65 protein-coding genes and 1 tRNA gene (1 of these 66 running past the window's edge) are annotated in these 115343 nt (G+C 41.9%); 51 read left to right on the forward strand and 15 right to left on the reverse strand.

The annotated features are described in order from the left end of the window. Window positions 1-186 precede the first annotated feature (186 nt). From AC59IL_RS29095 to AC59IL_RS29125, 7 genes are all read right to left on the reverse strand, one after another. Entirely contained in the window at window positions 187-2040 is a 1854-nt protein-coding gene (locus AC59IL_RS29095; RefSeq protein WP_496555752.1) for a T9SS type A sorting domain-containing protein, read from the reverse strand. Window positions 2041-2387: 347 nt separating this feature from the next. Then, window positions 2388-4976: a xylan 1,4-beta-xylosidase gene (xyl3A, locus tag AC59IL_RS29100; RefSeq protein WP_496555753.1), complete on the reverse strand. Its 2589-nt coding sequence runs from the start codon at window positions 4974-4976 to the stop codon at window positions 2388-2390. Between the two features lie 82 nt (window positions 4977-5058). After that, window positions 5059-6591 (reverse strand): alpha-L-arabinofuranosidase family protein, encoded by a 1533-nt coding sequence (locus AC59IL_RS29105; RefSeq protein ID WP_496555754.1) that lies wholly within the window; start codon window positions 6589-6591, stop codon window positions 5059-5061. 35 nt (window positions 6592-6626) lie between these two features. After that, the gene (locus AC59IL_RS29110) at window positions 6627-7973 is read right to left on the reverse strand and encodes a family 43 glycosylhydrolase (RefSeq protein WP_496555755.1); all 1347 of its coding nucleotides are present in this window, start codon (window positions 7971-7973) and stop codon (window positions 6627-6629) included. A gap of 183 nt (window positions 7974-8156) precedes the next feature. Then, entirely contained in the window at window positions 8157-9338 is a 1182-nt protein-coding gene (locus AC59IL_RS29115; RefSeq protein WP_496555756.1) for an alpha/beta hydrolase-fold protein, read from the reverse strand. Between the two features lie 28 nt (window positions 9339-9366). Further along, complete coding sequence (locus tag AC59IL_RS29120; protein ID WP_496555757.1) at window positions 9367-11157, reverse strand: RagB/SusD family nutrient uptake outer membrane protein; 1791 nt, start codon at window positions 11155-11157, stop codon at window positions 9367-9369. Between the two features lie 20 nt (window positions 11158-11177). After that, complete coding sequence (locus tag AC59IL_RS29125; protein ID WP_496555758.1) at window positions 11178-14363, reverse strand: SusC/RagA family TonB-linked outer membrane protein; 3186 nt, start codon at window positions 14361-14363, stop codon at window positions 11178-11180. 387 nt (window positions 14364-14750) lie between these two features. Between AC59IL_RS29125 and AC59IL_RS29130 the strand changes: the two genes are divergently transcribed. Beyond that, the gene (locus tag AC59IL_RS29130) at window positions 14751-18878 is read left to right on the forward strand and encodes a hybrid sensor histidine kinase/response regulator transcription factor (protein ID WP_496555759.1); all 4128 of its coding nucleotides are present in this window, start codon (window positions 14751-14753) and stop codon (window positions 18876-18878) included. Window positions 18879-19183: 305 nt separating this feature from the next. On the opposite strand, the gene AC59IL_RS29135 is transcribed toward AC59IL_RS29130, so the two are convergent. After that, window positions 19184-19270, reverse strand: a tRNA-Ser gene (locus tag AC59IL_RS29135). A gap of 276 nt (window positions 19271-19546) precedes the next feature. On the opposite strand from AC59IL_RS29135, the gene AC59IL_RS29140 reads away from it, so the two are divergent. The 6 genes from AC59IL_RS29140 (at window position 19547) to AC59IL_RS29165 (ending at window position 26901) form a co-directional block, all read left to right on the forward strand. After that, window positions 19547-20686: a helix-turn-helix transcriptional regulator gene (locus tag AC59IL_RS29140; RefSeq protein ID WP_496555760.1), complete on the forward strand. Its 1140-nt coding sequence runs from the start codon at window positions 19547-19549 to the stop codon at window positions 20684-20686. Between the two features lie 80 nt (window positions 20687-20766). Further along, complete coding sequence (locus tag AC59IL_RS29145; protein WP_496555761.1) at window positions 20767-22188, forward strand: serine hydrolase; 1422 nt, start codon at window positions 20767-20769, stop codon at window positions 22186-22188. Between the two features lie 26 nt (window positions 22189-22214). After that, window positions 22215-23570, forward strand: a complete 1356-nt coding sequence (locus tag AC59IL_RS29150) for a serine hydrolase domain-containing protein (RefSeq protein WP_496555762.1) — start codon at window positions 22215-22217, stop codon at window positions 23568-23570. Then, window positions 23552-23704: a hypothetical protein gene (locus tag AC59IL_RS29155; RefSeq protein ID WP_496555763.1), complete on the forward strand. Its 153-nt coding sequence runs from the start codon at window positions 23552-23554 to the stop codon at window positions 23702-23704. Before AC59IL_RS29150 ends, AC59IL_RS29155 begins: the two co-directional genes overlap by 19 nt. An 80-nt stretch (window positions 23705-23784) precedes the next feature. Continuing rightward, window positions 23785-24825, forward strand: coding sequence for an SMP-30/gluconolactonase/LRE family protein (locus AC59IL_RS29160; protein ID WP_496555764.1), 1041 nt, complete (start codon window positions 23785-23787; stop codon window positions 24823-24825). A gap of 141 nt (window positions 24826-24966) precedes the next feature. Further along, on the forward strand, window positions 24967-26901 hold the full coding sequence (locus AC59IL_RS29165) for an alpha/beta hydrolase-fold protein (protein ID WP_496555765.1): 1935 nt from the start codon (window positions 24967-24969) through the stop codon (window positions 26899-26901). Between the two features lie 104 nt (window positions 26902-27005). On the opposite strand, the gene AC59IL_RS29170 is transcribed toward AC59IL_RS29165, so the two are convergent. Continuing rightward, window positions 27006-28679 carry an alpha-L-fucosidase gene (locus AC59IL_RS29170; protein ID WP_496555766.1) on the reverse strand — a complete coding sequence of 558 codons (1674 nt, stop codon included), beginning with the start codon at window positions 28677-28679 and terminating at the stop codon, window positions 27006-27008. A gap of 501 nt (window positions 28680-29180) precedes the next feature. On the opposite strand from AC59IL_RS29170, the gene AC59IL_RS29175 reads away from it, so the two are divergent. The 37 genes from AC59IL_RS29175 to AC59IL_RS29355 all read left to right on the forward strand — a co-directional run bounded on the left by AC59IL_RS29175 (window position 29181) and on the right by AC59IL_RS29355 (window position 100291). Beyond that, the gene (locus tag AC59IL_RS29175) at window positions 29181-29741 is read left to right on the forward strand and encodes an RNA polymerase sigma factor (protein ID WP_496555767.1); all 561 of its coding nucleotides are present in this window, start codon (window positions 29181-29183) and stop codon (window positions 29739-29741) included. A gap of 77 nt (window positions 29742-29818) precedes the next feature. Further along, complete coding sequence (locus AC59IL_RS29180; protein ID WP_496555768.1) at window positions 29819-31003, forward strand: FecR family protein; 1185 nt, start codon at window positions 29819-29821, stop codon at window positions 31001-31003. Window positions 31004-31119: 116 nt separating this feature from the next. Continuing rightward, the gene (locus tag AC59IL_RS29185; protein WP_496555769.1) at window positions 31120-34422 is read left to right on the forward strand and encodes a TonB-dependent receptor; all 3303 of its coding nucleotides are present in this window, start codon (window positions 31120-31122) and stop codon (window positions 34420-34422) included. Between the two features lie 24 nt (window positions 34423-34446). After that, window positions 34447-35943 carry a RagB/SusD family nutrient uptake outer membrane protein gene (locus AC59IL_RS29190; RefSeq protein WP_496555770.1) on the forward strand — a complete coding sequence of 499 codons (1497 nt, stop codon included), beginning with the start codon at window positions 34447-34449 and terminating at the stop codon, window positions 35941-35943. Between the two features lie 349 nt (window positions 35944-36292). Further along, the gene (locus AC59IL_RS29195; protein WP_496555771.1) at window positions 36293-38476 is read left to right on the forward strand and encodes a glycoside hydrolase family 3 C-terminal domain-containing protein; all 2184 of its coding nucleotides are present in this window, start codon (window positions 36293-36295) and stop codon (window positions 38474-38476) included. A gap of 19 nt (window positions 38477-38495) precedes the next feature. After that, window positions 38496-40451 (forward strand): sialate O-acetylesterase, encoded by a 1956-nt coding sequence (locus AC59IL_RS29200; RefSeq protein ID WP_496555772.1) that lies wholly within the window; start codon window positions 38496-38498, stop codon window positions 40449-40451. Between the two features lie 7 nt (window positions 40452-40458). After that, a complete protein-coding gene (locus AC59IL_RS29205) occupies window positions 40459-42882 on the forward strand; it encodes a glycoside hydrolase family 2 TIM barrel-domain containing protein (protein ID WP_496555773.1) in 2424 nt (807 codons plus the stop codon). Between the two features lie 241 nt (window positions 42883-43123). Further along, window positions 43124-44779: an alpha-L-fucosidase gene (locus AC59IL_RS29210; RefSeq protein ID WP_496555774.1), complete on the forward strand. Its 1656-nt coding sequence runs from the start codon at window positions 43124-43126 to the stop codon at window positions 44777-44779. Between the two features lie 34 nt (window positions 44780-44813). Beyond that, window positions 44814-46739 (forward strand): glycoside hydrolase family 97 protein, encoded by a 1926-nt coding sequence (locus AC59IL_RS29215; RefSeq protein ID WP_496555775.1) that lies wholly within the window; start codon window positions 44814-44816, stop codon window positions 46737-46739. A gap of 575 nt (window positions 46740-47314) precedes the next feature. After that, window positions 47315-47671, forward strand: coding sequence for a hypothetical protein (locus tag AC59IL_RS29220; protein WP_496555776.1), 357 nt, complete (start codon window positions 47315-47317; stop codon window positions 47669-47671). 47 nt (window positions 47672-47718) lie between these two features. After that, on the forward strand, window positions 47719-50889 hold the full coding sequence (locus AC59IL_RS29225) for a SusC/RagA family TonB-linked outer membrane protein (RefSeq protein ID WP_496555777.1): 3171 nt from the start codon (window positions 47719-47721) through the stop codon (window positions 50887-50889). Between the two features lie 16 nt (window positions 50890-50905). Then, a complete protein-coding gene (locus tag AC59IL_RS29230) occupies window positions 50906-52480 on the forward strand; it encodes a RagB/SusD family nutrient uptake outer membrane protein (RefSeq protein ID WP_496555778.1) in 1575 nt (524 codons plus the stop codon). A 40-nt stretch (window positions 52481-52520) separates the two neighbouring features. Next, window positions 52521-54017, forward strand: a complete 1497-nt coding sequence (locus tag AC59IL_RS29235) for a glycan-binding surface protein (RefSeq protein ID WP_496555779.1) — start codon at window positions 52521-52523, stop codon at window positions 54015-54017. Window positions 54018-54090: 73 nt separating this feature from the next. After that, window positions 54091-55566, forward strand: coding sequence for a cellulase family glycosylhydrolase (locus AC59IL_RS29240; protein WP_496555780.1), 1476 nt, complete (start codon window positions 54091-54093; stop codon window positions 55564-55566). A gap of 93 nt (window positions 55567-55659) precedes the next feature. Further along, complete coding sequence (locus tag AC59IL_RS29245; protein WP_496555781.1) at window positions 55660-57099, forward strand: cellulase family glycosylhydrolase; 1440 nt, start codon at window positions 55660-55662, stop codon at window positions 57097-57099. A 168-nt stretch (window positions 57100-57267) separates the two neighbouring features. Further along, window positions 57268-58860, forward strand: coding sequence for a GH39 family glycosyl hydrolase (locus AC59IL_RS29250; RefSeq protein WP_496555782.1), 1593 nt, complete (start codon window positions 57268-57270; stop codon window positions 58858-58860). Between the two features lie 47 nt (window positions 58861-58907). After that, complete coding sequence (locus AC59IL_RS29255) at window positions 58908-61187, forward strand: RICIN domain-containing protein (protein ID WP_496555783.1); 2280 nt, start codon at window positions 58908-58910, stop codon at window positions 61185-61187. Window positions 61188-61352: 165 nt separating this feature from the next. Further along, on the forward strand, window positions 61353-63323 hold the full coding sequence (locus tag AC59IL_RS29260) for an alpha-L-fucosidase (protein ID WP_496555784.1): 1971 nt from the start codon (window positions 61353-61355) through the stop codon (window positions 63321-63323). A 123-nt stretch (window positions 63324-63446) separates the two neighbouring features. Continuing rightward, a complete protein-coding gene (locus tag AC59IL_RS29265; RefSeq protein WP_496555785.1) occupies window positions 63447-65429 on the forward strand; it encodes a beta-galactosidase in 1983 nt (660 codons plus the stop codon). Between the two features lie 44 nt (window positions 65430-65473). After that, window positions 65474-68617 carry a glycoside hydrolase family 2 TIM barrel-domain containing protein gene (locus tag AC59IL_RS29270; protein ID WP_496555786.1) on the forward strand — a complete coding sequence of 1048 codons (3144 nt, stop codon included), beginning with the start codon at window positions 65474-65476 and terminating at the stop codon, window positions 68615-68617. Window positions 68618-68644: 27 nt separating this feature from the next. Further along, window positions 68645-71089 carry a beta-galactosidase GalA gene (gene galA, locus AC59IL_RS29275; RefSeq protein ID WP_496555787.1) on the forward strand — a complete coding sequence of 815 codons (2445 nt, stop codon included), beginning with the start codon at window positions 68645-68647 and terminating at the stop codon, window positions 71087-71089. Window positions 71090-71125: 36 nt separating this feature from the next. Continuing rightward, on the forward strand, window positions 71126-73477 hold the full coding sequence (locus AC59IL_RS29280; protein WP_496555788.1) for a right-handed parallel beta-helix repeat-containing protein: 2352 nt from the start codon (window positions 71126-71128) through the stop codon (window positions 73475-73477). Window positions 73478-73484: 7 nt separating this feature from the next. After that, the gene (gene xyl3A, locus AC59IL_RS29285; protein WP_496555789.1) at window positions 73485-76076 is read left to right on the forward strand and encodes a xylan 1,4-beta-xylosidase; all 2592 of its coding nucleotides are present in this window, start codon (window positions 73485-73487) and stop codon (window positions 76074-76076) included. Window positions 76077-76261: 185 nt separating this feature from the next. Further along, window positions 76262-80365: a hybrid sensor histidine kinase/response regulator transcription factor gene (locus AC59IL_RS29290; protein WP_496555790.1), complete on the forward strand. Its 4104-nt coding sequence runs from the start codon at window positions 76262-76264 to the stop codon at window positions 80363-80365. Window positions 80366-80503: 138 nt separating this feature from the next. Further along, window positions 80504-83359 carry a glycoside hydrolase family 31 protein gene (locus AC59IL_RS29295; protein WP_496555791.1) on the forward strand — a complete coding sequence of 952 codons (2856 nt, stop codon included), beginning with the start codon at window positions 80504-80506 and terminating at the stop codon, window positions 83357-83359. A gap of 78 nt (window positions 83360-83437) precedes the next feature. Then, window positions 83438-85870 (forward strand): glycoside hydrolase family 2 TIM barrel-domain containing protein, encoded by a 2433-nt coding sequence (locus tag AC59IL_RS29300; RefSeq protein WP_496555792.1) that lies wholly within the window; start codon window positions 83438-83440, stop codon window positions 85868-85870. Window positions 85871-85918: 48 nt separating this feature from the next. Then, window positions 85919-87142: a glycoside hydrolase family 5 protein gene (locus tag AC59IL_RS29305; protein ID WP_496555793.1), complete on the forward strand. Its 1224-nt coding sequence runs from the start codon at window positions 85919-85921 to the stop codon at window positions 87140-87142. Between the two features lie 93 nt (window positions 87143-87235). After that, entirely contained in the window at window positions 87236-88825 is a 1590-nt protein-coding gene (locus tag AC59IL_RS29310; RefSeq protein ID WP_496555794.1) for a carboxylesterase/lipase family protein, read from the forward strand. Between the two features lie 186 nt (window positions 88826-89011). After that, window positions 89012-90148 carry an acyltransferase family protein gene (locus tag AC59IL_RS29315; protein WP_496555795.1) on the forward strand — a complete coding sequence of 379 codons (1137 nt, stop codon included), beginning with the start codon at window positions 89012-89014 and terminating at the stop codon, window positions 90146-90148. 192 nt (window positions 90149-90340) lie between these two features. Further along, window positions 90341-91960: a family 43 glycosylhydrolase gene (locus tag AC59IL_RS29320; RefSeq protein WP_496555796.1), complete on the forward strand. Its 1620-nt coding sequence runs from the start codon at window positions 90341-90343 to the stop codon at window positions 91958-91960. Between the two features lie 309 nt (window positions 91961-92269). Further along, complete coding sequence (locus AC59IL_RS29325; RefSeq protein ID WP_496555797.1) at window positions 92270-94702, forward strand: glycoside hydrolase family 2 TIM barrel-domain containing protein; 2433 nt, start codon at window positions 92270-92272, stop codon at window positions 94700-94702. Between the two features lie 79 nt (window positions 94703-94781). Next, window positions 94782-97178: an ABC transporter permease gene (locus AC59IL_RS29330; protein WP_496555798.1), complete on the forward strand. Its 2397-nt coding sequence runs from the start codon at window positions 94782-94784 to the stop codon at window positions 97176-97178. A gap of 173 nt (window positions 97179-97351) precedes the next feature. Further along, window positions 97352-97897, forward strand: coding sequence for a Crp/Fnr family transcriptional regulator (locus AC59IL_RS29335; RefSeq protein ID WP_496555799.1), 546 nt, complete (start codon window positions 97352-97354; stop codon window positions 97895-97897). A 558-nt stretch (window positions 97898-98455) separates the two neighbouring features. Continuing rightward, window positions 98456-98824 carry a DoxX family protein gene (locus AC59IL_RS29340; RefSeq protein ID WP_496555800.1) on the forward strand — a complete coding sequence of 123 codons (369 nt, stop codon included), beginning with the start codon at window positions 98456-98458 and terminating at the stop codon, window positions 98822-98824. A 49-nt stretch (window positions 98825-98873) separates the two neighbouring features. After that, the gene (locus tag AC59IL_RS29345; RefSeq protein ID WP_496555801.1) at window positions 98874-99407 is read left to right on the forward strand and encodes a YceI family protein; all 534 of its coding nucleotides are present in this window, start codon (window positions 98874-98876) and stop codon (window positions 99405-99407) included. A gap of 9 nt (window positions 99408-99416) precedes the next feature. Next, the gene (locus tag AC59IL_RS29350; RefSeq protein ID WP_496555802.1) at window positions 99417-99806 is read left to right on the forward strand and encodes a hypothetical protein; all 390 of its coding nucleotides are present in this window, start codon (window positions 99417-99419) and stop codon (window positions 99804-99806) included. 47 nt (window positions 99807-99853) lie between these two features. Then, window positions 99854-100291 carry a DUF6526 family protein gene (locus tag AC59IL_RS29355; RefSeq protein WP_496555803.1) on the forward strand — a complete coding sequence of 146 codons (438 nt, stop codon included), beginning with the start codon at window positions 99854-99856 and terminating at the stop codon, window positions 100289-100291. A 57-nt stretch (window positions 100292-100348) separates the two neighbouring features. Here the strand turns inward: AC59IL_RS29355 and AC59IL_RS29360 are convergent, their stop codons facing one another. Then, window positions 100349-101170 carry a hypothetical protein gene (locus AC59IL_RS29360; RefSeq protein WP_496555804.1) on the reverse strand — a complete coding sequence of 274 codons (822 nt, stop codon included), beginning with the start codon at window positions 101168-101170 and terminating at the stop codon, window positions 100349-100351. Window positions 101171-101774: 604 nt separating this feature from the next. Here AC59IL_RS29360 and AC59IL_RS29365 point away from each other — a divergent pair. From AC59IL_RS29365 to AC59IL_RS29375, 3 genes are read left to right on the forward strand one after another with little or no spacing between them, the layout of a single operon-like run. After that, on the forward strand, window positions 101775-102167 hold the full coding sequence (locus AC59IL_RS29365; RefSeq protein WP_496555805.1) for a hypothetical protein: 393 nt from the start codon (window positions 101775-101777) through the stop codon (window positions 102165-102167). A 7-nt stretch (window positions 102168-102174) separates the two neighbouring features. After that, a complete protein-coding gene (locus tag AC59IL_RS29370) occupies window positions 102175-103380 on the forward strand; it encodes a hypothetical protein (protein ID WP_496555806.1) in 1206 nt (401 codons plus the stop codon). Next, complete coding sequence (locus AC59IL_RS29375) at window positions 103346-104620, forward strand: hypothetical protein (RefSeq protein WP_496555807.1); 1275 nt, start codon at window positions 103346-103348, stop codon at window positions 104618-104620. Before AC59IL_RS29370 ends, AC59IL_RS29375 begins: the two co-directional genes overlap by 35 nt. Window positions 104621-104794: 174 nt before the next feature. Here AC59IL_RS29375 and AC59IL_RS29380 read toward each other — a convergent pair whose 3' ends face one another. From AC59IL_RS29380 to AC59IL_RS29390, 3 genes are all read right to left on the reverse strand, one after another. Beyond that, the gene (locus tag AC59IL_RS29380; RefSeq protein ID WP_496555808.1) at window positions 104795-105670 is read right to left on the reverse strand and encodes a 2-dehydropantoate 2-reductase; all 876 of its coding nucleotides are present in this window, start codon (window positions 105668-105670) and stop codon (window positions 104795-104797) included. A gap of 77 nt (window positions 105671-105747) precedes the next feature. Further along, window positions 105748-107124 carry a tetratricopeptide repeat protein gene (locus tag AC59IL_RS29385; protein WP_496555809.1) on the reverse strand — a complete coding sequence of 459 codons (1377 nt, stop codon included), beginning with the start codon at window positions 107122-107124 and terminating at the stop codon, window positions 105748-105750. Window positions 107125-107198: 74 nt separating this feature from the next. Continuing rightward, on the reverse strand, window positions 107199-109346 hold the full coding sequence (locus AC59IL_RS29390) for a DUF4331 family protein (protein WP_496555810.1): 2148 nt from the start codon (window positions 109344-109346) through the stop codon (window positions 107199-107201). A gap of 330 nt (window positions 109347-109676) precedes the next feature. Here AC59IL_RS29390 and AC59IL_RS29395 point away from each other — a divergent pair, with 330 nt between their 5' ends. Beyond that, on the forward strand, window positions 109677-110798 hold the full coding sequence (locus tag AC59IL_RS29395; protein WP_496555811.1) for an AI-2E family transporter: 1122 nt from the start codon (window positions 109677-109679) through the stop codon (window positions 110796-110798). A 74-nt stretch (window positions 110799-110872) separates the two neighbouring features. Beyond that, a complete protein-coding gene (locus AC59IL_RS29400; protein ID WP_496555812.1) occupies window positions 110873-111793 on the forward strand; it encodes a YihY/virulence factor BrkB family protein in 921 nt (306 codons plus the stop codon). 129 nt (window positions 111794-111922) lie between these two features. On the opposite strand, the gene AC59IL_RS29405 is transcribed toward AC59IL_RS29400, so the two are convergent. Beyond that, complete coding sequence (locus AC59IL_RS29405; protein WP_496555813.1) at window positions 111923-112078, reverse strand: lmo0937 family membrane protein; 156 nt, start codon at window positions 112076-112078, stop codon at window positions 111923-111925. 81 nt (window positions 112079-112159) lie between these two features. Beyond that, on the reverse strand, window positions 112160-113179 hold the full coding sequence (locus tag AC59IL_RS29410; protein WP_496555814.1) for a DUF6600 domain-containing protein: 1020 nt from the start codon (window positions 113177-113179) through the stop codon (window positions 112160-112162). A 269-nt stretch (window positions 113180-113448) separates the two neighbouring features. Between AC59IL_RS29410 and AC59IL_RS29415 the strand changes: the two genes are divergently transcribed. Then, on the forward strand, window positions 113449-115089 hold the full coding sequence (locus AC59IL_RS29415) for a Na+/H+ antiporter (RefSeq protein WP_496555815.1): 1641 nt from the start codon (window positions 113449-113451) through the stop codon (window positions 115087-115089). Between the two features lie 114 nt (window positions 115090-115203). After that, window positions 115204-115343: the start of a helix-turn-helix domain-containing protein gene (locus AC59IL_RS29420; RefSeq protein ID WP_496555816.1), read on the forward strand. The gene runs 421 nt beyond the window's last position; only the first 140 of its 561 coding nucleotides appear in the window; the start codon lies at window positions 115204-115206; its stop codon lies beyond the right edge, outside the window.

The raw sequence follows: 115343 nt of genomic DNA on the forward strand, positions 1-115343 counted from the left end.
CTTGAAACATAAAAGCCTTCAAATCCAACGACTTGAAGGCTTTCTCAATTTTTGCGAGCTGTAGGTTACAACTTTGGATTTCTACAATGAGTATTTGATAAAGATTCAACCATCAACCATCAACCTGAAAAAGACATATGTGTCGGTGATGGGGATTGTCGAACAAAAAGGTTATTTCAAATAAAACTATTGTTTTAAGAATGGCAGCATGAAGGACTGCCCCCCGCCCCGGATACGGACAAAATACGATCCGGCGGGAAGCCTGCTGACCGATAGGTTTGACCCGTTGAGCTTAGAAATTGAGTAGTTCGCCAGCACCTGTCCGGTGACAGAAACAAGATCGATATTCCTGGCTTCATTGATGCCTGGTGCGCTGATGTGCAGGATATCCTTCGTTGGGATAGGATAAAGGGTCACTGGACGGGCAGTTTCGCTGAATGTCAGCATGTCGATCGGTGAGTACGAGATATCACCCGCAGCATTGACCATCGCAAGCCTGTAGTAATTGACGCCCTGAAAAGGTGCATTATCTGTATAACTATAGTTGTCAGCGGAAGAGTTATTATCGGCGGCAGCCACAGTACCTATCGAAGTGAATCGGAGTCCTTCAGCGGAGTGTTGAAGGGTGAAATAGCCCCGACCGAATTCCGGGCCAACGGTCCACTTCGCCAGGGCGGCATTGGGCAACAGCTTTGTCATCGAAAAATTCTTTAGCGTGATGGGAAGGGCGATGAGTGGACTATAGATGATGGTATAGTATCCATTGGGCAGATTGGTGGCATTTACCACAAATGACACCGAATTGCCGGAGACATTACTTGAAACAGTGGGCACCAGTTTATTCGTCCCGGACCCGAATGTTCCGTCCGACGGGTTATACAGGAGCGAGAAAGAATTAGCAGGATTTGGAGAGGAGCCGTTGTAATCATTAAAATTGAAAGTCAGGGTGATATTTCCAGCGCTGTTACCACCGGACAGTTGCACGTACCAGGACCTGTTCCACACATACGTGTTGACGGGCACATTATTCAGGGTTGGATTGTAGTTGACCGTATTGCTCTGGGCATTGTGTGCTGCCATGGCGTAGCCAGCGGATCCCAGAAAATCCGATGCGGTTGAACCACTGCTAAGCCCAAGCCCGTCTGTAGAGCCAGCCACATCGGCCAAAAAATTATCGCTGCCGCTGTTACCAATACCTACGAGGTTTTTATTGTAGGTGGTGCTTGTCGGTGGGGTGAATTTCGGATAGCCGTCGAATCTGGGGAGCAATCCGGTCAATCCCCATTCCGAGGCCTGATAATTTTCCAGCAATATTCTTTGCGTGGTGTTGGGAGTGCCACTGTAGACTATCAACTCGTACACCGGATCATTGTATTGCATCCCCCGGTTCGAAAATGTATTACTAATGGAATAGGTGGCGTTGGTGGCGCTCCCGGCTTCATCTACCAGGATGTGAGTGGTATAAAAGGTGCCCAGGGTTTGCAAGCCATTTAACCACAGGGCGGCATAACCCCCCGGGTAATAATTATAGCCCCAGTCTTGTTGATTAGGACCCATCGTATAGTTCACGTTGGTATTCGAGCCATCCTGGTTAAGCCGGACGCTGTAGTCTGTGAGAGCGGGGGAAGAGAAAAGGTAATTGTAGCCGAACCCATTGATGGCCCGGGTGCTGACGACGGTTTGGTAGGCCCCGGTCGGCCCTGTCAGGTACTGGCCCTCGGTCGTAAAAATGAGCGCACCAAATCCATTCAACTGACCGGTCCAGTACACCGGCTGGATGCTGCCGTCGGATTGACTGGCATCAGCCCCTCTTCCGCTCTTATCTTTCCAGGTGGCAACGGAATTTCCATTGGCAGCCTGTGTACCCGCAGTGGTCAGCAGGGTGGTGGAATCCGCGGCAGTCAGCCACAGTTGAAGGTTTCCGTTACCAAGGCCCGCCGGGTAATAACTTTGCGCATTGGCAGATAGCGTAAGGAAAACTGTCCCGGAGTATAGGCATGTTTTGGCAAGGGGACGAAAGAAAGTGTACAGGTTTGTCATGGATATCGTTTTATATAAGGGTAAGGAGCATGGCACCCTAAACGAAGCGTTCTCTAAAATTATTACTGTTTTTAAAGTCGAAATAATTGGATGTTATTTTAAACATATATGCACACACGTAAAACTTCGATATATTAAATGTTTAAATTATTATATAAATTTATTATAGAGTTTTTTCTACTGGCGGGCTGTAGGTTACAACTTTCGAACCGGTTTGTGTCGGACTTTAATAAAATTGTAGATTTTTATAATGAGTACTTGATAAGGATTCAAATGGTAACATAAAAAAGAAATATGGGTCGGTGCTACCGCTAAAACATGCTATTGCCAAAAGCGGAACTGACGCCTTACCGGACCGTCAATTCTGTCATTTTCAAGTTCTCATCCGCAGAACTATTCCCATACCATACTGTATATTTTCCGGGGATAACCCTCATTTGAAATTTTTGGTCATCATAAAATTCAAACGCGGTATATGGAAGTGTTATGGTAGCAGTAGCGGTTTTTCCGGCCGCTACAGGCACCCGCTTAAATCCACGCAGGGTCTTCAAAGGCCCATTCGCATCATCTGCACGCCGGAGGTATACCTGTATTATTTCCGTTCCATCACGCTTGCCTGTATTTGAGACAGGAACATTTAGCGTTACAGCGCCGTTTGTCTCCACTGTGCTGCTGCTGACACTTGCGTTGCCGATAGTAAAACTGGTATAGCTTAGCCCATAACCAAAGGGGAAAAGCGCATCCGACATAAAACGGTAGGTTCTTCCTTTCATAGAATAATCCTGGAAATCAGGTAACTGGTCTGAGCTCTTGTAAAATGTAACAGCAAGTTTGCCGGAAGGATTATAATCGCCGAATAATACATCAGCTATAGCCTGGCCTCCTGACTCGCCTCCATACCAAGCCTGGAGGATCGCATCACAATATTCTGTTTCCTGCGACAATGCAATGGCTGAACCCGAACAATTGACAAATATTAATTTTTTACCGGCAGCTTTTAATGCCTTCAGGCAATTGCGCTGTACTTCGGGTAAGTCGATATTCGTCCGGTCGCCTCCTTTGAAACCGGGATAGTTCACCGGCATTTCCTCTCCTTCCAGCAAGGTTGAAAGACCACCGGCAAATACTACTACATCAGCCCCTTTTAATTTATTGATAAGATCTGTAAAATCTATATCCACTTCTTTTCCAAAATCAAATTCGAGATTTGCCTGCCAGTTGTTCAGCTGCCCGTATTTGATCACAATATCATACTTCTTTCCCTGCTCCACATTGAAGGCGACCCTTGAAGGAAGCGTGCGCCAGTTATTGTGTCTCGCCAGCGAAACACCGTTCACCAATAATTCAAAGCGGCCGGTAGCACCGCATTTGAAAACGATCTCTTCTGTTTTCGGGGCTACGAATTCAGTTTCATATTGCGCGGCAAAATCAACCAGCTTTACCCCGGGCGCGAATTCATGATCACCGGCGGTAGTTATTTTTAAAGGGTTTGAAATATGGTTCGTGGCAACAATATCACCTTTCATATCACGATTGTTCCAGTAAGTAGCTTTAAATCCCGCTTTACCATCCATCGATGTTTTTGAAAAATAGCTTTGTGTCACCTTGTTCTCCACCAGATCGCAGGCCTTATCATATACTACCGCATTTTCGGCCAGCTTCGACTTTATGCCCTGCAGAATGGTTATTGTTCTGATTGGTGTGCCGTTATAATTCCCCCATAGCATGGATGCATTGTCAGCATTCGGCCCAATTACAGCGATCTTTTTTCCCGATTTGCTTATCGGCAATATATTATTCTTATTCTGCAGCAGCGTCATCGACTCGCGTGCCATGGTAAGTGCAATATTCCTATGATGATCATTATTCAATATCGAAGGCGGGATCTTAGTCCATGGCACTAAAGCATCATCATCCATCTCGCCCAGGTCAAACCGACCTGTTAATATCCGCACCAAATGTTTATCGATTTCTTTTTCTGTAACCAGGCCCCTTGCAACGGCATTGGGAAGGTTTGCAAAAGCATAACCAGCCCACACGCATTCAACATCGGTGCCGGCCAAAGTGGCCTTCGCTGAAGCATGCACGCCATCGGATGAAACTTTATGACTGGTATAAAAATCAGTAACCGCGCCGCAATCCGAAACAACTAAGTATTTAAAACCCCAGTCCTCCCGCAAAATGGTTTGCATTAAAAGATTGTTACCGCAGCAGGGTTCATCATCCAACCGCTGGTAAGCACACATTACTTCCCGCACATCACCCTGCCGGACCAATGATTTGAACGCAGGCAGATAGGTTTCCCACAGGTCGCGGGGGTTAACGTTATTCAGGTTCAGTACATGGCGGCTCCACTCGGGACCCGAATGAACGGCATAATGCTTGGCACAGGCAAGGAGTTTCCGGTATTTTGCATCGGCAGGCCCCTGTAGCCCTTTAACTACAGACACGCCCATGCGCGAAGTGAGGTAAGGGTCCTCCCCATACGTTTCCTGCCCTCGTCCCCATCTTGGATCACGAAAGATATTGATATTAGGCGTCCACACGGAAAGACTGTGAAACCGGCTATTGTCTATTCCTCTCATTTGCGCCTGGTTATATTTGGCCCTCACTTCATCGGAAGTAGCGTTGAAAACCTCGAAGACCAGGGAGTCGTCGAAAGAAGCCGCCATTCCAATAGGTTCGGGAAAAACCGTCACGCTGTCATTGTTGGCGAAGCCATGCAGGGCTTCACTCCACCAGTTGAATTTTTTTATACCCAGGCGTTGTATGGCAGGAGACTGGTCACGCATAAGGGAAGCCTTTTCTTCAAGCGTTAATCGCGAAATAAGATCGCGTACTCTTTGTTCAGTGGTAAGGTTGGGATCCTGGTAAGGTAGTTTTTGGGCAACACATACTGTTGATACAAACAAAATTGATATCAATGAAAGCTTCATGATTGATAGATTTAAAACATTGCCGGGCTTTTACACCCGACAACATGTACAAACGCTACATATGAAAAAATATAAATACCGGCTATTTCTCTTTTACGTTCACCTTTATTTGCGTAAATGAATGCGCGGCAAAACTATAAGTGATTTTATTATTGTTAACGGGCACCTCCTTTGTTACAGGTAAATACTGGTCTTTTTTATCGAATGTAAAGGAGTCTGTCAAAGAAGTACTATTCACTACGCTCGCTTCTGCTTTCCCGCCAAAGTAGCCAGAAGTACTCAATATGTCAGTAGTAATTGCTTTATCCTGGTGCCTGTTCACCACATTAATAAATACGGTATGTGATTCTTTTGAATAAACAGCTGTAACATCCAGGTAGGGAATGCCTTTATATTTTTCAGTACCGAACGTATCGCAAGCCACATAGGTATCAATTGTATTCCCACGGCAGTTGTTCGAGAATAGCCTGAACGTATAAAATAAAGGCGATTTAAAAGTACCGTTTTTAGGATCGGATGATAACAGGCTGGTCAGCATCGTAAAATTGCCCATTTTAACTACGTCTGCATGCCGGATAAAAGAATTCAAAGATTGTGCGATGGGTAACACAGAACGGAAGTTTCTTCCGAAAGACCCCCACTCATCCACGGAAATATAAATGGGGTTTTTAAAGTTATTCATAGACCTTTCGGTTTCTATTTCATTCGCAACGACCTTAATCTTCTCTTCAAAATCCATAGCACTCTGACCCATAAAGGCGTAATAGTCGGTAGCATTTTCCCAATACCGGTGTATGGAAAGGTAACTGATCATATCTCCCAACTTTGAAAGTACTTTGCGATTCCAGTCAACCCACGATCCATTATTACTATACCACGATGAGCCGGAAGCCACCAACTTTATAGTGCCGTCGACAGCTTTCATAGCCTTGGCAGCCTCCCGGGCAATATTTCCATATTCCTCCGCATTTTTATGGCCCAGTTCCCAGGGAGCACCATCAACTTCATTGCCAAGATCCCAGATCTTTACATTGTAAGGAGCCGGGTGACCATTTTTTGCGCGCATATCGGAATAATAAGTACCGCTTTTATAATTGCAGTACTCCACCCAGTACACCGCATCCTGGATATTTGCAAGACCGAGATTGACGCATACTACATTTTCACTCCCGATAGCTTTATTCAATTGCATCCATTCATCTGTGCCTACATGATTATTGTCTACCCCTCCCCATGCCAGGTTGATGCGGGTAGGGCGTTGGTTTTTCGGACCGATCCCATCCTGCCAGTTGTATCCCATTAAAAAGTTTCCGCCGGGCCAGCGCATATTAGTTATATTTAGCTCCTTCATAGCATCCAGGTAGTCCTTCCTGAAACCATTTTCATCGGCAAGCGGAGATGAAGGATCGTATAAATTTCCGTAGAGCGTATTGAACTCAACGGAATCGGGCAAGCCCATCCGCCTTCCGTTAAAATGGATGGGCTCCATAAATACGCCATAAATTTTAGGATCAATTTCTCCAATGGTTCTTTCAATGTCAATTTTAATTTTCGCTGTTTGTGCCTGCATTATACAGGGAAACAGGTACAATAAACTGCCAAGCATTTTTTTCATACAGATCGTTTTATTAAGTTGCTTTGTTGTTCCAATTATTCAAACTTTATCCAGTCTAAAGACAATGGAGTATTACCTTTCGAAATCACAAAAATGTTTTGAATACCGGTTGTAACCTGCGATACAGGTGTTTTTATAGTTTTCCAGTCGCTGCTTCCTGCAATTTTAATATTGGCGATAAGTGGGCCGGTAATATTTCCGCTATGAATTTCGAGCATGTTTACTCCTTCAGTCATCACTTTTACCAGTATTGATCTGAACGGGCTCTTACCGAAATCAACACTGTTGTATTGTACCCATGCACCGGGTTCAGTGAAGACCGTTTTCCAGCCTTTGAACCTGTCTGCGGTATCAAGAAAAGAAATAAAAGCACCCTGGTCGCTTATCGCTGAATACCTGTCTACCTGGATTTCGCTGCTTGCATCGGTGAGGCCGATACCCCTTAAAGTCGGAACTACTTTTTTTATGGTGCCATCATTATTAAAGGTGAGGCTATCTGCTCTTATTGACCTTGCTTTATCAAATTGGGGTGAATAGTCGTTATGGTGATAGAACAGGTACCACTGGTTTTTGAATTGAATAACAGAATGATGATTCGTCCAGCAGCCGGTAGGGGATTCATCCATTATAACGCCCGTCATTTTAAACGGCCCCAATGGACTATTACCCATTGCATATTCCAGTCTTTCAATTTTATTTTCTACATGTGGAAAGGTGAGATAATAGAGCCCATTTCGTTCGAAGAGATAGGGTCCTTCTTTCAGCCCTTTAACCGGAAGATCCTGTAATATGACCGGATCAGATGCCAGCTCCAGCATATTATCTTTCAGCTTTGCCGCAAAAATATTTCCCTGCGACCAAAAGAGATATGCCTGGCCATCTTTGTCAATAAATACGTTAGGGTCAATTCCATGTACATTTTTGATCGGTGTTGGCTGGGGTATGAATGGCCCCCAGGGTTTATCAGCCACTGCCACACCAATGGTAAATCCCCTTCCATATATAGAATCCGGGATGGCAGGAAAATAAAAATAATATTTTCCATCCCTGTAAATGCAATCAGGCGCCCACATACTGTATCCGTCAGGCTTTGCCCATGGTACGGTTGTTTGGCTCACTACAATACCATTATCTTTCCATTCAGTAAGATTTTTTGAAGCGAAGACGTGATAATCCTCCATGCAAAACCATCCGATGCGTCCGTGGCCGGTCGTGGCAAGAATATCATGTGATGGAAATACATAAACACTATCGCCGAAAACACGGGCCGAAGGGTCTGCGGAATACATATTCCTGATAAGCGGATTCTGGGCGACGGCACAATGAGCCAAAAATATCATTAAGAATATTGTAAATACTTTTTTATACAGGATTTTTTCCATAACCATCACTATACTATTTAAAAAGTAATTGTGCGAAATTGTACAAATTGTTACTCCATACCGGCCATGCACGTCCGCCACTGATGTAGTTGTAAAGCTAACATTGCCCCTGATTTGTGGATAGCACAAATGAGGGAATTTATGGCACAAATGTTCTTCCGTATTAAAATTGGATCGGGTGTATTATCTGAATAACCTTGGCGCAAAATCATTGAGTGCCCTGCGCCATGTGAGCCATTCGTGGGCAGTACCCTTTGATTCGTAATACACCAGGTTTTTTATACCGTGGTTTTTCAATGTCTCGTATGTCTCTTTTGCCCCCTGGCCTTCTTCAGTACCAATGCTGATAAACAACAGTTTCATCATTTTATTAAATGCCGCTGCATCTTTAAATGCGCCGTTATAGGCTGTTTCAACAGTAACAGGTGGTGCTTTAGGATTAAAAGGATTGGAGCCAAAGCGACCTGAGCCGCTAAAACCGCCCATCCATGCAAATTTGTCCATATGGTTCAGCACTGCATTCCATGTTTGAGCACCACCTCTTGATAATCCGGCCATAGCCCTGTGGTCACGGTCAGCATAAGTACGAAAGGTTTTATCGATGTAAGGAATAAGGTCTTTGATCAGAATATCAGTTATATCACCTGATGCTTTACGAACATCTGAATTTGTTTTGATGTCCCCGCTGGGCATTACAACAATCATTGGAACGACTTTTCCACCTGCAATTAAGCCATCCATGATATTAGCCATGTGCCCCTGGACCGACCAACCGTTTTCATCCTCGCCCCAACCGTGGACAAGAAAAAGCACGGGGTATTTTTTCTTTGGCTTTTGTTCATATTCAGCCGGCACATAGACATTAATATGACGCTCTAATCCATTAACGTCAGACCAGTGGTAAAGGGAATGAACTTCTCCATGTGGGATGTTCTTATTAAACCTGTAATAATCTCCTTCAGCGCCTTCAGGAACTTCAATACCTGCTGACTCCCAGTTACTGCCAAAATAGGCCTGGCTGCCCCTATCCATTACCGGAACACTGTCTATCATAATTGCATAATAATGGAAACCTACCACCAGCGGGTCTGTTGTGTACCACCAGACCCCTTTATCATCTTTTGTCATGGCGTGTTTTCCACTCAACTGCAGCGTTACATTTTGTGCATAGGGCGCCACGACCCTGAACATCGCCTTGCGGGTTTCAGGATTAACGGCAGGATACTCTGATAAAAATGTGTTAGTTGATGCGGGTTTAAACCCAGGAGGAAGCGGCTGCTCCTGGTTGTTTTGAATACCAGCAAACTGTCCTGATACAATGAAATGTATCAGGACAGCCATCAGAATAAGAGAAACCTTTTTCATAATCTGTAGATTAAATAATATATAAGAATTAGTAGCCGGGAGTTTGCACCAGTTGAGGATTCTGAGCAAGAGCATCCTGCGGGATCGGATGCATATACTGTTTTAGTTTGAATCCATGCGGGTGATTTAAACCTACCGGAGTATATGTCCATACACCGCTGTTGTTGGCGGGTACGGTATTCACAATCTTCATTCCATGCAAATCAACAGTCAATACCTGGTCTGCAATTTTCCAACGGAGAATATCCTGGAATCGTTTGTTTTCAAAGCACAGTTCAACCCTTCTTTCCTGATGAATGGCATCACGCATTTGGCTCTGGGTTAATCCTCCGGGTAAATCAGGCAGACTTACACGATTTCTGATTGCATTAATGGCATTGTATACAGAAGCATCCGGGCCTGTTGCCTCATTTTGCGCCTCAGCATACCCTAACAGCACTTCTGCATACCGGAAATAAATATAGTTGGCGCCGCTCAGGCCTGTGGCAGGGCGATACTTTGGATTTAACTTCTTTTTGAAATAATACCCTGTATTGCTCACATCTGTGCTCGCAAAATCTATTTGATTCAGCGATGGCCTTACCTGGTCAATGCGGGTGTAAATGGTATCCTGTGCAGGCATCCAGTCCATTTTATAAGGAGCTCCGTCATAAACGATCCATTTATAGAATCTGCGTTCCCTGCCCACATAAGGATGTTGGGGATCATAGCCCGAAGCAGGGTCGGTTATAGGCTTACCATTTGCCATGAAGAATTGATCTACCAGTTCCTGTGTTGGGTTATAGTTGCCCCAGGTATAGTAAGAGCCGAGAATATAAACAGGTCCGCCATATTGCTCATAATTAGATCCCTTGACATTGGAAACATATTGCCTGTCCCAGATCACTTCCTGGTTATATTTGCTGCCCTCAAACCAAAGCGTGGAATCCTCGGGGAAAAGATTGTATTGTTGTCCTCCGCCCCAATCATCGATGAATTTTTTAAACGAAGCAGCAGCAGTTGCCCAACGGCTTACATCTGCATTGCCGAACCCGGCGATGTGATTGGGATCAGGGCCTCCCGGGTAAGTTGAGGAATTGAATGTAGGGCTTGCGGCCACTAACTGCAAATAAGCCTTTAACATTAAAGCAGCACCAAGTGTGGCTCTGCCGGCATCGGGGTTACCCTTGTTATATTTAACAGCAAGGTATTTGTTATTAAGTATCGTATCCAATGTTGATGTTAAAAAATTGAGCGTTTCTGCATAAGTGCTTCTTTTTACAAATAATTCGGCTGTATCTGTACGTGACTGGGGGCTGTAAATAAGAGGCACACCTCCCCAATTCAGGAAAAGAAAGCTGTAGTGAAAGGCCCTGTTAAACCGGGCTTCATCAATTCGTTTATTGAACCAGGCTTCAGCATAAATGCTTTTATGAGCAGTAACCTGTTGAATAAACGTATTGCATTTGCGGATAGAAGTATAAAGAGCGGGCCAGTTATACCTGCTGATAGTACCAATTCCGGTAGCTCCTCCACCAAAAAGATTATAATTGTTAGAAGCAGGATCAAGGTTCCCATCTTTATATTTCCATGAATCGTAATAAAACCCCGCATCATTATCATCGGTAAAATTGTCAAGGTTTTCCGGCTGGGAGTACATGTCAGGCAACTGGTCATAAACATCATTTAAAAAAATATCAGCATTGGATTCAGATGCCCACTGTGTATTATCGTCCAGACTTGTTTTCTGCTGGTTTTCCAGGTTTTTGTCACAGGAAAACAAACCCAGCAACCCCATTATTACACAACAGTATAAAACATATATTATTACTGGTTTCATCTTTTTTTAATTTTTAGATTTTAGAAGGAAGTATTAAAGCCAACAAGAAATACCTTCTGAAGAGGATAACCCTGTTCACCTGTTGTTTCAGGGTCTGTAAATTTCAGCTTACCAAATGTCAATATATTCTGGCCGGTTACATAGAACCGCAAATTCTTCATTCTGAGAATGGAACTTATTTTTGACGGAACTGTATAACCCAGCGACGCCGTCTTTAATCTTAAATACGAACTGCTTACATACCAGAAGTCTGAACTTTGTCCATTGTTGTTGGTAGGCGCAGAATAGGCTCTTGGGTATTTTGAGTTCTGCCGGTCAGGCGTCCACCTGTTATTGTAGTATTCGTAAGAAGAATTACTATTATTGTTAAAGCCGGCAACTGTCATAAAGCCATAGACATTAAAGCTTGACATTCCTGAACCCTGGAATAACATAGAAAAATCGAATCCCTTCCAGCTGGCGTTTACATTTATACCATATATAATGGCTGGTGTTTGGGGTTTGCCGATGACTGTTTCATCATAAGAGTCAATCTTTCCGTCTGGCACTCCATTGGGGCCGCTTATATCAGCATACTTAATATCACCCGGACGTATCGTACCAAATTGAGTGACATTATAGCCATCTGCAGCAGTAATAAAACCGTCGCCGTTTTTATCGTCGGCAGTAGTAAATAAACCAAGCGCGTGGTAGCCGAACACCGTATTGTAGGGGCGCCCGGTCCTGCTGCGCCCCGGATCATTCCTGGTTACTGCTGTCTCATACATCTGTATTACTTTGTTCTTTGCATAAGTAAAGTTTCCGTCAAGTGATACCTGCAAGCCATTATTAAATTTTTTCGTAGTACCAACTGTTAATTCAATACCATGGTTGTCCATAATCCCCGCATTTTGCTGAGCAAGTTGAAGTCCGTATTCCTGTGGTACAATAACGTTAGGCGACAGCAACATACCTGTTCTTCTTTCATAGAAATAATCGGCCTCCAATCGTAAAAGACCTTTCCAAAGATTTGCTTCAACAGCGACATCCGTTTTTTTACTTATTTCCCAGGTGATATTTGGGTTATTTTCAATTTGTACATAAGAACCCTGAACAAGGGAGCCGTCGCCAAAAGAGTAGGCATTTCCTCTAAGGGGATAGGTGTTGAGATATTGGAACCCGGTACTGGTAAGATTTCCGGATTTACCCCATGATGCCCTGACTTTGAGATAGTCTACGAAATTTACCGATTTAAAGAATTTTTCATTGGAAATTATCCAACCCAATGAAAACGCAGGAAGGTAAACCCATCTTTTACCGGGGGCAAAATAATAGTGCCCGTCATATCTGCCGGATGCCTCGGCCAGGAATCGTCTGTCATAAGCATAGCTGGCCCGGTAAACATAACCAACCTGGCTGCCGGTACCGGATCCGCCTCCAAGATCAAAATCGTTTCTATTGGAACTACCCAACGAAAGTTCATCGATATTTACCGCGAAATTGTTTACCCTGGATCTGAAATCAAACTCTTTATTGCTTCTCAGTTCCGCAACTGCCAAACCGGTAATATCATGCTTTCCAAACGTATTATGATAATTAACGTAACCCTGCCAGGTGATGGTATTGTTTTGCCAGTATTGCTCGTTCAGCCATGTATAAGTTGTAGCACTGCTTTCCTGGGTAGAATAAGCAGGAGTATAAGTGTAAGGAGTAGTAGAAGTATTCTGCGTCCAGTAAATAAATGGCACATGCCATTGTTTTTGAACATAATTATAGGGATCATAACTAAATGCGCCCTTTACACTAAGTCCTTTTATAAAGGGAAGCTTCTGCTCCAGGGCAATGGTACTCAGCATATTGTTTGTATATTGACGGAAATAACCGTCTGAGTGTGTTACTCCCAGTGGAGCATTACCTGAACTTTCACCCCATAAGCCGTTCGTGAACTTAAGAGGAGCAACAGGAATAAACTTATAAACGCCCCTGAACAACTGGCTTGTGCCATCGTCAACATCAGAAGTTTTTTGTACAGCGCCGTTTAAAGAGAAAGATGCCAATGTGGTGGGTGTTATGTTTACATCAATATTCACATTATAATTGTACCGCTCATAACCTGACTTTTTGAACATCCCATTCTGTTTAAAGTAGCCGAGGCCGGCATAATACCTCACGTTCTGGGAACCGCCGCGAACCTGGAAATTGCTTTGGTAAATGGGGGAATGCTTTATAACCACATCATTCAATCCGTCTGATATAGGGTATAGGTCGGGGTTCTTCGCATGGTTTTGAACGTAGGAATCAATATACGACTGGCTATATGTTGGGTTTGTTCCACCTGGATTTTCAGTTAAATAAGCCTCCAGTTTCAGCTTCATATAATCTACCGCACTCAGCATCTTCGGCAAATAAGTTGATTGCTGATCACCGTAATATCCCCCAAAACTTAAGGTCGGTAGGCCGGAAATCCCTCTTTTTGTTGTAATAAGAATAACACCGTTGGCGCCCCCCAATCCATAGGGAGCAACCGCAGCGGCATCTTTTAAAACAGTTACACTTTCGATGTTATTGGGGTCTACTTCATTGATATTATTACGGATCACGCCATCTACAACAATCAGGGGAGTAGTATTATACGTGACCCCGTTGACCGTGGTACCCATGGTGGCAACACCCCTGACGTACAGCGTAGCATTATCTGCACCGGGTCTGCCACCATTTGAACGCGTAATGATCCCGGTAGCCCTCCCGGCAAGCGAATTCGAAATGTTAGCATCAGGCACCGCGACAAGCTGTTCGCCTTTTACCCTGGCAACGGCTGATGTAGAAAGCTGTTTTCGTTGGGTACCGTAACCAATCACTATTACATCTTCCAATGAATTAATACCAGGGGTAAGCTCTACGGTAATATCAGGTGCTCCGGCCCTTACTGAAACCTCTTTGGATTGAAAACCAACATAGGAAACAACCAGAACGGCTGATTTTTGCTGGATGGTAATGCTGAAGCTTCCGTCGGCGCCGGTAGTAGTCGCATTTGGATACCCTTTTTGTATAACCGATGCTCCCTGGAGCCCGCTACCTTTACCATCTACCACTTTTCCGTTTACAGTAAAAGCGACGGGCGACGGCGGGAGGTTTCTGTTACCGGAATCATTGGCAAACGAGGTTATCCGGCTCATTATAAAAACAAGAAAAAACCATAGTTTGATATGGCAGTCAATTCGTTTCATATAGCAGCGTTTTTTGGTTAATAATGAAGGATTTTCACCGGATACGGTATTCGTAACGGTTGTGCAGATGCGCTTAATGACAGCAGAAATGAATAAATAGTATAATATAAACACGAGGGGGTGGCAGCGGGAATAATCCCGGACCGGTAAATTTCTTCATAATGGCAGTTTTTAGGTTGTTGCAATACTTCAACTTGCTGAAGTGATTGTAAAGCAATCGTTAGTAAATGAGTCGCCAGGAATAATTATCATCCTGACATTTGTATAAAGTTCGCTAAGTTTACAGTGGATGAAGGGGACTTTTGTAGAATATCCTGACAATAATGTTTGATTGTCTTGTCATTTGTACAATTAATCGGAAATTGCAGGTAAGCGATTGCATCAAATATGCCTGGAATAAAATATATACCGTTAGTTGCCCTTTGGCTGCTTGCTTTAACAGGATATACCCAGCCCAGGCATATCAATTTTACCTCTATCACGGCAAGGGATGGACTATTGTCGAATACCATTTTTGCCATATTAAAGGACCGGTATGGCCTGATGTGGTTCGCAACCACTGATGGATTAAATAAGTACGATGGCACCAATTTTACTGTTTACCGGAATAATACAGACGATAGCACCAGTTTGCGGGCCAACGAAGTATTGTCTTTACACGAAGACAAGGCGGGCAACTTATGGGTAGGCACCGGCGGGGGTGGTATGAGCCTTTACAACAGGCAAAAAAATACATTCAGGCATTTTACCTTCAATAATACAGAATTAGACTCCAACGCTGTTATCAAGAGCATTTGCAGCGATTACAGGGGCAGGCTGTGGATAGCGCCATACGCAAGCTTATATGTAATGGATACCGCCTCCGGAACCATATCGCAGATAAAGCTTCCGGATGCCAGGGGCAATCCCGTTAAAACAGTTGTGGAATGTATTTTTGAAGACAGTAAACACAGGATATGGATTGGTACGGAAAATGGCCTGTTCGGGTATACCATAGAAGCTAATACATTCAGGCGTTTTTTACACCAGGAAGGAAACCCGTTCAGCCTGGCACATGATCATGTACGAGCCATAGCGGAAGATAGATCAGGAGCCATCTGGATAGGGACCGTTAACGGCCTGTGCAAATTGCAGCCGGATGAGCAGCATTTTGTTACTTACAGGAATATACCCGGCGATGAAGCATCACTCAGCGATAATAGAGTGAGTTGTATAGAGGCAGATAATGACGGTCTTTTGTGGGTGGGAACCTTGAATGGCATAAATGCCTTCAATATCGCCACGGGGAAAGCGTCAACATATACTACTGAGGACGGAGATATTTTCAGCTTAACCGGCAAGGCGATCAGTTGCTCGTATTTTGACAAAGACGGCATTTACTGGTTTGGCACTTTCCTGCGCGGTATCAATAAATATGATAAGAACATCAACCTTTTTGGTCTGAAACTCACCAGTACTTTCTATAAAAAAGGGGGACCGCCCCCTATGATAACCAATTTCGCTGAAAACGCGCGTGGAAATGCCTATGTGGCAACTTTTGATGGAGGATTGTACGAATTAGACTATAGAACCGGCCAGGTCCGGCACACAGCTATTCGGCTAAATGAGAAAACGGTGCAACCTTTTACTATCATGGCGCTGCATATGTCGCATGAAAACCGGTTGTATATCGGGACATATGGAAAGGGAGTAATCATATTGAATACCAAAACCGGCAAAGCCGAACAGGTAAGATTTGAGAATGCTTCTGGTAACCAATACAGCAATGACATTTACTGTATCGGGGAGGACAGTAAAAGCAATATTTGGGCGGGCACGAATGGTGCAGGTATCCATGTTATACATGACAATAAAGTAATTGTTACATACAGCCCCACCCCTTTGGGGCCAAATGAACGTCTTTTGCCGATCAACGGCTATATAAGGGCTATTACAGAAGATGCTGATAAAAATATCTGGATTGGTACTCATGGGGGCGGACTGGCAGTATATCACCCTGTTAGTGAAACCTGGACGATCTATAACCAGGGCAACAGCCAACTACCCTGCAACAAAATACAATCATTATTAAGCGACAGCCGGGGAATGATGTGGGTAGGTACGGATGGCGGAGGATTATCCCTGTTCAACAAACAAAAAAAACAATTTATACGCTTCACGGAAAAGGATGGATTACAAAACACGACAATCTATCAAATCGTGGAAGATCTGCATGGGCAGTTATGGCTGAGCACCAATACCGGCATCAGCAGCATGGATCCCGCTTCTCATAAGTTCAGGAATTTTACAAGTTATAATGGTGTACAGAATAGCAACTTCGTTCATGGATCGGGCATACGATTGTCAGGGGGCGAAATACTGTTTGGAGGCCTGGAAGGGATTAACTATTTCAACCCTGCGGCACTTACCATTAACCACAATGTCCCGAAGGTTCTTTTAACCGACCTGAAAATATCAAACAAATCGGTGAATGCAGGAAATGACGCACCTATTAAAGAAGACATTTCGATAGCCAAAGAGATCAGGCTGGATTACAAACAAAATTTTGCGCTGAGCTTTGTCGCGCTGAACTATACCCTGGCAAAACAAAACTTATACGCTTATAAATTAGAAGGATTTGAAAAGGACTGGAATTATACAGGAACGAATAATACAGCTTCATATATCAACCTGGATCCCGGCACTTATATATTCCGCGTAAAAGCAAGCAATAATGACGGCATATGGAATAGCGATGAATCCCAAATAAAAATTTATGTTAGACCACCTTTCTGGCGCACTACCGCTGCCTACATTGTTTACATCCTGGCTATTAGTGGCCTGTTATTATATAGCCGCTACAGAACAATGACTGCACTTCGAAAAAAATTGATACTGGAACAGGAACAACAGCAGGTGAAACGCCTGCAGGAGCTGGACCGCCAGAAGCTGAAGTTCCTTACTAACCTAAGTCATGATTTCAGAACGCCCATTTCACTGATCTCGGGTCCGATAGAACAGTTAATTGATGGAGAAAAAACCAATTCGAAGCTGGACAAGCTTCATATGATCAGGCGGAATGCAAAAAGGCTATTAAACCTGGCGAACCAACTGCTTGATTTCAGGAAGATGGAAGAGCAGGAACTGACATTACAACTTTCAAAAGGAGAGCTCATTTCTTTTGTCAAAGACGTGTCGGAATCTTTTAAGGATTTATCGGAGAGAAAACACATTAATTTTTCTTTCAGCAGCACTGTTCCGCGACTGGGCGCCATGTTCGATCATGATAAAATTGAACGGATACTATTCAATTTACTTTCCAATGCTTTTAAATTCACACTGGAAGGAGGCAGTATCAGCGTGGCTTTGGAGAGTTCTCCCACCCCGTGTACTGATAAGAGTGAGTGGATAACGCTGAAAGTGATGGATTCGGGAATAGGTATTCCGAAAGAAGCACTGGACAGGATCTATGATCGCTTTTTTCAAAATGATTCTTCTGCGGCTATACTTAATTATGGCACGGGCATAGGCCTGTCAATAACAAAGGAATTCGTAAAAATACATGGCGGAATGATTGATGTCGAAAGCGAGCCGGGCAATGGCAGCACTTTTACTATTCATATTCCTATGGTTATTGCTACAGAAACGGCCGATGCGCTGCAACCATCAACGCCAGTGGAAGAGAAAGCGTTATCATGCAAAAATGCAAACCAAAAAGAGAACAGGAAAGTATTACCCATGATCCTGCTGGTAGAAGACAGCGAAGATTTCAGGTTTTATTTAAACGACAACCTTCAGGATAATTATACGGTAATTGAGGCTGCAAATGGAAAGGAGGGCTGGCAGAAAGCACTGGCTCATCATCCGCAGTTGATCGTAAGTGACATAAGCATGCCTGAAGTAAACGGAATTGACATGGTCAATAAATTAAAGGCGGATAAAAGGACCAGTCATATCCCTGTTATATTACTTACTGCATTAACCGATCAACAGCAACAGATCAAAGGTCTTGAGACCGGCGCCAATGACTATATTACAAAGCCGTTTGATTTCGAAGTGCTCAATGCCAAAATAAAGAGCCTTCTCGAATTGAATAGTGCCATGAAAAGCACTTATGCCAAACAAATTACCCTCAAAGCACCGGATGTCAGGATCGATTCATCGGACGAAGCATTGCTACAGGAAATAGTGCTTTTTATTGAGCAGAACATCACGAGCCCAGAGCTTTCCGTAGAAGGATTAAGCAAGCAGCTTGGCATGAGCAGAAGCACTTTATACGCGAAATTGCTACAGATTGCAGGCCAGACTCCGATAGAATATATTCGCTCTTTCAAGCTGAAAAGGGCAGCCATATTAATGGAGAAAAGCAATATGACCATCGCCGAGATAGCATACCAGGTGGGGTTTACAACACCCAACTATTTTGCACGATCATTCAAGCAAAAATTCGGTATGCAGCCATCTGAATACGTTGCCAGTAAGAGAAAAGAAAATCCGAGTGATAATAAGAAGATACATACACAGGAACCACAATAAAAGTCGGTAGAAAATCCCTGGAAGTTACATAACCGTAAAAAGCATTAGCATACCAATTAAAGCAAAAAGCCTGCAAATCATTGATTTTGCAGGCTTTATTACTTTAAGTTTATCTCAATTAACTGAGGCTGGCGGAAAGAGAGGGATTGCCTACAGCGATCCATTGAAGGGAGGCATCAAACAAAAAGCAAGGGTGCCGCACTTTGTGCGTCATTTTTTATTCCCGTTCGCTTTACCGGGCAAGCCCGGTACGCTTCCGGAAATAAAAAATGCCCCCTATCGGGAGCACCCTTACTTTTTGTTTGCGGAAAGAGAGGGATTCGAACCCTCGGTACAGTTGCCCGTACAACGGTTTTCGAGACCGTCCCATTCGACCGCTCTGGCATCTTTCCAAAAAGGGGTTGCAAATTAATCGATTCCGGTTAACCGGCAAAAGATTCCTTGAAAAGTAAAACAGCGGCAACTTAGTAATCAACGGCTTGTACAGTTGTGACCCGGCGGGTTTTTGTATTTTTCAATCTTATTACCTGAATCCGTAGTCCCTTTCCGTTCTTCCGGGATCGCATATGCGTTCAATAAGGCTATCGTAAAAAAGTTTAATAAGGCGTTTGTAAAAAATCATTGATACCAAAATGAGGCTATTTTTGATATACAAATAAAAGTAAACCGTGACAGCCTTTCTAAATACCATTATCCTGCTGGGTGCACTACAGGGATTGATCCTATCCATTCTCCTTTTTCGCCGCACCGTCAATAAACGTTCCAACCGTATGCTGGCCTTTCTTATTTTGCTGATGTCAATGGCAAGTCTGAACCTTTATTGCATTCATAATCATCTGTTGGAGTCCAGCTTCATACTTCGGTTTATTTCCTGGGTGGTGCCTTTGATCATCATAATGCCGATGGGGCCTCTCATTTATTTTTACATTCAATCAATGCTCAATCCTTCTTTCCGGCTTGCCCGCAGGCACAGGCTTCAGTTCCTGGCCGGCGTCATTGATATTGTACCCCAGCTAACAGCCATTATTTTCATTACCGGTGTTTACATGAAAGTTATAAAATATAATCCCGAACCCTGGGGGCTTTTTATCGATCGCTATAATATGTATTCCGATATACCGCGGTGGTTATCGCTTACTATTTACATATTGCTTTCATTTAAATTTTTGAAAAAGGAAAAAACTACAGATGGTAATACCGATAAAGAGGCTATACGCAAATGGCTGCAATTGTTTATTACCATATTTTTAGCTTTTCAACTGATCTGGTTCATTTTCCTGATCCCTTATATCCTTCCCGCCTATAGTGATTGGCTTTTAAACAAGTTTGACTGGTATCCTATTTATATCCCGGTTGCTGTTATGATTTATTGGTTGGGATTAAAAGGATACTCCATTTCGCTGGCCGTTAATACCGAAAAAGTAAAAAAGACAATTTCCCGTGATATAACGAAAGAGGGGGTTACACAAATAATGAGCCTGCTTCAAAAAAGCATGAAAGATGACAAATTGTATCTGAACCCCGAATTGAACCTTGAAGCCGTGGCAAAGCATACGGGCATTGTTGCCAAAATGATTTCAACCGTCCTGAACCAACACCAGCAAACAAGTTTTAACGAATGGGTAAATGCCTATCGCATCGGGGAATTCAAACTAAGGATCCGGAACGGCTGCCTGGAGCAACTCACCATATCGGCCCTTGCCATGGAATGCGGGTTCAATTCGCAGGCTACTTTTCAACGCATATTTAAACAATCAGAGGGGCTGACGCCCTCGGCATACCTAAAAACGATCAGTTCAAACAACTAATTATTCTCAAATCCGGATTTGAGAACTTGTTTTCAGAAAATTAAGTCAGAAAACCTGGAGTTTGCATCAAACTCACGGCCATGAAACAAATATGCCTGGTATTGTTTTTTTTGCTAATGCGTGTATTGTCGATTGCTCAAACAAATCAGGATTCGTTTGCCCGGGAACGAGAGCCAGACAGGGATCTGGAAAAATCAATGGATAGTTTACTTTCTTCACAGTTTACACCAACGGAACCCGGCATTTCTGTTTTGGTTGCTCAAAAAGGACAAATTGTATACAAGAAAGCTTTTGGCAGCGCTAACCTTGAATTAAACACGCCCATGCAGCCCGACATGGTATTCAGGATTGGCTCCATTACCAAACAATTCACTGCTATTGCCATACTGCAATTGGCTGAAAAAGGACGTATTTCCCTGCAGGACAGCATCACCAAATATATAAAGGACTTTCCGGCCAGGGAATACACGATAACCATCGAACATTTGCTCACTCATACGTCGGGCATCAGAGACTACGCCAATGCCGACACCGTTCACCCATTCATAGAAAGAGAAGATTTTACTCCAGTCCGTTTGATGAGCTATTTCAAAAACCAGCCCCTCGAATACAAACCTGGTTCAAAATATAGCTATTCTAATTCAAATTATGTATTACTCGGTTATATCATTCAACTCGTGTCGGGCCAGGACTATCACCAGTATATGAAAGATCATATTATAATACCTGCCGGTCTTTTGCACACGCTGTATGCCGAAGAGCGAACCATTGTGCCGGGAAGAGTGCAGGGGTATACAAGAAACAAAGGCTTTTTTGAAAATACTGATTATCAAACGCTGTCGATGGGCTTTGCCTGCGGCGATTTGTTATCGAACACGGAAGATCTCTATCGCTGGAACCAGGCGGTGATATCCGGCAGCCTGATTAACAACCAAAGTGTTGACAAGGCTTTTAGTCCTTACACGCTTACCGATGGTAACACTACCCATTATGGCTATGGATGGTTTATCGATACTTTGTATGGGAACAGGTGCATTCATCACGAAGGACAGGTAAGTGGCTTTATTGCGATGGAAAAGTATTTCCCGGCAAATGATACTTATGTAGCTGTTTTAACAAATGTAAAGTCGGGCGAAGACAAAACAAATTTCAGTAGCCGGCGGCTCAGGCTGTTTAACGATATTGCCTACCTGGCCCTGGGCAACAGGTTTTCGGGAGAAGTAAATGTGAACGGGACTGTTTTGGACGATTATACGGGTACATACGAACTTACATCAGGTAAAGAAACAATTACCATTCGCAAAAAGCACGACAAGCTGTATTTTGAATTGTCTAATGGCACTGGTAAGAACATATTGCTATCACCGCTTTCTGAAACAAAATTTTTCCCGCCCGATGTGCGGCGGATCTACACCACTTTCGAATTCATTAAAGAGAATGGAAAGGTAATAAAGCTCATCGTTGTGCAGGACCGCAGATCTGAATGGAAGAAAGTAAAATAACTAAACCCATCTTTAAAATTCAACACATGTATAAACGTTTTTTACTGTTTGCCGGTCTTTTACTGACTGTTATTGCTTCTCACGCACAAGCCAGTGGAATGGAGAAAAATCTCGACAGCCTGCTGGCCGGTTATTTCAAACCATCGCAACCCGGTTGCGAAGTGCTGGTGGCCAGGCATGGGCAGATCATTTATAAAAAAGCATTCGGCCGCGCCAATCTCGAATTAAATGTTCCGCTGAGCACCGGCATGGCCTTTAATCTTGCTTCTATCACCAAGCAGTTTACAGCCGTGGCTATTTTGCAATTACAGGAACAAGGTAAAATTTCCGTGTACGATAGTTTGCAAAAATTTATTCCTGACTTTCCCTCAAAAGGGCACACGATTACGATTGAACATTTACTTACGCATACTTCGGGCATTAAAGACTATCTGCAGCTTGACTATTCAGGTCAGAATATGGAGCGATGGGATTTTACGCCCAAACAGGTGATCGATAGCTTTAAAAATTATCCGCTGAACTTTACACCTGGTACCAGGTTTTCCTATAGCAATTCAGGTTATTTCCTGTTGGGGTATATTATTGAAAAACTGACGGGGAAACGGTATCAAAACTATATCATGGACAATCTTCTAAAACCATTGGGGTTGACGCATACCTGTTTTGACAGCGATGGCAATATAATTCCGGGGCGGGTGAATGGTTATCGTAAAGAGGGCGCGGATTTTAAAAATGCCGACTTTTGGAGCCCGACCATTGAATATGCCGCAGGGGGGCTGATTTCAAATGTGGATGATTTGCTTAAATGGCACAACGGCCTTTATTCTTACGAGGTGCTGAAAAAAGAAACTTTGCAAAAAGCATTTATACCTTTCCAACTGGCCGATGGCACAACAGCGGGCTATGGGTATGGGTGGTTTGTAAAAACAAACAACGGTATTCAGTCTATAGAACATGAGGGAGGATTGCCCGGGTTTAAGACAAATGAAATATATTATCCTGCCGAAGACGTGTTTATTGCCATATTGTGTAACTACGGTGAAGCTCCCATAGAAGAATTGTCGGCCAATATATCGGTTACTGCAATCGGAAAGCCATTGCAAAGCGATGTAAAAGTAGACCCAAAAATTCTTGACAAATACGTAGGGGCTTATAAGCTGTCTATTGACACCAACAGAACGATCGCCATGCAAAGAGTCAATGACCGGCTTATTGCCGTCGTTTCGCCCACACAAAAAATACCTTTGCTTTTTCTATCGGAAACCAATTTTCAATTTAAAAACATGCTGGGCGTTAGCGGCGAATTTGTAGTTGAAGAAGGAAAGGTTACGAAATTCTATGTTAGCCAAAACGGGCGTTATGAATGGATAAAAACGAAATAAAAGAAGGAAAAGAAAACAGTTCCAGGCTGACTATTGTACTGGTTATCATCTATGCAAAACAAGCCATCGCGTATATTATCCTTCAGCGTATTTTATTGGAAGATTATATCGGGAAGTTCCAATACTTTGGATAAGCGATTAAAAGAAAATTATCTTTTGCGCTTGCTTTTAACTAAAACATACCTGATTAATTAAACCAAAAAAATTGTTTGCTATGAAAAAAGAACTGATTCTTTGCCTGGGGGTACTATGTGCCTTTAGTTATTATTCCTGCATGAAAAACATGGCAAGAGAATCTCAAACTGCTGACCTGGTTGATCATATAGATTCTAAAAATAATGTACTTGCCTGTGGATGTGGTCCGGTTGATACTACTTTTTTTGACCCCACATGTTTGGTTGCACCCCATGCACATGTGGAAAAATTAGGTGAAGGTTTTGGGTTTACGGAAGGTCCTGCTGTTGATAAACATGGGAATATATTTTTTACTGACCAGCCCAATAATAAAATTTATAAATGGTCGGCCATCAACGGCACTATAACTACTTTCCTGTCAAACTCAGGCCGCTCAAATGGAATGTACTTTGATAAGAACGGATACCTCATCTCTTGTGCGGATATGCATGGTGAATTATGGAGTATTGATAAGAACGGTAACCATACGGTGCTGGTAAATAACTACAATGGCAAATTATTAAACGGACCCAATGATCTTTGGATCAATCCGGTCAATGGCGGTATCTATGTCACCGATCCGTTATTTCCAAGAGATTATTGGGATGATACAGATCCGCGCAAAGGACCGTGGCCAGGCAATACCCAGCAAGGTGGCGCTTATGTGTATTACCTGAGCCCTGACCGCAAAAAATTTACCAGGGTCGTGACAGAAGACATGGGCTATCCGAATGGAATTACCGGATCGCCTGATGGAAAGAAATTATACGTAGGCAAATGGCCCGCAGAAACCTATGTCTTTGATATTAACCGGGACGGCACCCTTTCTAACAAAAAGCTCTTTTCTACTATGGGTGGCGATGGTATGACAACCGATGAACGGGGAAATATTTATATGACCAATGAACAGGGAGTAACCGGTTTTAATAAAACAGGAGAAAAAATATTTAATGCGCCTACCGGCGAAGGTTGGACGGCCAACGTTGTGTTTGGAGGTCAAAATGAAAAGACATTATTCATTACAGCATCGGGTAAGGTGTTTGGCTTAAAGATGAAAGTAAAGGGTGTCGAAAAATTCTAATTGAACAAGATTCCTGCTATTTTCAACAATTGTACCATGCCTGAACTTCAGGTAGGGATGTTTTGAAATTGAATGTACCAATGATGATTCCTGTTGATACAAAAAACTGGTCGCCAGGCGACCGCAAAAAACGACATTGCCATGCGAAATAATGTATTGTTGATTTTACTTATTAAAGCCCTGTTTTTGATAAATGTTACTACTGTTGCTCAGTCTGTTCCGTTGCAGGCGCCGGTTGGGTTTGATTCTTTTCGCGCTGAAATACCTCATGGAAAAATTGATACCATCCTATATCCTTCTAAAACAGTAGGTGTTACACGCAAAGCGCTCGTCTATACACCACCGGGGTTTTCAAAAAAAGGACGGTATCCTGTGCTGTATCTTTTGCATGGTATCGGTGGCGATGAAAAGGAATGGCTGAATGGAGGTAAACCGCAAATAATATTGGATAACCTTTATGCCGCAAAAAAAATTGAGCCTATGGTGGTGGTAATGCCCAATGGAAGGGCTATGAAAGATGACCGGCCTGTTGGAAATATTTTTGATTCGGCAAAAGTGCAGGCGTTTGCCACTTTTGAAAAAGATCTGCTTAACGACCTGATCCCTTTCATCGGGAAAAAATACCCGGTGCGGGTTGACCGCGAAAGCTGCGCCATTGCAGGGCTTTCCATGGGCGGCGGGCAGTCATTGAATTTTGGGTTAGGCAATCTTGACAAATTCGCCTGGGTGGGTGGTTTTTCATCTGCTCCCAATACCAAAAAACCTGAAGAACTGGTGCCTGATCCGGAAATGGCCAAAAGCAAATTGAAACTGCTTTGGATCTCCTGTGGCGACAATGATGGTCTTATCTCATTCAGTAAGCGCACACATGATTATCTCTACGAAAAGGGCGTTCCGCACATTTATTATATCGAGCCGGGCGTACATGATTTTAAAGTGTGGAAAAACGGATTATACATGTTTTCGCAATTCCTGTTCAAACCAGTGAATATTGCTGATTTCCCGAAGTACACGGTGTTAGGTACGCCTGCATCCACCAACGTAAGATCGGCAAAGTATCCGCAGATACTGCCCGACAACCGGGTGGCGTTTCGTATCAAAGCGCCGGATGCACAAAAAGTTCAGATTGACCTGGGTAAAAAATATGATATGGGCAGGGATACAGGTGGATACTGGCAGGTAACCACTGATTCCATTGGTGAAGGCTTTCATTATTATTCCCTGCTTATCGATGGTGTTGCTGTTGCCGATCCGGCCAGTGAAACATTTTATGGAATGGGGCGTATGGCCAGTGGCATAGAAATTCCACTTGCCCATGCTGGTTATTATGCTTTGAAAGATGTTCCTCATGGCGATGTGCGTATGAAACGTTATTATTCTACAGTTACCAATTCATGGCGTCGCTTTTATATCTATACCCCGCCAGGTTATGATAATAATACATCCGAAAAGTACCCGGTATTATACATTCAGCATGGAGGCGGTGAAGATGAAAGAGGCTGGGTTGCTCAGGGCAGAACGGATCTTATACTGGATAATCTCATCGCAGAAAAAAAAGCCCGCCCAATGCTGGTAGTCATGATGGATGGAAACTTCGGCGCCGGTGGGATCGCCGGATTTGGCGAGCAAACGCTTATAATGTTTGAAAATGAATTGAAGCAGGTGGTCATACCTTTTGTTGAAAAAAATTACAGGGCAGAAATGGATGCCACGAAAAGGGCGCTTGCCGGTTTATCGATGGGAGGTTTACAAACTTTGTATACCGGAATAAAGAATACCCGGCTTTTTTCCTGGCTTGGGGTGTTTAGTTCAGGATGGTTTGGCAACAAGCCGGAATTATCTAATCCGCAGTACGAGTTCATGAAAAATAACGCAACAACTATCAATAGTAACCTGAAAGTGCTTTGGATAGCAATGGGTGGAAAAGAAGATATAGCTTACAACAACTGTAAGATCATGCTTGGAAAGTTTGATGAGATGGGAATAAAGTATACCTATAGTGAATACCCCGGCGGTCATACATGGCCCGTGTGGCGAAACAATCTTTACAACTTCGTGCAATTGTTGTTTCATTAAAAATTCCGGGTCCTATAGTTTTTTCAGTGCAAACTAAAGACTTTATATTGTTAAAATCAGGATGCCGCCAGGAGTAGAAACTCTGCGGCATTTGTTGAAATTGATTATCCGGTAATGCCTGAAATTTTCAGTGCAAAGGCATTGTCACACGGTCTGTTATCAGGTAGCTTTACCAGCAAACCTTCTGTGCCCTGTTCCCATTGCAGCTTTCCTGTATACCCGAGTAAATTCACTTCCGTTATTTTTTTGTTACCAACCTGTGGCGAACCAGATGCAAGGGATCTTACAACCACCTGCTTATTTTCGGGCCATCCAAAAAAGGTAGCGTATAATACATTACCTTTTTGGGTAAACCTGAAATCTTCTGCCGTAAAATGCTTTGCCGCTCCTTCATTGAAGCCCTGCCCGTTTAATGGTTTGGCATTAGCAATTGACGGTCCTTCGCCAAATACTTTCCATGGCCTTGTAGCATATATGGCTTCGCTGTTAATGGCCATCCATTTACCAATATCCTGCACTACCGCCAGTTCCAGTTCGTCTATAGTGCCATCGGCGCGTACCGGTATGTTCAGCAGCAGGTTACCGTTTTTACTTACTACGTCAACCAACTGGTTCACTACGTCACGGACGCTTTTATATTCTTTGCGATCGTAGATACGGCGATCGTAATGCCAACCGCCAATACAGGTACAGGTTTGCCAGGGCAGAGGCTCTATATTATTGCTGGAGCCTTTCTCTATATCCCATACCATGCATTTACGTTGTTTTTCATCGAGTATCTTTCCATTAATAACGGCTTCCGGTTTTCCGTGCCTTTTGATACTATCGTTATACATGTGTGCCGCAATGCGCAGACCGGCATCACTAATTGGCCATAAAGGCAATGCAGTGTCATCAAAATATACCAGGTCGGGATGGTATTTATTGATGAGGTCAACCGTTCTGTTATAAAAGTTTTCGCAGTATGCTTTATCCGGAACGCTAACGCCTTCACCCCAGTGCCATTGTTTATGAATGTTATAAACGTTTTCGCTACCGGCGCTGAGCGGATGGTTTTGCGCATACAATTGCTGCGGATCCAATCCTTCCCACCAGGTGCCTTTGCCATCGGCTTTTGTTAATTTGCCATCATAAGGTATGCCGGCCATCGGCCCGCTTTTATCGCTTCTTTGCGCTGTTTCGTACCACGGCCAGGCATGGGCTGCATGCACGCTTACTCCGAACCGCAACCCTTGTTTTTGCGCGGCCTTCGCCCACCCCCCGATAAGATCTTTTTGGGGCCCCATCTTCACGGAGTTCCACGGTTGGTATCGACTGTTGTAATTGTCGAAATTGTCGTGGTGATTGGCCATGGCTACAAAGTATTGTGCTCCCGCTTTTTTATACAATTCCACCAGTTGGTCAGGGTTCCAGTTTTCAGCTTTCCACTTATGAATTACATCTTTGAACCCTACTTTTGAGGGATGTCCGTATTTTTCGAGGTGATATTTATAATGCTCATTTCCTTCTACGTACATGAATCGCGCGTACCAGTCGCCATGTTCGGGCTGGCATTGTGCACCCCAATGGGCCCACATGCCGAATTTGGCATCGCGAAACCAGTCTGGTACGGTATATTTTTCAAGCGAATCCCAGTTGGGGTTAAAGGGACCTTTGGCCATTTTTTCGCCCGGCACCCCATATGTGTTAAGATCCTGCAATGGTTCGCCGAATACTTTTGAAAGCCACCATGCAGGTAATGTGGCGGCCATCCCTTTTAACAATTTCCGTCTATTCATATGTAAGTTGTTTTTTATCTAAATATCAAAACCCGTCAGGTTTTTATTAATATCTCTTTCCGATTGCGGAACAGGCCATAATTCATTTACTCCTTTTTTAAAGTTTCTTTTATGTTACAGGAAGTAACCCTCATTGTCAACCGGGAATTTAGTATACCCCCTGCACCAGTTTCATGGTTATATTTCTGCTTTTCCGCTTAGATATGTCTTATGAGTAATAAAATGACAATTTACCCTTAGTGGCCTTTGATTTTTTTTGAAACACTTTACAATCCGGCAGCTTTTATTTCTGATACAAATGAGCAATTAAGCGCTGCTTCTTAAGTGCTTAAAGCCCCCTGATTATGTAAACCTTTTGAATATCGGTATTCTGCAACCCGGTTTTTTCAATATAATTTTTATTTAATTTATTTAGCAACTTTTGATTTTTTTTTAGCAACTTAGCAAACGTGCGAGCACCAAACTGCATGGCACAATAAAACATTCTAACTTTTGCTTGTCTTGAACTACGCTGCGGACGATAATGATTTGTTTGCTCTGGTAAAAAACGATAATGAGCTGGCTTATACTGAGCTATACAACCGGTACTGGCAAAAGCTCTATTTTGTTGCATATAAGCATCTTAAGTCTGACCCCGATGCACGGGAGATCGTACAGGAAGTATTTTTTACCATTTGGGAAAAGAGAAAATCTTTAGTTATTGAATCCTTTGCCGCCTATGTAGCTGCTATGGCCCGGTACGCCGTATATGTAATGCTGGCCCGAAAAAAAAGGCAGGTTGAAAAAATAAGCGAGCAAGCGATTCCTAAGCAAACCCTGCCCGAAGCCCTTGCCGACCTGTTGGAAAATAAATGGATGCTGGAAAAAATTTCAGCCTTATCATCCACATTGCCTGAAAAATGCCGCATGGTCTTTATTAAAAATAAATTGCTCGACCAATCGCTCACCCAGGTAGCGGCAGACCTCGACATCTCCACAAAAACCGCCGAATCGCATCTTACCAAAGCATTGAAGATCATCAGAGATAAATTGGGTGATGCAGCTATCTTCCTGATGTTTTAAAATTTTTCGAAAAAAATTAAAAAAGAGTAAGGGTAAATTGTCTGTCTGACACTCTTATAAGGTATAAAACTTGCCATATGAGTGTTCCCGGGGAACAGCTTTTAGCCGCATTGGCCGAAAAATTCCTGGCTGGCACCGCTACTGAAGAAGAACAGCAGCAGTTACACCAGTTGTACGACAAATGGATAGATGATGAAGAAACTGTTGTTTCCGCAACGGAACAAGCTGAAGTGCTGCGTATAGAGATACTGCAGGCGATCAAAAACCAGATCAATGGTCAAAGCAAGGTTATCCCTTTTTATAAAAGGAAGTCCTGGCGTTTTGTTACAGCTGCATCTATAATTATTGTCGCAGGAATTCTGCTCTTTTATTTTATTCAACCCGCTTCTCAAAAGAACGAATTAGCATCAAAGCAAACTAATCTTCCCACAAATCAATCTCCGGTTGTACCGGGCAAAGACAGGGCAACCTTAACGCTTGCCAATGGCACTGTGATCGATCTCGACAGTTCAGGCGCCGGCCTGTTGGCGCAACAGGGAAATACCAGCATTATCAATAAGGATGGAAAAATAATTTATGACCCTCGTAGCACGGGTAGGGGGGAAACAATATACAATACCATCAGCACTCCAAGAGGCGGACAATATCAATTGGTATTGCCCGATGGTACCAAAGTATGGTTGAATGCTACTTCGGCGATAAAATTCCCGGTAGCATTTACCGGCAACAGCCGCACCGTTGAGCTCACAGGCGAGGCTTACTTTGAAGTAGCTCCTTCGACTTCGCTCAGGACTGGCGCAAAAATACCTTTTTTAGTTAAAGTGAAGGATGTAGAAGTGAAAGTACTGGGCACCCACTTCAACATAATGGCTTATGGCGAGGAAGGAAAGATCGCCACTACGCTTTTGGAAGGAAGTGTGCATGTATCAAGGGGGGCAGAAAAACATGTAATGGTACCGGGGCAGCAGGCCGTTTGGAACGAAAACGGCGAATTTAATTTGAATGAGAATGCCGATCTGGAAGAAGTGGTGTCCTGGAAGAACGGAAAATTCCATTTCAATAATGCAGATATAAAAGTCATCATGCGCCAGATAGCCCGGTGGTATGATGTGGATGTGGAGTACCGGAATATTTCATCAGAAACTTACCTGGGCGGCGTTGTATCCCGGAAAGAAGACCTAAGGCAACTGCTCAATTATTTTGAAATAGCAGGTAAGGTGCATTTTACCGTAGAAGGAAGGAAAATTATCGTTTCCAGATAAAAAGTTAAGGCCAAAAAAAACGGATCCCGCTGGCGGGCGGGACCCGGCGAAAGTTTTGGTCGTTTATTAGTCGATTCAGCAACCAATATTTACAAACCAAAAACGAAAGCAAAAGTATGAAAGTTTTACTTTATGGCTATGCCCGCTGGTGGCGGGCCGGTAGCCATACGCAAAAGCTTATGAGCATGAAACTAACGATTGCATTAATGCTTTTAACAAGTGTGCAGGTGCATGCTGTGGGCAGTGACGCGCAAACAGTAACCATCTCCCAAAAAAACATCCCGTTGCAGGAGGTGTTCAGGCAGATCAACAGGCAAACAGGCCTTGATTTTGTCTATGACATGAAGGTCGTTCAGCGCGCAGACAAAATCAACCTGAATGTAAAGAACATGGATGTGGGGGAAGTATTGAAATTGTGTTTTGGCAACCAGCCGTTTACATTCGTGCGGTTGGGCGAAACTATCGTAATAAAGGAAAAAGTGCCGGAAGCCGATAAAACCGCATCGCCGCCTGCGGTGCTCATTAAAAAAATTAACGGAAAGATCAAAAGCGAGCGGGGCGAGCCTTTGGCTGCAGTAACTGTTTCCAATAAAGCAAAGGGTAAAAGTGTAGCAAGCAATGACAATGGTGAATTTGAGATCGATGCAGAACCAGGCGATGTACTCGAGTTCTCTTCTATTGGTTACACCACACAACAGGTTACAGTTTCATCTGCCACCGAAGTTTTGAATGTTTCACTGGCCATTTCAGTGGTTGAAAACGAAGTGGTGGTCGTAGGTTATGGTACGCAAAAACGCAGTGATCTTACCGGTTCTGTAGCTACCCTTTCTGCCAAAGCTTATAAAGATCAACCCCTGGTAAATGTTTCATCTGCCTTGCAGGGCAGGGTGGCGGGCGTATCCGTTACCAACAATTCAGGGGCGCCGGGCGGTGCTGTCAAGATCCGCATCCGGGGCGCCAATTCAGTGAACGCCAGCAATGACCCGCTGTATGTTGTTGATGGTATTGCCCTGAGCAGCATAGGGCTGGCAGATATTAATGTGAACGATATTGAATCCATGGAAGTGCTCAAAGATGCTTCTGCTACCGCAGTATATGGGTCAAGAGGCGCCAATGGGGTGATCATCATTACCACCAGGAGTGGGAAAAGCGGCAAGCCCAAAATCGAGTACAATGGTTTTGCCAGCTTTAACAGGCCGATGAAAAAATACAAGCTGATGGATGCGGTGACCTATGCATCAATTGCCAATCTCACGGCGGGGGCTACCGTATTTGCCGATCCGCAATCATTTGCAGGACAAACGACCGACTGGCAAAGTAAGATATTCGATAACTCGGTTACGCAAAGCCATCAAGTGGCTGTATCGGGCGGAACCGAAAATGCAAAATATTATGTGAGTGGCTTCTATGTAAACCAGGAAGGGTTATTGTTGAACAGCAACCAGAAAAAGTTTGGCTTACGTTCGAACCTGGATCTGAAATTGAGCAAGCGGCTGAATTTCGGCATTAACGTCTATGCCGGCCGCATTAATTCTCATAATAACGGCGATATCGGCTCCAAGGGCAATCCTGTTACGGCTGCGCTTACCTGGGCGCCCACAGAACCGGTGTATGATGCGCCCGGCCAGTATAATCGCTTTGGTATATCACCTATATGGGGTAACCCCTATATGGTCATTAGGGAGCGGAACGCAGACAATTTTTCCAACGTGGGCATTTTCAACGGAAAATTGAAATATTCCATTACCGACTGGCTCACGTTGAGCATTAATGCAGGGCTGGATATGCAATTGGCGAGAAATGCCTATGTGAATAATGACTGGATCAGTCCGGGAAATCATGGATCGGGACAAAGCTCAGTGGAAAATTATACGTATCAAAACAGCAACGTTCTTACGTTTCATAAAACATTCGGCAAACACAGCCTTACTGCCACTGCTTTAATGGAAGCTACATCCAATAAGTACTACACCTTCAGCGCATCAGGTTCCGGACTGGCTTCTTTATCGAACGGGTATTATAACCTGGGATTGAATGCTTCGCAGGGCATTTCGTCGGGCTATAGCAACTGGTCGCTTTTGTCGTACATGGGCCGTGCAGCATATAGCTTTAACGATAAATACCTGTTGACTGCAACCATAAGAAGGGACGGATCTTCCAAATTCCAGGGTAATAACAAGTGGGGTAATTTCCCATCCTTTAGTTTCGGCTGGAAACTGTCTAATGAAAAATTCATTGAGGACCTGGGCATTTTTTCCAATCTTAAATTAAGGACCGGATGGGGCGTTACCGGTAACCAGGCCGTGGATCCATATAGCACGCTTGGCCTGCTTACACCGGTTACTTATTCTTATGGAACCCCAACAGTGTACCCGGGTTACACGTTGGGCAATCCGGCCAATCCTGATGTTAAATGGGAAACATCGAAGCAAACGAATGTTGGGCTCGATGCAAGTGTATTAGGGAACAGGCTGAATGTAAGTGTGGATTATTATAATAAAAACACGACCGACCTGCTCCTCTATACAAGGATCAATAATTATGATGGCGGCGGTACGTTCCTGAAAAATATCGGGAAAGTAAATAATAAAGGCTGGGAAATAGTGATCGATGGAACGCCGTTTAAAAGCAATGATTTTACCTGGACAGCAACCTTTAATGCTTCATTCAACCAGAATAAAGTGATGAGCCTGGGTGCAGATTCAATGCTCGAGCGTCCGGTCATAGTAGGTGGCGGACTTATTACCAATAGTATACAGGTCGTAAAGGTTGGACAATCGCTCGGTGCCTTTTACCTCATTCCATGGGAAGGCGTTTACCAGGCTGATAAAGGAAATTATAAAGCCGGTGACGCTATGTATAGAGATGTAAACGGAAACAACACTATCGGATTTGAAGACAGGGTGATTGCCGGATCAGCAATGCCAAAAATGCAATGGGGCTTTAATAATTCACTGGCTTATAAAAACTTCGAGTTGAACGTTTTTGTACAGGGCTCGCATGGCAGTAAAATTTTCAATGCCACTTACGCTTCTACGGCTGTACCTACCAGTGATGTAAAATTCATTACACTGGCAGATGCGGCTAATTACTGGACACCTTCCAATACAGGCTCTACCTTTGCCAACCCGGCGAGCAAAAATAAAAGCTGGGTTGAGTCAACACAATTTCTGCAGGATGGAAGTTATGTAAGGCTAAAGAATGTAAGCCTGTCGTATCAGATTGATCCAAAATGGCTTAAGCTGGCCACTGCAAAGATCTTTATCAGCGCACAAAATCTGGCTACGATTACCAAATACAAAGGCTTTGACCCCGAAGCTACTTCTACTTCGGCAGGTAGTGATACCGACGCAGGTATCGATCTGGGCGCTTATCCATCTCCAAAAACAATTACTGTTGGTTTACAGGTTAAATTTTAAAACTGACTTATTAATGTGATTAATATGAAAAGATTAAACATTCATTATATTGGCTGGCTGGCGGTGGCGCTGTTCGCCATAGCCTGTAACAAAAGTTACCTCAAAGAAAATCCTGAAGGAAGCATCACTCCCGTAAGTTTTTATAAAACAGGCGAAGACCTTGAAATGGCGGAGGCCGCGCTGGCCCTGCAACTCAATGGCGCTTTTAACAGCGTGGTCGGCGCCTATTACGGAGCGGATGATATCACTTCAAAAAGATCGGGCAACAAAATAGAATTTTCAGATTTTGATGTTTTTAATGCCAACGCATCCAATAGCAGGATGACTGCGTGGTGGAATTATTTTTATGCCACCATCAAATCTGCCAATTCGCTGCTTAAGAATTATGCCAACGCAACGACTGCAACAGAAGAGCAACGCAATAACGCTGCCGGCTATTCTTATTTTATGCGCGCTATCAGTTATTTCTATTTGACAAGGACCTGGGGAGAAATACCCATGCCAACAGAAGCGATACCGCAGCAGAACCGGTCAAATGAAACCGTTTCGGAAATTTATAGTTTGATCGTAGCTGATCTGCAGAAAGCCGAAACCATGCTGCCTGATCATTGGAGCGGAAAATCGAGACAGAATGGGATCGATATCCTGGCCACCAAAGGTTCTGCAAAGGCGCTGTTGGCCAATGTGTATCTCACCATGGCCGGATGGCCGCTGAAACAGGCAGACAAGTATACACTGGCCGCAACCAAAGCAAAAGAAGTGATAGATGGAAAAGCTACCTGGGGATATGATATGCTGACGGATTTTGCCGATATATGGAAAATAAAGAACAAGTTGAATAAAGAGGCGGTGTTCGCCTGCTATTATGATAATGATATACCAGTATGGAGTTGGGAAAACGGGAACATGATGGGACCTAATCCCTTCTCGCCCGATTATGAAGAAGGCGGCTGGGATGATGGCTATGGCGAAATTGCATTCTATAACAAGTTTCCGGCAGGGGTCAGAAAGAACGCTACTTACCAAACAGCCTATTATGTAAAGAACGATCCCAATAATGTGGTTACCTGGCAGAATACATTACAAAAACATCCCTATTTCCTGAAATACCGGGATGACGATAGCTACGATTGGGCAACGCATAAGGCCAATGACTGGTGGGGCAGCGCCACTACGTTCATCATTCGTTATCCGGAAGTACTGTTAACCTATGCAGAAGCAAAAGCCATGTCATCAGGTGTTGATGCCAGTGCTTATGATGCTATCAATCAGGTTAGGCAAAGGGCTGGTTTGCCTGCTTTGCCAGCCGGGTTATCACAAACAGCTTTCAGGGATTCGGTAGTAGCGGAAAGAGGATGGGAATTTGCGGCAGAAGTTGGTATCAGGTGGTTCGACCTGGTAAGGACCGAAACTGTGCAAAAGGCGAATGCAGGTCGGAATGCGGGGGAAGTGTCGCTGATCAACCAACCCAGCGATGCGAACCATACTTATTATTGGGCGCCTTTCCCGGTTAATAAATAACAAATGTCGTTAGTTTAGCAAAAACAAAGGGGCTGCACCTGCAGCCCCTTTTTCGTGTGTTCCTATGAATAGATCTGATGAAAATCAGTTCTTTGCAACATTCAATACCCTAAGTCGAAACATTCGGATCCCTTGTTTTAAACAGTACAGTACTAGTTTTACGACATTCAATTAACACTGTATTGCTATATGAAATCACCACTGCTGCTGCTGCTTACTTTTCTGAGTTCTTCTCAGTTGAATGTTTCTTTCCCAAAAATATTTTTCTTATCAGGTTCAATTATTGGTTTTCGATTTAACAATTAATGGCTAAACAAAAATTTACCATAAGAATAATAAACGTTATTATATGAATAGAATTTTGAAATTATTTCTTTGCGCGGCTTTATTGTTAATGATGAGTGTAACCGATGCGCAACAAATGGCAAGGACCGATATTGCAACGGAAGAAAAAATCCGAAGTCTTATCAGTCAGATGACCTTGCAGGAAAAAGTGAGCTTATTACATGCCAACTCCAAGTTTTATGTACCTGGTATAAAAAGGTTAGATATTCCGGAATGGGCGTTGAGCGACGGACCTCATGGAGTACGTGCAGAAATAAACCGGGATGACTGGGCTTATGCAGGATGGACAAATGATTCTGCAACCTGCTTTCCGCCAGGTACGGCGCTTGCCGCCACCTGGAATCCTAAGCTGGCTTACGAGCGGGGAATTGTATTGGGCGAAGAAGCCCGCTTTCGCAAAAAAGATATTTTGCTTGGGCCAGGTATTAACATTATTCGTTCGCCACTTTGCGGAAGAAATTTTGAGTACATGAGCGAAGACCCATTTCTTATTTCAAAAATGTCAGTTGCATATATCAAAGCATTGCAATCGAAAGATGTGGCAGCAAGTGTAAAGCATTGGTTGGCTAATAACCAGGAGGAGCATCGGGATTCTGTTGATGTTCATATGAGCGAAAGAACATTGCGTGAAATTTATTTACCTGGATTTAAAGCATCGGTAACAGAAGGCGGCGCTTATACTGTTATGGCCGCATACAATAAATTCAGGGGCGATTGGTGTTCTGAAAACGAATACCTCAACAGGCAAATGCTGAGGAAAGAACTTGGTTTCAAAGGCGTGTTAATGACCGACTGGTCGGCCGCACATACAACAATAAAAGCCGCTTTAACTGGGCTTGATTTGGAAATGGGCACTGATAAAAAAGATTACAATGAATGGTACTTTGCCAATCCGTTAATTAAAGCAGTGGAAGAAGGAAACGTGCCGGTATCGGTGGTTGATGAAAAAGTGGCGAATGTGCTGCGGGTAATGTATAAAACAAAAATGTTTGATGAAGGAAAAAGGGAAAAAGGAAAGATGAATACGCCGGAACATCAGCAGGCTGCGTATAATGATGCTGCTGAAGCGGCAGTTTTATTGCAAAATAGCGGAAACATACTTCCGCTTAATTTCAATAAAATAAAATCAATTGCAATTATTGGCGATAATGCTACCCGAAAACACTGCGGTGGCGGGCTTAGTTCCGAAATAAAAGCCTTGTACGAAGTAACTCCGCTGGATGCTATCCGGAAAAAGTTTGGGGCTACTGTAAAAATAAATTTTGCACAAGGGTATGAAAAACAGTCCACCTTCAAAGAAGGCAGCAACACTGGCCAAACAAGCGCAGATAAGGTTAACTGGGAATTGATTGATGAAGCTGTTAAAGTTGCAAAAGAATCAGAAGTGGTTATCATTTTCGGAGGATTAAATCATGATTTTGATACAGAATCTTCGGATAAGCAAAGTATGGATTTACCCTATGGACAAGATGTTTTGATTCGGGAAGTTGCCAAAGCAAATCCAAATACAGTTGTAGTTATTATTGCCGGTTCACCGGTAAAATTATCAGGTATTGTTCATCGTGTGCCTTCTATATTGTGGTCGTGGTTTGGCGGAATGGAAGCCGGAAATGCCGTAGCAGATCTGCTGAGTGGCAAAGTAAATCCCTCTGGCAAACTTCCGTTTACATTACCGGTATCGCTGGATCAATCACCTGCACATGCATTAGGTAATTTTCCCGGAAGAAACCTTAAAGTGAATTATGAAGAAGATATTTTGGTGGGATATCGCTGGTTTGATACAAAGAAAATTCAACCGCAGTTTCCGTTTGGTTACGGGCTTTCGTATACAACTTTTTCCATCAGCCATTTTGTAACTGACAGATCAGGCTATGGAAAGAACGACACCATTCATGCAAAATTTACCATCAAAAATACCGGTAGCGTATCCGGTGCAGAAGTAATGCAATTATATGCAAGCGATCCGGTTTGTTCCGTATTGCGTCCGGAAAAGGAGTTGAAAGCGTTTGAAAAGATATTCCTGAAACCCGGCGAAACTAAGACAGTAGAAATGTTGGTGAAAGTAACTGATCTGGCATTTTATGACGAATCAAAAAAAGCATGGAATGCAGAAGCCGGCGAGTACATTTTGCAGTTAGGTAATTCATCCCGCGCTGTTTTTCAGAAGGTAAAAATTTCAGTTAAGTAAAATGATCATTAGGATGGCCATGAAAAAAGCAATCAGTATCTCGTTTTTTATTGCATCATTTTTTTTATTCAGTTCACTGTCTTATGCGCAAGTCACTTTGCCAAAAGTATTTGGCGACAATATGGTTTTACAAAGAGGGAAGCCAATTCCCATCTGGGGGCAGGCCAGTCCGGGAGCGCTGATAACAGGGGAGCTTGGAACGGTACGTACAACCACAAAAGCGGGCAAAGACGGAAAATGGATGCTTCGCTTTCTATCGTTTAACGCCGGTGGTCCTTATACGCTCAAAATAGCTGAATCGGGCAGGCCAGACGCAGGAATTGAGTTGAAAGGAATTCTGATAGGAGATGTGTGGCTGGCATCGGGCCAATCAAATATGGAATGGCAGGTGCAGCAGGCGGGGGATGCGCCCAATGAAATTGAAAAGGCGAATTTTCCTCAAATACGCTTTTTTATTGTTGAGCATGATAAAAAATTAACGCCACAATCAGATATTATATCTGGTAAATGGAAAGTTTGTGATACCGGAAATGTGAAGGAGTTCTCGGCGGTTGCTTATTATTTTGCCCGTAAAATTCATCGCGATCATAATATTCCGGTTGGCATTATTCAAAGCACCTGGGGCGGAACGCCGGTGGAAGCCTGGACGAGCCGCGAGATGTTGCTTACATCGCCGATAAGTAGATCCAACACACTCAGTAATGATACGCTTAGTGTTGACCGTGAAGATTTTGTAAAGGATAGTTTGAACGGGATACGCTTTTGGAATATTGTTTTTAATCCGCAAAATAATGCGGATAAAATATTTACCGTTCCGGATTATAATGATGCTGACTGGACAAATATTGACATGCCCAATGTAATCAGGGATTTTGGAATTGGCAATTATGAGGGTATGGTTTGGTTACGGAAAAAGCTGGTATTGCCTGAGTCGTTTGCAGGAAAAGATCTGACCCTGAATTTGGGCCATCCCGAAATGAACTATTCCCTTTATTTCAATGGACAGGAGATCTGTAAGAATATCTGGAATGCGAATCCGGCTCATTCTTATACTATACCGGCCCGCCTGGTTCAGCATGGAGAAAATACTATTGCTGTAAGGATGGCCATGTTATGGGGCGGTGGAGGCTTGAATCCGCCGGCGGATGACATTTACATTGCAGATGGTTCTTCTAAAATTTCTTTAGCAGGGAAATGGTTGTATAAGAAAGACCTTGAAACCGCTATTCCGAAAATACACAACTATCATTATTACCCCACAGTGCTGTTCAACGCCATGATCAACCCGCTTATTCCTTATGGCATCAAAGGATTTCTGTGGTACCAGGGCGAGGCGAATGTACAGGCGGCTTACAATTACAGAGAATTATTTCCCATGCTCATCACAGACTGGCGGCAACGCTGGCAGCAGGGCAATCTTCCTTTTTTATTTGTTCAGCTGGCTAATTACTTAAAAGTAAAAGCGCTTCCTGGTGAAAGTGAGTGGGCCGAATTGAGAGAAGCGCAAACGCTGACTTTATCTCAACCAAATACGGGGATGGCCTGCATAATCGATATCGGGGATTCCGGCAGTATTCATCCCATGAACAAACAGGAGGTGGGCCGCCGCCTCGCTTTAATTGCCGGTAAACTGGTGTACAAACAAGCGGGCATCGCATCGGGGCCTGTGTATAAAGATTTACGGAAAGAAGGGAATCGTATCCGTATCAATTTTACCAGTACGGGTTCAGGCCTTTCAACGAAAGATGGAAAAGAAGTGACTGGTTTTGCCATTGCAGGTAAAGACAAACAATTTTATTGGGCACATGCGATCATTGAAGGCGATCAGGTGGTTGTTTATTCCGATAAAGTCGCGGAACCGGAAGCCATTCGGTATGCCTGGGCCGATAATCCCGGGTGTAACCTGATCAATTCAGCAGGGCTGCCTGCCAACCCTTTCAGAACGGATAAATGGAAGGGAATTACTCAAAAATAAAATGAAAATGATCAGGACTTTATGGCTTCCGCTGTTGATAATGTGCATGGTAACAGCATCAGGTACAACAGCGCAGCAAAATAATAAGGCAATGCTTCCTTTCGATTTTGACTGGCGGTTTGCTTTAAACGATCAGCCCGGCGCTGAACGGCCTGAATTTGATGATTCCAAATGGCGCTTACTGGATGTTCCTCATGATTTCAGTATAGAACATGGTTTTGGGTCTGCCTACGCTACAGGACCGGGTGGCGGCTATACGTATAGTGGTATTGGTTGGTACAGGAAACATTTCAAAACAGCAAAGAACCTGTCGGGTAAGAAGGTTTGGGTTTTATTCGATGGTGTTTATCGCAACAGTGATGTATGGATCAACGGACATTATCTGGGCAATCGTCCCTATGGATATTCTTCTTTTTATTATGAACTCACACAGCATTTGAAGCCGGCCGGGCAGGATAATATTGTCGTAGTTAAAGTGAATACCAGTGAACAGGCTAATTCGAGATGGTATACCGGTTCAGGTATTTACCGGCATGTATGGCTGGTTGCCAAAAACAACCTCCATATTGATCAATGGGGTGTTTTTGCCCGTACCCTTGAAGCAAGCAATGACAGGGCCGATGTCGATATATCCATAGAGCTACGCAATGAAAATAAGATTGATCAGCCCTGCATAGTAATAACAAAGCTAATAGATGCAGCAGGCAGGGAAGCGGGGCGGGCTGAATCGAACGTGGAAGCGGCAGCCGGCCTGGCGTTAAACATCGATCAGCATATCACGATCAGCAAACCTGTATTATGGTCTGTTGAGCAACCCCGTTTATATCAGTTACAGGTAGAGGTGAGTTCGGGCGGAACGATCGTCGATAAGTATGTTTTACCTTTTGGCATAAGAACATGCCGTTTTGATGCCAACAAAGGTTTTTTGTTAAACGGGAAGCAGGTAAAATTAAAAGGCGTAAATAACCATCACGACGGCGGACCCCTGGGCGCTGCTGTTTTGGATGGCACGTATAAACGCCGTTTACAGCTTTTGAAAACTATGGGCTGCAATGCGCTCCGCATGAGCCACAACCCACCATCGCCCGAATTGCTGACGTATGCAGATAGCCTGGGCTTTTTGGTAATTGACGAGATCTTTGATGAATGGATGGACGGCAAAACGCCGGCCGGCTATGCGCCTCAGTTTATGCAATGGTACGAAAAGGATGTTGAGAACTGGATCAGGCGCGACCGCAACCATCCCTGTGTTATCGCCTGGAGCATTGGAAATGAAGTAAGAGAGCAGTATAATAAAGAAAACGCCCTGAAGATAACCAAAATGCTGATGGATGCTTCGCGTAAATACGATGCTACCCGTGTGTTTACCGCAGCCTGTAACGAGATACTGAATGTCAATTCCTTTGGAATGGCCGATCTGCTCGATATAGTAGGTTACAACTACCAGGAAGCTTATTATAATGCCGATCATGAAAAATATCCCAACCGCGTGATCTTTGGATCTGAAACGGTGATTTATCCTTACCATCCGGGTAATTGCTGGCAATTGCGCTCGTATGAGCAATGGCTCGAGGGGCAGTTGAAAGATTATGTGGCCGGCGAATTTCTATGGACCGGGTTTGATTATATCGGCGAATCGGGCATTGGCGATGTAGGTACCGGTTGTAAGTTCTGGGAAAAATGGCCAACCTGGCCATGGCGGGGCGCTTCCTGCGGCGTGCTTGACATGTGCGGCTTTCCCAAACCCGCCTATTGGTTCAGGAAAGCGCTTTGGAATAATGATCCCATGGTACATATTGCGGTTCAAACCGATAACTCTGCACGGAACAAAGAGCTGTGCTCTTTCTGGAGCTGGCCAAAGGTGGAAACGCATTGGAATCATAACAGGAAAGGCGATACGCTGGCGGTGCATGTGTATACCAATGTACCTGAAGTAGAATTGAAATTGAATGGAAAGTCATTGGGCATCCGCAAATGGGACCTCAGAAAGGAAGCCTTTCTTTTCTGGGAGGTACCCTATGAACCAGGCAAGCTGGAAGCCATCGGAAAAACAGCCGATGGAAAAAGCGTTTCCTTTGCAGTACAAACCGCCGGTGAACCGGCTAAAATAGCGCTGAGGCCCCACAAAAAAATGCTGAAGGCTAACCGGCAGGATGTAAGTTATGTTGCCGTGCAGTTGCTTGATGCCAATGGGGTACCGGTGCCTTTTGCAAACAATAACATCACATTTGAAGTGATTGGTGCAGGTAAGCTCGCAGCAGTAGGCAACGGCGATCAGCAAAGCCATACTCCGTTAAAAGGTAACCACATAGAAGCCTGGCAGGGGAAATGTATGGCCATTATACAATCAACAAACCGGAAAGGCACTATCACTATTACTGCCAGGAGCGGATCGCTTCCTGTAGCAATGGCTGTTTTAAAGGCGGAATAAAGGCGCGGCCTGCCAAAAAAACTCGTTTTTATTTAGGGAAATCCCCGGCTCTGTTAACTACCACGATCAAATTCTTGCTCATTTCTAAGTTCAGGAAAAGTCGGATTTAGACAAAACAAAGTCTTTTTAGTGCAATTAAAAACGGAGACGAGAGAATAAATTTGTTATTAAGTAATTCCATTCCGTCATCACACATTGCCATATGAATACATCACTTCTTAAAAAACTCACAACTTAAAAAATGAAACGAAGAACACTGATCAAGGGAATGGCAGCTACTTTGCCGTCTCTGTGGTTATCTCGTGCCTTAGGTAAAAATTTTATTGAAGAACAATATATAAGCGAATCCATTGCAAATGGGCCATTCAAACCCACATGGGAATCGTTGCAGAATTATAAAACACCCGGGTGGTTCCGTGATGCAAAGTTTGGCATGTGGGCGCACTGGGGGCCACAATGCCAGCCTGAAGCCGGCGACTGGTATGCAAGAAATATGTACGAGGAAGGATCAGAGCAATATAAGATCCATCTTGAAAAATATGGGCCCCCTTCAAAGTTTGGATTTAAAGATGTGATCAACGAATGGAAAGCACAGAATTGGAATCCTGAAGAACTGGTGAGTTTGTATAAAAATGCGGGTGCACAGTATTTTATGGCGATGGCCAATCATCACGACAATTTTGATTTGTACGACAGCAAGTATCAGAAGCATTGGAACGCTACCAAAATTGGTCCCGGGAAAGATCTGATTGGGGGTTGGGCAAAGGCAGCCAGAAACAATGGACTTCCCTTTGGCGTAAGTGTTCATGCATCACACGCATGGCGCTGGTACGAAGTAGCGCAACGGGCAGATAAAACCGGTCAGTATGCAGGCATCCCTTACGATGGAAAACTTACGAAAGCAGATGGCAAAGGAAAATGGTGGGAAGGATTGGATCCCCAGGAATTATATGCACAAAATCATCCTTTAAGCCAGAACAGTTTAGATAATAATTTCAACGTAGGCCAATGGGATTGGGGCAATGGTGTATACCCGCCCGACAAAGCCTATATCGAAAAGTTTTATAACCGTATTATAGACCTTATCAATAAATACAATCCTGATGTCGTTTATTTCGATGATGATCAACTTCCGTTCTGGCCTGTTAGTGATGCCGGTCTGCGCATAGCCGCTCATCTTTACAATAAAAGCATTAAACAATATGGTGAACTTCGTGCAGTGCTCAATGGAAAAATGTTAAATGAGAACCAACGCAAGGCCATGGTATGGGATATTGAAAGAGGGCAGGCCAACGAAATTCAACCACTGCCCTGGCAAACGGATACCTGCATTGGAGGTTGGCATTATGCCCGTGGAATTTATGAACGCAACGGTTACAAAACACCAAAGACGATTATTCAAAGTCTGGTTGATATTGTAAGTAAGAATGGAAATTTAATGTTGAACATACCTGTACGTGGTGATGGAACGATTGACGAAAAGGAGAGAAAGGTCGTTGAAGAAATAGGTGCCTGGATGAAAGCAAACAGCGAAAGTATTTATGGAACAAGACCCTGGAAAATATTTGGGGAAGGACCTGCACAAGAGGCAAAATTGAGTGATAAAGGTTTTAATGAAGGAAAAGGGAAGCCTTTTACCCATGAAGACATTCGCTTTAATGTGAAAGGCGATGTGTTGTATGCAACTGCCATGGGTTGGCCGCAGGATGGGAAGCTTGTTATAAAAAGTGTGGCAAAGGACAGCCAGCATTTTCCGAAAGAAATTCAAAAAGTGGAGTGGTTACCAACAAGGCAATCATTAACTTTTGAAAGAACTGAGAAGGGGTTAGTGGTTGCGCTGCCCGAAAAAATTGCTGATGAATTGACATATGCAAATGTGATAAGGATCCTTTCATAGGTCTTACATACTTAAATACAAATAATGTAGATTTATGAAGCCGGTTTTCTTTTTTCTTTTTTGCTTTTCAATCTCATTGGCTGGTAACGCACAAGAGATTGTATCTCCAAATAAGCATATTAAAGTAGTAATTAGTGCGCAAAAGGCATCGGTTAACAAGCCCGGTTATCCGGTATATTTTAAAGTGCTATACAAAAAGGGTTCAGAATATATCGGGGTAATGACAAAATCCCCTTTGGGAATATCGCGAAAAGACCAGCAATTTACCGATGATCTCAGATTGGTCGGAGAATCCGGAATAACTGAAGTGCATGATAAATATGAAATGATTTGTGGTAAACGTAAACAGTGTGAGAATTTTGGCAGGGAGAAGATTTTTAGTTTCAGAAATTCAAATGAACAACCGTTAGATATTGCTTTTAGGGTTTATAATGATGGCGTTACATTCCGGTATATTTTTCCCAATCATTCCGATTCGGTTGTAAATATCATTGGCGAGGCTACAACATATACTTTACCCGATAGCACTTACCGTTGGATGCAGCCTTATACTATTGGGTATGAAGATTTTTTTCCGTTCAATAAAACTGGTTTAAGCACACACAAAGAACAGGAATGGGGTTTCCCTGCATTATTTAAAGTTAATAACGAATCTGTTTACGCATTAATTTCCGAAGCAAATATTTCTGAAAACAATTGTGCTGCAAAATTATGCAACCTTAAAAATGCCAATGCATACCAGGTTACCTATCCGTCTTCCCGCGATAATTTTAACCAAACCGGCGTTAAGGCCACATTGCCATGGAGGTCGCAGTGGCATACACTGATCATTGGGAAATTGTCAGATATCGTTGAATCCACTTTGATCACCGATGTCAGCGAACCAAATCAATTGAAAGAAACAGATTGGATAAAACCCGGGGCAGTTTCATGGATCTATTGGGCGAATAATCACGGTTCCAAAGATTTTCAGAAGGTTGTTGAATACGTAGATAATGCTGCAAAAATGAACTGGCCATATGTGCTGATTGATTGGGAATGGGATGTAATGGGTAATGGCGGCAATATTGTTGATGCCGTTAACTATGCAAAAAGCAAAGGGATTAAACCTTTAATGTGGTATAATTCCGGTACAAGCTGGCTCGGTCCCACACCGAACGATCGTTTACAAACGGCAGAAAAACGTGCCAAAGAATTTTCGAGGCTCAATGAAATTGGGGTATTCGGGATCAAGGTCGATTTTTTTGCCGGTGACCAGCAGGATATGATGAAGTATTACATTGATATTTTGAAGGATGCGGCCAAATATCATTTAATGGTGAATTTTCATGGAGCTACAATTCCCCGGGGTTGGGCGCGTACCTATCCCAACCTGATGACAACAGAGGCGGTGTATGGTGCAGAATGGTACAACAATGGCCCGGTACTGACTAATAAAGCGGCAGCTCATAATACTACGCTTCCGTTTACCCGCAATGTAATTGGCTCCATGGATTACACGCCGGTTACCTTTTCAAATTCACAAAATCCGCATATTACATCCTATGCGCACGAGTTGGCTTTATCTGTTGTTTTTGAATCAGGGTTCCAGCACTTCGCCGATAGGCCGTCGGCGTATGAATTGTTGCCGGCAGAGCCAAAAGACTTTTTGAAACACTTGCCGGTTAGCTGGGATGATACAAAATTAATCGATGGTTATCCGGGAGAAAAGATCATTATTGCCCGCAGGAAAGGTAATCAATGGTATATCGGCGGGTTGAACGGGCAGGATCTAATACAGGAATTAATAGTAAGATTCGATTTTCCTGATAAACGGAATTATAATTTTCAGCTTATCAAAGACGGGACGAATAAAGAATCTTTTTCTTCAGAAATGATAAAAATAAAAAAAGGAGACACCTTGAAAATTGAATGTCTTCCAGGGGGAGGGTTTGTTGGTATCCTGGAAGTTCAAAAATAGCTAAGAAAAACTTTGCGAAATTTGGTAATCCCAACGGTAAAGGAGTTCCTGAGTGGCCTGCTTTCTACGATGCGAAACCGGTGGTCATATATTTTGACCAACGCCCCATACGGGGCCGGTTCCCGGTGAAGAGTCTCTTAAAGTATTGAATGAATATTTTATGTTGATATGTACACCGGAAGGGCTAAATAACTATTAAAAAAATCAGGCTTTAGATAACAGAAAAACAGGTATCAGCTAATGGCCCGACCGGCAGTATTAAAGCTTTCGGCGGGCTTTTTTTTGTGCAGTTGAAAAATTCGCCGATCAATTTTTATGCAGCCGTTTTGGCAATATCGGTTGTGTTCGTAATTTCTGTATTCATCGTTGCCGGTGTAATTGTTATTTCAACAATGCCTTACCGGAACAGGATACTGATGCTGATCCGGACGCCAGAAAACCATTTTTTCGAAATTCATGGTAATCAATTGGCTGCATCATTTCAGGCCGTAATTTGCATCATTTGAGTCCCATGTTTTCATCAGAACAGCAATAGTTTTACAGCGTTCATTTTGATAGACCAAAGATTGCTGTATATGAAAAGATCCCTGCTACTGCTTAGCTACTGCTGTGCTTTTACGTTTAATGACTTATTGGCGGCATCTCCATCTTACATTCAAACAAAGGACGGCGTTATTGTTTTTGCAGCCCCCGCATTTACAGGTACTTCCAATGCTGTTAAGCCCGAAGTGATATCCCTTTTCATTTACGAAAAAGACGCTTTTTCCAACATTCCCATATTATATAATGAGGTACATAAACAGTTTTTGTTGGCGATCGGAAAGTCGGATATAATGGTATGCTGCAAAAAAGAACGTTTCGAATTAATCACATCACACACGATAAACAAAGCGATTGGATATGGAAACTTACGGCAAAGAGATATTGTATGATGGCAAGAACATAGAAGTGAAATTATAGTCAATTTAAATATTCAAACATGTATTCAACCAAAACGATTCGCTTGCGACTATTGCTGCTTTGGGGTGTATTTCCCCTAATCTTGTTAAGTGCACCGGCTTTTTCACAAACAGAAAAAATTAGAGGTACAATTATCAATCAACGAACCTCCGCCCCGGTTCCGGGAGCAACGATTACCTTAAAAGGCTCCGATCGGTTCACTATAGCTGATGATGCCGGAAAGTTTAGTATCGATGCGTCAACTGGCAATGTGCTGGTAGTTACGATGATAGGATATACGAAAAAGGAGATAGTTGTTGGTAAAACCAACACCATTGAGGTGAAACTCAGTGAAGTTGCTTTACAATTAGATGACGTGGTGGTAATTGGTTATGGTAAAACAAGGCGCAAAGACGTTACCGGCGCCATTTCTTCTGTTTCCGGTGCAGAGCTGCGTAGATCACAACCAACTACTTTTGACCAGGCCCTGCAGGGAAAAGTTGCAGGAGTTGTCGTTCAACAGATATCCGGGCAACCCGGCGGCGGGGTATCCATTGAGATACATGGTATATCTTCTATAAGTGGCTCTAATTCGCCATTATATGTTATAGATGGTGTTATTATTCCTCCAACTAACGACCCCGGAAATGGATCTAATCCCCTGAATAGCATCAACCCTTCAGAAATAGAATCAATTGATGTACTAAAAGATGCTTCTGCAACTGCCATTTATGGCTCGCAGGCAACGAATGGCGTAATTGTTATTACTACCAAAAGAGGCAGCGTATCCGCTCCTCAAATATCGTATGAAGGATATTATGGGGCTCAGCAGATACCTAAAAGGCTTCCAACTGTTAATTTGCAGCAACTTGCAACATTTCTTAACGAAAGAGCTACTGTGTGGGGTTTTGATGCCAGGCCTGAATTTGCCAACCCAAAATATTTAGGAAAGGGTACCAATTGGCAGGATGAATTATTCCGCAATGCACCTATGCAAAATCATTCGCTTACAATAAGCGGCGGTGATGTTAGAACTCAGTACTTATTTTCCTTAGGATATTTTGACCAGGATGGTATTGCGCTTGGCTCTAAATTTAAGCGATATTCTTTGCGGTTGAATTTAGACAATAAAACAACCAATTGGTTGAAAATAGGAACCAGTCTTCAATTAGCGAATGTTATTGAAAATGTAGTTTCAGGGGGCACTTCTTCTTCAGGTGTAATTTCTGATGCTTTGAGTTTAACTGCCGATATTCCTGTGAAAAATAATGATGGTACCTGGGGGGGCGTTACGAATACTTCCGGATGGGTTACCCCGGTGGCAAACCCGGTTGCATCGGCCCTTATTAATAAAAATATGAATTACAGGTATCAGCTATTTGGTAACGTATATGCCGAAGTAGCCTTTACCAAAGATTTATCGTTGAGGAATGAGGTTTCCGGAAATTTTGATTTTTCCAGAAATGAACAATTCAGCCCTCAAACTACCTATGGTAAATACACTACTCCCAACCCAACTTCGTCTTCGTATAGTTCCGGGCAAGACTTATATACCGTAGTAAGAAGTTATCTTACTTATAATAAGAATTTCGGTAAAAACAATTTGAATGTATTTGCCGGGCACGAAGCTAATTTGAGTAAATCTTCAAGTGTTTCTGCAAGCCGCTCAGATTTTCCTTCTAATAATGTGCAATCTATTTCCAGCGGTGATCCTTCTACTGCAAAAAACGGTGGCAATTATGGCCAGGGGGCTTCAGAATCTTATTTTGGACGTATTAACTATAATTGGTTAGACAAATACCTGTTTACATTAAACCTGCGTGACGATGGCTCCGATAAATTTCCAGCTGAAGATCGTCGGGCATTTTCGTATTCTGGTGCATTTGCATGGAAATTGAATAACGAAAATTTTTTGGCGCAAATTAGAGCCATTAATGAATTAAAGTTACGCCTCGGTTATGGGTTAACTAATAATCAAAATATTCCAAGCAATACTTATGTAACACAGCTTACAACAGTTGCTAATGGTTTGTCTGGTACAGCACAGTTTCAATCCAATTTGGCCAATCCCAATGTAACATGGGAACAAACAAAAAATGCTAATATAGGGTTAGATGGTACTTTATTTAACGGGAGATTAAATTTCTCAATAGATGTTTACGATCGTCATACTGATGGCCTATTATTAAAAGTACCACTTCCAAGGTATTCGGGTACAACAGCTAATTATTCGCCAGGTGCAATGACGGCCCCTTATGTAAATGTGGGATCTATGAGCAATAAAGGAATTGATATTAGAGTAGGGAGCACCAATATTATCACCAAAAATTTTACATGGAGAACTGATGTTACTGTAACACGTAATATTAATAAAGTGTTGTATTTAGGTTCCGGCGGCGATGATGCCAGTCTTGTTTCGGCAAACTCAAAAACTGTAGTAGGTAGACCCATTGGCTCATTTTATGGATATATTTATGATGGCATATTTGCTACTGTCAATGATTTTAAAACCCATGCTTTACCAGCCGACCAATCAGGAACACCTCGCCCGATTGCAAATGCAGGTGGTGGTATATGGTATGGCGACCGTAAGTTTAAAGACTTAAATGGCGATGGCATTATTGACACAAAAGACCAAACCTTTTTAGGTTCACCACTTCCAAAATTCCAATTTGGGTTCAATAACTCATTTAATTATAAACGCTTTGATGTAAACATTTTCTTTAGTGGAAGCGTTGGCAATAAAGTGTATAATCAATTGCCGGTTAATCAAACTAACCCTTTAAATAATACCAACTATTTTACCGGGGTATTAAACTATGTTAAAACTGCTTTGATTAACCCCGATGGAGATCCTAATAATGTAAACAATGTTTATGTTACCAACCCAAATACCACTATTGTAAGCCTGAGAAACGATAATACCAATGAAAATGGGCGGTTTACAAATTTGTATTTGGAAGATGCTTCATTTATTCGTTGTAAAAACATTACCGTAGGGTATTCTTTGCCTCAAAATATACTGGCGAAAGCGCATCTTTATTCATTTCGGGTATATGCTAATGTATCTAACGCATTTATAATTACAAAATACACTGGTATGGATCCTGAAGTTGGCTCCTGGAATCCACTCGAGGCTGGTTACGATAATGGTCATTATCCTCAATCAAGGGTATTCACCTTTGGCGTAAATGTTAAATTAACAAAGTAAAAAACTATTAATTTTTATGAAATCAATAGATAAACTATTTATTCCTTTGCTATTGCTTATGGCAGTAGCAGGATGCAAAAAGAGTTTTCTTGACCGCCCTTCTTTATCTCAGATTGCCTCCAATAATTTTTATCAAACTACGAAAGAAATAAGATTGGCTACTGCCAGCCTTTACGGAGGTGCTACCTGTTGGCAATGGCATGGTAATGGGTTTTTACAATTTGGCGATGTGTTGAGTGGAAATGGAACTACCGGTCAATATCAGGGTACTGATAATAATGAACTTTTTGCAGTAAACCTTTCTGCTTCTAACGGTTATGTGCAAGGTGCATGGACGGGCTTATACAATATGATTGGCCAATGCAATAATACTATTCTCGGCATACAACGATATGCCCCTTCTTCTGTTTCTGAAACAGATAAAAATGCGGCGATAGCCGAAGCAAAGTTTATACGCGCATATGCTTATTTTAATTTGGTTTTGCATTGGGGCGCCGTACCTATTGTGGAGGATAATAGCAAGCTGATTGAACACCCCCTGATTAACCGCATAATAGCTTCTGATGTGTATAAATTTGTAACGAACGATCTCGATTATGCAGTACAAAACCTTCCTGCTACTGATAATGCAGGCAGAGTAACTACATGGTCGGCGCAAGGTATGTTGAGCAAAGTGTATTTAACCATGGCAGGTTTGAATGGTAATGGCACACGCAACCAGGCTTACCTGGATAGTGCCAAAAAATATGCAGGAAATGTGTGCAAAAATAGCGGCAAGATATTATTCCCAAGTTATTATGACCTGTTTAAAGTGCAAAACAATGATGTGCCCGAAGTTTTATTTGCTTTTCAATGGGCAGCAGGTACCGGGTATGGCAATGGTAATACGCTCAATAACTATGCGCCAAGCAACACTATTATGCCAAAAAAAGGAGGAGCATGGTCTTCTATGCATCCTACTTACGACTTGTATTTATTGTATTCCGCTAAAGATACGGTAAGACGAAAAGCCACTTTTATGCTTAACGGCGATTACTTTCCTGAATTGAATGCAGCGGGTGGTGGTTATACAGCTACTGGTGTAAGTATAAAAAAACATATTGTTGGTAACGATATAGATAACAGTTCGCCTCTTATGGATTTATGGTCATCGCCTGAGCATGATGCTGCGCTTAGGTTAGCCGATGTGTATATGATCTATGCCGAAGCTATTATGGGAAACAATACTACCACTTCAGATCCCGATGCCTTGATGTATTACAACAAAGTGCGTACCAGGGCAGGTGTTGACCCGCTTTCAACCATAACGCTTGATACGCTTATTAGCGAAAGAAGAATTGAATTTGCTTTTGAAGGACAATATTGGGGGGATCTGGTAAGGCTTTCTTATTGGAAACCAGCTAAAGCGTTGGCTATTATAAATGCACAAAACCGTGCTTTTTTCAATTATGCTGCCGGAGTTGCTACACCAGATGCAAGTCCTGTTGTAACCGTGCTTCCTGCAACAGCCAGTTCATTTACATTGCAAATACCGGCAACGGAGTTAACAGCAAATCCAAAATTGGCAGAACCACCAGTAAAATATTATTAATCAATGTGATTAATTGAGTAAGTATTCAATATAAATTTTTATGAAAAAAACATATAAACTAAATTATGGCATTCTGTTTTTTTGTGTGTCGATGGCATTGATACTATTAATGTCTGCATGCAAAAAGTCAGTAGAACATAGTCCTGTAATTACCGGAGTTGTTAATTATGTTGCATCTCCGGGCGATTCTGTTTTATCCGGCGTTGTGCCCGATGGACAATGGGTAGTTATTACCGGTCAGAATTTACAAAATGCACTTCAAATAACGTTTAACGGAGTGCCGGCTACTTTTAATAATGCATTATTTGCTTCGAATAGTGTTGTAGTGCAAATTCCTTCAATTGTGTTTTCAACAATAGATACTAATAAGCTCAATACCATTCAGTACACAACACCCGGAGGTACAACAACGTTCTCTTTCAAATTAACCCCGGCCGGACCAACGATTACAGCAATTTCCAATGTATTTGCCAACCCGGGCGACTCTGTTTTTATTTATGGCTCAGATTTGGTTTTAGTTCAAAAATTTTCTTATGGAGGAACTAACATCGCTTCATTTAAATCAAATACGTATGGAACTTCTCTTGGTTTTGTGATGCCAACGCCTGCTCCTGCCAGTGGAAATGTAGTAGTAACTACCAGGAGCGGTACAGTTATTTTCAAGATATTGGCAACGCCAACCATTACCGGTGTTTCTAACGAAAATCCAAAAACCGGCGATTCTGTATATATCTATGGTACGTACCTAAAAGGTATTCAAACGTTTACTTTTGCCGGTACGGGTATTACCTCTTTTGTTTCAGCAAGTGATGGAAGTTCTGTAGGGTTTGTTTTGCCAGCGCTTTCTCAAAGCGGACCGGTATCAATTACAACACCCTTTGGAACGGTTACCACGATGTACAACGTGAATGACATAACTGGTGTAGGATCAATCTCCAATTGGGAATGGAGCGGTAATTTTAATTGGCAGTGGTGGGGTGGTGCCACCTTGAATAGTGGCGACCCTAACTCCGGATGGCCACCCTACAATGCTGATTTTCCTGGTAATTCGAGTCTTTTCATGTCGCTTAAAAATAGTATTCTGGCTCCCGGTGAAGGGAATACGTTTTCTAATTATGCCATACTTATGAACGGTGCACAATGGGTACCAACAGCCAATATTAATGATCCGGTTGGTAATTGGGCATTTAAATTTGAAGTAAATATCCCGCAACCATGGAATGGCGGCGCCATTGATATTTTAAGTTCCGACAAAACATATATAGCCAGATGGGAGCCATGGCAAATATCTTCAACTGTCACAGCCGCGTATACCACCAAAGGTTGGAGAACTGTAACCATTCCTTTTACTGAGTTTCGTAAAACCGATGCTACGCTCGGCGAAGGTAGAGGCGTTTCGATAACAAAATTTGCTGATTTATTGGGCGCTACAGGAAATAGCGGGTGCACAATGTATATACACAACTATAGCACTTCGGCAACAGCAACGGGCTTTTACGGTGCTTTTGATAATTTAAGAGTTGTAAAAATTAAATAGCAGGCGGGTGATATGCAGACCGCGTTTATCACCGCTACTTTTAAAAAATTGAAATATCAAAAGAAATATACAGATGAAAAATAAAATTAAAAATATATATGTGATAGCAGGAGGTTTAATTACCCTTCTTTCTATCATTTCCTGTAAAAAAACAAAAGTAGATTCACCGCAAATTTCTGTTTCTAATATTACAGATACCATACCTGAAAGTGGAGGAACCAAATCCTTGTCATTTACCTGTAATGGTGAATGGAGTATTGATACAACCGGATTTGGCTGGGTAAAAGTTAGCCCCACAGCTGGCAATAGCGGTGATGCAACCATTACTTTAACAGCACCAATTAATACGACCGGCATTAGCCGTACAGTAATTTTAAAATTGAATGCTACAAATGGCCAGGCCAGGCGAATTACAGTACTTCAGGCGCCTGTAATTTATCAATCGTATAATACATCGCCCAAAGCACCTGATGCAACCGGCATGGGCAGTACGGCTATGCAAATAAATGCAGGTATTAAAATGGGGATAAACATTTGGAATACTATGGAATCTCCCGGCGGAGAAACAGGATGGGGTAATCCACTGATTACACAATCGCTGATCGATACGCTGAAAAAAGCGGGCTTTAATGCGATAAGAATCCCTTGTGGTTATTGGGCACAAGGGCATATGAACAAAACAACAGGTAAAATTGATGATACCTGGTTAAAAAGGATTAAAGAAGTAGTTCAGTATTGTGTGAATGATGGTATGTATGTGGAGATAAACCGTCACCATGATGGTAATGATGATTTTCACTTAACCGGTGCAAAGTTAGATAGTGCAAAAGCTATACATAAAGCTATATGGGAGCAGGTCGCTACCACACTGCGTGATTTTGATGAGCATATAATGTTTGCAAGCTTCAACGAGCCCAATGCCACAGATTTGCCATCAGCTACTGTTTTACACGATTTTCACCAGATTTTCATTGATGCAGTGCGTTCTACCGGAGGCAGAAATGCGTATCGTACTTTAGTGCTCCAGGCACCAAACACATCGCTTGATCTGATGAACTATTTTACTCCAGACGGATTACCAGGTTTGCCTAAAGATCCCGTTCCTGATAAATTGATACTTGAATTTCACTGGTACTCACCCCCTAATTTTTGTATACTGAGTGATGATGCAAGCTGGGGCAAAGAGTGGCGTTATTGGGGTAAGAACCTGCATTCACTTACCGACCCCGAACATAACTCAAATCCGGATTTTGAAGAAGCCTATTTGGAGCGCAACATGGAATGGGCAAAGAAAGCTTTTGTGGATAAAAACATTCCTGTACTGATTGGCGAGTTTGGTGCAGCATACCATGCCGATGATCTTACAGGCCATCCGGCAGATTCAATCTTATCTTTAACATCAGTCGCACATTTCTTTGGGCATACGGTAAGAACTGCCCGTGCCAATGGACTCTCTCCGTTTTTGTGGGCTGGTGTAATTAACAGGCAAAAAGAAACCATAGAAGATAAACAGCAGTTAGATTCTTTACGCAAAGGAGCTGGATTCTAAGCAAAGTGAATACCCGGGGATGGTGCAATGAAAATAGCACCATCCCTTCAGGTCTATTAGAAAAAAAAACATCTCTATTGATAAACCCAAAATATGAAAATCACCAGGGGATATACAATGACTGGATTTCTTTTTGCCGTACTATTTTTTACAGGCTGTCATAAAAAAACTTCCGTTGCACCGGAACTATCTGTTTCACCATCCGAAATCATTCTTCCATCAGAAGGAGGAACAGCAGATTTAGCAATCAACGCGAACGCAACATGGAATGTCAATAACGCTGCTTCTTCCTGGTTGCAATTAAGCCAAACCAGCGGAAACAGCGGTAGTGCTACAACCCGGTTATCTGCAACACTTAATACTTCCGGCGCAACCCGTTCAACAGTGTTGGTTATAAATTCTTCCAATGGCCAGGCCAGAAACGTTACCGTTTCACAAGCGAATCGTCTATATCCGTCTTACAATACATCTCCCAAACCAGCTGATTCAACAGGAATGAGCACCGCAGTACAACTGGCCGCAAAAATTAAATTGGGCTGGAACATTGGTAATACTATGGAAGCTCCCGGTGGTGAAACCGGATGGGGCAATCCTGTAATAACCGAGTCGTACATAAAATTTGTAAAGCAATCGGGTTTTAATGCTATTCGTATTCCCTGTTCCTTTGATTGGTATCATGTCGATAACAAGGCAACTGCGCATATTGATCAAAACTGGCTCAATAGAGTTAAAACGGTTGTTGGGTATTGTGTAAACAATGATATGTATGTTTTACTGAACATTCATTGGGATGGTGGCTGGCTGGAAAACAACTGTACGCCTAATAAAAAAGATTCTGTCAATGCAAAACAAATGGCCTATTGGGAGCAAATAGCTACTGCCATGCGTGATTTTGACGAACACCTGATGTTTGCCAGCGCTAATGAACCCAATGCAGACGATGCCACTAAAATGGGTGTATTGCTTTCCTATCACCAAACATTTGTAAATGCCGTTCGTTCAACCGGAGGCAAAAATTCTCATAGATGCCTCGTTATCCAGGGATCAAGCGACTGGATAAGTGTGGCCGCTTTCCCAACTGATCCCACTCCCAATCGATTGATCTATGAAGAACATAACTACACGCCTTTTCAATTTACTGCTTTGGATGGAGATGCAAGCTGGGGTAAAATGTTTTACTACTGGGGCGCCGGTCATCATTCAACAATAGAGCCTGACCGTAATCCAACCTGGGGAGAAGAAAGTGAACAAACAAAATGGTTCGGTAAGATGAAATCGATGTTTGTTGATAAAGGTATTCCTGTTATAATGGGAGAGTATGGAGCTTACAGACGTGGAGGTTCGTCAAATGTTCCCAAAGATCTGGACACGCACAATGCTTCGGTAGATTATTGGTTAACCTATGTAACCAAACAGGCAATAGCTTATGGTGTTAAACCTTTTTTCTGGGATACCGGAGGCGCCCTGGACAGAAACAGTAATACGGTAAAAGATCAGCGTACAATTGATGCCATCATTGCTGGCAGCAAATGAAAATTTTCAGATTTGTTACCTGAGCATGCTTCAGACACAACTGACTGCCAGTGCAAATGGTTTAACACCGCCAAGTATGATCATCAATACAAAAAAAATACAATGATGCGTTGGCGCTTTAGCATAAAAAATACCTGAATGGTTTTATGCAGCTGTAAATTATTATCAATGAAAAAAAATATTTTCTTATCAGCGTTCCTGTTTTCTTTCGTTTCGGTGCAACTGTTTGGTCAAAGTTCAAATAGCAATAAGCCGGCTACTCAGGAGCGAATTATAAATATAGATTTCAGCAAAGCAACCGGACGCCTCAATACAATGTTTAACGAATGTGTGGGTGCAGGCAGAGCCAATGAAGGTCTTAGAGCCGACTGGCAGCAACAATTGGCTTATGTAAGAAAAGAATGTGGGTTTAAATACATTCGCATGCATGGGCTTCTGACAGATGATATGGCTGTTTATAAAGAAGACAGCAAAGGAAATCCTGAATACAATTACATGTATGTGGATGCTTTGTTTGATTTTTTGCACAGCATTGGAATAAAACCTTTCGTTGAATTAGGATTTATGCCCGGCGCATTGGCAAGCGGATCTCAAACAATTTTTTGGTGGAGAGGAAATGTAACTCCACCAAAAGACTATGAAAAATGGGCAGGCCTCATAAAAAATATTACAGAACACTTTACAGAACGTTATGGCGCCGATGAAGTAAAGACCTGGTATTTTGAAGTTTGGAATGAACCAAATCTTTCGCCTGGTTTTTGGACAGGAACACAACAGGATTATTTCAAACTTTACAAATACACGGCACAGGCGGTTAAAAGCGTAAACAAGGATTACCGTGTTGGCGGACCGGGAACTGCCGGCGCAGCATGGGAAAGTGAGATGATTGATTACTGTTACAAAAATAATCTGCCCATCGATTTTATCAGCACTCACTCGTATGGTGTGAAACAAGGCTATTTGGATGAATATGGAAATTCCGGTACAGTGCTCGCCAAAGAAGAGTTTGCAGTTAGTGGCGATGTACTTCAATCGCGAAAGGAAATTGCAACTTCACTAATGCCTAACCTGGAACTGCATTACACCGAATGGAGTGCATCGTATACCCCCGCGGACCCTGTTCATGACAGTTATCATGAAGCAGCGTATGTGTTGCAAAAACTGAAACAGGTTGGCAATGCAGCAAACTCTATGTCGTATTGGGTGTTCACAGATATTTTTGAAGAACCGGGACCAAGATTTACACCTTTCCACGGAGGTTTTGGAATGTTGAACATGCAAGGCATCAACAAGCCTGTATTTTATTCATACCAGTTTTTAAATCGTTTGGGAAATATTGAACTGGTAAATAAAGATGCCGCTTCGTGGGTTTGTAAAGATTCATCAGGAAACATGCAGGCATTGGTTTGGGATTACACTTACACGCTTCCCGATAGCACCAATAACCAGCAGTATTATACCCGCGATTTGCCTTCGAAACAAAAAGGAAAATTAAAGGTCAATATTGCAAACGTTCCCAATGGCAATTATGCTCTTGAAGTTTTTAAAGTAGGTTACCATAGCAATGATGCTTATTCCACTTATCTGTCTATGGGGAAACCTGCACAACTTACAAAGCAACAGGTAGAGCAAATAAAGAGGCAAAACGATGGTTCGCCACTTTTAAAAGAAATTATCACTATTAAAAATGGAGCCGCCTTTTCAAAAGAGCTTGAGCTTCATGAGAATGATGTTTTCTTTTTAAATATTATCAAACTGTAAATGATATTGGCTTTTAAAACGATCCGTTCACAACCAAAACAAAACCAATGATTAAAAAAATCATCTTGCTGTTGTTGTGCCACATCGCACTTTTTACAGCCTTTTCACAAAATGTAACTATTTCAGTTAATGCAACGCAGAACAAACGCCTGATCTCCCCATACATATATGGACGAAATGAAGGCTTTGACAAATCTGTGCAATTTTATAAAGATGCGGGGTTGCATTTCGCACGTATGAACGGCGGAAATAACGCAACAGGTTACAACTGGCGAAAGAAAATTACGGTTCATCCAGACTGGTATAATAATGTTTATAATGAGGACTGGGATGCACACGCACAAAACATTGTTACCAATTATCCTGATATCCAGGGCATGTTTGCTTTTCAATTACTGGGCCGGGTTGCCTCCAACACCAATAACAACTTCAATGACTGGGCTTACAATCAATCCCAGTATTGGTCTGGTGTTGGCCAGAACTTAGCCGGTGGAGGAACGCCCGATCCAAACGGCGGTAGTAAAGCCCTGGTTGACGGAGACATTAATTTGTTTACGCAGACCTGGCCTGCCGATTCTTCTGTAGGAATTCTAAATCATTGGTTTGGAACCAATGGTTTAGGGCTTAACAAAAACCAGTTTGTATACTGGAATATGGACAATGAGGTAGATATATGGAGCGGCACTCATGATTATGCTATGCCAACACAGATATCGGCGTCTGCCTTTATGGATCGTTATATAGAATTAGCGAAAAAAGCAAAAGCTTTATATCCGGGCATCAAGCTCTGCGGGCCTGTTGCAACCTCTGAATGGCAATGGTACAAATGGTCAAATGAAAGTATCTACATAAATGGCCGGTATTATCCCTGGATTGAGTATTTCATAAAACGCCTTGGCGATGAGTATAAGGCAACCGGTATCAAACTGGTAGATGTGGTAGATATTCACAACTACCCCTTCTATAATAATGATGCGGAGGCGCTGCAGGGACACCGGATTTATTATGATACAACGTATGATTATCCGGGTTCAAACGGTATTAGAACAAGTACCGGCGGATGGGATGCATCACTTACAAAACAATATATTTTCAAGCGCATCAACGGCTGGTTAAATGAACAATTTGGCGCCAACCATGGCATAACATGTGGGGTAAGCGAATGGGGTACCATGTCGAGCAGCAACCCAAGCCTTGAATCTGTTATATATGCTTCGCATTTGGGTACATTTGCAAACAATGGCGTTGAATTGTTTTCTCCCTGGAACTGGTCTATCGGCATGTGGGAAACCCTGCACCTCTTTAGCAGGAATGCAAAAAAATATAGCGTATCCAGTACTTCTTCACTCGAAAACACAGTATCTGCTTATTCTTCGGTAAACGAAAATGCCGACTCTTTAACGGTGATGCTTGTAAACCGTGACATGAGCGCTTCCCGCACTGTTACAATCAATCTGAGCAATTTCAATGTTGCCAATGGAAATTACAACACATTGCAGTTGTCGTCTTTACCGGCAACAGAGACTTTTGTATCGCACACGCAAAATGCGTTGCAGGCAAATACCGTGGCGGTAAACTCAAATTCATTGACCATAACGGTGCCGGCACTTTCTACAACGGCCATTCTGCTGGTTAAAGCCACTGCACCTCCTGTTACTTACGTTACTTTAAAAAACAGAGCTACCGGATTGCTGATCGATGGTATGGGCAGGTTCACCAATGGTGACAATGCCGGGCAATGGAGTAATAGCGGCAGTACAGCACAGCAATGGTCAACAGAAACCGTCGGAAATTATGTAATGCTGAAAAATCGTGCCTCTGGATTATATCTTGATGGTATGTACAGGTCTACCAATGGTGACAATGCCGGGCAATGGAGTTATAGTGGCAGTGATGCACAGCAATGGACAAAGGAAACTACCGGAAACTATGTTAAGTTTAAGAATAAAGCCACAGGATTATATCTCGATGGAATGGGGCGTACCACCAACGGTGACAACTTAGGCCAATGGAGTTCGAGTAGCAGTTTTAACCAGCAATGGGCATTAACCACTGTTGGAAATGGGCGAATAGCAACAACTGCCGATACTGATCGGGTGCTGTTACATCCGAATCCGTTTAAATCAACATTTAGTATGATCGTTGACAAGCCGGATGAAATAATAAGTATTACAATTTTTGACATGTTAGGCCGGCAGGTTGAAACCATTGGGCATGCAGCAATCTCAAACTCAATGTCAATGGGAGCTTCCCTGAAATCGGGAGTGTATGTGGTACAGGTATATGAAGTAAATGGAGTTAAATCATTTAAGGTAGTTAAGGAATGACGTGGTGACTAAAGTTGAATAATTTCAAATAACAGCATGTATCAAATCAATAGTTTAACCAGGTTTGTTTTGTGTGGGATATTTATTTCCTTAAGTGCAATCGGCTATAACCATGCACAAACAAAAGCTCCTGCGCCTTTTGGTCCTGTTCCAACAGAAAATCAGATGAGATGGCAGGAAATGGAATATTACGCTTTTGTTCATTTCTCATTAAATACCTATACAGATCAATCGTGGGGATATGGAAATGAAGATGTGAAACTATTTAATCCTGATAAGCTGGATTGTCGTCAATGGGCCCGTATTTGCAGGCAGGCAGGAATGAAGGGAGTAATAATAACGGCAAAGCACCATTGTGGTTTTTGTCTGTGGCCTTCAAAGTACACGGAGTATTCGGTAAAAAATGCTCCATGGAAGAATGGAAAAGGCGATGTGGTTCGCGAAATGGCCGATGCCTGTAAAGAATATGGTTTGAAATTAGGCATCTATTTGTCGCCCTGGGATAGAAACCACCCCGACTATGGAAAGCCTGAATACATTACTTACTTCCGTAATCAACTTACAGAGCTTTGTACCAACTACGGGCCCATTTTCGAAATATGGTTTGACGGCGCGAACGGAGGTTCGGGATATTATGGCGGCGCTAATGAAACCCGCACAATAGACCGTACAACTTATTACGACTGGCCGAATACGTATAAGCTGATTCGCAAATTGCAACCCAACATTGTTATATGGAATGATGGAGGCGACAGGGGCGATCTTCGATGGGTTGGAACCGAAGCCGGCCAGGTTGGTGAAACCAACTGGAGCTTATTAAATGCAAAGGGCGAAGTATCATGGAATATGTTGCACTTCGGGTTAGAAAATGGTGATTCGTGGGTTTCTGCCGAAGTAAATACTTCCATCAGGCCCGAATGGTTTTATCATTCGGGTGAAAACGCAAGGGTAAAAACAGTACCTCAACTGATGGATACCTATTATAATTCCATTGGGCACAACGGTTCATTGCTACTTAACTTCCCCATTGATATAAGAGGTTTGATTCATGAAAATGATGAAAAAGCAGCGATTGGATTTGCAAAAGCAGTGAAAGAAGCATTTGCCGTGAATCTGGCTGCAAAATCAAAAGCAACAGCTTCGAATGTTCGTGGCAATTCAAAACAGTTTGATGCATCTAATGCAACAGATGTCAATAAAAACAGCTATTGGGCAACCGATGATGGTATAACAAAATCTTCGCTGACAGTAGATTTTGGTAAGCCAACCACATTCAACCGTTTTCTGGTACAGGAATACATTCGTTTAGGACAAAGAGTGAAAGCCTTCACCGTTGAAGCGCTGGTTAATGGAAACTGGAAAGAACTGGCAAATGCCACTACTATCGGTTACAAACGCATACTGAGTTTCCCTACTGTCAGGGCAACACAGGTTCGCTTCAACATAACCGATTCAAAAGCTTGCCCTGTAATTTCCAACATCGGAATTTATAACGCCCCGCAACTGCTAACGCCTCCTTCAATTATCAGAAATCAATCCGGTGAAATAAAAATAATTCCGGTTGATGAAGAATCGGTTGTTTACTATACATTGGATGGAAGTGTTCCAACTACCAAATCGAAAAAGTATACAAAACCATTTCAAACAGAAAGGAAGTTAGAAGTAAGAGCAATTGCTTTCGATCCTGCTACCCGCAAAAGCAGCCCTGCAGCTCATGAAAAATTCGATATCTCCAGAAAGGATTGGAAAATTATAGGAACAGAAGACGAAAAGGCTTATGCAGTCATTGATGGAAATCCTTCTTCTGCATGGCATCAGCCAAAGGGAACACAAATACCTGCTGATCTTGTAATCGATTTGGGGAAAGAAGAAAATCTTTGTGGTTTCAAATACTATCCTGACCAAACCCTGTGGGGGCCAGGTATCATCACTAATTACCGGTTTTATGTTTCAAATGATAATAAAGAATGGAAACTGGTAAATGAGGGTGAATTCTCCAACATCAAAAACAACCCTTTGTGGCAAACCAAAATATTTACGGCTGAAAAAGCCCGTTATATCAAACTGCGGGCTTTAAAAAATACGGAGGATAACGATAATATCGGCTATGGAGAGGTGGATGTGATTACAAACTAAATGTATTGCGGCAGGATAGAGGATAAATGAGGAATATTATTTAATGTTTATTAAAAGATTCGGATCGTGTGTAAATTGAAATGCTTTCTCTTATTTGTATTTTCATTTTCTCTCATTCTTTCTTTGAAATCGCAGGAGCTTTTTGTTGGCGCCAACTATCATCCTCACGATGATAAAAATATTGAGAAAATAAAAAGGGATATACAGTTAATGAAAGAGGCCGGGTTCAAAGCTGTTCGTATGGGGCATCTTGCCTGGGACAGCTATGAACCATCGGAAGGAAAATTTGATTTTTCCTGGTTTGATAAAGTAATGGATTTGATGAATGATGCAGGTATAAAAGTGATCTTAGACATTGCCATTCGTCCTGCACCCGTTTGGTTGCATCACAAGTATCCTTCCATTGACATTGTAAATGCCAATGGAAACAGGGTCTATCCAAACCATCGCTACATGGAAGATGTCGGAGATCCCATGTATCAAAAATATGCGGTGCGATATGCCGATACACTTACAAAGCATTATGGAAAACATCCGGCATTAATGGCATTTGGAGTAGACAATGAATCCGGTGACGGACCTATGTCTTATTCAGAAACAGCCAAAAAAAGGTTCATTGCATGGCTAAAGAAAAAATATTCTACTCTTGATAATTTAAACAAAGCATGGGCAACGCAGCGTTGGTCAAGAAGAATTAATCAGTTTGAAGAAATCGGTTTTCCGGTATCCGGAACAATTAATGGTGCACCGGAGCGAATGCTCGATTTCAGGCGTTTTGTTTCCGATGAAATTAACCTGATTCTCTTTAAAGTCATTGATAAAGTAAAAACCAATGCTCCCAATGCTTTGCTTAACACCAATGCATGGTACTATAGCCCGCTAAAATATTTTGATTATTCCCAAATTGCCTATTCGGGCAAAATGACCCGTGAAGGTTGTGGATTTTATCCCGGAAATTCTTTGACTACCAATTGGGGTGTGATGGGTGCTTTGTTTGGAATGGCAAGAATTCAATTTGAAAGCACTAATCCTTTTTGGTGCAGTGAGTTTACAACCATGACTGCAGTTCCGAACTCAATCAGAAAGTCTGCTTATGCAACGCTCATGTACGGTAACCAAATGGTTTGTGGGTGGACCTGGCAAAGCATGCACAGCGGAGAAGAACAATACCTCGAAGGTATGCTTGATTGGGATGGAGTTCCCAATCGCAAATATGATGAATATAAAAAGATAGCTACTGAATTTAAGAAGATAGAAAAATATTTTCCCTATAAGGTTCAGGCAGAAGTTGGGTTAGCTTTTTCTTTTCCAGGCCAAATTGCAAGTACTTATTTTCCCGAGCAACATGATAACCAGCTTCAGGCCTGTTTTGATTTGTTTTATCATCGCAACATGGATGCCCGCGTGGTAGAGATCAGCAAAAGTTCATTGAACTATAAATTATTGTTTGTACCTGGTGTTGCCGTAATGGATGAAACAACGGCAAATAAAATCCGGGAATTCGTAAAGAACGGGGGCACGGTTGTAATGACAAGTAATTCAGCTGTCGTTGATGAAACAGGGAAAGTGTTTACCTCCACTCATCCGGGACGATTGAACGATGTGTTTGGGATTCGTGTCGGTAGCTTTGAAGAAACAGAATCGCTTAATGAAATTTCAAAAAAATCATTCAAAGGGAAAAAGATGGAGGTTAATTACAAAGGAAAAGAAATCAATACTGAATCCGCTCGATTTGATGTGATTGAATCTAAAGGTGCAGAAGTTCTTGCAAGTATAACGAGCTTAGATAAAGATTATCCAGTTATCACTTCGAATAAATATGGAAAGGGGAGGGCCATTTATGTAGGCTTACCAGCGAAGGGTGAAATGCTGAATCCTTTGCTTGATGATTTGATCGGTGAGCTTTCAATGAAAAAAGGTCCTGATGTTCCATCAGGTGTTATGGCAAGGCAAATTGATAAGAATCATTTTTTGTATTTGAATGTAACAGGTGAACCAAAAGAAATTCCGATGAAAGGGAAATCAAGAAGTATTCTCTTTGATAAAGAATATCCAGGTAATTTTACAATCGCTGCCTACGAACCCGAGTTTATTGAACTAAAATGAGTTCCGATTCTGCGATGAAATTATTGACCTGATAAATGCTTAAAATGAGAATATATTTATTTTTTTATGTGTTTATTGCTTCGTTATTAACATGCAGGATTTGTGCTCAGGATGTAAACCCCTGGGAAAATCCGGATGTTAATGGCATAAACAGGGAAAAGCCTCATGCGTATAATTTTTTGTCTGAAGAGAAAGCGAATAACCCAATGGTTCAGTCGCTTAACGGTATCTGGAAGTTTAAATGGTCACCCGATCCGCAATCACGCCCGGTAGATTTTTATAAGGAGAATTATTCAACAGAAAATTGGGATAACATACTGGTCCCGGGAAATTGGGAACTACAGGGATTTGGAACTCCGGTTTATACCAACTTTACTTATCCATTCAAGCGGAATCCTCCAAAAGTTACAAGCGAACCGGAAAAATACTTTACAAGCTTTCTTCAACGAAATCCGGTTGGCAGCTATTGCACAACCTTTTTCATTCCTGAAACCTGGAACCATAAACAAATATTCATAAATTTTGGCGGCGTACTCTCGGCGATGTATGTGTGGATAAACGGACAAAAGGTTGGGTACAGTGAAAATTCTATGTCACCTGCCGGGTTTGATATAACAAAATACGTCAGTAAGGGTGAAAATAAACTGGCAGTTGAAGTATATCGCTGGTGCGATGGCAGCTATTTGGAAGATCAGGATATCTGGCGATTAAGTGGAATTTTCAGGGATGTTGATTTAATTGCCCGTCCCAAAACCTTTATCAGCGATTTTTTCATAAAAGCTACGCCGGATAATGCGTTTGATAACGCTTACATTTCCATAGACCTCAATATTGATAACCGCTCAGCTCAAAATATTTTAGGATTGTACGTGGATGCAGAGGTATCGGGTTACTCCGCACAGGGCGACTGGGTTGATCTTTCTTTTATTAAAAAAGTGCCGGTGATGCAACAATCAAATCAGGCATCGATCCAATTAAGATCATTGATCAAACATCCCAGGCTTTGGTCTGCCGAAACGCCGGATTTATATCATCTTATTTTAAAACTCAAAAACAATAAGAATGAGGTTGTTGACAAAGCCGAATGTTATTTCGGTGTTCGCAAAATTGAAGTAAGGGGAGATGTATTTTATATCAATGGCAAAGCAGTTAAGCTTAAAGGAGTGAACCGCCACGAACAACACCCGCGCACCGGAAAGCATGTGAGCCGCAATACTATGATTCGTGATCTGGAGCTGATGAAGCAGGCAAATATCAATATGATTCGTACCTGCCATTATCCAGACGACCCATTGTTTTATGAGCTTTGTGACAAGTATGGCTTTTATGTAATGGACGAAGCAAACCAGGAGTCTCACGGTTTTGGTATTGGAAATAAGGAGATCGGCGATAATCCCGTATGGAAAAAGTCGCATGTAGAAAGGGCTGTTTCATTGGTGCAACGGGATAAAAACCACCCCTGTGTTATTTTCTGGTCGTTGGGGAATGAAGGCGGTCATGGACAAAACCTAATTGCCATGGCCGACACCATAAAGAAATTGGATACAAGCCGGGTGATTTACTCCGATACACAACGTGATGTAGCAGGTATTTACGATGAAGGTTATCTGCATCCCGCCGATCTGAAAAAGTTGGGAGAAATGATAAAAGATAAACCGGTATTTATGCGTGAATATCTGCATGTGATGGGTAACTCAGGTGGAAACCTTCAGGAATACTGGGATGTAATTTATGCCGATTCAAGTCTTACTGGTGCTGCCATCTGGGAATGGGTGGATCAGGGACTGGCGAAGAAAAAGGATGGCTCTCCTTTAAAACTCACTGAGCATCCTGATGATTACCATCTGAACGACGATGAATTTTGGGCTTATGGCGGCGATTTTGGCGATCAGCCAAACGATGGAAATTTTTGTATTAAAGGGTTGGTTTCTTCCGACAGAAAGCCATATCCTCACTACTTTGAAGTTCAGAAAATTTACCAACCGGTTACATTTCAACTGTTAAATGATAACAAAACAATCAACGTTACAAATCATTTTGATTTCCTTACGCTTCACAACCTCGATTTTGAATATGAGTATACAGCGAACGGAAAATCCCTGCAAAAAGGCAAGTTCAGTTGCGACGGCATCTTGCCGGGAACATCCTCAGGCATAATGCTCTCTTTGCCGCAAGTGTCAGATACAACTTCCTTTGAAATATGTTTGAATATTTATGCAAAACTCAAGACTGCGACGCTATGGGCTGAAGAGGGTTTTTGTATTGCAAAAGAGCAATTCGTTATCAAACCATATATGTGGCCAAAGGTGGCGCCTGTCGAAAAACAGGTAGCTGTAACAGAATCACCGTCGCAAATAGAACTAAAGACAGAAAGAATGTCCTTTACGCTGGACAGGAAAAATGGTTCATTAGTAAATTGGAAAGTGAATGGGCAGGAATTGTTGAAAGGGAAACTCGAACCTTATTTCTGGAAAACACCAAACGATAATCAAAAGTATAACGGTTATGTGAAAGAATTGGGCAAATGGAAAAATGCAGCAGAAAATGTGGTGGTTAAGAATATTGAAATGTTTAAACAAAACAATTTGGTTGCCGTTAAGTTCGATATGAATTTACCAGCCATTGGTGCAAATTATACACTGAATTACCAATTGAACAGTGAAGGGAAACTACAAGTTGAAGCGACTTATACACCTCTGAGCGATACCATTCCGCTGATCCCTAAATTTGGCATGAGGATTCGTATCCCGGAAAATTATAACAGCATTGACTGGTACGGTCGTGGTCCATACGAAAATTACCCCGACAGGAAAACGGCTTCTTTAATTGGATTATACAATTCTTCCTTAAATAATTTCATTACCTCTTATCCCGCACCGCAAGACAATGCTAACCGTTGTGATGTTCGATGGTTCAACATGCGTGCACAAAATAACAGTGTTATAAAAGTAACAGGTATGCAGCCACTTTGTTTTCATGCATGGCCCTATAGCGAAGATGATTTGGAAAACTTCCGTCACAATTACCAGCTTCCACAACGCGATTTTATTAACCTGAATATTGATTTGAATATACATGGAGTGGGTGGTGATGATACCTGGGGCGCAAAGACCATGGACAAATACACCAATCCTGGTAACAAGCCTTACCGGTACGGATTTATTCTTGAATATTCAGACGCAAATTGATGTATTATGTTTTGTAGAAAAAATGCAATGAAAAAAATATGCGTGTGTAGCACATTTGTGTTGTTACATTTTTTTGGAGTGAATGCCCGGGAATTAGATCAAATGCACCCATCAAAAAGAACGAAAGAGAACCTTGACTTTAACTGGCAGTTCCACAAAGGCAATATTGCTATGAAGCGCGTAATAAAGGCCGGCGGCCAGGGTGGACTAACAGATGCCAACGTTAAAGTAATAACTACCACAGACACAACAATTGATTATACCGATGTTAAAAGTGCAACGGTCTTTTATCCCAAAGACTGGCAACCGGTTAATGTACCTCACGATTGGGTGGTTGAGAATACTTTTATAAATGACAATTCACTCGGCAGCCAGCCGGCAGCCAACGGATATTTACCTGCGGGCATCGGTTTTTACAGAAAAGAATTTGAAATACCTGAAGCCGACAAAGGAAAAAAAATATCCATCGAATTTGACGGAATTTTCAGGAACAGCACCGTTTGGGTAAATGGTCATTTGCTCGGTAATCACCAAAGCGGTTACACACCGTGTAACTACGATTTGACTGATGTTTTACGTTATGGAAATGAAGGGAAAAATGTAATACTGGTGAAGGTAGATGCCAGCGAATACGAGGGCTGGTGGTATGAAGGTGGCGGCATTTACAGACATGTTTGGTTGATTAAAACCGATAGGCTGCACGTTGACAGGTTTGGCACTTATGTTACTACGCCGACCATTTCTTCACAGGAGGCTGTTGTTAACATAAAAACTACATTGAAGAATGAATACAGGGAGGCTAAAAACTTTATCCTTGTTTCAAAAATTGTAAACAACAGAGGTATTGTACAGGACTCGGTGACTTCAACTCAAAAAATTGAGCCGTTTAGTACAACTGAAATTGCACAAACAGGAACAATACAAAAGCCATTGCTATGGTTGCCCGAAACGCCAACCTTATACAAAGTGCAAACTGAGGTGATTGAGAATGGAACTATTACTGACAGGTATGAAACTGGTTTTGGAGTAAGAACTATTGAAATCAATCGCAATGGAGTTTTTCTCAATGGTAAATTGTATCCTGTAAAGGGAACGGCCAATCACCAGGATTTTGCCGGCATCGGTGTTGCGCTTCCCGATAAAATAAATGAATACAAATTAAGGCTCCTTAAAGAAATGGGCAGTAATGCTTACCGCAGTGCCCATCATCCACCTACACCGGAATTACTTGATATGTGCGATAGCATTGGGATGCTTGTACTGGATGAAAACCGTTTTTTATCAGGCAGTGAAGAAGGGTTAAAGGACTTAACGACTATGTTGTATCGCGACAGAAATCATCCTTCCATATTCATGTGGAATATGGAGAATGAAGAATGGATTCAGGGAACTGTAACCGGGGCAAGGATTCTTGAAACACTGGTTGCCACAACTCATAAAATTGATCCTGCACGTAAGGTAACGGCCGCTATGAACCATGCACGAAACGATGGCGGTTATGCCGATGTGCTTGATGTTGTTGGATATAATTATGGCGACAAAGGATTGGCCTATGTAAAAGACCACGAAAACTATCCCAATCGAATATTGTTTTCAACCGAATCAACAAGTTTCATTTCAACACGCGGAGAGTACGAGAACAATTGGGAAAAGGGCTATGTATCTAACTTACAGAAATGGGAACCCAACTGGGGGCCATTCCCGGGAGAAGATTGGGCCGACGTGGTAAAATATCCATTTCTTGGCGGCACATTCGTATGGAGCGGATTTGATTACAGGGGTGAACCAACACCTTATCAATGGCCCTGCGTTACATCGCATTTCGGCATTATGGATATCTGCGGTTTTCCTAAGGATGGGTATTATGCATATAAAGCTGCCTGGACCAATGAACCGGTAGTTCACCTGTTGCCGCATTGGAACTGGCCCGGGAAAGAGGGCAAATTTCAAAAGGTTCAGTGCTATACCAACTGCGAAGAAATTGAGTTATTCCTGAATGGAAAAAGTATGGGGAAGAAAAAAACAATTCCTTACACGAAGCTTGAATGGGAACTTGTTTATAAACCCGGCAAGCTGGAAGCCCGTGGGTATAATAAGGGAAGATTAGTTGCTAAAGATATTGTGGAAACAACTACAGCTCCGGCACAGATAGGATTGAATAGTGATTGCAATGTCCTCAAAGCCGATGGCTGCGATGTGGCTGTTATCAGGGTAGCTATAAAAGACGCTAAAGGCAGGGTAGTGCCCACAGCAGATAATCTTGTAAAGTTTTCACTTGAAGGTCCTGGAAAAATCATTGGTACAGGTAATGGCAATCCCGGCAGTCATGAACCGGATAAAGCAAGCCAGCGAATGGCTTTCAATGGATATTGCCTGGTACTGATACAATCTGAAAAACAGGCTGGCGAAATCAGGTTGAAGGCTTCTTCCGAAATAGTAAAAGATAATGAAATTATGCTGAAATCAGAATAACAGCCCTGTGGCATAATTCAAAACCTTTCGATTATTGTGAGTAGCATCAAAAAAATAATCATAACAATTGTGCTTTTGTGGCAGGCAACTTTGTTTGCGCAAACAAAGTTTTATGTTTCCCCAAAAGGTAATGATGCCAACAGGGGAACACCAATCAAACCATTTGCATCCATTGGCAGGGCGATGGCGGAAGTGCATAAAACATCCGGGCCGGTAGTGATATATCTTTTAGAAGGAACTTATCATTTAAGGCAGCCCGTGGTTTTCACACCCAAAGATTCACGCAGGGAAAACGAAACACTCACCATTACAAGTGATAGAAACCAAAAAGTGATTATTAGTGGAGGGGTTGCTTTAAATCTGAAATGGGAAAAATACAAAAACGGAATCTGGAAAGCTGCTATAACGCAGGACCTCATTTTTGATGAATTGTTTGTCAATGGGCAATTACAACGGATGGCACGCTATCCCAACTTCGACTCCACTACACGCTTTTTGGGAGGAACCGCTGCCGATGCCATTAGCAAAGAAAGAACTGCCCGGTGGAGATCGCCTGCGGGTGGTTATGTACATGCTTTGCATCGTTCTGAATGGGGCGATTTTCATTATCTCATTACTGGAAAAAATGATCAAAACGAACTGGCTCTTGAAGGCGGCTGGCAAAACAATCGCCGGATGGGAATGCATGAAAAATATCGTTTTGTTGAAAATATTTTTGAAGAACTCGACACCGTTAATGAATGGTTTTATGATAAAAAAACAAAAACGCTTTTTTATTATCCTCCGGATGATATTGATATTAAAACCGCAAAATTTGAAACGCCGCAGATCGCTCATTTATTTGAATTCAAAGGCGCTGAAAAAAATCCTGTAAGCAATATCCTCATCGAAGGATTGACACTTACTCAAACGCTGCGAACATTCATGCAGAATAAGGAACCCTTGCTGCGCAGCGATTGGACTATTTATCGCGGAGGAGCTGTGCTTTATGACGGAGCAGTTAATTGTACGCTTAAGAATTGTACACTCACCAATTTGGGAGGCAATGCAATATTCTTCAATAAATACAACCGCAGTTGCTCCGTATCGGGCTGTCTTATTTCAAATATAGGCGCCAGTGCTGTTTGTTTTGTTGGTGATCCCGATGCAGTGCGTTCTCCCAGCTTTGAGTATTATGAATTCGTGCCATTGGCTCAGATGGATCGAACTCCCGGTCCAAAAACAAATAATTACCCTGCAGCATGTAAGGTATATGATAACCTGATGTTTGATTTGGGCATGGTCGAAAAGCAATCGGCAGGCGTGGAGTTGTCCATGTGCCAAAGTATTATAGTGAGCCATAATACTATTTATGATGTGCCTCGTGCCGGGATCAATGTAAGTGAAGGCACATGGGGCGGTCATATCATCGAGTACAATGATGTTTTCAATACCGTGAAAGAAAGTGGCGATCACGGATCATTTAATTCATGGGGGCGTGACCGCTACTGGCACCCTGATAAAAGAATACTTGACTCCATCGTAGAAACTAACTACGATCTTACCATGCTTGATGTGGTAAAACCGATTATTCTGCGCAACAACCGTATGCGCTGCGATCATGGCTGGGATATTGACCTCGATGATGGTTCAGGCAATTATTTTATTTATAACAACCTTTGTTTGAATGGTGGAATAAAACTTCGTGAAGGTGTAAATCGTGTTGTTGAAAATAATATCATGATCAATAACACTTTTCATCCGCATGTGTGGTTTAAAAACAGTAATGATGTGTTTCGTCACAACATTGTTTCTGCCGGGTACCTGCCCGTTAATATAAATGTTTGGGGTAAAGAAACGGATTACAACGTGTTTCCCGATTCGGCTTCGCTTAATGCCGCACAGAGCAGAGGAACAGATAAGAAATCAGTTTGCGGAGATTTGTTTTTTGTGGATCCGCAGCATGGAGATTTTCGGTTGAAAGATGGTTCTATAGCCTTTTCGGTTGGTTTCAAAAATTTTGCTATGGACAGTTTCGGTGTTGTATCATCCGGTTTAAAGGCTTTGGCCAAAAAAATACCGGTACCTTTAATTATTACGCTGAATAAAACGGGCGACAATGAAATCATTGACTTTATGGGCGCCAAAGTAAAAAAATTGACTATGCAGGGCGAACGTTCAGCGACGGGGATGGATAGCGAAAGGGGAATATTGGTTGTTGAAGTAAACGTCGGAACGGAAGCATCGAAGTTTTTGCAGACCAATGATGTGATTTTGTCATTTAATAATAAACCCGTCGATGATCTGCATGATTTGTTAGCGGCGCGCATGTCGGTTATCGGCACCAATACCGAGGTGGTTATTTTCCGTAATCAGAAAGAGATTAAACTTCGCATTAATGTAAATTAAGTTCAATATGAAATTGGTTTTAGTATTCAGTTTGTTCCTGTCGACCTGTTGCTTTGCACAAAACCTTCCTTACCAAAACCCGGAGCTGACGTCTGAAGAAAGAGCAAAGGATTTGCTCAGCCGGTTAACATTACAGGAAAAAGCATCTTTGATGTTGGATGAATCTCCTGCCATACCACGCCTCGGAATTAAAAAATTCAATTGGTGGAGCGAGGCATTACATGGCCTTGCGAATAACAATAAAGTCACTGTTTTTCCCGAACCCATTGGTATGGCTGCATCGTTTGATGACAGCCTGGTTTATCACGTTTTCGATGCAGTTTCAGATGAAGTGCGTGCAAAGTATAATGAAGCAAGACAAACCAGACAGGAGAATAAACGTTTTTTAAGTCTGTCTGTCTGGACGCCGAATATCAATATTTTCCGGGATCCCCGTTGGGGGCGCGGCCAGGAAACATATGGCGAAGATCCTTATCTGACTTCACGCATGGGCGTATCGGTTGTAAAAGGTTTACAGGGGCCCAACGATTCGAAGTACAGAAAACTATGGGCCTGTGCAAAGCATTTTGCCGTTCATTCAGGACCTGAATGGAGCCGTCATACAATCAATCTCAATAATGTTGATCCGCGTGATTTGTGGGAAACTTATCTGCCTGCATTCAAAGCGCTCGTTACAAAGGCCGAGGTTCGGGAAGTGATGTGTGCCTATCAGCGTTTGGACGATGAACCCTGCTGTGGCAATAACCGGCTGCTTCAAAATATTCTTCGCAATGACTGGGGCTTTAAATACCTCGTTGTTTCTGATTGCGGAGCCGTGTCTGATTTCTGGGAAAATCATAAAGTTTCGTCCGATGCTACGCATGCCGCAGGCAAAGCTGTTTTGGCAGGAACGGATGTGGAGTGCGGATTTAATTATGCATTTAAAAGTTTACCCGATGCCGTTGCCAAAGGATTGGTTAATGAAGACGAAATCAACAGGCATGTGATGCGTCTTTTGACCGGGCGTTTTGATTTGGGTGAAATGGATGATGATGCATTGGTTCCCTGGTCAAAAGTTCCGCTTACTGTTGTCAACTCCGATGAACATAAAAAATTGGCGCTGGCTATGGCACAGGAGTCGATGACCCTTTTACAAAACAAAAACAATACGCTGCCTTTAGCAAGATCAGTTAAAAAAATAGCAGTGATTGGTCCCAATGCCAATGATGCGCAAATGCTTTGGGGAAATTACAATGGCACTCCATTCAAAACGATTACTATTCTTGAAGGAATACAATCAAAATTGCCTGCAGGAAAAGTTTTTTACGATAAAGGCTGCGATATTATAGAAGATATGATCACAGAAAGCCTTATTTCAATTTGTTCGGTAGATGGTAAGGCTGGCCTGAAGGCAACTTACTGGAACAATAGGAATTTCGAAGGCAATCCTGTTGCTACAGTTCAGGTTGATCATGCTGTTAATGCAACAACAGCAGGACAACATGAGTTTGGTCCTGGTGTGCATTTGAAAGATTTCTCTGCGAAATACGAAACCGTTTACAAAGCTGGTGAGTCAACTCAATTGGTGGTTAAACTGGAGGCAGCAGGAGCGTGCGAGCTTTTCATAAACGGACAATTAATTCACCAGTTCAACGCATGGCATCCTTCGCCGGCCAAAGTTCCATTGCAGGTAGAAGCAGGGAAAGAATACCGGATTGAAGTAAAATATAAACAGCTATATGACTTTACCGACGCAAACATTAAAATAGATTTCGGTAAAGAAAAGCCCGTCAATTACGATGCGCTTATAGAAAAATTAAAAGGAATAGATGTAGTTGTTTTTGCGGGCGGAATTTCTCCGCAACTCGAAGGAGAAGAAATGTCTGTGTTACTTGCTGGTTTCAAAGGCGGTGATCGTACCGATATTGAACTGCCGGCCTCACAACGCAAATGTATTGAGCAATTGAAAAAAGCAGGTAAGAAGATAATCTTTGTTAACTGTTCGGGCTCCGCTATCGCACTGGTCCCTGAAACAACAAACTGCGATGCTATTCTGCAGGCCTGGTATGGGGGCGAATCGGGTGGCCAGGCTGTGGCCGATGTTATCTTTGGTGACTATAATCCGTGTGGCAAACTGCCTGTTACTTTTTATAAGAATAGTAAACAGTTGCCCGATTTCGAAGACTATTCCATGAAACACCGTACCTACCGGTTCATGTCTGATCCGCTTTTTCCCTTTGGTTACGGATTGAGTTATACGACTTTCAAAATTGGTGATGCCCAGGTGCACAAGGCAACAATTAAACAGGGTGAGCCAATTGAACTTTCCATTCCTGTATACAATACCGGTAATCGTGAGGGAACGGAGACCGTTCAGGTGTATGTACGTAAAATTAATGATGTTGATGGGCCGCTTAAAACATTGAGGAGCTTTCAGCGTGTAAAAATTGCAGGCGGCAAAAACCGCCAGGTAATGATCAGCCTTCCTGCTGTAGCCTTTGAATTTTTCGACAGGGCTACAGGCAAAATGGGAGTGAGCCCCGGCGATTATGAAATCTGGTATGGAAACAGTTCCGATGTAAATGATTTGAAAATGATTAGGGTCACTATTAGTGAATAGCAATAGTGTTCATTTTCAGTGCATTGTAAAAAGGGCCGTTTTTGTTTACTTACAAATTTTATAATAACTGAATATAATATATTCTAATCCCGCTTCATTTGTTAACTTAACTGCCGATTTTGCTGAAATACGGACAGAGGCGCCGGGCTGCTATGGCAAAATCTTGCTAAGTTAAACTTGTTGTGATGCGTTTTCTTATTTCGATTGTTTTACTGTTACTATCGCTTGCTGTTTTTGCTCAAAGTGAATACTATAATTTTTCCAAACTCGATACGTATACCGGCCTTTCGCATAACCAGGTCAATACCATACTAAAAGATCCTGATGGCTTTTTATGGTTTGGTACTATGTCTGGTCTCAACCGCTATGATGGCTATTCCTGCAGGATATTTCGTAAAAACCACAATGACAGCACTTCCTTGCTGGATAATAATGTTCTGTCGCTATATGAATTGCCCGATGGAAAGATGTGGGTAGGGACAGTAGGAGGGGCCTGTATTTATAATCCGGATACGAAAAAATTTAATGCCGATTATTATACTTATTTACAAACGCTCGGCCTGCCTCCTGGTAACATTGCGAATATCGTACAGGGAAACAACGGCCGGTACTGGTTCCTGTACGATAACCTGGATCTGTATTTGTATTCAACTAATGACAAAAGCGTAAAACCATTCAGGCAGCAGTATGCATTCCCTTCTGAGAAAATAAATTCCGTTAATGAAACAAAAGACGGAAAATTATGGATGGTGTATCAAAACGGATTTTTGCAGGAATATGATATAGCATTGAATAAAATTATTTTCTCCAGCACTGCTTTTCAGAAAGTGAAGAAAGGGAACAATTCTAATACCCTTTTTATAGACAGCGATGGAGATCTCTGGCTGTGGTATTATGCTTCCGGGGTTTTTCTTTTTCATCCGCAGGATAATTCGATCAGGCAATTTGATAAAAATTCGTTGCCAACGAGATTGAACTCAGATGTAGTAAGTCAGATTATCCATGATAACAATGGTTTGATATGGGTAGGAACGGACCATGGAGGCGTTACGCTGATCGACAAAAGAAACAACTTCAGAACTACTTATTTAATGAATGATCTCAAGGAACCCAAAAGCCTTAGCCAAAACTCGATCACTTCGTTGTATAAAGATGATAACGGAATTGTATGGTTAGGAACTTACAAACAGGGAGTAAATTATTTAAACAGCAACATAACACAATTTCAGCATTATCATCACCAGGAATTAAATACAAAGAGCCTTCAATACGATGATGTAAACCGCTTTATTGAAGATAGGTCGGGCAATATCTGGATTGGCACCAATGGAGGTGGATTGATTTATTTCGATAGAAAAAATAATACTTTCAAACAATACCTGCACGATCCAAACAACAAAAACAGCCTGAGCAATAATGTTATTGTAAGCTTATGGATCGACCATGAAGATATTCTCTGGATCGGAACTTACTTAGGTGGCCTCGACAGATTCGATGGAAAGACGTTCACCCATTACAGGCATAATGATCGTGATTCTTTTAGTTTGGCAGATGACAATGTGTGGGAAATATTTGAAGACAGGGACCGGAATTTATGGATAGGTACTTTGGGCAGTGGATTGGAACTGCTGGATAGAAAGACAAACCGGTTTAAACATCACATGTATAGGGAACAGTCAGGCCCTTTAGTTTCCAGTTATATTTCGGGCCTGCTGCATGACAGGAAAGGTAATTTATGGATTGGTACATCCGGCGGGGTTGCCGTTGTTGAAAAGAATAAAGTCACTGCTGTTTATTATCAGGACACCAATAAAAAAAACAGTTTAAGCAACAATAATGTTATCTGTCTATTGGAAGATAGTCAGGGAAGGATTTGGATAGGGACCCGCGAAGGTTTGAATTTGTTTAATGAGCAGACTAAAGAATTTCAGACATTTACAACAGCAGATGGTCTTCCCGATAATATGATATTGAATATTCTCGAAGATAATCATCAAACATTCTGGATTTCCACGCCTAACGGATTATGTAATGCCATTCCGGAACAAGGCAAAAACGGGCTTGTTTTTTCTATCATTAATTATGATGAAACGAACAATCTGCAGAACCGTGAATTCAATGACAATGCAGCGCTCAAAACGCGAACAGGCGAATTGTTTTTTGGCGGGCCTTCCGGTTTCAATATCATAAATCCTGATAAAATCGGTAAGCCTGTTTATCATTCTAAAATTGTTTTCACCGGGTTGCAGATATTAAATAAAAATGTTGAGCCAGGCGAACTGATCAATAACCGGGTTTTACTGGCGCAATCTTTATCAAAGCTTTCCGGTATTGACCTGAAGTATACAGAAAACGTTTTCTCCATTGAGTTTGCCTCGCTTGATTTTACCCACAGCAATCGCGATAAGTATGCATATATGCTGGAAGGATTTAATTCAGACTGGTTGTATGCCGATGGTAGCCAGCGGAGAGCCACTTATACAAACCTTAATCCCGGCCCTTATACTTTTAAAGTAAAGGTTTTAAAAAGGGATGGCTTGTGGAGTGATGTAAAAACTTTGCAGATCAATATTCTGCCGCCGTTTTGGCGAACCCCCATTGCATATATCATTTACGTATTGGTCGCTGCCGCATTGTTATTGGTTATACGGCGCATTGCATTGGAAAGAATACATATGCGCTTTGAAGTGCAACAACAACGAAAGGAAGCAGAAAGGGCTCATGCACTGGAACAGTTGAAAACAAAATTCTTTACGAATGTAAGTCATGAATTTCGTACACCGTTAAGTTTGATCATAGCTCCATTAGACCGGATCATTAAACAATCTGCTGATGAAGACCAGAAAAATCAATTAAATCTTGTACAACGTAATGCCAAACGTTTATTGAGCCTGGTAAATCAACTGCTTGATTTCAGAAAAATGGAGGTACAGGAGATAAAACTGCATCCTTCAATTGGCGACATTATAGGGTTCAGCAGGGACATTAGTCACTCATTTATGGATATTGCGGAAAAGAAGACGATTCAGTTTTCATTCTCGGCTAATGTTGACAGTCTCGAAATTTATTTTGATAAGGATAAAATAGAAAAGATTTTGTTCAACCTGCTTTCCAACGCTTTTAAATATACCCATGATAAAGGAAAGGTCAGCATCCACCTTATTTATAACCCGCCGGTAAATAATGAAGGCGACGGTACGCTTGCCATAGAAGTAAAAGATACGGGCATTGGGATTCCTGCTGATAAACTTGAAAGGATATTTGAGCGGTTCTTTCAAACGGATGTTCCCGAAAGCATGGTGAACCAGGGAACAGGCATTGGCCTGGCCATCACAAAAGAGTTTGTAAAATTGCATAACGGGGTCATAACCGTAAAAAGCGAACCGGATAAGGGCTCTTGCTTCACTGTTTTTCTTCCTGCAAAAAAGGTCTATGACGCTTCAACCCGGTCCATAGCTAACCCCGACGCGGTAGAAAACGAGGAACCGATGCTGTTGGAAGATCGCAGAAAGAGTGATAAGAAGAAAACAATATTAGTAGTAGAAGATAATGAAGATCTGCGTTTTTATTTAAAAGACAATCTGAAAGGACAATACCATATTGAAGAAGCCACGAACGGAAAAGAAGGTTGGGAAAAAACAGTATTGCTGAATCCTGATCTTATAGTGAGCGACGTAATGATGCCTTTAATGGATGGCGTGGAGCTGGCCAGGAAAATTAAAACCGAAACCATTACTGCCCATATTCCTATTATATTGCTTACGGCCATGGGAAGTGAGGAAAAACAACTGGAGGGTTTAAGGGTAGGCGTGAACGATTACATCACCAAACCCTTCACTTTTGAAATACTGGCTTCCCGGATCAGGAATTTGTTGACGCAGCAAAAATTATTGCAGAAGCGATTTCAAAAACAAATTGAAGTTAATCCGCAAGAGGTAACCATAACGCCTGTTGACGAAAAGTTCCTGAAGCACGCTTTGGAAGTTGTTGAAAAAAATATGGATAACCCTGAGTTTTCGGTAGAAGATCTCAGTCGTGACATGCATATGGACCGTTCTACCCTGTATAGAAAAATTAATTCACTTACCGGTAAAACGCCCATAGAGTTTATTCGTTCAATTCGTTTGAAAAGGGCTGCTCAATTGTTGGAAAAAAGCGGCATGTCGGTGGCCGAAGTTGCCTATGAAGTGGGATTCAATAACCCAAAGAACTTCACTAAATTTTTTAAAGAAGAATTTAAGGTTACACCCTCGCAATATATTGTCAATAAAAAAGATAAAAGCGCTTAAGAGCCTCGGTATTGAACAACTATTATGAAAATCAGGTATTTGCACCATTTCAAGCCATAATCTGCAACATTCGGGTCCCCTGCTTTAAACAGCACAGCAATAGTTTTACAGCATTCAATGCACGATTGTATGCTTTATATGAAAAAACGACTGTTGCTGTTTATTTTGCTGTCCTCTTCATTTTTTAATACTTTATTGGCAGCTTCACCCGGATATATTACAACGCCCGATGGCGTAATCATTTTCACGGATTCTCTAATTACAGGTACTTCCAATGCAGTTAAGCTTGAGGTCATTGCAGACAATATAATAAGAGTTATTGTGGCTCCCGGAAAAGAAATGGTATCCACGCAAAGTTTGGTCACCATTTACAGGAAAAGGGCTGATCTTTCCTGGAACGTCATTCCTTCGAAAGAAAGTGTAACACTAAAAACCAAAAGCCTTACCGCTATTGTTGACCTGAAAACAGGAGCCGTCACCTTCCTGGATCGGGAAGGAAAAAAAATATTGGGTGAAAAAAAGCCGTTTGGAAGAAGTTTTCAACCCTCGGTATTTGAAGGAAAACGGTATTTCAGGCTCACTCAAACTTTTCAAACAACGCCTGACGATGCGTGGTACGGATTAGGCCAGCACCAGGATGGCGTATATAATTACAGGGGGCACCAGGTTAATCTTTTTCAAAACAATACAGAAGTTGCTATTCCTTTTTTGATCTCCTGCAAAAACTATGGTATACTCTGGGACAATTATTCGCTTACAACCGCCGGTGATACCAGGCCACTTCATCGCCTTTCTTCTTTGCAGCTTTTTTCAAAGAAAGGAGAAACAGGATGGCTTACGGCTTCCTATGCCAACGACAAATTAAATCCCACTGAGATAATTACTGAAAGAGCTGAAACAGGTATCGATATGGAATACATGGGCGATTCAAAGGTTCGGCTCCCCACCGTGTTTACACCTGCAACAGGCACAGTAACCTGGGAAGGCAGCCTTGCCAGTTATCTTTCAGGCCTTCATCAATTCCGGTTCACTTTCGGCGGTTCGCTGAAAGTTTGGCTGGATGGAAAATTGGTTTTGGATCATTGGCGAAAGTCATGGAACCCGGCGCCTGCATTGATCCCTTTCCATTTTAAAAAAGGAGAAAAAATACCTGTCAAAATTGAATGGACCCCTGAAGGCGGCGAATCCTATATTTCTTTAAAATGGCAGGAACCTTTGAGCGCTACAGAGCAAAACAGCTTTGGTTTTTCTTCGGAAGCGGGCCAGCAAATAGATTATTATTTCATCTATGGCAATAACATGGATGAAGTGATTTCAGGTTATCGCAACCTTACCGGCAAGGCGCCCATCGTTCCAAAATGGGCGTTGGGTTTTTGGCAAAGCCGCGAGCGATATAAAACGCAGGATGAAATATTGTCGACTGTTGATGAATTCCGGAAAAGAAAAATTCCTATTGACAATATTGTTTTGGATTGGAGCTACTGGCGGGAAGCCGAATGGGGCAGCCAGGATTTTGATGAAACCCGCTTTCCCCATCCCGATAGCATGATCGATGTGCTGCATAATAAGTATAACACGAAGATCATGATCTCGGTATGGCCAAAGTTTTATGAAGGCATTTCAACCTACAACGAATTTGATAAGAATGGCTGGTTGTATAAAAAGAACATTGCCGACGGGCAAAGAGACTGGATCGGCAAGGGATATGTTTCCACATTCTATGATGCCTTCAATGAAAATGCGCGTAAGGGTTTCTGGGACCTTATACACAAAAAAATATATACGAAAGGAATTGATGCATGGTGGATGGATGCCAGCGAGCCGGATATTCTTTCGAATGTTGACCCCGAAAAAAGAAAGCTTCAAATGACCCCAACTGCGTTAGGCAGTGCAGCCGAATACCTGAATGCATATCCTTTACAAAATGCAAAAGGTATTTATGAAGGGCAACGTTCAACCAATCCTGATAAAAGAGTATTTCTGCTCACACGTTCCGGCTTTGCGGGTTCGCAACGATATGCCGCTGCTATTTGGAGCGGGGATATTGGTTCTACCTGGCGTGATATGAAAGCGCAGATATCAGCGGGAATTAATTTTTCAATGTCAGGACTTCCTTACTGGACTATGGATATTGGAGGATTTGTAGTTCCGGAAAAATTTGAAAAACCAAATACCGAAAGCCTCGAAGAGTGGAGAGAGCTGATGACACGATGGTCGCAGTTTGGCGCTTTTGTTCCTTTATTCCGCTCGCATGGACAGTTTCCCTATCGTGAGGTTTTCAACACGGCTCCTGAAACACATCCTGCCTATCAAAGCTTTCTTTATTATGATAAACTGCGTTACCGGTTGATGCCTTACATCTATTCACTGGCAGGAGCAGCTTACCATGATGATTATACTATAATGCGTGGACTGGCGATGGATTTTGCATCGGATACTGCGGTATTGAACATCGGCGATCAGTATATGTTCGGTTCTTCTTTGCTCATAAATCCGGTATATGAATCCAAACAAACCAAACGTGAACTTTATTTGCCCAAATGTGCGGGCTGGTATGACCTTTATTCGGGAAAGTGGTATCCGGCAGGCCAGAAAATAAATGCTGCAGCTCCTTATGAACGCATACCTGTGTTTGTAAAAGCCGGTTCTATCGTTCCTTTCGGGCCCGAATTACAATACACTTCAGAAAAACCGACCGATACCATCACTCTTAATTTTTACGCCGGCGCAGATGCTGCTTTTGACCTGTACGAAGATGAAGGAACCAACTACAATTATGAAAAAGGCGCTTTCACCATCATTCCAATAAAATACAGCGAAGCAACTAAAACAATCACCGTTGGCGATCGAAAAGGATCGTTCCCTGGAATGCCGCAAAAAAGAACGTTTCGTATCAACCTCATCACACCTAATAAACCAAAGAGTCTCGATTTTGATGCCGGGTGCAACAAAGAAGTATCCTATGAAGGGAAAAAACTCTCGATAAAAATGTAATCAGGTTAAACGCACGGAAACACAGGAACGAAAATAAACTGATTCGATCGGCAATAATAACAAAATCAACAGCAGGCAATGAAATGGAATAAATGTCTTCTTTTTTTGATAGGATCTTTAATAATTATCACAAGCGCAACAGGGCAAATAAAACCGGCAAGAGCTTCATCATTTAATGAAGGATGGAAATTTTTTCCCGGCGATGCCGCAGCTTCTGATCCGGCATTTAATGATAATACATGGCGGCAATTAAATCTTCCTCACGACTGGAGTATCGAATTACCTTTCGACAGTACCAGCCCCACTGGTACAGGTGGTGGCGCTTTGCGCGGCGGCATCGGCTGGTACCGTAAAACATTTACGGTTCCGGCATCGGAAAAAGAAAAAATGATAGCCATAATATTCGACGGCATTTACCGTAACAGTGAGGTATGGATCAACGGGCATTATCTGGGCAAAAGACCGAATGGGTATATTTCTTTTCAATGTGATCTTACTCCCTATGTTAAATATGGCAAAGGGCCTAATGTAATAGCGATAAAAGTCGATAATTCGCAACAGCCAAACAGCCGCTGGTACAGCGGTTCAGGTATCTACCGGAATGTTTGGCTATCTATTACCGGCAAAACGCATGTTGCTCAATGGGGAACATACATTACCATGCCCGAAGTAACTGATAAAAAGGCGACAGCGAATCTCCGGGTAACAGTCAATGTACTTCCGGAAAAAAAACAAGCTGTTGTTGCTGCTACTACCATTTATAACAGCGCCGGCGTGGAAGTTGCAAAACTTTCTTCTTCGCTGCCGCAGATGCAGGATACAACCGTAACCGTTATACAAAAGTTTGTAATTAATAATCCTGTATTATGGTCGGTTGACCGGCCATACATGTATAAGGCGGTTACAAGCATCATCTCAAACGGGAAAACCTTAGATCAATACACGACTCCTTTTGGGGTGCGGTATTTTTCCTTCGACGCCGATAAAGGATTTTTCCTGAACGGCAAACACGTTAAGATAACCGGTGTATGCAATCACCATGATCTTGGTTGTTTGGGTACAGCGGTCAATACAAGGGCGCTTGAGCGTCAACTGCAGATATTAAAAGGCATGGGCATTAATGGTATCCGTACTTCCCACAATCCGCCGGCGCCTGAACTGCTGGACCTATGTGATAAAATGGGTTTTGTTGTAATGGACGAAGCATTCGATATGTGGAAGCGGGAAAAAAACAAATATGATTATCACCTGGATTTTGACGAATGGTACAAAAAAGATCTGGAAGACCAGGTTATACGGGATCGCAATCATCCATGCGTTTTTATATGGAGCGTGGGCAACGAAATCCAGGAACAATGGTCAAAAGACAATGATACAACCCCAGCCGCCATTCTCCTCGATCTTCACAACATTGTGAAAAGTTTGGATAACAGGCCTACCGTGACAGCTAATAATGAAACCAATCCCGTCAACAAATTGCTGCAGGCCAACGTTACTGACCTGATCGGATATAACTACAATCATCACAGGTGGAATGCTGATTCCGTACAAAGCGCCTGGGGGCGCAAACCTTTTATTGTAACCGAATCAGTTTCGGCCCTGCAAACGCGCGGCAGTTATGATATGCCTTCCGACAGCATCCGCCGCTGGCCTTTGCGCTGGGATATACCTGTTGAGAATGCCAATGCAGATCTTACCTGCTCAGCGTATGAAAATTGCTCAGCGCCATGGGGCGGTACGCATATAGAAACCCTTAAACATTTTTTAAAGAACGATAATGTTAGTGGCATGTATATCTGGACAGGCTTCGATTACATAGGTGAACCTACTCCATATCCATGGCCTGCCCGCAGTTCTTACTTTGGTATCGTTGATCTGGCGGGCTTCCCTAAAGACGCTTACTATTTATACCAAAGCGTATTTACCAGCAACAATGTACTGCACCTGTTTCCCCATTGGAACTGGAAACCCGGTCAAACCATCGACATGTGGGCTTACTACAACAACGCCGACGAGGTGGAACTCTTCATTAATGGAAAATCACAGGGAGTAAAAAGAAAAACAGGCGACGACCTGCATGTGATGTGGCGTGTAAAATATGAACCCGGCAACGTGAAAGCCGTTTCGAGAAAAAACGGCAAAGTGGTTATGAGCAAAGAAATAAAAACAGCAGGGACGCCGGCAAAAATTATTTTAACGGCCGACAGAAGTAATATTAAAGCCAATGGCGAGGACCTTTCTTTTGTAACCGTGAAAATTGTTGATAAGGACGGCAATCCTGTACCAGACGCCAATAATCTAATAAACTTTAAAATAAAGGGTGAAGGCTTCATTGCAGGAGTAGATAACGGTTACCAGGCCGACCTGTCATCATTCAAAACGGATAATAAAAAAGCGTTCAATGGGCTGGCGCTTGCAGTGGTGCAGTCGAAGAAGAAAGCAGGTCAGATTATTCTTACTGCCAGTGCAGAAGGATTGCAGCAGGCAACCATTGTTATAAACGCAAAATAAGATTATCAACTCTTGATTATAATTGTAAATCTTTAAAAATTTAATCAAATGAGACGCATTAATCTAACGCCATTGCTTGTTATTGCCATTTGCTCTTTACTCTCCTGCAATAGAGAGATAAACCGTTCGTCTGCGACCCAAATCAATGGAAAAAAAAGCGAGGGTGACGAAAACGCAAGAAGGGCTATCTATCCCAGCTATAATACCAATCCACTGCCACCTGACCCTACCGGTATGTCTGGCAATGCTGTTCAGCTTGCTTCAAAAATTAAACTGGGAATAAATATCGGAAATACACTTGAAGCGATTGGAGGTGAAACTGCATGGGGTAATCCGCAAATTACTAAGTCTTTTATCGATTTGATTAAACAAAGTGGATTTAATGCAGTACGTATTCCGTGTTCATGGGATCAATATGCCAATCGTACTACAGCAGAGATACAAGCCCAGTGGCTTGACCGCGTAAAACAAGTAGTGCAGTATTGTATTGATGATAGCCTGTATGCTATCCTTAACATCCATTGGGATGGCGGATGGCTTGACAATAATATTACAACCCAGGCGCAGGCTTCGGTAAATGCAAAACAAAAAGCATTTTGGGAGCAAATTGCTACCAAAATGCGTGACTTTGATGAACATCTTATGTTTGCCAGCGCCAATGAACCGCCCGTAGAAAATGCCACGCAGATGGATATTCTGCTTTCCTATCATCAAACCTTTGTTAATGCAGTGCGGTCAACCGGTGGACGCAATACATATCGTGTGTTAGTTGTTCAGGCGCCTTCCACAGATATTGATAAGGCTGCCACACTTATGAACACGCTTCCAACAGATCCTACTCCTAACCGCATGATGACTGAAGTACATTTCTATACGCCGTATCAGTTCTGTCTTATGCAACAGGATGCCACATGGGGCAATATGTTTTATTATTGGGGACAAAATTATCATTCTACCATAGAGCCTGCACGTAATGCAACATGGGGTGAGGAGGATTATGTTATTGCTGAATTTCAAAAAATGAAAACAAAATTTGCCGATAAAGGAATTCCGGTTGTTCTGGGTGAGTTTGGCGCTTACAGGCGCACAACTCCTTTGGATATGGATAAACATCAGGCATCAGTAGATCATTGGGCAATGTTTGTCACAAACCAGGCAATCGCTTATGGGCTCGAACCATTCTGGTGGGATACCGGCGGCCTCTTAAGCAGAAGCAGCAATACGGTATTGGATCAACGAACACTCAATGCGCTAATACAGGGTGCCCAATAATTATTTGAAAAACAAACACCCTGAAAATTGAATATCTTCCCGGAGGAGAGTTTGTTGGTGTCCTGGAGGTTCAAAAATGCTAAGATTATTAAAATGAACAAACACAAAAAAAAATCGAAAGAAGGGATATTTGCTCTTTTAGTAGCCATGACTTTCATGTTTATGGCTGGTTCCTATACCACCAGCCAACCCGGTAAGGTTAAGGTTGAAGGAGGATGGATACAGGGAACGGTTGAAAACGATTTAATTGTATTCAAAGGAATACCTTTTGCAGCGCCGCCTGTTGGTGAGTTACGTTGGCGGGCGCCGCAGCCCGTTAAAAAATGGGACAATGTAAAACAAACAACCAGATTTGCTCCCGCCCCAATGCAGGGGGCAAATCCTCCTTCAGGTAAAAGTGAAGATTGCCTCTATCTTAATGTTTGGACCCCGGCAAAATCAGCTAAAGAAAGGCTGCCGGTCCTTGTTTGGATTTATGGAGGTGGATTTAGTTTTGGATCAACTGCAGAGCCGTGGTATAACGGCGAAAAGCTGGCCAAAAAAGGTGTTGTATTCGTTAGCATTGCCTATCGGGTTGGGCAACTCGGATTTTTAGCCCACCCTGAATTGAGTGAGGAGAACCCGGGACATGTTTCAGGAAACTATGGTTTGCTCGACCAGGTTGCCGCACTTAAATGGATACAAAAGAATATTGTCGCATTTGGCGGAGACCCGAATAAGGTAACCATCTTCGGCGAATCGGCCGGGGGAATATCTGTAAGTATGTTGTGTGCTTCACCGTTAGCCAAAGGACTATTTCATGGCGCCATTTCGCAAAGCGGCGGATCTTTTGGCCCAACACGTTCAACAACATTTCCTGGTGAAAATATGAAAACCCTAAGGCAAGCTGAAATGGCGGGGCAGACTTATCTGCAAAAGGCCGGAGCTTCTTCCATTGCCGAATTAAGGAACATAGATGCAGACAAGCTTCCTTCAGGATGGGGAATAGGGAGTGCATGGCCAATTGTCGATGGATATGTGATCCCTGATGATCAGTACAAACTGTACGAAGCCGGGAATTACAATGATGTTCCTGTAATTATGGGTTACAATTCAGACGAAGGAGCAAGTTTTTCGCCGGGTAAGACCCCTGAAGAGTATGTTTCAGGAGCAAAAGCACGGTATGGCAAATTTGCTGATGCTTTGATAAATGCTTATCCTGTTGGTGAAAATTCAGTACCTAAAACTGCACGTGACCTGGCCCGTGATGCTGCATTTGGATGGCATACCTGGAGTTGGGCGCGGCTTCAATCTAAAATGGGAAAATCGAAAGTGTATTACTACTATTTCGATCAGCATCCCGATTATCCCGTAGATTCTCCTCAATATGGTTATGGGTCGCCCCATGCACAGGACGTTTCGTATGTTTTTCAACATATTGATCCATCAAATCCCCAAACAACAAAAAGCGACCTGGAGATTTCGGAAGCTATGGGTACCTACTGGACAAACTTTGCGAAAGTTGGTAATCCCAATGGTAAAGGAGTTCCTGAGTGGCCCGCTTTCTACAATGAGAAACCGGTGGTCATGTATTTTGGCCCAACGCCCCATACGGGGCCGGTTCCTGGTGAAGAATCACTTAAAGTATTGAATGAATATTTTATGTGGCGACGTACACCGGAAGGAGAGGCCTGGGCTAAATAATATTGCAAACTTTTAAGATGTAAACAGCATATATAATTGCATGGTGAGGAATATATGAATTGGGGCTTTCATTTTTTGCAACTTCTTATCCTGGGCATCAACCCATGCACAGGATAAATTAATTCAAAAGCCCAAACTGATTCCGAATGACCTGACAATGGTGTTTAAAATTTACCTTTAAAAAGTATGACATCAATAAGATATTACAAACCCGAGTTAGACCTGCTTCGCCTCTGTGCATTTCTATTTGTGTTCTTCACACATCGATTGGACCTTGCACCAATTAACCCGGCACAATATTATTGGGGACACCATATTAGTTTTGTTGGAGTTTTTGGAGTGCCGCTTTTCTTTTTTCTTAGTGCTTTTTTAATAACAGAATTGCTAACTAAGGAACAGGAACAATTCGGAAAAATTAGTGTAAAATCTTTTTACATAAGACGCATCCTTCGTATATGGCCATTGTATTTTACCTTCTTTTTCGGAATGGTATTAGTCACACAGTTTTCAGACAAATTCGGACATATTTCACCTGGAACACAACTTGCATTCAGTTTATTTTCCGGCAACTGGTATATTACTTTTAATGAATGGCTTTCGTCTTACCCTATTAATCCGCTTTGGAGCATTTCTGTTGAAGAACAACTTTATATTTTACTTCCATTAGTTGTATTTTATGCAGGCAAAAAAGGGCTAAAGATTTTTTCATTACTTGCACTTCTGATAGCTTACGCAACTATTATTTACTATGCCCAAAAACCCACAAAAGGATTTAGCGGCGAATGGACAAATAGCTTTGTGCAATTCCAATTTTTTGCAGTGGGAATTCTTCTCTCCGTTTATTTAAAGGGCCGGCAACCAAAATGGCAGGTAGTTCCCCGAATTGTAATATTTATTGCAGGCCTGGTATGTTGGTTGTTAGCCTCAATGGTCTGTGAAATTTATGCAGATGCTCCACACCTTTCAACTATTTCACAAGCTATTTGTGGCTGGCTTTTGATACTTACAGGAGTTGTACTGTTTTTTCTGTCGTTGTACGGAGCTTCGTCAAAATATATGCCCTCTGCGTTGCTGTACCTCGGTCGCATATCTTATGGAATGTATGTATTTCATATCACAATGTTTTGGTTGGTTTATATAATATTTAAGGAAGAACTGGCATCTTTTAGTACGACGATTGGCTTGTATGAATGGAGAAATAATGTCGGCTTTATTATCGCCTTCCTTGCTACGGTAATTATATCGTTATTGTCGTATAGATTTTTTGAAAAACCATTTCTGCAGTTGAAAAGGAGATTTACATTAATTCCTTCAAGAGATTAGCACAAGGATATTTCGCAGGACATTATCTTTCTGCAGTTAAAGAAAAAATTGCTTGCCACAACTGTAAATATATCGTTTAAGTAAAATGATTGATTTCGTATGAATCGAATGTTTAGAACATTACTGCTATTGTTTGTCTGTGTTGTTTGTTCTTTTGTAGCATATACGCAGCAAGGAACAATTTGCAATCCTATGAATCTGAGTTACAGGTTTTGTCTGGATACTCCTTCAAGACGTGAGGCTGCCGACCCAACAATGGTTGCTTATAAAGGCGAGTACTATCTGTTTGCTTCAAAGTCCGGTGGCTATTTTCATTCGACTGATTTAATGAATTGGGACTTGATAACCACAAACGACTTGCCACTTGAAGATTATGCTCCTGCTGCTGTAGTGATAAACGATACTTTATATTTCATGGCTTCACATGGTGCGCCGCTGACTATTTATAAAACGGCAGATCCAAAGTCAGGAAAATGGCAAATTGCAAACGCTTCTTTTCCGATAGGAATGACTGACCCCGAATTATTTATTGATGATGATGGCCGCTTATTCTTTTATTACGGTTGCTCCAACAGCAATCCCATTTATGGTGTTGAACTCGATACAAAGACGTTGAATCCCATCGGAAAACCTGTTTCACTTTTCAATAGCAACAAAGAAATTTTTGGTTGGGAACGGAAAGGCGACTACAATAATGAGGGGGAAAATCCGTGGATAGAAGGTTCGTGGATGACGAAACACAACGGCAGATATTACCTGCAGTACTCAGGCCCGGGCACAGAGTATAAAAGCTACTGCGACGGCGTATATGTTTCGGATAAGCCGCTTGGTCCCTTTACGTTAGCCAATCACAATCCTGCTTCGTATAAACCGGAAGGATTTATAGCAGGTGCCGGGCATAGCAGCACTTTTCAGGATAAATATGGCAATTACTGGCATATATCCACAATGACCATCTCCGTAAAACACATGTTTGAGCGTCGTCTTGGATTGTTTCCCACTTTTTTTGATAAGGATGGTGAAATGCATGTTTACACAGGATTTGGTGATTTTCCATGTAAGGTTCCAACAAAAAAAATTGCAGGTCCCGATGAATTGTTTCCAAAGTGGATGTTGCTTTCTTATAACAAACCAGTGCAGGTATCTTCTGAGTTGGCTGATCATCCAAAAAGTTATGCAACGGATGAAGAGATAAGAACCTTCTGGAGTGCGCAAACCGGCAACAAAGGTGAATGGATTACCATAGATCTGCAGAAAGAAAGTATCATAAACGCTGTTCAAATAAACTATGCTGAAAACGAAACAAAATTGTTGGGACGCAGTTCTGAAATCTATTATCAATACTTGCTTGAGTATTCCGCCGACAACAGGAATTGGAAATCTTTATCAAACAAAACGCAGAACAAAACAGATGTGCCCCATGATTACATCGAATTGAAAAAATCAGTTAAGGCCCGGTATGTACGATTGACAAATTATCGTGTACCCGATGGCACGTTTGCTCTTGCTGGTTTACGAATTTTTGGTAATGCCGGCGGAAAGCTTCCATCAGTTGTAGAGAATTTACATGCAGTACGTTCAGAAAATGATCATGCTGTAGCAAAATTAAATTGGATAAAATCTTCCGGTGCAATTGGCTATAACGTGCGATACGGCGTTGCAAAGGATAAGTTGTATCATACTTACCAGGTGCTTGGAGCGGAATCTTTGACAATAGGAAGTTTAAACAGCCTTCAAAAATATTATTTCACTATAGATGCGTTCAATGAAAGTGGCGTTGCAAAAGGCAAAAATGTAATAGAAGTTAATTGATAAACTAAGCAAAATATAATTGTTTGTAGAAAAATCAGGCTTTAGATAACAGAAAAACAGGTAGTCAGTTATGGCCCGGCCGGCAGTATTAAAGCTTTCGGCGGGCCTTTTTTTGCGCAGTTGAAAATTTCGCCGATCAATTTTATGCAATCGTTTTGGCAATATCGGTTGTGTTCGTAATTGCAGTATTCATTGCCGGTATAATTTTCCTGCATCATTTCAGACCGCAATTTGCATCATTTGAGTCCCCTGTTTTCATCAGAACAGAAATAGATTTACAGCAATAGTTTAGACCAAAGATTGCTGTATATGAAAAGATACCTGCTACTGCTTAGCTACTTTTGTGCTTTTGCTTTTAATGACTTATTCGCAGCACCTCTATCATACAGTCAAACTAAGAACGGCATTATTGAGCGAAAGCAGTTATTTGATGCTGGTTGGAAATTCTTTTTGGGAGATACCGCTGCTGCCGGCTCAAAGGATTTCAATGATGAGCGTTGGCAAAAGCTCGATTTGCCGCATGACTGGAGCATTGAAGGAAAAATAAATCCTAAAAATCCAACAGGAAATGCAGGCGGATACTTTCCTGCAGGGATAGGCTGGTACAGGAAAAGCTTCAAAGTTCCCTCCGGGTGGAAGGACAGGAACGTCTCTGTATATTTCGAAGGCGTTTACATGAACTCCGAAGTTTTTATCAATGGAAAATCCCTTGGGATTTATCCTTATGGCTATTCCTCGTTTAGTTATAATCTTTCGCCTTATTTGGAGTTTGGTAAAGAAAATGTGATAGCAGTAAGGGTAAACAATTCCCAACAGGTAAACTGCCGGTGGTATAGCGGTTCCGGTATCTATCGCCATGTTTGGATGATGGTTACCGATCCGGTGCATGTGGCACATTGGGGTGTTGCAATTACAACTCCCGGCATTACTTCAAAAAAGGCAACAGTTCAGGTAAAAACACTGGTGATAAACGAAATGTCTTCAACCCAAAGTATTGTGCTTAAAACACTTCTTTGGGATAAAAATTCTAAAAGTGCGGGTAGTAATCAGGTTAAGATAGAACTTCCTGCCAACAGCGAAAAGGAGATCACACAAACTATACCTGTAGCAAACCCTTTACTTTGGTCACCGGAATCTCCCGATTTATATCTGGCTCAGGTTCAGATAATAAAAGACTGGCAGGTAGTTGACGACACTAAAACCGGTTTTGGTATCCGTTCCATAAAATTTACTGTTGAAAAAGGGTTTCAGCTTAATGGCAAAACAATAAAAATAAACGGTGGCTGTGCGCATCATGATAATGGTTGTTTGGGCGCTGCTGCTTTTGACCGTGCCGAGGAACGGAAAATTGAGTTGCTGAAAGCTGCCGGCTTCAATGCTGTAAGAACTTCTCACAATCCGCCTTCCGAGGCATTTCTGAACGCCTGCGACAAATTAGGTTTGCTGGTAATGGATGAGGTATTTGATGGCTGGAAAGCAGGGAAAAACAAATACGATTATGCGATATATTTTGACCAATGGTGGAAACGCGATTTGGGAGCAATGGTTTTACGCGACCGGAATCATCCTTCTATTATTATGTGGAGTATAGGTAATGAAATAGTAGAGAGGAGTGATCCTGAAGCTGTAGAAACCGCCAAAATGCTTGCAAATACTATTAAGAAAACAGATACTACCCGTTTGGTTACTTCAGCCATTGTAGATAATGGTAAGGAATGGTCAACCTTTGATAAACTTATGGCGGCACATGATGTTGCTGGTTATAATTATCACTTGTATAGTGCGCCTGCTGACCATGAAAGGGTACCTTCCCGTATTATTGTTCAAACTGAGTCGTATCCGCGCGATGCTTTTGCTAACTGGAAGCTGCTACAAAATAATAGTTATATCATTGGAGATTTTGTTTGGACAGCCATAGATTATTTGGGCGAATCCGGGATAGGCCGTTGGTATTATTCGGGTGAAGTACCCGGGCAACACTGGGAGCATGATTTTTTCCCCTGGCATGGAGCATACTGTGGCGATATTGATTTGATTGGCTGCAGAAAGCCGATATCACATTACAGAAGCCTGCTGTATAATAATAAGGAGAAGCTCTACATGGCTGTTCGCGAACCTGAACAGGAACCCCTCGAAATTAAAGAAACATGGTGGTCGGTTTGGCCGACCTGGGAAAGTTGGACGTGGCCGGGATTTGAAGGGAAGACTATTCAGGTAGAAGTTTATTCAACCTATCCCAAAGTCAGACTTTACCTGAATAACAACCTTATGGGCGAAATGGCAACCACCCATGAACAGGAGTATAAAGCAACATTTACCGTGACCTATTCACCGGGTGTGTTAAAAGCTGTTGCTGTTGAAAATGATAAAGAAATTGAATCAACCTTTCTGCAAACTTCCGGCGATGGTGCAAAAATAAAATTAACTGCTGACCGAAAGGAAATAGTAGCCAATGGGCAAGACCTGTGTTATGTTTCAATAGAGATAACAGACAAGGACGGTGTATTTCAACCGGGTGCTGCAAACCGCTTGCATTTTAACATTGAAGGGCCTGGTGTGATTGCAGGCATTGATAATGCCGATTTGAAAGACTATGATCCGTATGCAGGCAATACGCGCAAGGCATGGCACGGACGTGCATTGGTCGTAATTAGAAGTTCACACAGCATTGGCGATATTAAACTTACGGTTACTTCACCGGGGTTACCTGAGGCTGCTTTAAATATCAAAACTTACCACTAATTAATACTTGAATATTCAGGCATTTTCGCTGATAGTCAATAATGATAAAAGTTGGCACTTTTTTATTTAAGAAACAAACATGTTACGTATTCATTTTTTTACTGCCATAAGAACCCTGCTGAAGAACAGAGCGGTTACCTTAATCAACGTTTTAGGACTTGCCATCAGTTTAACGGCTTTCCTATTCATCATTCACTATTATCTTTACGAAAACTCTTATGACGCTTTCTTCAATGGAAGTGAGCAAATATTCAGGGTAAATCTTACTCTCGATAAAAATGGGCAGCAAATCTTTAAAGGAGCACAAACACCCCGGGCTTTATATTTTTTTGCTAAGGACCAGATTCCGGAAGTAGAAGCAAATACGATCACCTATTTTGAATCTTGTCTTATAAAATGCAATAACAAATCATTTAATGCCCAGCCTGTTCTTTGGGTTGATGAAGGCTTCGATAAGGTATTTTCTCTTCAATTTGAAAATGGTAAAGCAGATTTTTCCCGGCCACTGACCGCAATTATATCTTCGCTTAAAGCAAAGAGCCTTTTTGGAAAAGAAAATGCTATTGGTAAGATCATTAAGGTAAATGAAGGCATGCCCGTTGAAGTAACAGGTGTATATGCAGATCTCCCTGCGAATACCCATCTGAAAGCAGATTATTTTATCTCGATGAAAACCTTTGTTCATTATGGGTGGATTGGTGCAACAGGCGATTGGGCAGGTAATAACTGGTGGAACTATCTTCGTTTAAAACCAGGCAGTTCAATGAAGGCTGTTGAACAAAAATTAGATGCAATAGGAGCCTATAAATATTTTTTGAACGAGAGAGACGAAACAGCCCGTCTCAGTTTGCAATCGTTGAAAGATGTTCATTACCTGAGTGGTCTTACAGGTGAGTTTGGCGCAGTAACAAACAAAAAATCGTTATATAATCTATTGGTTATTGGAATATTTATTGTAGTCATTGCCTGGATTAACTTCGTAAATCTTTCAACGGCCCGTGCGGAAAAAAAGAGTTTTGAATTGGGTATAAAAAAAATATTGGGGGCTACCAAATGGCATTTATGGCTGCAATCTTTTTTTGAATGCCTGCTGATAAATGCAATAGCATTTACTATTGCTTTTTTTATCTACAGCGTATTATTAGATCCATTTGCGGAACTATTTAGTTTGCCTTTGTCGGATGCATTTGTTCCGCAAACTCAATTAGTTTGGTTATTAGTAATTGTTTTTATTTCGGGAGTACTTTTTTCAAGCTTATCGGGAACATTTAATATAGTCAGATCAGGATCATGGAACTTAAAGGACCAAACAAGAGCCAAAACCGGATTTAAAAAAGGGCTGGTGATAGTTCAGTTGGTGATTTCAATTGTTTTTATAAGTGGCACTGTACTGGTATTTAAACAAATGAGGTTTATGCAAATGCATGACCTGGGAATGAAGATTGATCATGTTATAACAGTAGATGCTCCCGTTTCATTAAATATTTCACCTTTAAAGCGTGAAAAATACAATGTATTTCGCAGAGAACTTGCCGCTTACCCACAATTTGTAGCCGGTACTGCCACAATGAACATTCCTGGTGAGGAACCCAGGTGGCGGGATATAGAATACCTTGCATCGGGAAATAGCTCGCAAACAGGGAGCCGGGTTTGTGAAAACAATGCTGATGAGGGATTCATTAAAACATATTCTTTACGATTGGTAGCAGGCCGAACTTTTAATACAATCCCCGATCAAAACAACAACAAAGTATTGATCAATGAGCAGGCTGCAAAAAGTTTTGGGTTTAATCAGGTACAGGATGCTGTAGGAAAATACCTTTATAAAAAAGGAGAAACCAGCCGAAAGGAAATTATTGGTGTGATAGGGGATTTTCATAATGAAAGCTTACAAAAGCCAATATATCCAATGGTATGGAATAACGATCATCCTTATGAATTCGGACATTATTCCTTTCTGGTGCATGAAGGCGATCCGGGAAATGCATTAAGAATATTAAAAACTGTATGGAATAAACATTATCCTCAGGACCCTTTTCATTATTTTTTTGCCGATGCTTTATTTGATAGTCAATATACTTCTGAACTAAGGTTTGGACGATTTTATATGCTGCTGGCCGTTCTTTCTATTTCCATTTCATGCCTGGGATTATACGGGCTGCTATTATTTTATCTTGTTCAGAAAAGCAAGGAAATTGCGATACGAAAAATAAGTGGTGCATATGTTTTCCAACTGGTTCTGTTTATTAATAGAGGCTTCATTAAATGGAATATAATAGCATTTTTTATTGCATGTCCTCTTGTATACCTGATCTCATATCGCTGGTTGCAAAATTTTGCCTATAAAACAACAATAAGCTGGTGGGTATTTATGCTGGCAGGCAGCGCTACTTTTATTATAACATTTTTAACTGTTAGCTGGCAGGCTTACAGGGCAGCTAACCAGAAAATGACGGCGGCGATCAGACAGAAATGAACACTGCCTGTTGGCTTTGCGGCGAGCGCTTTTTATTGTTTTACCCTTCCGGTAAGCACTACTGTGGGGGTTACAAACTTAATTTACAGGACCAGAAGTTAAGTACACGGAATAAAACCAATTGGTATATTTGCCTTATGCATGAGGCATTGCACCAATATATATTGAGTAAAGTGTCGATAACCGAAGAGGAATTCGAACGGGTACGTAACACTTTTTCGCCTAAAAAGCTACGCAAAAAGCAATTTTTCCTTCAGGAAGGGGAGGTACCCCGAAGCGGCGCTTTTGTTGTAAAAGGTTGCCTGCGGCTTTACCGGGTGGATGAAATGGGATATGAACATGTCATGCAGTTTGCAATCGAAAATTGGTGGATTGGCGATAGGGAAAACGCTGTCACTCAAAAACCATCCATTTATAATATTGATGCCATTGAAGACTCGGAGTTGCTGGTGTTTACTGCTGACCCAATGAAGAATTTGATTGAGGATTTGCCTGCTATCCACAAATTGATTCAAATAATCAAGGAGAATAACTTTATTGCGAATCAACGCAGAATTAATGCGGCCATCAGTTATACAGCGGAACAAAAATACAGGGAGTTTCTTCAATTCTATCCTGAGCTTGTTCAACGTGTACCCCAACAAATGCTGGCTTCTTACCTGGGTATCACCCGTGAAACCCTTAGCCGCATTCGCAAACAGGTTGCTATTTCTAAATAACGCTCTCGCCTATATCGACCCATATACAAAGGAAGATCCTGCAGTCAGAGCTGTGACATAGATCACAAGTTTATTTATTTTATATCACAGGTAAATTACCCTGTCCATTGGAACTTTGTAACATACAAAAAAACAATGACTACAGGCGTAAGCATATGGGTTTCCATTCGGCTGAAACAGAACGGGTTTAAACGGATGAAACTTCTGATGTCTTCTGTTTTTGGAGGCACTGAAATATATAGCATTCCGGGTCTATCGGTCTTCCAGATAGGAGAGGATAGTATTGTTCAATTATATGGTCCGGGGGCTGTATACCCACCATACCTTTTCAGCGAAGGAGATACTGTTTTGGGGGTCAAGGTAAAAAATATTCAATCCTGTATCGGCGGATTGGAAAACTGCGGGGCTGAATTACTCAGTGATGTGTATACAGCCGGGGATTGTTTGTCATTCCTTTATTTCAAACTACCCGATGGAAAAATTTTCGCGCTATATGAGCAAAAACGCAAATAACAATACTGTAAATAATTTCTATTATAGGTTAAAATGAACACAGTTATGTTGGTAAAAGTAAAGAAAATCAGGTCGGCGGTTTTGTTGTGGCTGCCTGGCATTATTATGGCCTTAAGCGCGATTGCCAAATTGATGGGAAACAAAACGATTGTAGCTAACCTAACCAGAGTTGGGTTCCTGCCCCGGTTTCCCCTGCCGGCGCTTGCTGCGCTGGATTTATTATGCGTAGCCTTGTTACTGACTCCTAAAACATTCCGTTTAGGCTTGCTTATGGTAACAGCATACCTGGGTGGCGCCTTGTCTATAGAAATATCCGAGGGTGTTCCTCCTGTTGCAGGTGTTTTGATGCTACTCATCTGGATAGCGGCTTACTTAAAAGATAAATCAATTTTCGGGCTTTCTTCCGCCGTTTAAACTTTCCTCGTTTTGAAAAATAATAATCAAAGCAAAAACAAATATGAATATGAAAAGAATCATTTACCCCGTTACAGCGTTATTAGTACTTGGACTATCTGCATTTGCTTTTGTTACTTCTACTGTATGGAAAGTGAATGAAAAAACTTATGAAGTGAATTTTTCGGGTAAAGGGGCTAACGGCTCCTTTAAGGGGTTGAAAGCTGATATTCAGTTCAACGAAGCAGAACCGGGAAAGGCAAAAATCTCTGCAACCATAGATGCCGCCACTGTAAGCACCGGTTTGGGCATGAAAAACAGGCATGCCCGGTCGGGAGAAGCCTTAGATACTGACAAATACCCAACCATCGCATTCACTACAACCTCCGTGGCAAAAAAAGATAATGCCTACGAAGCAACCGGCAACCTTACTTTAAAAGGGATCACAAAAAGTATAATTCTTCCCTTCAGCTTTGAAAATAAAGGCAACGGCCAGGGTATTTTCAGGGGTAGCTTTACCATCGCTCCCAAAGATTATAACCTTACCAGAGGTGGCGTGCCGGATGAGTTAAAGATTGATTTAATTGTTCCCGTAACCCAATAATGGCTTGCAATGAAGAAAACGATTATTCATGGTCTGATTTCGGGCGGGGCTTCTTCTGTTGCTGCAATCATTTATGATAAAGTGTATAGTTATTTATTGGCTGTTGATTTTTCGAAGATTGTTAATGTTGCGGCACTTATAAGTGTGAATGTTTTTGCAGCAATGGTTGCCTCACTTGCGTATTTGTTTTTTTCAAAGAAGTCGAAATCCCCTGATGTATGGTTTAATATATCCTTCTCGTTCCTCACATTTGCCAGTTTTCTGATACCTTTTTTTAAAAGGTTGCCACTCGATCTTGAATCACCGGAATTATTTATCGGCCTGGTTATTCCCATGCATTTATTTCCACTCGTTTTCTGGTTGGTAAGCAAGCCGGGGATGATCAAAGTATCCGGGTAACCTCACATCGCAGGGAGTGGATGGGCATATAAACAACACACTTATTTATGAGTAAAAAAAATGGACAAAACTTCTCAAACCACGTTCGTTTAGTGCCCTTATTTCATTTCTTTACCTTTTCACTGTTAATAATATTGTTCATCGGAGCAATATATAACTTGTGTACAGGTAAACAGGAAAGCTTATTGATTAATTCTATGTTCCTGTTTTTAGTATTGGTTGTTTTGAGTGTTGCCTATCACAGCAGGGCGTTTGCATTAAAAGCACAAGACAGAGCAATAAGAGCGGAGGAAAATTTACGATTCTACATTTTGACAGGAAAACGCCTTAACCAAAGTATTACAATTTACCAGTTGTTTGCTCTTCGTTTTGCAGAAGATAGTGAATTTGTTGAATTGGTCGAAATGACAATTAAGGAAAACTTAACACCAATTGAAATTAAAAAAAGAATAAAGAATTGGCGGCCAGACTATCACAGAGCTTAGAATAAAAAGCCTTCAAGTCGTTGGATTTGAAGGCTTTTTTGTTCGAAGTATTTTCTGTCAATAAAACCTATTAATATTTAGCAACTGCAGAGCTTTAGGTAACACACTGACTGCCGCCTCATCAAATCGTTTGTACATAGAAGTAATGAAATGATATTGACTATTTGGATGGGCAATTAGACCGGCTGTGTTCTTTTTGGAAGCTGGTTGCCGGCAATTGTCCCGTTCCTGCAGGACGGGTAACAGTTTAGCAAGAATATCCGCTTCGTCCCATTTGTCTCTTAATAACTGCAAGGCAAAAGCAGTTAATTGCTGAAAGTAACTTCGACACTTGTATTGAAACGGGATTTGTGCGTATAATTTCGAACCAATTTTTGATGCCCGGGCCAGCAGGCCGGCATTATATAGCAATCGCTGCCTGTTGGCTTTGCGGCAGGCGCTCTTTATTGTTTTACCGTTCCAGTAAGCACTGTTCAATTTTCGATATGCGCGTTTAGGCGAAGGATTTAACGGGACCGTAATTGCTTTTTCGGGTTGTTTGCTGACCACTACTTCAACATATCGCTGCCATAGTAACTCTTTAATTTCATCTTCCTTTTTCCCTGCTTTTAATATGCTAAGCGCTTCGCCGGTAAATGACCTGTACATCCACCCCTGTCGCCAATAAGCGGGCAATGCATTATAAACGTGAGAGCCGATTTTAGATGCTGTTGCCATCAATCCTGCATAGTGGCGGGTGCGTGCAAATTGAGGAGAATGAAGTACCCGTTTTCTGGTGAGCGAGCTTTTTTTACGCACAAAGTTCCTGCCTTCCATAACATAGAAGGTAAGATTACGTATGGTTCCTTTAACAATAAATGGAGCAAAGACTTTGGCCATGTAATAAAGTTACCGACTATATTAAAACGCCGGATGCCGGCACCATGATTTTGACTTTTTTCAATATTTAGCCCTATTGTAGTAGAAAGTCTGCAACCACTATATGACCGCCACTGAACAAACTAAATGCGTTGCTGGTACAGTAACTACTATATATGTACCGTACATGCGCCGTTGCAGGTCCGTGGCACAAGTATAGTACATCGGTAGTTGAACGCGGCCAACCCTTAGGATATCCCTACGATGCGGAGTACTTAAAGCGTATTTTCTAAAAAGTAGAGTCATTCACTAATGGTGTATATAAAACACAATTCGTAAGCTTTATTTAGCGTGGTTAGTGTTATGATAGATATGGTCTCTTTGCCCGCCGCAACTTTAGCCTGGGCGGCTTCGCCCCTGATTATTAGCACCCCGAATTTCGGCGGGCTACGGTGGACGCAGTCTGTCAAAAATCTAATAAGGTATAGTAGTAGATAAAGATGCATTGAATCGAAGTATTGTGAATTGATGGATATCAAGATTTTATGATTGCTTTAGTTTTTAGTTTGATCGGCGCTTTAGAATCCATATTTAATTATAGTATTGAGTAATTAAAAAAATATTTATGGATTTAGCCTTGTTAAAATTAGGTGCAGGAGTTGCTGGTATTGCCGGACTTGCAATCGTAATAAATTATTTAATAATGCTAAGAATTGGAGGAGAATCTTCTTCCAGAAATAAACCAGAGTCGTCTGCTTCAATCAAAGACCGGAATCAAATTAGACGTTTGATCTTATTGTCTTCTTTCACCTTGACTGCATTTTGTATTTTCGGATATGTATGGATTAAAAATGCACAAACACCCACAATTATTCAACGTTCTATAAATAGTCAAGACGTTAAAATGTTAAAAGAAGGAACTACATCTTCTTTACAGGAAGCAAAAGACACCAAAGGAGGAGAATTGATTCAACGCGATCAACCTGCAAGTGATTCCACATTTATCAATAGAAAGTAATAAATCAATGAAAGGATATTTTGTATTACTAACAATGCTGTCGTTTTATCGGTTATCGGCACAACAAGAAATTGAAAACTCACCTGGGAGTATACAAGTAATCCACAATGGAAATATAATTAATTATAATGTAGACACTACATTTTCAGAGCTTAAAAAGTATATAGGACTAAAAATTGACTTGAGTGGAAAGTCAGCAAATGAACAATTGAATTTATTAAGGTCTCAATTTTTGCCATATTTAATGGATTTGAAAAATAGAAATGAAAAGATCCTGCGTTTACTTAGAGAACTTAATAAGCGAACTGAATTAAGTCAACAACAATATAGTGAGATGTTGATGTTGGAAAGATCGCAAAAAGAGCTTGCTGAGCAAATAATCGAGTTAAACGGCAGTATTGATTCTTCTCTGAAAGAATTGTTATTTAGGGCTAAAATGGCTAATGATGGGATATCGGAAATATTATCAATTGACAAATCAATATACATATTAGTCAAAGAAATTCATAATTATCAAAGCAAAGAGGATAGGCAAAGGGAAGCTAAAGAATGGATCAAGATTTCAAAGTATGATAGTCTAAGAAATAGAAAAGGAGTTAAATTTAAAGAAACTGAATTAGGAACCGAGCTTTCGTTTATGAAAATCATAAAAGATGGTGAGCGTATTAATTTTTCACCAGCAGGAGGGATAAAGATTGGGTTTAATTATGCAAAAAAGTTCAGACTGTATCATTTTTATAACCCATTGATCGGAGCTAGTTTTTCTTTTAGTAAAGCCCAAAACGATAGAGAGCAGGTGCAATATGTTGCATTCAATGTTGGTATTTCTAATGTAACTTGTTTTGATACGAAGTATACAAGTAAATATATTCAATCATGGTATTTTCCCATTGGAATTTCCTTTGTTTTCCCTTTGTATCATCAATACAAAAGTTATATTTCAAATCTGAATAATTATGCGCTTGACAAAAACAATTCAAACAATGAATTAAAAAGATTGAATCCACTTCAATTTAATATTTCTGCGGGATTAAAACATGTTTGGACAGCGACCCAAAAAATGCGTAATCTGGGTATTTCTTTATTGGGATATTACTGTTTTACAAATTTCTATCGACAGTCTTACAAAGACATTTATGGTAATATACCTTTCAAAAATGTACGATCAAATAACTATCATGTCACACTATCGCTACACCATTATATTTTATAGTTGGATGCATATATTGTTTTGCTTTTTCTTTTTATCGTGCAGCAAAAAAAAGCTGCAAGCGATTGAAGAAAATATGGCCGTTCCCCAACATAATAGCATTGGAGAAAATATGGTGAAAAATTTTAAGAACTCAATGCACATAGAATCTATTACAAAGTTTATTTGTACAGAAGATCAAGGTATTATTTTTATAGGTAAAAAATCTGACAAATATTATTTAGGGAAATTATCGGCCATTGGGAACGCTGAAGAGTTTCTATATGAACTTGATTATATACCCACAGATATGGTGGCTTATTATTATACTGAGACTGGTCAATCGAGGATAGGATATGATTTATATATTTCAGGAAAATCAAAAGACAATATTTCTCCTGCTATTTACAGATATTTTGGATTGGGGGCAGATTTTCTGGAAAAATTTCCGATGAATGGGATGAGTACAATTAATACAATGTATTTTTCTATTGCTAATAAGCGAATTTATTTCGGAGGCTACAACTTAGCAGCTCAACCCAGGCTATATTCTTATTATGTAGGTGGTGGACGGGTTCGGACTTCGCAAACGCTGGATAGCTTTGATCTTTCATCTCAAATCAACAGTATAAATATTAGAAAGGTAGATTCTGGGATAGATGATTCTACACTATTTATATTATATGATAGTATATCTGATAGTAAAGGACCGAAATATGCAAAGATTGAAGAACTGAATTTTTCTACCAGAAAAGTAAAGTTATATGCGAGTCCTATTCAATTGTTTCACGGCACTAAAGCTTTAATAGCCAGTGGATCAAGCAACTTATTGCTCGTACATACAAGCGATTCTTTATCCACTTCAGGGTTTTTAAGTTATCATCTTTACGGAAATGGTGTAGAAAAATTTGCGTCTTTCAGTTTGCCATTGCTTTCCAGATATAGTGTTATTAATGATATAAAAATTGTAGACAGCATCATTTATGCTTGCGGTATTTCTAATTGCACTGATTTTGTTGAAGGCAAATCAATTACCGGGAATGCAGTATTATTAAAAATAGAGGGTGTAAAGGTTACTGTTTTTACATTTGGTGGTGCAAGTTATTTATCAGGATTTACTACTATGAATATATTGGGGTCTAATTTATATCTTGGTGGATTTACCAGGCAATATTTTTTCCCCGGCGATAATACTCAATGGTTTTCCAACTTTTCTCATAGCGAACCTTACTTACTTAAGGTGCCATTAGATAAGTTGAAATAAATTAAACTAACTCTACATTTATTGGCGCAATGTCCTGTAAAAAAATGGTATTATAATGTAACGGGCGCTATTCAATAATCCTCTGCATGTACTGCCTTCAATTGTTGGGCACCTCGACATCACTTACCACCCCATCCGGGGATCACTGCAGGCAATCCCTCTCTAAGCGATGATTCAGTTTGCCGCTAATGCCTTTAACAGCGCGACTACCATCTTATTTACCGGTGTTCTTATGCCGTGTTTGGCTCCCTTGCGCACAATGACCCCGTTCCTCGCGTCGATCTCCATTGGTCGTCCTGCAATCCGGTCGGCCAGCATTGAATTAATCGAATCCTTTGGCTGCGATCGATACTTTTCAAGTATTTGCTGCCCAACACCCTCTTCAATATGCGCACCTTCGGCATTCGCGACAGCGACACATTCCGCAATGATCTCGAGCACAACTTCTCCCAGCCCTTCATCATGTAAAACGCCTGCCGGTTTCATCATGAGCGCAGAGATGGCTCCCGCTGAATTTATACATAACTTTTGCCAGGCTGCGGTCAAAAAATCATCCGTAAGCGTAACTTCTGCTTTTGATCCCCGAAACAATTCCGCAAATTCACTTCCCAACCGGTTATTTTCTACTTTCATCTGTGCCTTGCCGCGTTGTAGTATGCTTCCGTTCTCCTGCCGCTCGGCCGGACAATCGATAATCACAGGAAGGATCATCTCCGGGTTCACAAAAGTTGAGAAATTTTCCCGATGCTCTACACCATTCTGTAATATGGCTACCGGTGTGTTTTTTCCACAGAGGCGCTGAAGCCAGGCACTCGCACCCTTTGCATCATAAGTCTTCGTTGCCACCAGTACCCAATCTGCCACCTCAGCCACCGCCGGATCAGTGATATTATCCATCTTCAAAGAGATCACTGCTTCCGGTGTATTCACTGTCAGTATTTCCTGTGGTCTGCGGGTGCACAGCGTAATCCTGTGCTGTTTAGTCGTCTCCAGCAGTGTCGCTACCACTCCTCCGATCGCCCCTACACCTACTATTGCTATTTTTGCCATACCCCGAAAATACTGCTTTTTACAAACACCTTTCTGTGGTTGCGAAATAGCTACTTTCCATCAGTCGTTATGTACGATTAATGCGGGTGTTTCTCCTTAACCGCATGATCATACAACACCAGCATATCTCTGCTTTCTTTTTCCAGCTCAGCCGGAAGGCAGGGATTGTTCTTCAGCGCGGTTTGTAAAAACATTTTTGCCTTGTTTGTTTCACCTGTTTTAGCATAGATCAATCCTGCATGGCATAATAATTCAGGGTTCCTGCAATTTGTTTTTAAAGCTGTTGTTATATATGGCAATGCTTTTGAATAAGCCCCTTTGCGATAATACACATTGGCTACCGTTTCATTAACTTCAATGTTGGCAGGCCGCCGGGTGTATTCCGTCAGCGCAAACTCCAGGGCTTTATCATAATTACCCACTCCCATATACGCATGTGCCATTTCATGATCTTCATTTTGCCCTGTAGTTATATCCTTCTTTCTATCAGATGAAAATTGTTTCATGTAATTGAGTATTTCACCGGAAATCATTTTTGCTTTTTCTTTATTGCCTGTCAGATAATATACTTCAGCTATTCCTTCTTTAAATGTATGATCGGGTATTAATGAATCGGCGCGCTGGTATAAAGTGAGCGCCTGTGTATAATTTTTCTCCGCAATAGCTATTCGTGCCAAACCGGCTAATGCATAGGGATAGTTTGGCCGGTTGTCGGCGGCTATGGTATAATGCATTTTGGCAGTTAACGTTTGCCCGATTTTCTCATTCAGTTTACCTAACTGTACGCGACACCATTCCGTATTTTCATCCCCGGGTGCTCCGGCATCTACCGCCAGCTTCATGGCTTCAATGGAGCCGGGTATATCGCCATAAATCTCCCGCAGATAAGCAATGCGTGAATAGGAGCGTATATCCGGACGTATAGAAACCATTTTGTCGGCAGCGTTCAGTGCCGCGGGGTAATTGCCCAGTTCTACATTGCCATCAATTATCAACCCATATACATAAGCATTCAGGGGATACAGTTGCTGAGCCTGGCTGGCAATATTTAATCCTTCTGCAAAACGGTGTTGTGATAACAAAATAGTGGCTTTAAATGTAAGGGCTTCAAAATTGGCCGGATCTTTTTTCAATACCGTATTTACACACTTTAAAGCAGCGCTATTGTAATAATTAAAATTTCCGGTATTGCGCGATTCCTGTATATACAATGCCGTTAATTTCATTAATGATTTTATGTCGGATGGGTTTTGCCTGATCTTATTTAAAAGTATTGTTGCATTATTTTTTATAACACCCCATTCAGCAGCATATGCAAGAGATGTTTTACGGGGAAGTATTTCGCTGTATATGGTTTCACTTGTATGATGTGCTTTTATAAACCAGGAGCCTACAAAAGCAGCTATTGCTACAAACAAAAGCAACAGTGCAGCATAAATATATTTCTTTTTCATACCCATAGTTTTAGTTCAGTATTGGTATTAACAACAGGCCTGCATTACCTGCAAACCTGTTGTTTCATTTCAACTTAGTTTTTTACTACTTTGATTACCTGTTTTGCAACACCATTTTTCAATGCCGTAACCATATATGTGCCGGGTGCCAGTTCGTTGTAACTCCATGGTATGGTATAAACGCCTGCTTCCTGTTTTTTGTCGGTAAGAACTTTTACCAGTTTACCCTGCATATCATACACAACAATGGTAATTTTTGAAGCAGCATCTACACTGTATTTAATAGTACTATTGCCATTGCCCGGATTAGGAAATGCTTCCATATTCATTTCCGGAGCAGCAAGCCCCAGGGTAGCTGCCGGGGGCATATTCCCAATTGTAGTTTCGCCTGTTCGGGCGTTGTTGTTGCCGGTTGTACAATCGCAATTATGCGTACCCGACCAGGGCGATGCAACATAAGGAAACGCAGGTTTGAAAGGAGCATCATTTGCCGTAACGCCGGCATTGTAGGTCAGTACATTTACCAGGTTGGGCGTTACCGGGTTGCTGCCATTGAAATCATCATACCAAAGGCCAATGGCTGCCAAAGCAATTCCACTTACTGCCTGTAATTCTATTCGTACAACATCATCTTCCAGTCTTCTTCCATTGGGAAAGCCATCCATATTGGGAATAAATTGTAAAGAAGCGCTGCCGTTATAGGCCGGATCCGTTAATCCTAAAACGGCTGCCTGAACAATGCCCAGGTTGTTGAATTTCGGATGATCGCGAGGGGTAGGTGGTACGGCCATATTCAAACGAAGCATGTCGCCACCATTGGGCAGAAAATTGTTGATGAAAGGCTTACCGGCTGCTAAAGGATTACCACCTTTGCCTGTTGCCAGCTGGTAGGGTCTCATGTTGGGTACACCGGTATTAAAAATGGGCCACAGGTCAACTGAGCGGGGAGCATTTTTGGCAGGCAACAACAAACTGCCAAAAGCATTCTCTGCAAGAGCGGTTCCATTCAAAGCCGCACTGCCTTTCAGGCCAAACAACCCATTCTGTCCATTACCAAATCCAAACTGGCCCAATGAATTCTTTTGAATACGCAATGGAGATAATGCCGGAACTGCTTTTCCAAATAAGGCATCATCCATATAAAGTGCCAGTTCAGGATTATAGAAATGATCCCCGAATATTTTTAGTTTTTGAATATCCTGGTAAGGCGTCAATGAATTCCAGTAATCTTTCAAACCAATCGGTACAATCACTTCATTGGTCAAAGGCATACCCAGCCGTGATACCTGGATCCAGGGGCCGTCGTAACTTTCTTTCATGTTATATTCGTTGCTGTTTTTTTCAGCAGACGCAGACCTGCGATCATTATCGTAGTCATTGCTGTTGTCATGATCAAAGCTTTTCAATACCCGTATTTTCTGACGGCTTGCCGATGCCCATACACCGATTACATAATTTGGATCAAGTATACTTGTAGCTTTTGAAACAGGTTGATGATCTTTCTGCAAAGCAGCAATATCAATTTGCAGCGCAATAGTGGAAACATTCAGGCATTTCAAACCATCAATCGATTTTGTTCCTGTGGTGCGTGGCGCATCCCCCAGGTCAAAAATTCCACCAAGATCAACAAAGAACGGATCATCTGCAGTACCACAGAAAACCTTTTCGCCTGTTGATGCTGTTTGAATGGCGCTTTGTATCAGCGCATCATAATCAGGGGCATTTAAGCCAACTGCAGAACTTATAGAGCGTGGGCCAACATTGGGTGGGGGTACCGTGCCCTTATTAACAATAGTCTGGAAATGACTGCCGCCATCTATGCTTCTTTCGAGCCTGTAAGTAGTTTTCAGGTTTTGTTTTCCCAACCGGATATTAAAAAAAGTGGTAGGGTCCTCGTTCTTCTGATCGAATGAAAACCGGTAAACGATATCATCGCCTTTGGTGGCTACATTATTGTCGATATGAATTTCGTAGCGGATGTTTTCACCAAAAGAATAATAGTTAGGGCCTCCCTGTGGCAATTGCCCGGGAACATAGTTGGCAATGATGGTTACTTTGTCGGGATTGTCGGGACTTCGAAAAGCATACAGGTCAGTGTTGTCGGCCAGTGGATCGTTGGCGATAAGCGGAGCTTCCCTGTGGCTGGAGGCAAAGACGCCAAAAGGAAAGACATTTATCAGCATAACCACCAGCAGGATGGATGCATAAATCTTTCTTTTCATAAACCATTTTTAAATTGTTAGAAAAAACAATTAATCCTGGTAATTCATAGACGACTACCCTAAAGGTGCTATATCGGTTAAATGGAAGCTTATCAGTGAGTAAGGACAAATCATGAGGAAAAGGGAAAACTGATCAGTTAGAAGCATCTACGGAGAAAAAAATAATGCGGATTTTAAATACATAGTAAAATTAGAAAAATAATTTTGATTTTATGGAGTTTGGCTCGACAAAACCTAACGCTTGAGTCATAGGAACCAATATGTTAATGCCCATATTTTCATCTTATCGAATATTAAAATCTTACATTTACTTTATTAACCAACTGCCATATGCAAAGGCCGGTCATTTTTCCCTTTACCATCAGATTTAGTCTTAGCCTTATTAGTATCGTGCTTATTATATTGATACTCTCCCAGGCGCAGCATATACTGGTGCCAATGGTTTTCGCTGCTTTGTTTGCTATGTTGCTGGTTGCTCCCTGCAATTTCCTGGAACGGCATAGAATACCCAGGGGCCTGGCAGCCTTGCTTTCTTTCATACTTTTCATCCTTGTTGGATTCATTGTTTTTTATCTGATATCGTCCCAAATCTACCGGTTTAAAAATGAACTACCGGGATTCATAAACCAATTGAGCACAGGGCTTAAAAATCTTGCGGGGAAATTTCAGGAGCATTTTCATATAAGTGCCGAAAAAACAAACCAGCTTCTTGATGCTGTTTCCTTCAAAAACCTATACAATACGACCACCTTTGTTGGAAATACCTTTAACACGGTTTCAAATACCGTCGTTTACATGATATTGATTCCTGTTTATACTTTCCTGTTATTGTTTTACAGGGGGCTGATCGTGCTTTTTCTTGTCAGGAGTTTTCCGGAAAAAGATAACGCAATTGTACGGGATGTTCTTAATAAATCCAGGACGGTGATTAAAGGATACTTGGTTGGCATATTTACAGAAATGATTATAGTGGCGGTGTTGAATTGCACGGGATTTTTTATTCTTGGTGTTAAATACGCGTTGCTTCTCGGTGTAATTGCTGCCGTATTAAATATTATTCCTTACCTCGGTATATTCACCGCTTGTATACTGAGCATGATCATTACCTACACCACCAATTCACCGGGAACTGTATTTGGAGTAGCTATAGTGCTGTTATGTGTTCACCTTATTGATGCCAATTTCATACTGTTGAGGGTGGTAGGCTCCAAATTGAAGATGAATGCGCTGGCTACTTTGTGCGGAGTTATTACCGGAGGAGCCATTTGGGGTATTACCGGAATGTTTCTCGCCATTCCGCTGTTGAGTATTCTTAAATTGATTTTTGATGCGGCTGAAAGCCAGCCTCCATGGGGCCTTCTGATAGGGGAAGATATTTCTTTGTCTGAAAGGCGTGAGCAAAGAAAATCAGCGAGGGAACAAAAATTACTCAGGAAGAAGGATCCAAATTGATATCATCAGGCATTCAGTAAATTGTCAAACTTATTTTTCACTTTATTAAGGATGCTATTTCTCATCTTTACAACATGAAATGGATCCCAAACTTTTTTGCACAGCTATGGGGTACCTTCAGGACTACTCTTAAAACTTTTATTGCCGAAAATTATCTTCGCTATAGCGCCTCGCTTTCTTACTATACTATCTTTTCACTGGCTCCTCTGCTTATTATTACAATTTCGTTATGTGGATATTTTTTCGGCAAACAGGCGATGGAAGGAAAAATATTTTCAGATATACGCACTCATGTCGGGGATGTTGTTGCCTTGCAGATTCAGCAAATGATTCAGCATGTTGTTTCGGCACAGGCTTCTTTTGTGGCAAAGGCTGCCGGAATCATTGCCATGGTGTTTGGCATTTCAGCCGTTTTTACAGAAGTGCAGGACGCCATCAATCACATCTGGAAGCTTAAAACCATACCGAAACTTGACAGGAAAAAATATTTTATTAAAAGAGCTATTTCTTTAGGCGTATTCAGTTTCATTGGTTTAATACTTGTTTTGTCATTAATGATCAATTGGCTGATTGATATTTTGGGTAATTACCTGATCGGGTTCTTTGCCGACGCCAGCATTTATATGGTATTTGCCATTAACCGTATTTTTATTGCCGCCATTGTGGCCCTGCTGTTTACATTCATGTTCAAATTTCTGCCCGACGGCAAAGTGAAATGGAAAGATGCTATAAAGGGAGCTGTATTTACTTCCATCCTCTTTATGCTTGGCAAAGCAGGCATTGGTTATTTTCTTGTTTATTTTGATGTAACTTCTATGTATGGAGCGGCTGGTAGCCTGGTTGTTCTTCTTCTTTGGATTTATTACTCCAGTGTGATCATATACTTCGGGGCTACATTTACGAAAGTGTATGCACATTTGTATGGAGGAAAAATTATTCCCGGATCCTTTGCCGTTTATCTGGATACGGAAGAACTTATGCCGGATCATAAATAAATGCTTTCCGGTACACTGCAAACTATTCGGTTTAAAATAAACAGGGCATAATATTCCAATAAGGGAAGCATGCCCCGGTCATCTGTTAGAACGATTAAAATTCAATCTTCTCAAAACTACCGGGTAATTTTATAGAACCCTTCTTCCCTGGATTATTCTAACTATGATTGCAATAAGTGCAATAAGAAGCAGAAGGTGAATGATTCCTCCGGCATGAAATGCGAAGAATCCGACTGCCCATCCAAGGATGAGTATAACGGCAATGATGTAAAGTAAGCCAGACATAAACTTTTTTTATTAATTAGAGTAAAAAAATGCCATGCGGGCCGGATTCATCTGAAGCTGGATTAGTTTAAGGGAAAAGCCTTAATTATTTTCTTTTTTGGGGGGATTGTTTTTTTGGGAGTGCGAATGTTGTTGTTTAGCCGGCGGCTGCATTGCTGGTCGTTCATTCCGTTGCTGTTGTACCGGCTGCTGCCTTGCAGGCTGATCAATCCGTTGCTGTTGTACCGGCGGCTGCATTGTTGGTCGTTCGTTCCGTTGCTGTTGTACCGGTTGCTGCTTTGCGGGCTGATCAATCCGTTGCTGTTGAACCGGCTGTTGCCTTGCTGGCTGATTTCCCTTCCAACCTTCCACTTTCGAAGGGACTGGTTTACGTTCGGCAGATATATTTTTTTGTACCTGTGGCCTGTATATCTGAAGCTCTTCGCGATTCAGGTTCTGACCGGGCCTGCCGATTTCTTTAATAGCTATCGGCGTAAATTGTTTACCGGCATATTTTTGAACTTCAGTTCTATCGGGACCGGCATTGTATCTTACATTGCGTGAATGATCTACCTGGAAATTATTTATGACGGTGGATTTGTTAATGATTGTTGTATAGTTTGATGTACTGACATAATAATTATAAATGTTCGTTCTTCCGAAATCCCTTTCCCTTACAAATCTCCAACGATCGTAGGGTAAATTGTAGCCACTGCTATAAGCAATCTCAATGCTGATGCCGGGGCCTATTGGCGCCCATCCGTAATAACCTTCGCACCTTCTCCATATAACCCATGCAGGAGCCCATTCGTAATCAGGAACCCATACCCAGCCATAATAGGAATCATAAAACCACCTGCCATAGTGAAAAGGAGCCCATCCCCATGAATAATTAGAAAACCACATCCACCCTTCATTGGTGAATACCCAATGGCCGTTAGTTGCATAAGGAATAAACCCGTGAGATACACGAGGAACCCAAACGTATCCATAATCCGAATTATTTACCCAATAACCGTGGGGGCTTAAATCATCATAAAAAACCTGGAAGCTGACAGATCCCTGTGCTAATGCTTTTTGCGGGACTATCCATGTAAAAGCATTGAGAGCCAGGAACAGCATAAGAAATTTAATTACTGCTTTCAATGTTGCGGGAATATTCGTGAATGACCGGAATAACACGATCCAAAACTGCATCTATTTGCCTAAACGACTGTTACATAATTGGATAAATAAGTTATATCATTCACACATTTGCAGCTATCCGGATTATTAAGCTTAGCTTACAACAATGCAAAAAATTAAACCAGTAATCAAATGGTATTGCCACGGTTTTAAAAAAATGAGTTGGTCAACCCTAAGCGTTGAGTTGTTACTTTGAAAATTGGAGAATGGAAAACTTTAAGATCATTATTTTTATATTGGCAGTTTTGATCAGTTTATCGGCTGTTATTGATAAACTAAAACTTCCTAATCCTGTGTTTCTGGTACTGGTTGGGTTGATCATTGGCTTTGTACCGGTATTACCCGGTTTGGCCCTGGATCCCGATGTTGTTTTCCTTGTTTTTTTACCACCATTGCTGTATGACGCAGCTTTCCGCACGTCGTGGCATGATTTTAAAACCAATATAAGACCCATATCGGCATTGGGCACCAGCCTTGTTTTTTTTACTACGATCGCTGTTGCCATTACTGCCCATTATTTTATCCCAACGTTTAGCTGGCCGCTGGCTTTTCTATTGGGGGCAATCATCTCTCCGCCCGATGCTGCAGCTGCTACCGGCATCATCAAAGGGCTTGGTTTGAACAAGCATGTTATCAGTATCCTTGAAGGCGAAAGCCTTGTTAATGATGCATCTGCCCTAATTGCCTACCGGTATGCGCTGGCAGCGGGTATTACAGGGAGTTTCCTTTTCTGGCATGCCGGCTTGCAGTTTTTATTTGTGACCGGTGGAGGGATTCTTATCGGCTTGCTGGTGGGCTATGTGTTAATAGTTATTCATAAAAAAATTAACAACTATCCTATTGTTGAAACAAGTCTAACCCTGTTAACGCCTTTTTTATCCTATTTGGCTGCAGAACAGGTGCATACTTCGGGCATACTGGCTGTTGTAAGCACCGGCCTTCTTTTGTCGTGGCGTTCACAGGAAATATTTTCTTATCAAACAAGGATGCGCACAAGAGTAGTTTGGGACACCCTGCTGTTTTTGTTGAACGGATTTATATTTATTCTTATTGGCCTGCAATTGCCTGGCATTTTAAAGCAATTAACACATTACAGATTATCCTCGCTTATAGGCTACGGATTGATCATTAGCGTGGTTACTATTTTGGTACGTATGATATGGGTTTTCGCGGGGGCTTATTCATTCAGATTCTTTAACAGGGGTAAGAAGAACCACAACGATGCGTTGCCGGATAAGGACCGGTATGGCGACTGGAAAAATGTTTTAATTGTTGCCTGGACAGGCACCAGAGGGGTGATCTCTATGGCTTCGGCCCTTGCCCTGCCGCTTACGCTTTATAACGGAAATGCTTTTCCGCAAAGACACCTGATCATATTTGTTTGCTTTGTTGTGATCTTTGTAACGCTGGTGGTGCAGGGATTTTCCCTTCCCCTGTTGATCAGGCTTCTTGGCGTAAAACCTTCGAACAACGAGGATAAAGAAGAAAAAGAACTTCAATTGTATGTTGTGAACAGCACGCTGCATTTTATTGATTATGACTTTTACCCACTACCGGAAGAACGGATCAGGAAGGAGTTAATAAAGAAATATGAGCTGTTAGCCGCAAAATTAGTCAAAGAAATCAGTACCCATACCCGAAACGAAAAGCAGGAAGAACAGTTGCCGGTAAGAACGCTTACTGCTATGCAAAAAGCACAAATTGAGATCGGCCGGTTTCAACGGGATCTGCTGCTGAAACTCCATAAAGACGGCCAGTTTAGCGATACGGCAATAAGGCAGGTAGAAAGGGATATGGACATAGATGAGCTGAAATTAAATCAATTGCTTCCCAAAGAGGACCAATAAGGAAGTTTTTACGTACATTTAAGTACGGATAGCCGTCATATCCGTGCTACCAGATTCCCTCCCATACAGGTTGGCATATATGTATACCCATGTTAATTTAATAAATAAACTTTTTTGAAACTGTACATTAAAAATATGGTTTGCATCCGATGCAAGATGGTCGTGAAAGAAGAACTGAAAAAATTGGGATTGCATTATACTTCAGTGGAATTAGGCGAAGCAGAAGTGCTGGAAAATATATCAGTTGAACAGCA

The organism is Niastella sp. sgz303648, from assembly GCF_059587045.1.

Excerpts from the sequence above, each read along its gene's own strand:
- AC59IL_RS29095 (WP_496555752.1), bottom strand. The coding sequence starts at position 2,040 with ATGACAAACCTGTACACTTTCTTTCGTCCCCTTGCCAAAACATGCCTA.
- xyl3A (WP_496555753.1), bottom strand. The coding sequence starts at position 4,976 with ATGAAGCTTTCATTGATATCAATTTTGTTTGTATCAACAGTATGTGTT.
- AC59IL_RS29105 (WP_496555754.1), bottom strand. The coding sequence starts at position 6,591 with ATGAAAAAAATGCTTGGCAGTTTATTGTACCTGTTTCCCTGTATAATG.
- AC59IL_RS29110 (WP_496555755.1), bottom strand. The coding sequence starts at position 7,973 with ATGGAAAAAATCCTGTATAAAAAAGTATTTACAATATTCTTAATGATA.
- AC59IL_RS29115 (WP_496555756.1), bottom strand. The coding sequence starts at position 9,338 with ATGAAAAAGGTTTCTCTTATTCTGATGGCTGTCCTGATACATTTCATT.
- AC59IL_RS29120 (WP_496555757.1), bottom strand. The coding sequence starts at position 11,157 with ATGAAACCAGTAATAATATATGTTTTATACTGTTGTGTAATAATGGGG.
- AC59IL_RS29125 (WP_496555758.1), bottom strand. The coding sequence starts at position 14,363 with ATGAAACGAATTGACTGCCATATCAAACTATGGTTTTTTCTTGTTTTT.
- AC59IL_RS29130 (WP_496555759.1), top strand. The coding sequence starts at position 14,751 with ATGCCTGGAATAAAATATATACCGTTAGTTGCCCTTTGGCTGCTTGCT.
- AC59IL_RS29145 (WP_496555761.1), top strand. The coding sequence starts at position 20,767 with ATGAAACAAATATGCCTGGTATTGTTTTTTTTGCTAATGCGTGTATTG.
- AC59IL_RS29150 (WP_496555762.1), top strand. The coding sequence starts at position 22,215 with ATGTATAAACGTTTTTTACTGTTTGCCGGTCTTTTACTGACTGTTATT.
- AC59IL_RS29155 (WP_496555763.1), top strand. The coding sequence starts at position 23,552 with ATGGATAAAAACGAAATAAAAGAAGGAAAAGAAAACAGTTCCAGGCTG.
- AC59IL_RS29160 (WP_496555764.1), top strand. The coding sequence starts at position 23,785 with ATGAAAAAAGAACTGATTCTTTGCCTGGGGGTACTATGTGCCTTTAGT.
- AC59IL_RS29165 (WP_496555765.1), top strand. The coding sequence starts at position 24,967 with ATGCGAAATAATGTATTGTTGATTTTACTTATTAAAGCCCTGTTTTTG.
- AC59IL_RS29170 (WP_496555766.1), bottom strand. The coding sequence starts at position 28,679 with ATGAATAGACGGAAATTGTTAAAAGGGATGGCCGCCACATTACCTGCA.
- AC59IL_RS29180 (WP_496555768.1), top strand. The coding sequence starts at position 29,819 with ATGAGTGTTCCCGGGGAACAGCTTTTAGCCGCATTGGCCGAAAAATTC.
- AC59IL_RS29185 (WP_496555769.1), top strand. The coding sequence starts at position 31,120 with ATGAAAGTTTTACTTTATGGCTATGCCCGCTGGTGGCGGGCCGGTAGC.
- AC59IL_RS29190 (WP_496555770.1), top strand. The coding sequence starts at position 34,447 with ATGAAAAGATTAAACATTCATTATATTGGCTGGCTGGCGGTGGCGCTG.
- AC59IL_RS29195 (WP_496555771.1), top strand. The coding sequence starts at position 36,293 with ATGAATAGAATTTTGAAATTATTTCTTTGCGCGGCTTTATTGTTAATG.
- AC59IL_RS29200 (WP_496555772.1), top strand. The coding sequence starts at position 38,496 with ATGAAAAAAGCAATCAGTATCTCGTTTTTTATTGCATCATTTTTTTTA.
- AC59IL_RS29205 (WP_496555773.1), top strand. The coding sequence starts at position 40,459 with ATGATCAGGACTTTATGGCTTCCGCTGTTGATAATGTGCATGGTAACA.
- AC59IL_RS29210 (WP_496555774.1), top strand. The coding sequence starts at position 43,124 with ATGAAACGAAGAACACTGATCAAGGGAATGGCAGCTACTTTGCCGTCT.
- AC59IL_RS29215 (WP_496555775.1), top strand. The coding sequence starts at position 44,814 with ATGAAGCCGGTTTTCTTTTTTCTTTTTTGCTTTTCAATCTCATTGGCT.
- AC59IL_RS29220 (WP_496555776.1), top strand. The coding sequence starts at position 47,315 with ATGAAAAGATCCCTGCTACTGCTTAGCTACTGCTGTGCTTTTACGTTT.
- AC59IL_RS29225 (WP_496555777.1), top strand. The coding sequence starts at position 47,719 with ATGTATTCAACCAAAACGATTCGCTTGCGACTATTGCTGCTTTGGGGT.
- AC59IL_RS29230 (WP_496555778.1), top strand. The coding sequence starts at position 50,906 with ATGAAATCAATAGATAAACTATTTATTCCTTTGCTATTGCTTATGGCA.
- AC59IL_RS29235 (WP_496555779.1), top strand. The coding sequence starts at position 52,521 with ATGAAAAAAACATATAAACTAAATTATGGCATTCTGTTTTTTTGTGTG.
- AC59IL_RS29240 (WP_496555780.1), top strand. The coding sequence starts at position 54,091 with ATGAAAAATAAAATTAAAAATATATATGTGATAGCAGGAGGTTTAATT.
- AC59IL_RS29245 (WP_496555781.1), top strand. The coding sequence starts at position 55,660 with ATGAAAATCACCAGGGGATATACAATGACTGGATTTCTTTTTGCCGTA.
- AC59IL_RS29250 (WP_496555782.1), top strand. The coding sequence starts at position 57,268 with ATGAAAAAAAATATTTTCTTATCAGCGTTCCTGTTTTCTTTCGTTTCG.
- AC59IL_RS29255 (WP_496555783.1), top strand. The coding sequence starts at position 58,908 with ATGATTAAAAAAATCATCTTGCTGTTGTTGTGCCACATCGCACTTTTT.
- AC59IL_RS29260 (WP_496555784.1), top strand. The coding sequence starts at position 61,353 with ATGAGATGGCAGGAAATGGAATATTACGCTTTTGTTCATTTCTCATTA.
- AC59IL_RS29270 (WP_496555786.1), top strand. The coding sequence starts at position 65,474 with ATGAGAATATATTTATTTTTTTATGTGTTTATTGCTTCGTTATTAACA.
- galA (WP_496555787.1), top strand. The coding sequence starts at position 68,645 with ATGAAAAAAATATGCGTGTGTAGCACATTTGTGTTGTTACATTTTTTT.
- xyl3A (WP_496555789.1), top strand. The coding sequence starts at position 73,485 with ATGAAATTGGTTTTAGTATTCAGTTTGTTCCTGTCGACCTGTTGCTTT.
- AC59IL_RS29290 (WP_496555790.1), top strand. The coding sequence starts at position 76,262 with ATGCGTTTTCTTATTTCGATTGTTTTACTGTTACTATCGCTTGCTGTT.
- AC59IL_RS29295 (WP_496555791.1), top strand. The coding sequence starts at position 80,504 with ATGAAAAAACGACTGTTGCTGTTTATTTTGCTGTCCTCTTCATTTTTT.
- AC59IL_RS29300 (WP_496555792.1), top strand. The coding sequence starts at position 83,438 with ATGAAATGGAATAAATGTCTTCTTTTTTTGATAGGATCTTTAATAATT.
- AC59IL_RS29305 (WP_496555793.1), top strand. The coding sequence starts at position 85,919 with ATGAGACGCATTAATCTAACGCCATTGCTTGTTATTGCCATTTGCTCT.
- AC59IL_RS29310 (WP_496555794.1), top strand. The coding sequence starts at position 87,236 with ATGAACAAACACAAAAAAAAATCGAAAGAAGGGATATTTGCTCTTTTA.
- AC59IL_RS29315 (WP_496555795.1), top strand. The coding sequence starts at position 89,012 with ATGACATCAATAAGATATTACAAACCCGAGTTAGACCTGCTTCGCCTC.
- AC59IL_RS29320 (WP_496555796.1), top strand. The coding sequence starts at position 90,341 with ATGAATCTGAGTTACAGGTTTTGTCTGGATACTCCTTCAAGACGTGAG.
- AC59IL_RS29325 (WP_496555797.1), top strand. The coding sequence starts at position 92,270 with ATGAAAAGATACCTGCTACTGCTTAGCTACTTTTGTGCTTTTGCTTTT.
- AC59IL_RS29330 (WP_496555798.1), top strand. The coding sequence starts at position 94,782 with ATGTTACGTATTCATTTTTTTACTGCCATAAGAACCCTGCTGAAGAAC.
- AC59IL_RS29340 (WP_496555800.1), top strand. The coding sequence starts at position 98,456 with ATGTTGGTAAAAGTAAAGAAAATCAGGTCGGCGGTTTTGTTGTGGCTG.
- AC59IL_RS29345 (WP_496555801.1), top strand. The coding sequence starts at position 98,874 with ATGAAAAGAATCATTTACCCCGTTACAGCGTTATTAGTACTTGGACTA.
- AC59IL_RS29350 (WP_496555802.1), top strand. The coding sequence starts at position 99,417 with ATGAAGAAAACGATTATTCATGGTCTGATTTCGGGCGGGGCTTCTTCT.
- AC59IL_RS29355 (WP_496555803.1), top strand. The coding sequence starts at position 99,854 with ATGAGTAAAAAAAATGGACAAAACTTCTCAAACCACGTTCGTTTAGTG.
- AC59IL_RS29360 (WP_496555804.1), bottom strand. The coding sequence starts at position 101,170 with ATGGCCAAAGTCTTTGCTCCATTTATTGTTAAAGGAACCATACGTAAT.
- AC59IL_RS29365 (WP_496555805.1), top strand. The coding sequence starts at position 101,775 with ATGGATTTAGCCTTGTTAAAATTAGGTGCAGGAGTTGCTGGTATTGCC.
- AC59IL_RS29370 (WP_496555806.1), top strand. The coding sequence starts at position 102,175 with ATGAAAGGATATTTTGTATTACTAACAATGCTGTCGTTTTATCGGTTA.
- AC59IL_RS29375 (WP_496555807.1), top strand. The coding sequence starts at position 103,346 with ATGTCACACTATCGCTACACCATTATATTTTATAGTTGGATGCATATA.
- AC59IL_RS29380 (WP_496555808.1), bottom strand. The coding sequence starts at position 105,670 with ATGGCAAAAATAGCAATAGTAGGTGTAGGGGCGATCGGAGGAGTGGTA.
- AC59IL_RS29385 (WP_496555809.1), bottom strand. The coding sequence starts at position 107,124 with ATGAAAAAGAAATATATTTATGCTGCACTGTTGCTTTTGTTTGTAGCA.
- AC59IL_RS29390 (WP_496555810.1), bottom strand. The coding sequence starts at position 109,346 with ATGAAAAGAAAGATTTATGCATCCATCCTGCTGGTGGTTATGCTGATA.
- AC59IL_RS29395 (WP_496555811.1), top strand. The coding sequence starts at position 109,677 with ATGCAAAGGCCGGTCATTTTTCCCTTTACCATCAGATTTAGTCTTAGC.
- AC59IL_RS29400 (WP_496555812.1), top strand. The coding sequence starts at position 110,873 with ATGAAATGGATCCCAAACTTTTTTGCACAGCTATGGGGTACCTTCAGG.
- AC59IL_RS29405 (WP_496555813.1), bottom strand. The coding sequence starts at position 112,078 with ATGTCTGGCTTACTTTACATCATTGCCGTTATACTCATCCTTGGATGG.
- AC59IL_RS29410 (WP_496555814.1), bottom strand. The coding sequence starts at position 113,179 with ATGCTGTTCCTGGCTCTCAATGCTTTTACATGGATAGTCCCGCAAAAA.
- AC59IL_RS29415 (WP_496555815.1), top strand. The coding sequence starts at position 113,449 with ATGGAAAACTTTAAGATCATTATTTTTATATTGGCAGTTTTGATCAGT.